The sequence below is a fragment of the Vibrio sp. MMH1-50 genome, assembly GCF_022347645.1.
GTDB lineage: Bacteria > Pseudomonadota > Gammaproteobacteria > Enterobacterales > Vibrionaceae > Vibrio > Vibrio harveyi.
Genome location: NZ_JAKRGG010000021.1, coordinates 1 through 86,608 on the forward strand (window position 1 = coordinate 1; position 86,608 = coordinate 86,608).

General features: G+C 46.0%; 77 protein-coding genes. 39 read left to right on the top strand and 38 right to left on the bottom strand.

All coding sequences use genetic code 11. The features are described 5' to 3' along the window. Positions 1-482 precede the first annotated feature (482 nt). The 4 genes from speF to pdxY all read left to right on the top strand — a co-directional run bounded on the left by speF (position 483) and on the right by pdxY (position 5,339). A complete protein-coding gene (gene speF / locus MHO32_RS15550) occupies positions 483-2,663 on the top strand; it encodes an ornithine decarboxylase SpeF (RefSeq protein ID WP_005429232.1) in 2,181 nt (726 codons plus the stop codon). A 65-nt stretch (positions 2,664-2,728) separates the two neighbouring features. Continuing rightward, complete coding sequence (gene potE / locus MHO32_RS15555) at positions 2,729-4,039, top strand: putrescine-ornithine antiporter (protein ID WP_005447372.1); 1,311 nt, start codon at positions 2,729-2,731, stop codon at positions 4,037-4,039. Positions 4,040-4,185: 146 nt separating this feature from the next. Next, the gene (locus MHO32_RS15560; protein ID WP_005447373.1) at positions 4,186-4,368 is read left to right on the top strand and encodes an AbrB/MazE/SpoVT family DNA-binding domain-containing protein; all 183 of its coding nucleotides are present in this window, start codon (positions 4,186-4,188) and stop codon (positions 4,366-4,368) included. A gap of 107 nt (positions 4,369-4,475) precedes the next feature. Then, positions 4,476-5,339, top strand: a complete 864-nt coding sequence (gene pdxY / locus MHO32_RS15565) for a pyridoxal kinase PdxY (RefSeq protein ID WP_114321873.1) — start codon at positions 4,476-4,478, stop codon at positions 5,337-5,339. 53 nt (positions 5,340-5,392) lie between these two features. Here the strand turns inward: pdxY and MHO32_RS15570 are convergent, their stop codons facing one another. From MHO32_RS15570 to MHO32_RS15585, 4 genes are all read right to left on the bottom strand, one after another. Further along, positions 5,393-5,887 (bottom strand): hypothetical protein, encoded by a 495-nt coding sequence (locus MHO32_RS15570; RefSeq protein ID WP_029788364.1) that lies wholly within the window; start codon positions 5,885-5,887, stop codon positions 5,393-5,395. Between the two features lie 169 nt (positions 5,888-6,056). Further along, positions 6,057-6,734, bottom strand: coding sequence for a 3-oxoacid CoA-transferase subunit B (locus tag MHO32_RS15575; RefSeq protein ID WP_050932351.1), 678 nt, complete (start codon positions 6,732-6,734; stop codon positions 6,057-6,059). Further along, positions 6,734-7,387 (bottom strand): CoA transferase subunit A, encoded by a 654-nt coding sequence (locus MHO32_RS15580; protein WP_050909971.1) that lies wholly within the window; start codon positions 7,385-7,387, stop codon positions 6,734-6,736. The genes MHO32_RS15575 and MHO32_RS15580 overlap by 1 nt, the downstream gene beginning before the upstream one ends. Positions 7,388-7,414: 27 nt before the next feature. Next, on the bottom strand, positions 7,415-8,620 hold the full coding sequence (locus MHO32_RS15585) for an acetyl-CoA C-acetyltransferase (protein WP_239212851.1): 1,206 nt from the start codon (positions 8,618-8,620) through the stop codon (positions 7,415-7,417). A gap of 180 nt (positions 8,621-8,800) precedes the next feature. Here MHO32_RS15585 and MHO32_RS15590 point away from each other — a divergent pair, with 180 nt between their 5' ends. After that, positions 8,801-9,688: a TIM barrel protein gene (locus MHO32_RS15590; RefSeq protein WP_045486129.1), complete on the top strand. Its 888-nt coding sequence runs from the start codon at positions 8,801-8,803 to the stop codon at positions 9,686-9,688. A 31-nt stretch (positions 9,689-9,719) separates the two neighbouring features. Next, a complete protein-coding gene (locus MHO32_RS15595) occupies positions 9,720-10,469 on the top strand; it encodes a sulfite exporter TauE/SafE family protein (RefSeq protein WP_050940213.1) in 750 nt (249 codons plus the stop codon). A gap of 12 nt (positions 10,470-10,481) precedes the next feature. Here the strand turns inward: MHO32_RS15595 and MHO32_RS15600 are convergent, their stop codons facing one another. After that, positions 10,482-11,372, bottom strand: a complete 891-nt coding sequence (locus MHO32_RS15600) for a LysR family transcriptional regulator (protein WP_239212853.1) — start codon at positions 11,370-11,372, stop codon at positions 10,482-10,484. A 70-nt stretch (positions 11,373-11,442) separates the two neighbouring features. Next, complete coding sequence (locus MHO32_RS15605) at positions 11,443-12,885, bottom strand: sugar porter family MFS transporter (protein ID WP_005447390.1); 1,443 nt, start codon at positions 12,883-12,885, stop codon at positions 11,443-11,445. A 538-nt stretch (positions 12,886-13,423) separates the two neighbouring features. Here MHO32_RS15605 and iolE point away from each other — a divergent pair. From iolE to iolG, 9 genes are all read left to right on the top strand, one after another. Continuing rightward, on the top strand, positions 13,424-14,317 hold the full coding sequence (gene iolE / locus MHO32_RS15610) for a myo-inosose-2 dehydratase (protein ID WP_239212855.1): 894 nt from the start codon (positions 13,424-13,426) through the stop codon (positions 14,315-14,317). 93 nt (positions 14,318-14,410) lie between these two features. After that, on the top strand, positions 14,411-16,282 hold the full coding sequence (gene iolD / locus MHO32_RS15615) for a 3D-(3,5/4)-trihydroxycyclohexane-1,2-dione acylhydrolase (decyclizing) (RefSeq protein ID WP_050921722.1): 1,872 nt from the start codon (positions 14,411-14,413) through the stop codon (positions 16,280-16,282). A 98-nt stretch (positions 16,283-16,380) separates the two neighbouring features. Then, positions 16,381-17,556: a Gfo/Idh/MocA family protein gene (locus MHO32_RS15620; protein WP_009706516.1), complete on the top strand. Its 1,176-nt coding sequence runs from the start codon at positions 16,381-16,383 to the stop codon at positions 17,554-17,556. Positions 17,557-17,568: 12 nt separating this feature from the next. Then, the gene (gene iolC / locus MHO32_RS15625; RefSeq protein ID WP_005447397.1) at positions 17,569-18,555 is read left to right on the top strand and encodes a 5-dehydro-2-deoxygluconokinase; all 987 of its coding nucleotides are present in this window, start codon (positions 17,569-17,571) and stop codon (positions 18,553-18,555) included. A gap of 181 nt (positions 18,556-18,736) precedes the next feature. Further along, positions 18,737-19,606, top strand: coding sequence for a 5-deoxy-glucuronate isomerase (locus MHO32_RS15630; protein WP_047514349.1), 870 nt, complete (start codon positions 18,737-18,739; stop codon positions 19,604-19,606). A gap of 10 nt (positions 19,607-19,616) precedes the next feature. Further along, positions 19,617-20,444: a class II fructose-bisphosphate aldolase gene (locus MHO32_RS15635; protein ID WP_005437843.1), complete on the top strand. Its 828-nt coding sequence runs from the start codon at positions 19,617-19,619 to the stop codon at positions 20,442-20,444. Between the two features lie 72 nt (positions 20,445-20,516). Further along, entirely contained in the window at positions 20,517-21,350 is an 834-nt protein-coding gene (locus MHO32_RS15640; RefSeq protein WP_005447408.1) for a MurR/RpiR family transcriptional regulator, read from the top strand. 185 nt (positions 21,351-21,535) lie between these two features. Further along, complete coding sequence (locus tag MHO32_RS15645; protein WP_239212865.1) at positions 21,536-22,363, top strand: sugar phosphate isomerase/epimerase family protein; 828 nt, start codon at positions 21,536-21,538, stop codon at positions 22,361-22,363. Positions 22,364-22,384: 21 nt separating this feature from the next. Then, positions 22,385-23,371, top strand: coding sequence for an inositol 2-dehydrogenase (gene iolG, locus MHO32_RS15650; RefSeq protein WP_239212867.1), 987 nt, complete (start codon positions 22,385-22,387; stop codon positions 23,369-23,371). A 79-nt stretch (positions 23,372-23,450) separates the two neighbouring features. Here iolG and sstT read toward each other — a convergent pair whose 3' ends face one another. The 8 genes from sstT to malT form a co-directional block, all read right to left on the bottom strand. Then, the gene (gene sstT / locus MHO32_RS15655) at positions 23,451-24,668 is read right to left on the bottom strand and encodes a serine/threonine transporter SstT (RefSeq protein ID WP_026000277.1); all 1,218 of its coding nucleotides are present in this window, start codon (positions 24,666-24,668) and stop codon (positions 23,451-23,453) included. A gap of 363 nt (positions 24,669-25,031) precedes the next feature. Further along, positions 25,032-26,108 (bottom strand): ribosome small subunit-dependent GTPase A, encoded by a 1,077-nt coding sequence (gene rsgA / locus MHO32_RS15660; RefSeq protein WP_009700613.1) that lies wholly within the window; start codon positions 26,106-26,108, stop codon positions 25,032-25,034. Positions 26,109-26,362: 254 nt separating this feature from the next. After that, on the bottom strand, positions 26,363-26,665 hold the full coding sequence (locus MHO32_RS15665; protein WP_009698030.1) for a glucose PTS transporter subunit EIIB: 303 nt from the start codon (positions 26,663-26,665) through the stop codon (positions 26,363-26,365). A 177-nt stretch (positions 26,666-26,842) separates the two neighbouring features. Continuing rightward, complete coding sequence (locus tag MHO32_RS15670; protein ID WP_239212869.1) at positions 26,843-27,310, bottom strand: copper chaperone PCu(A)C; 468 nt, start codon at positions 27,308-27,310, stop codon at positions 26,843-26,845. After that, a complete protein-coding gene (locus MHO32_RS15675) occupies positions 27,300-27,911 on the bottom strand; it encodes an SCO family protein (protein WP_005447419.1) in 612 nt (203 codons plus the stop codon). Before MHO32_RS15675 ends, MHO32_RS15670 begins: the two co-directional genes overlap by 11 nt. Before the next feature lie 9 nt (positions 27,912-27,920). Continuing rightward, complete coding sequence (locus tag MHO32_RS15680) at positions 27,921-28,346, bottom strand: hypothetical protein (RefSeq protein ID WP_029788351.1); 426 nt, start codon at positions 28,344-28,346, stop codon at positions 27,921-27,923. Positions 28,347-28,530: 184 nt separating this feature from the next. After that, positions 28,531-29,448 carry a DUF368 domain-containing protein gene (locus tag MHO32_RS15685; protein WP_005437870.1) on the bottom strand — a complete coding sequence of 306 codons (918 nt, stop codon included), beginning with the start codon at positions 29,446-29,448 and terminating at the stop codon, positions 28,531-28,533. 878 nt (positions 29,449-30,326) lie between these two features. Further along, positions 30,327-33,035, bottom strand: a complete 2,709-nt coding sequence (malT, locus tag MHO32_RS15690) for an HTH-type transcriptional regulator MalT (RefSeq protein WP_009698026.1) — start codon at positions 33,033-33,035, stop codon at positions 30,327-30,329. Between the two features lie 567 nt (positions 33,036-33,602). Between malT and MHO32_RS15695 the strand changes: the two genes are divergently transcribed. The 5 genes from MHO32_RS15695 (at position 33,603) to MHO32_RS15715 (ending at position 44,174) form a co-directional block, all read left to right on the top strand. Continuing rightward, complete coding sequence (locus MHO32_RS15695) at positions 33,603-36,056, top strand: glycogen/starch/alpha-glucan phosphorylase (protein ID WP_005447423.1); 2,454 nt, start codon at positions 33,603-33,605, stop codon at positions 36,054-36,056. Between the two features lie 375 nt (positions 36,057-36,431). Beyond that, positions 36,432-38,612 (top strand): 4-alpha-glucanotransferase, encoded by a 2,181-nt coding sequence (gene malQ / locus MHO32_RS15700; RefSeq protein ID WP_239212871.1) that lies wholly within the window; start codon positions 36,432-36,434, stop codon positions 38,610-38,612. A gap of 226 nt (positions 38,613-38,838) precedes the next feature. Then, positions 38,839-41,067 (top strand): 1,4-alpha-glucan branching protein GlgB, encoded by a 2,229-nt coding sequence (gene glgB, locus MHO32_RS15705; protein ID WP_239212873.1) that lies wholly within the window; start codon positions 38,839-38,841, stop codon positions 41,065-41,067. A 177-nt stretch (positions 41,068-41,244) separates the two neighbouring features. Further along, positions 41,245-41,922 (top strand): monofunctional biosynthetic peptidoglycan transglycosylase, encoded by a 678-nt coding sequence (gene mtgA / locus MHO32_RS15710; protein WP_239212875.1) that lies wholly within the window; start codon positions 41,245-41,247, stop codon positions 41,920-41,922. 191 nt (positions 41,923-42,113) lie between these two features. Then, positions 42,114-44,174 carry an alpha-amylase gene (locus MHO32_RS15715; protein WP_239212877.1) on the top strand — a complete coding sequence of 687 codons (2,061 nt, stop codon included), beginning with the start codon at positions 42,114-42,116 and terminating at the stop codon, positions 44,172-44,174. A gap of 110 nt (positions 44,175-44,284) precedes the next feature. On the opposite strand, the gene MHO32_RS15720 is transcribed toward MHO32_RS15715, so the two are convergent. Together MHO32_RS15720 and MHO32_RS15725 are read right to left on the bottom strand one after the other, a co-directional pair. Continuing rightward, positions 44,285-45,001 (bottom strand): DsbA family protein, encoded by a 717-nt coding sequence (locus MHO32_RS15720; protein ID WP_005447441.1) that lies wholly within the window; start codon positions 44,999-45,001, stop codon positions 44,285-44,287. Between the two features lie 90 nt (positions 45,002-45,091). Continuing rightward, on the bottom strand, positions 45,092-45,415 hold the full coding sequence (locus MHO32_RS15725; RefSeq protein ID WP_336246158.1) for a hypothetical protein: 324 nt from the start codon (positions 45,413-45,415) through the stop codon (positions 45,092-45,094). A gap of 422 nt (positions 45,416-45,837) precedes the next feature. Here MHO32_RS15725 and MHO32_RS15730 point away from each other — a divergent pair, with 422 nt between their 5' ends. The 5 genes from MHO32_RS15730 (at position 45,838) to MHO32_RS15750 (ending at position 49,396) form a co-directional block, all read left to right on the top strand. Continuing rightward, complete coding sequence (locus MHO32_RS15730; RefSeq protein ID WP_005437881.1) at positions 45,838-46,578, top strand: nucleoside recognition domain-containing protein; 741 nt, start codon at positions 45,838-45,840, stop codon at positions 46,576-46,578. After that, complete coding sequence (locus MHO32_RS15735) at positions 46,578-47,045, top strand: YjiG family protein (RefSeq protein WP_005374849.1); 468 nt, start codon at positions 46,578-46,580, stop codon at positions 47,043-47,045. Before MHO32_RS15730 ends, MHO32_RS15735 begins: the two co-directional genes overlap by 1 nt. A 9-nt stretch (positions 47,046-47,054) precedes the next feature. Continuing rightward, a complete protein-coding gene (locus MHO32_RS15740) occupies positions 47,055-48,179 on the top strand; it encodes a M20 family metallopeptidase (RefSeq protein ID WP_038898264.1) in 1,125 nt (374 codons plus the stop codon). Between the two features lie 222 nt (positions 48,180-48,401). Further along, positions 48,402-48,776 (top strand): YkvA family protein, encoded by a 375-nt coding sequence (locus MHO32_RS15745; protein ID WP_239212881.1) that lies wholly within the window; start codon positions 48,402-48,404, stop codon positions 48,774-48,776. Positions 48,777-48,952: 176 nt separating this feature from the next. Beyond that, positions 48,953-49,396 carry a DUF6795 domain-containing protein gene (locus tag MHO32_RS15750; RefSeq protein WP_017818397.1) on the top strand — a complete coding sequence of 148 codons (444 nt, stop codon included), beginning with the start codon at positions 48,953-48,955 and terminating at the stop codon, positions 49,394-49,396. 133 nt (positions 49,397-49,529) lie between these two features. Here the strand turns inward: MHO32_RS15750 and MHO32_RS25835 are convergent, their stop codons facing one another. From MHO32_RS25835 to MHO32_RS15770, 5 genes are all read right to left on the bottom strand, one after another. Continuing rightward, positions 49,530-49,994 carry a DUF6795 domain-containing protein gene (locus MHO32_RS25835; protein WP_336246156.1) on the bottom strand — a complete coding sequence of 155 codons (465 nt, stop codon included), beginning with the start codon at positions 49,992-49,994 and terminating at the stop codon, positions 49,530-49,532. A gap of 402 nt (positions 49,995-50,396) precedes the next feature. Then, a complete protein-coding gene (locus MHO32_RS15755) occupies positions 50,397-51,701 on the bottom strand; it encodes a dicarboxylate/amino acid:cation symporter (RefSeq protein WP_005447448.1) in 1,305 nt (434 codons plus the stop codon). 320 nt (positions 51,702-52,021) lie between these two features. Continuing rightward, complete coding sequence (locus tag MHO32_RS15760; protein WP_009698020.1) at positions 52,022-53,086, bottom strand: DUF4056 domain-containing protein; 1,065 nt, start codon at positions 53,084-53,086, stop codon at positions 52,022-52,024. Positions 53,087-53,095: 9 nt separating this feature from the next. Beyond that, positions 53,096-54,220: a BamA/TamA family outer membrane protein gene (locus MHO32_RS15765; RefSeq protein ID WP_017818400.1), complete on the bottom strand. Its 1,125-nt coding sequence runs from the start codon at positions 54,218-54,220 to the stop codon at positions 53,096-53,098. Positions 54,221-54,232: 12 nt separating this feature from the next. Next, positions 54,233-55,072: a hypothetical protein gene (locus MHO32_RS15770; protein WP_005447451.1), complete on the bottom strand. Its 840-nt coding sequence runs from the start codon at positions 55,070-55,072 to the stop codon at positions 54,233-54,235. A gap of 284 nt (positions 55,073-55,356) precedes the next feature. Between MHO32_RS15770 and MHO32_RS15775 the strand changes: the two genes are divergently transcribed. Further along, positions 55,357-55,953, top strand: a complete 597-nt coding sequence (locus MHO32_RS15775) for a TetR/AcrR family transcriptional regulator (RefSeq protein ID WP_029788340.1) — start codon at positions 55,357-55,359, stop codon at positions 55,951-55,953. A gap of 35 nt (positions 55,954-55,988) precedes the next feature. On the opposite strand, the gene MHO32_RS15780 is transcribed toward MHO32_RS15775, so the two are convergent. Together MHO32_RS15780 and MHO32_RS15785 are read right to left on the bottom strand one after the other, a co-directional pair. Continuing rightward, entirely contained in the window at positions 55,989-57,260 is a 1,272-nt protein-coding gene (locus MHO32_RS15780; RefSeq protein ID WP_239212883.1) for a DUF1835 domain-containing protein, read from the bottom strand. 326 nt (positions 57,261-57,586) lie between these two features. Further along, the gene (locus MHO32_RS15785; protein ID WP_009698016.1) at positions 57,587-58,480 is read right to left on the bottom strand and encodes a LysR family transcriptional regulator; all 894 of its coding nucleotides are present in this window, start codon (positions 58,478-58,480) and stop codon (positions 57,587-57,589) included. Positions 58,481-58,589: 109 nt separating this feature from the next. Between MHO32_RS15785 and MHO32_RS15790 the strand changes: the two genes are divergently transcribed. Together MHO32_RS15790 and MHO32_RS15795 are read left to right on the top strand one after the other, a co-directional pair. Further along, on the top strand, positions 58,590-58,898 hold the full coding sequence (locus MHO32_RS15790; RefSeq protein ID WP_038898260.1) for a monooxygenase: 309 nt from the start codon (positions 58,590-58,592) through the stop codon (positions 58,896-58,898). Positions 58,899-58,902: 4 nt separating this feature from the next. Continuing rightward, positions 58,903-59,274, top strand: a complete 372-nt coding sequence (locus tag MHO32_RS15795; RefSeq protein ID WP_239212885.1) for a hypothetical protein — start codon at positions 58,903-58,905, stop codon at positions 59,272-59,274. Positions 59,275-59,387: 113 nt separating this feature from the next. On the opposite strand, the gene MHO32_RS15800 is transcribed toward MHO32_RS15795, so the two are convergent. The 4 genes from MHO32_RS15800 to nfsA form a co-directional block, all read right to left on the bottom strand. Next, positions 59,388-61,538: a polysaccharide biosynthesis tyrosine autokinase gene (locus MHO32_RS15800; protein WP_239212887.1), complete on the bottom strand. Its 2,151-nt coding sequence runs from the start codon at positions 61,536-61,538 to the stop codon at positions 59,388-59,390. Positions 61,539-61,568: 30 nt separating this feature from the next. Continuing rightward, entirely contained in the window at positions 61,569-62,009 is a 441-nt protein-coding gene (locus MHO32_RS15805; protein WP_005447459.1) for an arsenate reductase/protein-tyrosine-phosphatase family protein, read from the bottom strand. A gap of 71 nt (positions 62,010-62,080) precedes the next feature. After that, complete coding sequence (locus tag MHO32_RS15810; RefSeq protein ID WP_009698012.1) at positions 62,081-63,202, bottom strand: polysaccharide export protein; 1,122 nt, start codon at positions 63,200-63,202, stop codon at positions 62,081-62,083. A 531-nt stretch (positions 63,203-63,733) separates the two neighbouring features. Continuing rightward, positions 63,734-64,456 carry an oxygen-insensitive NADPH nitroreductase gene (nfsA, locus tag MHO32_RS15815; protein WP_017189686.1) on the bottom strand — a complete coding sequence of 241 codons (723 nt, stop codon included), beginning with the start codon at positions 64,454-64,456 and terminating at the stop codon, positions 63,734-63,736. Between the two features lie 213 nt (positions 64,457-64,669). Between nfsA and MHO32_RS15820 the strand changes: the two genes are divergently transcribed. Further along, on the top strand, positions 64,670-65,311 hold the full coding sequence (locus MHO32_RS15820; protein ID WP_005447464.1) for a MarC family protein: 642 nt from the start codon (positions 64,670-64,672) through the stop codon (positions 65,309-65,311). A 191-nt stretch (positions 65,312-65,502) separates the two neighbouring features. Then, entirely contained in the window at positions 65,503-66,375 is an 873-nt protein-coding gene (locus MHO32_RS15825; protein ID WP_005447466.1) for a patatin-like phospholipase family protein, read from the top strand. Between the two features lie 19 nt (positions 66,376-66,394). Here the strand turns inward: MHO32_RS15825 and MHO32_RS15830 are convergent, their stop codons facing one another. From MHO32_RS15830 to MHO32_RS15840, 3 genes are all read right to left on the bottom strand, one after another. Continuing rightward, positions 66,395-67,084, bottom strand: coding sequence for a flavin reductase family protein (locus MHO32_RS15830; protein WP_239212889.1), 690 nt, complete (start codon positions 67,082-67,084; stop codon positions 66,395-66,397). A gap of 44 nt (positions 67,085-67,128) precedes the next feature. Beyond that, positions 67,129-67,629 (bottom strand): fasciclin domain-containing protein, encoded by a 501-nt coding sequence (locus tag MHO32_RS15835; protein WP_239212890.1) that lies wholly within the window; start codon positions 67,627-67,629, stop codon positions 67,129-67,131. A gap of 79 nt (positions 67,630-67,708) precedes the next feature. After that, positions 67,709-69,190, bottom strand: coding sequence for a cryptochrome/deoxyribodipyrimidine photo-lyase family protein (locus MHO32_RS15840; RefSeq protein WP_239212892.1), 1,482 nt, complete (start codon positions 69,188-69,190; stop codon positions 67,709-67,711). 110 nt (positions 69,191-69,300) lie between these two features. On the opposite strand from MHO32_RS15840, the gene MHO32_RS15845 reads away from it, so the two are divergent. Continuing rightward, complete coding sequence (locus tag MHO32_RS15845) at positions 69,301-69,606, top strand: DUF6482 family protein (RefSeq protein WP_239212894.1); 306 nt, start codon at positions 69,301-69,303, stop codon at positions 69,604-69,606. Positions 69,607-69,663: 57 nt separating this feature from the next. Here the strand turns inward: MHO32_RS15845 and trhO are convergent, their stop codons facing one another. Further along, positions 69,664-70,644: an oxygen-dependent tRNA uridine(34) hydroxylase TrhO gene (gene trhO / locus MHO32_RS15850; protein WP_038898253.1), complete on the bottom strand. Its 981-nt coding sequence runs from the start codon at positions 70,642-70,644 to the stop codon at positions 69,664-69,666. A gap of 465 nt (positions 70,645-71,109) precedes the next feature. Here trhO and MHO32_RS15855 point away from each other — a divergent pair, with 465 nt between their 5' ends. The 4 genes from MHO32_RS15855 to MHO32_RS15870 all read left to right on the top strand — a co-directional run bounded on the left by MHO32_RS15855 (position 71,110) and on the right by MHO32_RS15870 (position 75,340). After that, positions 71,110-73,368 (top strand): ribonucleoside-diphosphate reductase subunit alpha, encoded by a 2,259-nt coding sequence (locus MHO32_RS15855; RefSeq protein ID WP_017818413.1) that lies wholly within the window; start codon positions 71,110-71,112, stop codon positions 73,366-73,368. A 51-nt stretch (positions 73,369-73,419) separates the two neighbouring features. After that, a complete protein-coding gene (locus MHO32_RS15860) occupies positions 73,420-74,352 on the top strand; it encodes a ribonucleotide-diphosphate reductase subunit beta (protein ID WP_101959794.1) in 933 nt (310 codons plus the stop codon). Between the two features lie 25 nt (positions 74,353-74,377). Next, a complete protein-coding gene (locus MHO32_RS15865) occupies positions 74,378-74,620 on the top strand; it encodes a glutaredoxin family protein (RefSeq protein WP_239212896.1) in 243 nt (80 codons plus the stop codon). Positions 74,621-74,851: 231 nt separating this feature from the next. After that, entirely contained in the window at positions 74,852-75,340 is a 489-nt protein-coding gene (locus MHO32_RS15870) for a GNAT family N-acetyltransferase (protein WP_005441955.1), read from the top strand. A gap of 82 nt (positions 75,341-75,422) precedes the next feature. Here MHO32_RS15870 and MHO32_RS15875 read toward each other — a convergent pair whose 3' ends face one another. The 4 genes from MHO32_RS15875 to MHO32_RS15890 all read right to left on the bottom strand — a co-directional run bounded on the left by MHO32_RS15875 (position 75,423) and on the right by MHO32_RS15890 (position 77,738). After that, positions 75,423-75,812, bottom strand: a complete 390-nt coding sequence (locus tag MHO32_RS15875) for a hypothetical protein (protein WP_005447482.1) — start codon at positions 75,810-75,812, stop codon at positions 75,423-75,425. Next, on the bottom strand, positions 75,812-76,036 hold the full coding sequence (yidD, locus tag MHO32_RS15880; RefSeq protein ID WP_005447483.1) for a membrane protein insertion efficiency factor YidD: 225 nt from the start codon (positions 76,034-76,036) through the stop codon (positions 75,812-75,814). Before yidD ends, MHO32_RS15875 begins: the two co-directional genes overlap by 1 nt. A gap of 2 nt (positions 76,037-76,038) precedes the next feature. Beyond that, the gene (locus MHO32_RS15885) at positions 76,039-76,254 is read right to left on the bottom strand and encodes a DUF4177 domain-containing protein (RefSeq protein ID WP_005447484.1); all 216 of its coding nucleotides are present in this window, start codon (positions 76,252-76,254) and stop codon (positions 76,039-76,041) included. 188 nt (positions 76,255-76,442) lie between these two features. After that, the gene (locus tag MHO32_RS15890) at positions 76,443-77,738 is read right to left on the bottom strand and encodes an alpha/beta fold hydrolase (RefSeq protein ID WP_239212898.1); all 1,296 of its coding nucleotides are present in this window, start codon (positions 77,736-77,738) and stop codon (positions 76,443-76,445) included. Between the two features lie 253 nt (positions 77,739-77,991). Between MHO32_RS15890 and MHO32_RS15895 the strand changes: the two genes are divergently transcribed. Beyond that, a complete protein-coding gene (locus tag MHO32_RS15895) occupies positions 77,992-79,158 on the top strand; it encodes a D-alanyl-D-alanine carboxypeptidase family protein (protein ID WP_239212900.1) in 1,167 nt (388 codons plus the stop codon). 122 nt (positions 79,159-79,280) lie between these two features. On the opposite strand, the gene MHO32_RS15900 is transcribed toward MHO32_RS15895, so the two are convergent. Then, positions 79,281-81,938: an alpha-amylase family glycosyl hydrolase gene (locus MHO32_RS15900; RefSeq protein ID WP_239212902.1), complete on the bottom strand. Its 2,658-nt coding sequence runs from the start codon at positions 81,936-81,938 to the stop codon at positions 79,281-79,283. Positions 81,939-82,067: 129 nt separating this feature from the next. Beyond that, positions 82,068-83,504 carry a helix-turn-helix domain-containing protein gene (locus MHO32_RS15905; RefSeq protein WP_239212913.1) on the bottom strand — a complete coding sequence of 479 codons (1,437 nt, stop codon included), beginning with the start codon at positions 83,502-83,504 and terminating at the stop codon, positions 82,068-82,070. 195 nt (positions 83,505-83,699) lie between these two features. On the opposite strand from MHO32_RS15905, the gene nfsB reads away from it, so the two are divergent. Next, entirely contained in the window at positions 83,700-84,353 is a 654-nt protein-coding gene (nfsB, locus tag MHO32_RS15910; protein ID WP_239212915.1) for an oxygen-insensitive NAD(P)H nitroreductase, read from the top strand. 162 nt (positions 84,354-84,515) lie between these two features. Then, a complete protein-coding gene (locus tag MHO32_RS15915; RefSeq protein ID WP_005436210.1) occupies positions 84,516-84,806 on the top strand; it encodes a putative quinol monooxygenase in 291 nt (96 codons plus the stop codon). On the opposite strand, the gene MHO32_RS15920 is transcribed toward MHO32_RS15915, so the two are convergent. Further along, positions 84,803-85,732 (bottom strand): LysR family transcriptional regulator, encoded by a 930-nt coding sequence (locus MHO32_RS15920; RefSeq protein WP_188014513.1) that lies wholly within the window; start codon positions 85,730-85,732, stop codon positions 84,803-84,805. The two genes, MHO32_RS15915 and MHO32_RS15920, sit on opposite strands and share 4 nt — an antisense overlap. A gap of 132 nt (positions 85,733-85,864) precedes the next feature. Between MHO32_RS15920 and MHO32_RS15925 the strand changes: the two genes are divergently transcribed. Then, a complete protein-coding gene (locus tag MHO32_RS15925; RefSeq protein ID WP_005436214.1) occupies positions 85,865-86,083 on the top strand; it encodes a VF530 family DNA-binding protein in 219 nt (72 codons plus the stop codon). Positions 86,084-86,608: the final 525 nt, after the last annotated feature.

An 86,608-nucleotide genomic window follows, 5' to 3' on the forward strand; every position in this document is an offset into this window, starting at 1 on the left:
CGTGTCATTGACCCGATTGCTGCGTCAAACAACTTGGAAAGAGCTGGCTATTACACTGCGTTGTTTTCCTTGCTCTCGAATCAATGACAACGCTCTGAACCCTGCATCTTGAAGTTACTTGGGTATATAGTTTATAAATTGTTAAATATAGGCATATTTATTGTGTTTATTCTTGCTATTAAATCAATCTAGTAAAATATAGAGTGATGAAAATCGCAAAATTTTATTTTCTTTTGATTCCTTTTTTAATAATAACTGGTGAGGTCACATAATTCTTCACCTAAATTCAATTTAAACCAGAATCTAATATCATTGGCTTATCGAAAGGAAAGTGATAAAGATCGCGAAATTTTATTTCGAGAAAATAAGAGTTTTAATTATGAACTAATAATCACGAAATTTGTTTTTTGAATTTTAAATATTAATTTCGTTTGTAATATCTGTGCTTGTCGTCTTTACAGAACAAATAAGAGATATTTCAAATGAAACGTTTAATTATCGGTGTTAGTAATTACATGCCAGAAGACTTCAGTTTATTATCTGAATCTTTGGATGAGCAATTTAACCGAACTTTAAAACCACTTGAGCACGTCGAATTAACTGACGTTGGCGCTGCAATTATTACTTCTGCAGATATTAAGGCTGGTCTACACAAAATTATTTCTGAAACGGGTTATGGCATTCCGGTTTTCTTGGTCACAGATGAAAACCCAGTTTCAGCAGAAGATTACGTATGGTTAACCGGCGTTATCGATTTGGAAAGACAGTCAATTGAATACTACGGTCGCCAAATCAATGAGGCTGTCACCAAATACGAATGTCGCCTACTTCCACCTTTCTTCAAACAATTGACTCACTACGTGGAAATGGGCAACTCTGCATTCGACTGTCCAGGACACCAAGGCGGCCAGTTCTTCAAAAAACACCCAGCAGGTAAACAGTTCTACGATTTCTTCGGTGAAAACCTATTCCGTAGTGACTTGTGTAACGCGGACGTTGATTTAGGTGACTTGCTGATCCACGAAGGTTCTGCTCACCAAGCTCAAGCACACGCAGCAAAAGTGTTCAACTCAGACAAAACCTACTTCGTACTTAACGGCACTTCGGCTTCAAACAAAGTGGTTTGTAACGCGTTAGTGACCGAAGGTGACTTGGTGATGTTTGACCGTAACAACCACAAATCAAACCACCACGGTGCATTGATCCAAGCGGGCGGTATGCCAGTTTACCTAGAAACGGCACGTAACCCTTGGGGTTTTATCGGTGGTATGGATGAGCACTGTTTTGATGAAGAATACATCCGTGCTCAAATCGCGAAAGTGTCACCAGAGCGCGCTCGTGATGAACGTCCTTTCCGTCTTGCGATCATCCAATTAGGTACTTACGACGGTACCATCTACAACGCACGTTACGTGATGGATAAGATTGGTCATCTCTGTGACTACATCCTATTTGACTCGGCATGGGTGGGCTACGAGCAGTTCATTCCTATGATGAAAGACTGTTCTCCATTGCTACTGGATCTGAAACCAGAAGATGCGGGTGTGATTGTGACTCAGTCTGTTCACAAGCAACAAGCAGGCTTCTCTCAAACATCGCAAATCCACAAAAAAGACCACCATATCAAAGGTCAGGCTCGCTACTGTAACCACAAACGCTTCAACAACGCGTTTATGATGCACGCGTCAACTTCACCATTCTACGCGCTGTTCTCAGCATTGGATGTGAACGCGAAGATCCACGATGGTGAAGCGGGTCTGCGCCTATGGCGTGATGCGGTTAAGACTGGTATCGAAGCACGTAAAGAAATCCTGAAAAGTTGTGAGCTGATTCGTCCGTTCATTCCTGACCAAGTTGATGGTCAACCATGGGGCAGTTACGACACCGATCTTATCGCAACCAATAAGAAGTTCTTCATGTTCGAGCCAGACGCAAGCTGGCATAAATTTGAAGGCTACGGCGAAGGTCAGTACTTCGTTGACCCATGTAAATTGCTACTCACTACAGCAGGTATTGCTGAAGATGGTAGCTACGCAGACTTTGGTATTCCTGCAACGTTATTGGCTAACTTCCTACGTGAGAACGGCATCATCCCTGAGAAGTGTGACTTGAACTCTATCTTGTTCCTTCTCACTCCAGCAGAGGACATGGGTAAGATCCGTCATCTTGTGGCGCAAATTAACCGCTTCGAGAAATTTATTCGTGATGATGCGCCGCTAAACATCGTGCTTCCTCGCGTTTACGAAGCGAACAAAGAACGCTACCGCGGCTACACCATCCGTCAGCTATGTCAGGAAATGCATGACATGTACAAAGAGCTGAATGTGAAGCAGCTACAAAAAGCGATGTTCCGTAGCGAATACTTCCCAACTATGGTGCACAAACCAGATGTGGCAACACGCAAATACTTCCGCGGCGAGTGTGATTACTTGCCTCTGAAAGAAGCGGTAGGTCGTGTCGCAGCAGAAGGTGCGCTTCCTTACCCTCCAGGCATTATCTGTGTGATCACGGGCGAAATCTGGACTCAACAAGTGGTCGATTACTTCTTATCTCTAGAAGAAGGCATCAACCGATTCCCAGGCTTCGCACCAGAGATTCAAGGTGTGTACCTAGAAGACGTCAATGGTCGCACCACCGCCCATTGCTACGCCCTTAAAGATTAATCTACCCCGTTCGCATCGTGACTTGGTTGTCGCGGTGCGAACCGTTTATTCGTGGAGAATAATTTATGAGTACTGAAACCAAAAAAATGTCGGTGGTGCAGCTAACCATTCTGACATTCATTAACATGGCTGGCTCGGGCATCATTATGCTGCCAAGTAAGCTGGCGCAAGTGGGCACGATTTCGATTCTATCTTGGCTGATTACTGCGGCGGGTTCATTGGCTCTTGCCTATGTATTTGCAAAGTGTGGTCGCTTTAGTAAACGTGACGGTGGTATGAACGGTTATGCATCGTACGCGTTTGGTAAATCGGGTGCGTTTATGGCGGGTTGGACCTACGGCTTGTCATTGTTGATCGCCAACATCGCGATTGCGATAACCTGTGTTGGCTACGGATCTGCGTTTTTTGAAGTGACCTTGTCGCCAGTAGAGACCTGTCTGTACACCATCGCTATCCTTTGGATTTGTACCTTCGCTAACTTTGGTGGTGCGAAGATTACTGGTCAAATCGGCTCGTTTACGGTCTGGGGCGTTATCCTTCCTGTGTGTTCTTTGGGTATCGTTGGTTGGTTCTACTTTAGCCCAACCATGTACGTAGAAGCGTGGAACCCGCACCACCTACCATTTGGTGAAGCGGTAAGTGCGTCGATCGCGATGACACTTTGGGCATTCCTAGGTCTTGAATCGGCTTGTGCGAACTCAGAAGCGGTAGAAAACCCAGAGAAGAACGTACCAATCGCAGTATTGGGCGGTACGCTGATTGCGGCAGTGGTTTACATTGTTTCAACCAACATCTGTTCTGGTATCGTAGCGAACTCTGAGCTTGCTGCCTCTACAGCGCCATTCTCAACAGTATGGACAGTGATGCTAGGCTCTACGGCGGGTAAAGTGGTTGCGGGTATGGCAGTTCTTGCTTGTGCAGGTTCACTATTGGGTTGGCAGTTCACTATCGCGTCAGTATTCAAATCATCTTCAGATGCAGGCTTCTTCCCGAAACTGTTCTCACAAGTTGATAAGCGCGGTACACCAATCAAAGGCATGGTGGCTATCACGGTTATCCAATCGGTGCTTTCTTTAATGACTATCTCGCCAACATTGAACGAGCAATTTGAAGCGCTGGTTAATCTGGCGGTAGTGACGAACGTCATTCCTTACATTCTATGTATGGGCGCAATCTTCATCATGCAGCAAGTGGCGCACGTGCCTGAGCGCGAGATGAAGACAACGAACATCATCGCTCTGATTGGTTCTCTGTACAGCTTCTATGCGTTGTACGGTTCTGGCTACGAAGCCATGATGTGGGGCTCTATCGTTACCTTCCTAGGTTGGAGTGCGTACGGTCTGATCGCTTCTAAACACGAACCTCTCGTGAACTAAGTTTTTTCAATCGAGCCTTCCCATACGCGGTGTGGAGGGCTCTTTTGCTTTTATCCATAACCTTTTGATTTGAAACACTAGGTAAGTTGAGGACACAACACCACTCATAACGTGAAAACTCATTTTCGACAATTGGGGGACGAAAGATGATTAGCCAACCTGTTAAAATCGGTGACGATACCGTCGTAGTCATTCCAAGCGTGATCCTGACTGAGCTCGGGATAAGGGAAGGGGACACCCTCGAAATTGCGCTCAATAAAGACAAAATGGAAATTAAGAAAATGGTACTGAAAACCAGCTCTCCAATCGATTCGAGCGAAGAAGGCTAGAATTGAGTTAGAGAATCTTGGTTTGTCGGATACACTACTGGTTTCGCAAATCTGGCGCTCGCCGCTGTCTTTGAACTATTGATAACAACAAGAAGAGGTCTGGTACTATGCAAGGTATCCTCTCTATACAATCTCATGTTTCTTTTGGTCACGCTGGTAACAGCAGTGCCGTTTTCCCAATGCAACGCATGGGCTTTGAAGTGTGGCCTATTCACACGGTTCAATTCTCTAACCACACCCAGTACCAAGAAGGCTGGACGGGTCGTGCGTTCTCGGCTGATGACATCAGCGAATTAGTTCGTGGTCTTGGCAACATTGGCGCGCTAGAGAAGTGCCAAGCCGTTCTGACTGGCTATCAAGGCAGTGCTGAGCAATGTCTGGCAGTCGAAGAAACCGTCTCCAAAGTAAAACAAGAAAACCCAGACGCACTTTATGTGTGTGACCCAGTGATGGGCGCGCCAGATAAAGGCTGTATTGTGGCGCCGGGTATTGCAGAAAACTTGTTAAACCGTCTGATGCCAATGGCAGATGTGATCGTGCCTAACCAGTTCGAGTTAAGCCAATTTGCAGAGATGGAAATTCATACGTTGGATGATGCGATCAACGCTTGTCAGCGTGCACTAGCAAAAGGTCCTAAAGTGGTGTTGGTGAAACACCTTTACTGTTTGTCTGACGATAGCTTCAATATGTTACTTGCGACGCAAGAAGGCACTTATTTAGCGAAGCGCCCTCATTTTGAATTTGCTAAAGCCCCCGTCGGTGCAGGTGATTTGATCTCGGCGATTTTTACCGCTGGCTTGCTGAAAGGTTGGACGCCAAAACAAGCCTTCCAACACTGCCACGACGCGTGTTACGGCGTACTTAATGCGACTTACCAAGCGGGCGAATGGGAACTGCAAACCATCGCAGCACAACAAGAGTTCGTTGAGCCGAGCAAGCACTTCCCATTGGAAGAAGTGACATTAAGTTAAGTCTTATCATTGGTAGGAAAGAGGGAGCACAGTGCTCCCTTTTTTGATCTTCATTAACAGCCAGTGGTGTCAATTCTAAAGCTGTGTCCATCAACGCCTTTGCTGTCCATTCGATAGTAGGCGTAACACTGATTTGCCATCAGTGCCTCTGGTGATTCGTCACTGCCGTAACCGACAATTGAATAACGATTGTTTTCGATAAAGACCAAGTCTGCTTGTTTCATCTCATCAGTGATGGTCAGATTGTCGAAAAATCCAACTTGCTCACCACACTCACTCTGAGTCTCTGGATAACCGTTGTAGAAATCTTGATAGCCAAGAGCTGTCAGGACGCACTGGTTTGCGCCTCGGTCCTGCTTAAACGCTTTTGCATTGTTGTGTAGGAGCGAGACGTAATACTGCATGTCAGCGAACAGAACTTGGATTGCAGCACTGCGGGCAGCAGAAGTACGTTGGTTAGAATAATGGACTGTGGCTACGGTTAACCCTCCGAGTACCACGGCGGTCAACAGCCACTCTTTTGCTGAGAATCCAGACAACAATCTCATTGGTTTTTACCCTATGTACAACTCAACCATATGCGTAACTGAGCGGGATTCTACGCATCGATTTTCGAAAATTTAAGGGCAAATAGCGTGTTTCAGAAAAACCTGACAGAAACTTGAAGTACGATCAAAGTATGAAAAGAGGAGCATAGTGCTCCTCTTGATTTTTGGATTAGTTTGGTGTCGGCATGGGAATAAGGCTAGGTGATACAATCAGTTGGGCTTCTGACGCCGTTTGTACCTCTTCAACGGAAAACTCCGGTGCGAGTTCGGTTAACATCATGCCTTTATTGGTGATTTCGAACACGCCCATTTCAGTGACAATCAAATCTACCTGACCCACAGCGGTCAGCGGTAAAGTGCAATGCTTAAGCAGTTTTGGATTGCCTTTCACCGTGTGTTCCATGGCGACAATAACTTTCTTTGCGCCGACCACAAGATCCATTGCGCCGCCCATTCCAGGCACCATTTTGCCCGGAATGATCCAGTTGGCAAGATTGCCACGTTCATCCACTTGCAGTGCTCCGAGCACGGTTGAATCCACGTGACCACCGCGAATGATGGCAAAAGAGTCCGCGCTATTAAAGTAGCAAGAGCCTGCTATAGCGGTGATGTTTTGTCCGCCAGCATTAACCAAATCTGCGTCGAGTTCCCCTTCTGAAGCCAGCTTATCAATACCCAGCAGACCGTTTTCAGCTTGCAGAAGCAGTTCCACGTCTTTGTCTACTTCATTAGCAACCAGCGTTGGCAAGCCTATACCAAGGTTAACGATGTCGCCATCTCTCATCTCTTGAGCAACGCGCCATGCAATGCGGCGGCGAACGACTTCTTTATCTAATTGTGCAGTCATTAGTTGCCCTCCACTAAGATGTAATCGACGTACAAACTTGGGGTATGCACGGCTTCAGGCTCAATATCGCCCAATTCCACAATCTGCTCTGGTTCCACCACCACGGTTTCCGCCGCAGTTGCCATTAAAGGGTTAAAGTTCTGAGTGGTTTTGCTATAGAAAACGTTGCCACGACGGTCAACTTTAGATCCACGAATCAGTGCTAAATCGGCCTTCAGTGGCATTTCCAAGAGATATTGTTTGCCGTCAATTTCAATCACACGTTTGTTCTCTGCGACGATGGTGCCAAGTCCTGTTGGTGTTAGTACGCCACCCAAACCTGCGCCAGCACTGCGAATGCGCTCTGCCAATGTACCTTGAGGAACAAGCTCCACTTCAAGTGTGCCTTCATTCATTTGTTTGCCCGTTTCGGGGTTAGTGCCAATGTGCGAGGCATACAGTTTCTTCACGCGCTTTTCCGCGATAAGTCGACTAGAACCTCGACCCGGTGAGCCTGTGTCTGTGCTGATTAAGGTAATGTTTTTGATGTCTTTTTTGATCAACAAGTCAATTAAACGTTCTGGTGCGCCTGTTGCCATAAAGCCGCCAATCATGATGGTCATGCCGTCGTGCAATAGGCTTTCAATTTGCTCTGTAGTGGCTGCTTTTTTCATGTTTTTCGTGTTCATGAGAGGCTCCTTCTAACAACGTTTCAAAATTAACGCCGTGCCCATGCCACCGCCGATGCACAGTGATGCCAAACCGTAATCACGGCGAGTGCGCTGCAGTTGATAAACCAAGGTGGTCACAATGCGGTTACCTGATGCGCCGATTGGGTGACCAAGTGCAATGGCACCGCCACTTAAGTTACTGCGTTCTAGCAGCCACGCTTCATCGATATTGTGTTGCTCGGTAAGGGAACGAACCACGCCAAGTGCTTGCGCAGCAAAGGCTTCGTTAAGCTCAAAAACGTCGATATCTTCAATCGCCATTTCGGCTTTGGCTAAAGTATTGGCAATTGCAGACACCGGACCTAGGCCCATCACTTCTGGAGCGATAGCACCTTGTCCGTATTCGATGAGTTCAGCTATTGGCTTGAGGTTATGGCGTTTTACGGCACTTTCTGAAGCGAGCAAAATTGCGGATGCACCATCATTAATACCGGATGCATTGCCTGCGGTAACACTGCCTTCTTTATCGAATGCAGGACGCAGTGCTTGTAGACCTTCAAAGGTGCTGCCGGCTTTCGGATATTCATCGTTCTTTACTTCGAATTGGCGCTTGCGATCCACTATCGTAATTGGCGCAATTTCTGCTTCAAAATGACCATTTTCTATCGCGCTGATCGCTTTACGTTGGCTTTGTAAGGCAAAGGCATCTTGGTCTTCTCGGCTGATTTGGAATTGCTTGGCGATGTTTTCTGCCGTAACACCCATGTGGTAATTGTGGAAGGCATCTGTCAAACCATCTTTGATGATGCTGTCTTCTTGGAGTTGATGACCCATGCGATAACCGCGACGAATCTGACCGGAAGAGATGTATGGTGCGTTGGACATACTCTCCATGCCACAAGTAAGCACTAGCTCTGCGTCGCCTGCTCGGATATGGCTTGCGCCGTCCATGATGACTTTCATGCCACTGCCACAAATCATATTGAGTGTGTAAGCCGGAACGGACTCTGGAATGCCTGCCTTCATTGCGGCTTGGCGACCCGGTCCCATGCCTGCGCCTCCAGTAAGTACGTTGCCAACAATCACTTCATCGATTTGTTCTGGGGCAATGTCCACTTGCTCCAAGGCTGCCTTGATGGCATGAGCGCCCAGTTCAACACTAGACAATGACGCTAATGAGCCATTAAAGCTGCCAATTGGGGTGCGCTTTGCCGCCACAATAAAGATTCGTTCCATACCGCTGTTTACTCCGTAATCATTCTGTCATAACCAGTGTAGGGAGTGCGATGTGGTCGCGATATAGCCAGGAATTCAAAGCCGCTTTGCGAAAATGCAAAGTACAAACGAGGCGTAAATCACGAACTTTTACCCCTACCAATCTTAAGGTGAAAAGAAATCAACTTAGGAGAAAAACACATGCTTGATCGTATTGCTTGCGCCCCATGTTGCTGGGGAGTGGAAGAGGCATCTCATGCGACCAATCCAAGCTGGGGAAAGGTGTTAATGGATGCAAGTGACAGTGGCTTTCGTGGTATTGAATTGGGACCGGATGGTTTCTTCCCTGAAGATCCTGAACTGGTGAAAAGTGCGTTTCGTGTACGTGGACTGCAGGTGTGCGCTGGCAAGGTACAAGTGCCATTTTGCGACTCTGCAAACATGTCTGCCATTTTGGAAGAAGTCGACACCGTCTGTCAGCGTTTAGATTCGCTGGGCGTAAAGAATTTACTGATCATGGAAGGCATTCATACGGAACGTTATGGCTATATCGGACAAAGCGTCACTGCACCGCGTCTGAATATGGAAAATAAACGGACCATGATTGTTAACCTTGAGCGAATTATTCGCGTGGCAAGCCAATATGGTTTGCGCTGTTTGCTTCATCCGGGCATTGGCGGCTACATCAGTTATAAAGATGAGATCGATTTTGTCATGAGTCAGATTCCCGGGACCAAACTGGGATTATGCATCGATATCGGGCATGTGTTTTTAGATGGGATGGACCCGCTAGGGATCATTCGTCAGTACGGATCACGCATCGAGCATATTCATGTTAAAGATATCTCGACGGACAAATTGAGACTAGCTATCCGTGATAAGTTGGAATGGGTTGACGCCTATAGTAAAGGATTGATCACTCCCTTAGGGGATGGCGATATCAAGCTGCAACAAGTGATGAGTGCACTTAAAGCAGCCGACTATCAAGGTTGGATCGTGGTCGAGCATGAGCACGGCACCGCAGACGTGAGTCAGGTTTCGCGTGATTTAAAACGCAGTCGCGATTATCTCGCTCAGATTGTGGCGTGATTCGAAACTAGATGATGAAAAGGCAGTAATGATGCTCAGCGATCCTTGGTTCTATCTTTTGGCGATTCCTGCGGTGCTAATTTATGGCATTGGTAAAGGTGGGCTCGGTGGAGCGCTGGGCATTTTGGCTGTTCCTATGATGGCGCTGGTGATACCGCCAACACAAGCCGCAGCGATTTTATTGCCGATTCTATTGGTGATGGACGCATTTGCGGTGCGTCATCATTATCGAAATGCCGATGTTCGAGTACTCAAAACTATGTTGCCGGGGGCTTTGCTTGGCGTGGTATTAGCGGGGTTATTTTTGAGTATCACCCCAGAGTCGGGGTTGAAGATCACCGTTGGCGTGCTGTCTTTGCTGTTCTGTTTTCAGTATTGGCTAAGTGGTGAAACTCCATCTCAATCGGGGAAGTTAGGCGCTTGGATTTGGAGTACTCTGAGCGGTTTTTCCAGTACCGCAATTCATGCTGGTGGCGGCCCAGCGAGTATCTATTTACTGCCGTTGAAACTGCCTAAAATCAACCTAATAGCGACCATGGCACTGTTGTTCGGCATAGTGAATGTAGCGAAACTCGTACCTTACATTTGGCTTGGCGAGTTTGATTCGACCAACTTAATGACTGCGTTGGTGTTGATTCCACTCGCGCCTGTTGGCGTTAAAATGGGCGTGTATCTTTTGCATCGCGTCAGTCAGGAAAAAATTTATCAGCTCTGTTACTTGTTCTTGTTTCTTTCAGGTGCCAAGCTGACTTTCGATGGCGTGAGCACTTTATTGTTTTAACTCCAATCCGACTCAACAAGGTTTTTCCAATAAGAACTCTTTGAACTTTATTGCCACTGGAGATGCAGTTTTGGGTGAATGGTAATACAGATTCAAACTCCAAATACTGGTCTCATACTCTTCCAATAGTGGTATCAACTCGCCTTTCTCGACTGCTTTTTCGGTGACGAATTGCGGTAAGTAGGCGACACCAGCTCCTTTTAAGGAGCCACTTAGTAATAGGTCGCTGTCGTTCACCTCGATTGTTTTTGGCACTTTGAGTACCATGTTTTCCACACCTTGGCGGAAGATCCAATCATTGCTGCCCGTCAGTGTGGTTGCAATTAAGCAAGCGTGGTCTCGTAGTGCTTCTGGGTGCGTGGGCAAGCCATATTTTTCTAGGTATTGCGGCGAAGCCACGACGATAAACGGGCACTGCATCAGCTCGCGCTTCACCAGTAATAAATCTTTTTCACGGTAGCCTTGGAAGCTGGCATTGGCACTGATCATTAGGTCACAAGTACTGGCGTGATCCAATGCCCAAGGAGTGACGTTGATGTTGAAGGTCACCTTTGGGTTGAGTTTGGAATACTCGGCGATTTTATCCATCAGATAGTGATTGGCATAGACGGGCGTGCACGCGATGTTGATGTGACCTTTTTCGCTGTCTTGGAAGTCTTCTAACTTGCGACTGATGCGCTCTGCGTTGTCGACTAAAGGAGAAAACTCTTCGTATAAGGTTTGCCCCGCTTGAGTGGCTTCCAATAACCGATTCGAGCGGCGACATAAGGTTGTACCGAAGTGTTGCTCCAGTTCTTGCAGCCAACGGCTTCCTGCGGAGACCGAAATGTTGAATTTTCGTGCTGCGGAGGAGATAGACCCAGAGCGGATCACATAGACAAAGAACGCCATTTTATCGAGCATGAGTTTTGCCTCCAAAGCAAAAAGGGAACAAGTGCGATCACCTGTTCCCTTTGTAAAACATTAAGTTATCTTATGCACGTGCTTCAGTCGCACTTCCAGATACTTTTTTACCCAGTTTTTTCGCCATCGCTTCTTCCATTTTCTCTAAGCTGACGCCTTTCGTTTCAGGCACATACTTAACAACGATGACCATACAGATGAGTGACAAGACGCCGAATAGCCAGAAGCTAAATGCACCATTGAATTGCTCTTTTAGGTAAGGGTTTTCGTTTAGCATTGGGAAAGATTGCGTCACGATGAAGCCTGTAAACCATTGTGCGCCGACGGCGATGGCCATGGCACGAGAGCGAATGCTGTTCGGGAATATTTCTGAAATCATGGTCCAACATGCACAACCCCATGATGTCGCGTAAGACACTACGTACAAACACAATGCGAACAGTGCTGCGTAGCCTTCGGTTTGTTGGTAAAGCACATAGCCGACCACGAACATACCAAATGCACAACCAAAGGTGCCGTATTTCATTAATGGTAGACGACCTACTTTATCAATCAGGTACATACCAAGTGCGTTACCACCGATAAAGACAATGCCGACAAAGGTAGTTTGGAACAGCGCATTTTCTGTTGAGCCAGTGATCGGTTTTAAGATCTCAGGTGTGTAGTACATGATCACGTTGATGCCCGTTAACTGTTGAGCCGCCGCAACGAACGTACCAATCACTAAGATGGCGAACAATAATGGCGAACGCAGGCTGACTTTGTTCTTCTTCGCACCGACGGTTTCTTTCAACGACTCTTGGATCTCTTTGATCAAACGATCTGCGTGTTTCGGGTTTGAGATACGAGATAACGTCTCTTTGGCATCGTCTACTTTGCCTTTCAAAACCAGCCAACGTGGTGATTCTGGGATGAGGAACAACAACATTGCGAAAAGCGCGGCAGGAATCACTTCAGAGCCAAGCATCCAGCGCCAGCCCATATCCACTAACCAAGCCTCTGACATGCCTTTTGCGATGAGGTAGTTGACGTAAAACACACCCGTTTGACCGATAACTGCCGATTGCTGGAACATGCTCACCGCACGACCTCGGAAGTCTTTTGGTGCGACTTCTGACATATACATTGGTGATACCACACAAGCCAAACCTACAGCTACGCCACCGACGATACGTAGAACCACATAGAAAGAGAAGGTTTGAGCGAGTGCAGAGCCAATGGCGGATATGATGAAGAGAATGGCGGCGATGAAGAGGGTGTTGCGTCGACCGTATTTTAGGGCTGCCCAGCCTGCGCTGACCGCACCGATGATACTACCTAATACTACGCTGGATACGGCCCAGCCAGTTTGAGCTGGTGACAGTCCGAAGTAATCACGGATTGGACCAATTGCGCCAGAGATAACAGCAGTGTCGTAACCTAATAAGATGCCTCCGAGCGCAGCGATACAACAAATCCTAACGATGTAGGCGATATTGTGCTTTCGAGCTTCGGCCTTGGATGTAGCTTCCATTGTTTTTTCCTTTATTAGATCCCCAAGCTTTCCTTTAACCATCGAATAAGATCAAGTTGGGTAGCGGCCAATACTCTGTTTTGTAGGGTACGAGTATTGGGTATCTATATTGCCGACTTTTAATGTTTATTAGATGTATGAAAATTATTTTTCATTTGTCGGTTGCATTTATCATATTTACTCTTTTGTTATTCGACTAGGTGTCTGTTCGTTTTTTATCCTAAAGTGTTACCCAAATCAAAAAATGAAAAACATTTTTCATTTTTAAATGTCAGCATAAGTTATTGAAAGTAAAGGTTTTAAATAAAATGAGATCTGGCGCAAGTTTGCTTGTAGGGCTTGCTGTGATTGGCTTTTTTCATGATTTAACAATTTGATGACATCGATTTCATGTTGTGAAAAATATTTTTCATTTAAAGTTTTTTTCGCTAATGTAATTTCCAGTGAAACGAAATCGGTGAAAGAAAAGCATCTATAAAAACCACGCTTTTACTTCACGACATTTATTAAATAACGGAAACATTGTCGGAGAATAAAAATGAGCAACGTGCAATATGGAATTAGCCCACTGACTTGGACAAATGATGACATGCCAGAACTGGGCGGCGACATCCCATTGGAAACGTGTCTAAGTGAAATGGCGGAAGCTGGTTTCACTGGAACAGAGTTAGGTACCAAGTACCCACGTGAGCCAGAAGTCCTAATCCCTCTACTAGAAAAGCATGGCTTAGTACTCGCTTCTGGCTGGTACAGCGGCAATCTCATGAAGCTGACTGCAGAAGAAGAAATTGCAGCGATGCAAGAGCACATCAAACTGCTTAAAGCGGCAGGTTGTAAAGCTATGGTGTTTGGCGAAGTGAGCAACACGGTTCACGGCGACATCAACACGCCACTTTCTCAGCGTGTGATCCTGACGATGGACGAGTGGAAAACCTACTGTGCGAAGTTAACTCAAGTTGCTGAATACCTGCTTAGCGAGCACGACATTAAACTCTCTTTCCACCATCACGTTGGCACCATCTGTGAAACCGAAGATGACATCAACATCATGATGGAATTCACCGGCGAAGCCGTTTACCTAACTCTAGATACGGGTCACATCACTTACGGTGGTGGTAACCCAGTGACCATGATTAAGCGTTGGGGTCATCGTATTGGTCACATGCACTTTAAAGACCTTCGTCTAGAAGTAATGAAAGCTGCACGTGATGCAGACAAATCATTCCTAAATGCAGTGCTTGATGGCGTATTCACTGTTCCTGGTACAGGTGACGTGGATTACGACGACGTATTCGCAGCATTGAAAGAGCGCAACTACCAAGGCTGGTTGCTGGTTGAAGCAGAGCAAGACCCAGCGAAAGCGCACCCATTGACGTACGCGAAAACCGCTTACGAGAACATCACAGGTTACGCGAAGAAATACGGCCTATAAGAGCACAAGCAAGGAAGGGGAGATTCGTCTCCCCTGTATCAAGCCGCGGAGACAACGTGGCTACAAAAATGATTGATACTACCGGGGAAGACAATGAAAACTGTACGCCTAACTGTTGCAGAAGCGCTAGCTCAGTACCTAGCCGCACAAATGATTGAAATTGATGGTAAAAAAGAACAGCTGTTTGGTGCGGCATTTGCCATCTTTGGTCACGGTAACGTGACGTGTTTTGGCCAACAGCTAAAAAATATCGAAGACAAAATTCCGACTTGGCGTGGTCAAAATGAGCAGTCGATGGCAACAGCGGCAATCGCGTATGCCAAAGCGAACTTACGTCGTCGTATCGGTATCGCGACCAGTTCAATTGGTCCGGGTGCAACCAATATGGTTACCGCAGCAGGTATCGCACACACAAACCGTTTACCAGTGCTTTTGATTTCTGGAGACGCTTACGTCAGTCGTCTGCCAGATCCTGTACTTCAACAGCCAGAGAATTTCTACGATCCTTCGATCACTTGTAACGATGCGTTCAAACCGCTAACACGTTACTGGGATCGCATTATCTCGCCAACGCAATTGATGCACTCATTGCCTCAGGCTATTGACACCATGCTTGACCCAGAAACCTGTGGTCCAGCGTTTATCGGCTTACCACAAGATATTCAGGGCGTGGCTTACGATTTCCCTGAAGTCTTCTTCCAAGAAAAAGTACACCGCATTCGTCGTCCAGAGCCAGAAGTGGCAGATCTAGAGGATGCAAAAGCGGCGCTGCTTAGCGCGAAACAACCTTTGGTTATCTCTGGTGGTGGCGTGCATTACTCACTAGCAACGGACGAGTTGGCTGCCTTTGCGAAAAAACACAACATCCCTGTGGTTGAGACCATTGCTGGTCGCGCCACGATGCTGCAAAACAATCCTCTAAACGCAGGTCCAATCGGCGTGACAGGTTCAGACTCTGCAAACTACATGGCAGCGCATGCGGATGTGGTGTTGGCTGTGGGTACTCGCTTACAAGACTTCACGACAGGCTCTTGGTCGGTGTTCAAGAACCCAGATATGAAGCTAGTTACCATCAATACCGCACGTTTTGATGCCATTAAACATCGTGCTATTCCAGTTAAAGCAGACGCAAAACGTGGCTTAGTTGAGCTGTCTAACCTACTGGGCGATTTCCGTAGTAGTGACGAGTGGGCGGCAACGGCGAAAGCGCAAGCGGATGAATGGAAAGCCGTGGTGCATCGTCGTACTCATCCTCAACCAGGCGACCTACTCGACGGTACGTCTTCTTATGCAGAAGTGATTGGCAAGCTCAACAAATCTATGCAGCCGGGCGACACCGTACTTACGGCAGCGGGTGGCTTACCAGCAGAGCTTGCGATGAACTGGCAGAACTACCAAATTGGTAAGTTCGACATTGAATTTGGCTTCTCTTGCATGGGTTATGAAATCGCAGGTGGCTGGGGCGCGAAAGTTGCGAACCCAGATAACGATGTGGTTGTGCTCGTCGGTGATGGCTCTTACCTGATTCAAAACTCAGACATCTACTCGTCAGTGCTGACGGGTCACAAGATGATTGTCGTGGTATGCGATAACGGTGGTTTCGCGGTGATCAACAAGCTGCAAAACAATACGGGTAACGAGTCGTTCAATAACCTATTGGAAGACTGTCGCCGTCCTGATGGCGAGGTAGCTCGCGTGGACTTTGCTAAGCATGCCGAAGCGCAAGGCGCAATCAGCGAGAAGCTGACCTCAATCGACCAGTTTGATGAAGCATTCCAACGCGCTAAAGAAGCCGACCGTACTTACGTGATTGTGGTCGACATCGACCCAGTATCGCCAATGGCTTGGTCTAAGTGTGATTGCTGGTGGGAGGTGGGACTTCCTCAAGTGACACGCAATGACGACACCGCAGAGAAAGTGGCTGCATGGGAAGAAGGCAGAGCAGCACAACGCGCCGGCGTTTAAGCCCAAACCGATTTATGTATCAAAACATCCAGCTTTAAAACAGATTTCAATAATTCGATTTATAGGCTCTTGAGCAAGAGCCTATTAAGGAGTCAAACATGTTTAATGAAGAACGTCATTTTGAGCAACCAATCCGTTGGGCAATGGTCGGCGGTGGTCGTGGCAGTCAGATCGGTTACTCGCACCGTAATGCGGCGCAGCGCGATGGTTTGTTTAAATTGGTTGCTGGTGCATTCGATTTGGACGCGGATCGTTGTCGTGATTTTGGTGAGAACTTAGGTCTCGATGGCGACCGTTGCTACGCAAATTACAAAGAGATGTTTGAGAAGGAAGCGCAACGCGAAGATGGCATTCAAGCTGTTTCGGTAGCAACGCCAAACTCAACTCACTACGAAATTTGTAAAGCAGCACTGGAAGCTAACTTGCACGTGGTGTGTGAAAAACCAATCACCTTCACGACGGAAGAAGCAGAAGAGCTCAAACAGATCGCAGCAGAGCGCAATCGCGTGATTGGCGTGATGTACGGTTACAGCGGTTTCCCAATGGTTCAGCAAGCGCGTGAAATGGTGAAGCGTGGTGATCTGGGTGAGATTCGTGTGGTGAACATGCAGTTTGCTCACGGCTTCCACAACGAAGAATACGAGAAAAACGATCCAGGTTTGAAGTGGCGCGTCAGCCCAGAAGTCTCAGGTCCAACTTATGTTCTGGGTGATGTGGGTACGCACGCTTTCTACCTGTGTGAAGTGATGACGGGTCTTGAAATCGACCGTCTGTCTTGCATGCGTCAAAGCTTCATCAAGTCACGTGCTCCGCTCGAAGATAACGCTCACATCATGATGCAATTCAAAGATGGCGCAGTCGGTACGCTTTGGGCGTCGGCAGTGAATGCAGGTTCGATGCACCAACAAAAAATCCGCATCGTCGGTTCGAAAGCGTCCATCGAATGGTGGGATGAGCAACCAAACCAACTTCGTTTTGAAGTGCAAGGCGAAGCACCACGCATTCTAGAGCGTGGCATGGGCTACCTATACCAAGATGCGCCGGGTGTGGCTTCTAACCGTGTTGGTGGTGGTCACGCAGAAGGTTACTTCGAATCATGGGCGAACTTGTACCACCGTTTCGCGTTGGCATTCGATGCGGCTGACCGTGATGACCAGCAAGCGCTGTCTGAAATTTGGTTCCCAGGTATCGACGCAGGTATCGAAGGCGTACGCTTATGCGAGAAGTGTGTGGAATCTGCAGACCAGAACGCCGCTTGGGTTGACTACAAATAATAGGAACAGACGATGACAAACATTGCACTTGAAACAAATCGACCATTGGATGCCATCGTTTTAGGACGTGCGGGCGTAGATCTCTACGCTCGCGAAGCTAAAACCGACATGGCAGATATCTCTGGCTTCAACAAATTCGTTGGTGGCTCAGCCGCGAACATTGCGGTGGGCATTGCCAAGTTAGGCGGTAAGGTCGGCTTTATTGGCTGCGTGGCTGACGATGCATTCGGTGGTTACGTTAAAGGTTACATGACGGAGCAAGGTATCAACCTTGATGGCATGAGAACCGATGGTTCTGGTTCGCGCACCTCGGTGGCATTCACGGAGATGAAGCCAAAAGATTGCACCGTGCTTATCTATCGTAACAACGCATCGGATTTGACCATCAAGCCAGAAGAGATTGATCCCGCTTACATCGCTAGTTCAAAAGTCTTGGTTGTCACGGGAACGGCATTGTCGGAAAGCCCAAGCCGTGAAGCCACTTTGATTGCGATGCAGCACGCGCGCCGCAGCAATACCTTAGTGGTGCTGGATGTTGATTACCGCCCTTACTCTTGGCGCACGGATACCGATGCTTCGATTTACTACGGCATTGCCGCGGGTCTTTCAGACATCGTGATCGGTAACCGTGAAGAGTTCGACATGATGGAAACCGTCATTGCTCCGGGCAACACCGATGATGACCAAACGGCGGCTCGATTCCTAACGGAGAACACGCAAGTGGTGGTGGTGAAAGCCGGTGAGCATGGTTCGAAAGTGTACGACCGTACGGGGCATAAGTTCGAGCAAGGCATTTTCCGAGTCGAAGCCAATAAGCCATTTGGCTCTGGTGACTCATTCGCCGGCGGTCTGATTTGGACGCTAGTTACTGGTGGTTCGTTAGAAGAGGGCGTACGCAACGGCACGGCAGCAGCGGCGATTAATGTCAGCGGTCACAGCTGCACAGAAGCCATGCCAACTAAGGAACAACTATTCGATTTTATTGAGACGCGAAGTTAAGCACGGTTTGGTGCTTTCGGGCACCACATTGCTGCGCGTTTGGTCTCCCGGGCCGGTATGTCACTTTGAGGGTAACCAAACAGTGCGCGTACACACCATCGTGGCCCGGCTTTTTTGTTAAGCCACTTTCAGAAGGATAGTGCAGCCTCGTTTCACTACGAGCTGTGAGGAGAAAAGAAAAATGGGAAAACACATTCCACCATTTGATAACAAGAATGAACCAATTATTGGTGCGAACGACGAAGTAACGCCGCTATGTTACTTCAACCAAGTGTTCTTGAATCAGAACGAAACTTTTGACCATGTTATCGAAGGGTATGAGTCTGTCATCGTATTGGCTGGCGGCACTTGCAGCATCACCGTGACGAAAGACGGTGAAAGTGAAACGTTCGACAACATTGGTAAACGCAAATCAGTTTGGGACGGCAACCCAGAAGCGGTTTACGTACCACTTGGCTACCGCGCGACCATCCAATGTGTGAGCGACAAGGCTGACGTTATGATTGCGGGTGGTAAGTTTGAAGCGTCACTGGAGCCTTTCTGTGTTCGCGAAGAGAACGTAGACATGGTTCAGTACGGTTCAGATGAGACTAAAACTCACCGCAAAATCAAACACGTGCTGGGTCAATCCAACGCAGACAAACGTGGTCGCTTATTGGTGAGTGAGCTATTCACCGTTGGTGCAGGTGGTTGGTCTGGCTTTCCACCACACAAGCACGATGAAGATCGTGTTAAGCCTGATGGCAGCAAAGAAACCCTTTATGAAGAAGTGTACCAATTCCGCTTTAACCCAGATTTCGGCTTTGGTGCGCAGTTCCTATACGAGCATGAAGACGACTTTGGTCCGGTTTACCATGTGCGCACGGGCTCAGTGATCGCCATCGACAAAGGTTATCACCCAAGTGTGGCGGCGCCGGGTTATGAAATGTATTACTTCACCATCATCGTTGGCAAAACAGAGAAATCTTTGATTCAGCATTTTGATCCGCACCACGAATACCAAGTGGAGACGATCCCTGGCATCAAAGACATGATCGCGAAATTTAAGTAGGGGAATCATCATGTTGGTAAATTTGAATGACCTATTGCCGGAGGCTGCGGCGTCTAACTACGCTGTCCCTTGCTTTAATGTGTTCGGCTTTGAAGATGCACGTGCTGTTGTTGAAGCGGCAGAGCAAGTGAACAAACCTGTAATTCTGGCGTGTAATAAAGACGTTGTGGACTTTTATGGCGTCGAAACCGCTGCGGCGATGTTCCTAAATCTAGCGCATAAGAGCACGGTGCCTGTCGTGCTTCACCTTGACCACACTTACGAAGAAGACATCGTCTTTCGCGCGCTTAAAGCTGGGTTTAGTTCTGTGATGTTTGATGGTTCGCAACTGACGTTGGACGAGAACATTGCTCGCACTAAGAAAGTCGTTGAAGTGGCGCATGCGTTAGGAGCATCGGTAGAGGGGGAAATTGGTTCGGTGCCTTACGAAGAAGGTCGCGACCACATAAAATCTATCTACACAGAACCGGAAGATGCGGCGCGCTTTGCAGAAGAGAGTGGCGTAGATTGTGTCGCAATTTCCGTCGGTAATGTTCACCGCTTAACCGAGCCCACTTGTACTATCGATTTTGGTCGCCTAGACCGTATCGCAAATGCTGTGGCTGTGCCGTTGGTGATTCATGGTTCGAGTGGTATTCGCGATGAAGACATGCTCAAGCTGAAGCAAAGTCGTGTGTCCAAGTTCAATATTGGCACCTGTTTGCGTCAGGCTCTGGGTCATAATCTTCGCGATTACATGAATCAGGAACCGCAAAAGTTTGACCGTATTTACTTCATGCAAAAGGCGATGCCGTACGTGAAAGAAGAAGCGGTACGAAACTTTGAATTATTATCTTAAAATAGCGGCCCCTTTTGTTACTATAAGGGGCCTCTATCTCCAAGCGTTCATTGATAGGAGAGCAGTATAACTATGGATGTTGAAGTGAAAGCACCTGCAGATTTAGACACACTAAAAGAGTTAATCGCAAAGCGTTACGACAGTTTGAGCGGACGTTTGCAGCAAGTCGCGGATTTTGTAACCGACCAGCCGATGCTGGTGGCGGTAGAAACCATGGCGACCATTGCCAAGCAAGCCAACGTACCATTGTCGACCTTGAGTCGATTCTCTAATGCGATGGGCTTTGATGGCTTCACTTCTATGCAAGTACTGTTTCGCGATCAGTATTTGAATCGCCCGAGAGATTACAAAGAGCGCGTTCGTAAAGCTCGTGAGATGGAGGACGTCCCACATGACTCGCCTCAAGCCATCTTCCAAGATTTCGGACACGCAAACATTGAAGCACTAGAACAGCTTCAAATGTCGGTCTCTCCACAAAAACTGGAACGTGCAGTGGCTCTGATGGATGGAGCAGAAACCATCTACATCCAGGGGACTCGTCGCGCTTACCCAGTGGCCTTCTATCTTTGGTACGCCCTCATGAAATCCGACAAGAGTGTAGTGCTCTTGGATGATCACGGTGGCATGTTGTCTCCGTTAACTCGACGAATGAACGAAAAAGACGTTCTGTTTGCTATCACCTTCAATCCATACGCGGAAGAAACCAGCCAACTGATTGATGATGCTTGCAAAAAGAACGTACCGATTGTCTGCATTACTGATAACCAAATGACGCCTCATGGCAGCAAAATGGATGTCTGTTTTGAAGTGCAAGAAGGCGAATTGATGGGCTTCCGTTCGCTCAGCAGCTCCATGTATTTGGCGCAGGCGATTGCGGTGAGTCTGATTTGTCGAGAAGTGAAGTAACTTCATCGCTCAGTAATCTCAAATAGGGACGCGATCCTGCGAGCGAATAAGCAGTAAAGCGCGCAGATTTTTCCATACCTTTGTCCACTGATTAAGTGCAACTTAGCGGTTGCGCTGCGGGTTTGCTCGAGCTGAATTCGGCTTATGTCCTGCAATGTACAGGGCAGTGAGAAGAGGTAAATCTGATGCATTTTGCTCTACATGGCATGTGCTCTCTGCACAGCAATATCCTATCTGATGTCCGACTTGCCAAAGAAACTGGCTACCAAGGGCTCGAAATTCACACCGAAAAACTCTGGCGTTATATTCAAGCTGGCTTCTCCGCAGAGCAACTCAAACAACGTATGGATGAGTTTGGCATTGTCCCAACGGCGATCGACATCATTGGCGCAGTGGAAGTGACCGATAAAGCTAGCCAACGTCAATTGTTCCAAGATTCAGAAACGCTGTGCCGTTTTGCGCAGGCCGTGGGTGCACCTACCATCCAGCTCAATGCTTTTGAGGCATTAAATGGCTTAACTAAAGAGCAAAACATCGAACTCACGGCACAGAACATTCGCCAGATTGTCGACATTGGTAAGAGCTATGGCATCCGTTTCCAATATGAAGGCGCGGCTTGGACTCCAATCGCCAAATTGGAAGATTACTTCCGCCTGTACGACGCCGTCGGCCGCGACAACTTTGGTTTTGTTCTGGATACATGGCACTTATGGGCATGTCGCGGGGCAACGTTGGAACAAGTGGCAAATATCGATGCCGAGCTGATTTACAACGTGCACCTGTCTGATGGCAAGCGTCCTGCTCCGGGTGAGGCTTGGCCTGATGAGCGTGCTCTGCGTGGTTACTTACTAGGGCAAGGTGAAGTGCCATTGAAAGAGTGGGTTGATGCGATTCGACAAACGGGTTACGACGGATTCTACTCTGGTGAATTCCTCAATGACCAACTCTGGGAAGGTGACTATCATGATATCGCTGCAGACATGCTGACTGGCATGAAGCGTCAATTCGACTAAGTGACGCAAAAGGAGTTTCCTATGTTTAATATTGCTTTATTTGGAGCGGGTCGAATTGGTCAAGTGCATGCGATCAATATCGAACGTTCACCTGAAACCACGATTTATTCGCTTGTCGAACCTTATGAGGTCTATGCGGATCAGTTTTGTGCGCAGTATCCGCAGACAAAGCGCCAAACCGTAGAAGAGGCGATGGCGGATGAGAACGTTCATGCGGTGTGTATTTGCTCGTCAACCGATACTCATGCGGATTTGATTGAGCGAGCAACAAAAGCAGGCAAAGCAATTTTTTGTGAGAAACCTATCGACCTTGATTTGGGGCGAGTACGTGATTGCTTGGGCGTAGTAAACCAGCATCAGGTGCCTTTTTTGTTAGGCTTCAATCGCCGCTTTGACCCGCATTTCTTGAGCCTTAAGAAAGCGTTGGATGACGGTCAAATTGGCGAACCAGCAAGCGTAGTCATCACCTCTCGCGATCCTGCGCCACCGCCAGCACAATACAGCAAATCGTCCGGTGGTATGTTCCGTGATATGACGATTCACGACCTCGACATGGCGCGGTTTATCTTAGGAGAAGATCCAATCACGGTTACGGCACATGGCAGCTGCAAGGTAGATCCTGCCATTGGTGAAGCGGGAGATATCGATACCAGTGTGGTGACGCTTACATTCCCTTCTGGTGCGATGGCGACGATTCATAACAGTCGTCGCTCTGGCTACGGATACGATCAGCGTCTCGAAGTGCATGGCGAGAAAGGCATGCTGCAAGTGGCGAATCTGACCGAAAATCTAGTCAGTCACAGCACAGAAATAGGGCAAGTAGGCGCAACACCGAAGTACTTCTTCTTAGAGCGTTATGAGCGTGCTTACGTGGCAGAGTGGCAACACTTTGTTGAAGTACTTAAAGGCGAAGCACCATGCTGCTCGGGTATAGATGGTGAGATTGCTCTGACGTTAGCGGATGCCGCGTTAGAGTCGATGCAAACAGGGAAGACGGTTCGTTTGTAGGTCATCTCTGGCAGGAAACAAAAAGGGGAGCCGCATTGGCTCCCCTTTCTATTATTGAGATCTTAAAGATGCTTAAGTCTTACTGAGCTTTTTGCTGTTCTGATTTGCAAACAGCGGCAGTGAAGATAACGTCTGTTGAGCTGTTTAGGGCTGTTTCAGCAGAGTCTTGAATCACACCGATGATGAAACCAACGGCTACAACCTGCATTGCTACGTCGTTTGAGATACCAAACAGACCACACGCTAGTGGGATAAGTAGCAGAGAACCACCAGCAACACCTGATGCACCACACGCTGATACTGCAGCAACAATACTTAGTAGTACCGCTGTCATTAGGTCAACGTCGATACCCATAGTGTGTACCGCTGCTAGCGTTAGGGTTGTGATAGTGATTGCTGCACCCGCCATGTTGATGGTCGCACCTAGTGGAATAGATACTGAGTACGTATCTTCGTCTAGGTCTAGTTTCTTACATAGGTTCATGTTCACTGGAATGTTCGCAGCACTTGAACGCGTAAAGAATGCCGTTACGCCACTTTCACGTAGACATTGGAACACCAACGGGTATGGGTTTTCTTTCGTTTTGAAGTATACGATCGCAGGGTTAACCACTAGCGCGATGATAAACATTGAACCTAGTAGTACCGCTAGAAGGTGAGCGTAGCTTGCTAGTGCACCAAAACCTGTTGTTGCAAACGTTGAGGCAACCAGACCAAAGATACCAAATGGCGCAAGACGAATGATGAAACGAACAATGTGGGAAACACTGTGGCTTAGATCTTCGAATACCGCTTTTGTTGTTGCTGATGCGTGGTGAAGTGCAAGACCAAGACCCACACCCCAAGCAAGAATACCGATGTAGTTTGCTTCTACTAGCGCGTTTACTGGGTTATCAACCAGTTTGAACAACAAGGTTTGGATAACTTCTGCAATACCTTGTGGTGGTGTTGCACCTTCAGCGCCCGTTACTAGCGTTAAATTGGTCGGGAAAAGGAAACTTAGTACTACTGCGGTTAGTGCCGCAAAGAAGGTACCCGCTAGGTAAAGAATTACGATTGGACGCATGTAAGTGTGTTGGTTTTTCTTTTGGTTTGCGATAGACGCAGCCACCAAGATAAATACCAATACTGGAGCAATCGCTTTTAGTGCACCAACAAACAAGCTACCCAGCATACCAACGCTTTCTGCGTGGCTTGGCGAGATAGTCGCAAGCAGAATACCTAAGACGATACCGACGAGGATTTGGAGAACGAGGTTACCGCGAGCGAATCGGGCAACGAGACTGTTGTGTTGCATTTGCATACATCATTCCTGCAATTTTTGACTCAGCAACAGTGCAATATTCAGTCATTACACGGCGTAATGTTCCCTCGCATGAAGGGGCTGAATCTTGTGGTTGTGCTGCTAAGACATCCTGATTATCAATTATCCTGTTTTTATAAATCCAGCCATTTTCTTGCTGAATATCACATATCTTAACTTGGTAATATTTTGTGTCTAGTTTTAGTTTGTTCTTAGTTTAAATGTTTGCTCAATGTTATCGTTATTGGTCTTTTGTGTTGATTTGTATGGCGAAGTATGAATGATGGTTTTTCATAAAGTTATTAAAAAAGGAGGCGTTAGCCTCCTTTGTTCTATTGATTACGCAAATACAACAAACTAGTAACTCTGTTGGCGTTTGCGCTTTCCGTCAACAATACTGCGAACCATTTTGCCGAACTGTTTATTCTGCGCTCTTTGCTCTGCGAGACTCGCTCCGTTATGGGCTTGTTCACGCAATAACTTCTGATAGTTAGTAAAGCGTCGTAGCTCAAGAGAGCCATCTTCAATCGCAGCTTGAACCGCGCAACCTGGCTCGGTTTGATGTTGGCAATCATTGAATCGGCAGTTATCAGCTAAGGCTTCAACATCAGCGAAAGTTTCACTCACGCCTGCCTCGCAATCTGCTAATTGGATCTCTCGCATTCCTGGCGTGTCCATTAAGATCCCACCGGATGGTAATAGGTGGATTGAGCGTGAGGTTGTAGTGTGTCGACCTTTGCTGTCATCCTCACGAATACCACCAGTCGCTTGTTCTTGCTCGCCAAGCAGGGTGTTTACTAAGGTCGATTTTCCTACCCCTGAAGAGCCAATAAATGCGACGGTTTGACCTTCGCCGCACCAACTCATTAATTTGGCAACGTCTGATTCATCCAAACCATTAACACTTTCCACCATAAGCAACGGATCGAGCTTTTGTACCTGAGCTTTGAGCTCGTCAACATCGTCACATAAGTCTGCTTTCGTCAGCACAATCACGGGCTCTACATCAGCTTCATTGATGAGAGCCAAATAGCGCTCAATGCGACTGAGGTTAAAGTCGTGGTTGAGTGAACAAACGATGAAGACAGTATCCACGTTGGCGGCGATAAGTTGCTCGGCGACCTTACTACCTGCGGCTTTGCGACTAAATAAACTGCGGCGTTCAAGTAGGCGAGAAAACTGTTGCTGACCATCCAATACTACCCAATCACCAACGGTCATGCTGGGTAACGAGGGATGGATAGGTAAGTGAGTTTCACCTTGTTCGCTAACAACAACGTAACCACTACGATGGTGAGCAATCACTCGCGCAAAAAGCGTGTCTTGGTAATCGTCTAACGTCAATTGTTGTTGAAAAAAGGGTTTCCAACCTAATAGCTTTAATGGGTTAGGTTGGGTTAGTAGTGTTTCACAAAAAGAATGTGTTTTATTCATTGTTGAATTATCCCAGACGCAACAAAGCGCCTTAATACAAATCGCATTAGGGTCTAATTCGCATAGAGCTGACCCCGGTGAAAACCGGGCAAAGAAGGGAGGTGGTGTGGCTTAGCCACGAGAAAAAGTTGGACGTTACCCTTTCACTGCCCAGTTAGTGTTATTCATTACAATCATCATATTTCCTCTTAAGTTGGTGAGTTAACGGTCGGAGTATAGCGACTGTGCTCTGATTCTTACAACTCCTTTGCGTTTTATATGTGTTTTATTCGACGTTCTTCCATCTCTTGTGAATAGGTGTTGGCTTTTACGCCGTAGATGATTTGGATATGTCGTTCATCGATGATCACGACACCATGCGCCCCATGTTCCTTCAGTGCTTTTTGATTCACAATGGTGGTGTCTTTTAGTGTGAGTCGTAGCCTTGTCGCGCAAGCACCAGTTTCCACCAAATTACTCATGCCACCAATAGCGTCAATGATGGTATCGACATCCTGTTCTAGGTTTGGATTTACTTGCGTCAGCATTTTAAATACGCGAGAAAGGGCTTTTAACATGGCGAGAAACTCGTTTGCAGCAAAGCCTTGTTTATATCTCAGCAGCGGCTGTTTCGCTCTGATTTAGGACACAAAATCATGCATTGATAGTTTGGCGAATACTGCTTAGAGAAAAGAGAGAGGAATAAAAAAGCTCCTCACGTTGGAGGAGCTTTGAATCGATGAAGTGAAGAGACACTAATGATGATGTTCTTGCTTTTTCATTCCAGCCATGACTTTTTTAACTGGTGCGGTAAAGCTTTGCTTTTGGCCGTTGTCGTAAGTCACTGTCACTTCGATTTCGTCGCCTTCATTAAGCGGCTTTTTAAGGTCGAATAGCATGATATGCAGGCTGCCCGGTTTTAGCTCGGTGGTCTCTTTTGCAGCGAGTGTGATGTGGTCCACTTGACGCATCTTCATTACATCGCCTTCTTTAATCACATCGTGCAACTCGACTTTACCTGCTGCAGGGGTTTCTGCTACGACAATATTGATGTCTTCTTGGCTTCGGTTAGCAAAGGTAACAAAGACCGCGCTTGTCACAGCACCTGGCGCCATGGCTCGTGCATACGGTTCGTGTGGCATCACGTTTAGGTTTGCTTGTGCCAAAGGGCTTAGAAGTAGGGCGGAGAGGGCTAACGTTTTGATTGCATGCTTAGCTTTCATTGGTTTTTCCTTCTGCTGTCAGTTTAGTTATCGCTTCGACAATTGGCGCAGGCGTTAAGGTGTGTGGCACTTTAGTGATGAGTGTGCCGTCAGGCTTCAAGAAGTAAAAGTAAGAGCTATGGTCGAGCGTGTATTTCAGCTCTGAGCCTTCTAGCTCCGTTTTACGGAAAATGACACCATATTTGTGGGCAAGTGGGGTGGTCACGTCGAGTGGTGCGGACAGGCCTTCAATCATCGGGTGGAAGTAGTGGGCGTACTTGGCTGATGCATCTGCCTCATCACGTTCTGGATCAAGCGAGATGAACATTGGGCGCAACTGCGCTTTTTGCGCATCGTCGATTTGATTGAGTGCACCTGCTAGCATGGCTAATGAGGTTGGGCATACGTCTGGGCAACGCGTAAAGCCAAAGTAAACAATGCGAATGCGATCATCGCTGGTATCGAAGATATCGACAGGTTTATCGCCTTCGCCAAACAACACGCTTTGCTCGGTAGTGACTTGTTGTTTTTTCTCTACGTCTTTTTGTCCATCTAGGTACGTTTTGGTACCAAAGCCAAGGACAAACGCAACCACGAGAAAGAGAGACCAATTACGGCTCATATCAATTCCTTATCTTTGCATTTTGAGGGCCGGGTAGATGGTGTCTTTACCGTCGGAAAGTTCACCAACCCACGTCATTGAATCTTGTGTACAAACGGGCAATGTCACATCACCCACAAATTTACCTGGTGCCACTTTCTTTAGCATGAATTTTGGCTCGCCCATTTCCATTTCTCGACCAACCAAACTTAATACGAGCTGATCCGCTTCGCTGTCTTGCCATTCGACTTCGAGCTGAGCTGGGATAAGAGGTTGAGCAGTATCGACGCTAAGCGTCATCGCAACATTATGTTGGATACAAGGTTCAGTAGAGAGGAAACAGTATTCATCGAGCGACTTAGGCTCGGGCGCTGAAGAGAAGTTTTTTATTAGGGTAGGCGCGTAAAAGCCAGCGACCAGTGCCACGGCTATCCCTGCGATTTGTAACACTTTCATTAAGATTCAGTATTTATCACTTAACATCGCCTGCATCCTAGCACAGATGGGATGTACGAAAACTCGTAACTTCAACAAATTGTGCACTATCCCCATCTATTTGAAACCTATTGTTTGTAAAGCGTAAATAAAAAAAGCGGAGCCAATGGCTCCGCTTCTTAAATGATGGAATTGTGGTTCAGATTTACTTGTTTGAATCCGCAAACTTCTCTAAACCAAGTACTAACGCGATAGCGGCTAGCATCATGATCACGGCTAACACCAGTTGTGATGGTTGAGACGTGATGTGCTCAAACTCAAACGGTGATAGGTTTTGCTCTAGCAATGGCACTTGCTCACCCTTCGAGTTAGTACGCCATGTTAGCGTTTCCTTCCAAGGCCAAATCTTTGGTAGCGTACCGATCATTAAGCCAGTTAGGAACATTAAGGTTAAATCGCGGAATTTGCGCAGTAACCAAGACAACAAGTGAGAGAAGGACAGCAGACCAGCAACACAGCCAACAAGGAACAGCGCAAGGATATCAATTTGGAAACCTTTTACCGCGCCCAGTACAGGAGCATACATGCCGATCAACAGCAAAATAAAGCTGCCTGAGATACCCGGTAGAATCATCGCACAGATTGCGATAGCTCCAGCCAGAATGGTGTTGATCGCCGTTGGCTCCATATGAAGTGGTTTTAGCACCGTGATGCTGTAGGCGAAACCAATGCCGATCAATAACGCAACAAAACGGATAGCGTCACGCTTTTCTACTTGGCGAATGATGTGGTAGACAGACACCAAGATCAGACCAAAGAAGAATGACCAAATTGGAATTGGATGAGTTTCCAATAGCCAACTGATTAGTTTTGCCAGCGTCGCGATACTGGTGAAAATACCCGCAAACAAAGAGATAAGGAAGAAGCCGTTAATGTGATTAAACGCAGCTTTGAAGCCATCCTTTTTCCAAATCGAGAAAAGTGAAGGGTTAATACGTCGAATGCTTTCTAGCAGTGTGTCATAAATGCCAGTAATAAATGCAATGGTACCGCCTGATACGCCTGGGACAACATCGGCTGCACCCATCGCCATTCCTTTGAAGTAGGTGATTAGATAGTTCATTTCTCAAGTACTAAGTCATGTAGATGGTCCTGAGTATACAAACATTGATGTCAAAAAAGTATGAAATAGTGGTGAGGAAAATATTTAAATGATTGCTTATCTAGGATCTGTTGAACTTTCGTGGTTAAGTTTTGTTCTGATGGGCGCATGGCTAAAATCGTTGTAGGCAAGGAAAGGAGTGTATTGCTTAGTCATTCTAGGCAAACACTCGCTGTAAAAATCAGCTTGAAAGGTCAACAGAACCTAGCAACGTTAAGCTTTTTGGTTAGTTTAGGTGAATAAAAACAGAAAGATACGCGATAAAGAAATGGATTTGTTATCAGCTGTAAAGGGGCGCTTGATTGAATAAATGTCAGCGTAAAATCGATAAATTTGTTGAATGAAGTCGTTTGGTGACTTATTTATCACTTATGCCACAGAGTTGCGACTTGCAACTGCAATTTGCATTTTGACTTTGCATATTGCAAATGTTGTAACATCTTGGCAGTTTGATATGAGATCTTGTGCCCAAAAATAATGCTTTTCAAATTGGCATGATTAATGCATAATCCTTTTCGACCCTTCTTAAGCCGAGGGTCACCTAGCCAACTGACGTTGTTAGTGAATATACATTGTTCACATCATACATAAGCCAATCGCCTTAATTGCGGTTGGCTATTTTTTTTGTCTGTCGTATACCCAAGTGACTTTGAGATGCAGGATTCAGAGCGTTGTTATTGATGCGAGCACAATGAAAACAACGCCGTGGAATAGCCAGCCCTTTCCAAGTCGTATATATGTACAACGTTTCTTACAGGCTTTGCAATTTGCATGAATGCCCACAAAAAAGGGGCTGACGCAATACGCCAACCCCTGTTTAGCTACTCTCTTTCGAGTGATCAGTAACCCATCAATTGCAGCAAGTTCTCCGCCGTCACAATCGCTTCCTTACGGTTTGCAATGTTGAGCTTTTGGTACAAGTTACGAATGTGAGTCTTAATCGTTGTGCCTGCTACATCTAACTCTTGAGCGATTTGCTCATTGCTAAATCCTGAGTAGATCAAACCAAGCACTTGCCATTCACGTTGCGTGAGTGGACTGGTTCGAACCAGCTCCGGCACGTTCGGGTGGTTCACCAGTTTCTCAATAAAGTCTTCATCAAAGTGAATTGAGCGGCTGCGTTGGTTTGAAGAGATGTCTTTCATCAATTGTTGAGCACGGTGACGTTCTAAATCGCCCAGCTCATGACGAAGACTTAGCTTCTCTAGTAGACCACCAATCGTTGCACCGTCGATTAAGAAGTTGCCGACCATACCGGTTTGGTTTGTCATCACTAGTGCTTCTTTCAATAGTGCTTTTGCTTGCTCTTCGTCTTTCTGACGCGCGGCAAATACCGCTTCAACCACAAGGTTGCGATTGGTATCGGTCACCAAGTTAGTACGACGAGCTTCGCTTTGTAGGAAGTCCAAAGCTTGTCGCGCTTCGTCATATTGGCCAAGGTTGATGTGAGCACGAGCAATATTGCGCCACTGTAACTGCAAGAAGTGGTTACACGCTGATTCCGGGCGAACTGCGGTGTTCAACCATTCTTGAATTGCTTCTGTGTTGCCACGAGCTTGCCAAAACAAAATCAGAGAGAGCGATGCGTTTGCCGTCCAGTCTACGTGATAAGTGGATTGTTTCATCAAGTGTTGGATGTGTTCGATAAACTTACCCGCTTTGTCTAGTTCACCGCGACCAATCGCAATACGCGCCAACATTGAGTAGCTATGTAAGTGCTTACTTGGTGAGTGGTTTTCTAGAATTTGTAGCCCTTTGTATGAGCACTCTTCTGCTTCATCCAAGCGGTTCCAGCACCACAATACTTGCGCGCGAATTCGTAATAAAAACTCGTGAAGAGGAACATGCTGAAGCTGTTGATCTTCAATCAAGCGGAAGCCGGAATCTTGCAGCTCAAATGCAGCTTGGACGTAACCTTGCGCGATCATGATTTCACTTTGTTGCAAGATTGCCCATAACGCTTGGTGGTAAACCTGATACTGACGTGCCAGTTTTTCGGTTTGTTGCATCATTGGTAATGCGCGGTCAAGTTTACCCAGTACGTGGTTTACTTCACCAACGACTGACGTCGCCACGATACGGCTGCGGTACACCGTTGGGTCAAGTTGGCTCAGTGCTAACTCGGCTAACTCTAATGCACGCTCTGGTTGGTTGCTGTTGATTGCAACCTGAGCGAGTAGGGCATTAGCTTGACCTTGATAGCCAGAATCAAGTTCGATATTACGTTTCTTATGCTCTTCTTCGGCTTCTGCTAGAAGCTCACCAACCTGGTTGTAGCGGTGTTGGCTTTGCGCCAACCATGCGCGCAACATCGACAGTTTCGGGTGGCTGAAGAGTAAGTCTTTATCAAGCTGGTTGATCGCCGCTTCTAGCGTTGTTAACTCACCTTGGTTGAACATCTTCCAACCAAATTCATTCAAGATTTCTACGATTAGATCAGTGTCGTCAGATTTCTGTGCGTGGTGAATAGCTTGATGCGGTGCTTTCTGTTTTAGCCAGGCGACAGCTGCGTTGCGGTGTAGATCTTTCTCTTGTTGAGGAATACGCGCTTGACGTTCATGCGACAAAAATTCGCCAAACAGATTGTGGAATCGGAACCAGTTTTGTTCACCTTCCAGTGGATAGATAAACAAGCCGTATCGATTGAGTGACTCAATCATGCCGAGTGCATCTTCACGTTGTGTCAATGCAAAGACGAGTTCGTCGTTGAAATGGTCGAGTACCGACACTTGCATTAAGAAATGACGTGTCTCTTTGTCTAATAGATCAAAGACTTCTTCAACTAAGTAATCCCATAAGTGTGCATGATTAAACTGAGACACCGACTCTACGGTTTGTGCCAGAGTGCGGTTCTGATGCTGTGCTTGTAGGGCGATAAGTTGTAACGCTGATGGCCAACCTTCAACGTAAGTACGTAAGTTGTTCGCCATGTCTTCATCGATGCCATCGGCAATGCGTTGGTTGAAGAAGCGTGTGGTTTCTTCGGTATCGAATGCCAACATTTCATTGCCGATTTCGATCATCAAGTCACGGACGCGAAGGTTCGCAGTGCCTAATGGCGGTGCCGCACGGCTAGTAACCACTACAGTAAGGTTGTCTGGCATGTGCTTTAAGAAAAAACGCATGGACTCGTGAATTTCGTCGTTAGTGATCAGATGGTAGTCATCGAGTACGACGTAACACTCATGCTGAAAATCTGCCATTTCAGCGAAAACTTCGCTGAATAAAGAGCGTAAAGAAGAGAACTGACGCTTTTCAGCCAATTTTTGAGCGTTAGAGCAGTTGTAGTTGGTCGCTTTGTTTAAAGCTTGCAGTAGATAGTTAACGAAGCGGAAACCATCGTTATCACTGTCGTCGATACTGTACCAACCTACATTGGGTTTGTCTGACAGCCACTGTGCCGCCATGGTGGTTTTCCCGTAACCAGCCGGCGAGCGAAACAATACCAGTTTGTAGTAAGGCGCTTGTTGCAGTAAGTCCAACACTCGCGGACGGACGATTGCGTTGTGCAGGCGACCTGGGCGAGTAAGTTTAGATGGAATCCACATTATAAATTCTGTCCTTAATTTTTTGAGCTAGCGAAACTAGAAACTGACTCACACCACTAAATTCTAGTTTGTATAAAAAGTGTACAGGCTTGCGAGTCGTTTTGGATGTTACGACAACAGAATTGGTTGTTACTTTGATCCACTTCCTAATTCTCAAGAGTTGATGCAAATGCCACCAACTACGCCCTGTATTTGTGATTTTGGTCACTTAAACATCGATGGTATTGACCCCATGTAGAGAGAGTTGCACATCTATTAAGGAGAAATTATCAATGTTAAAAGACGTAATGTGATCGATAAGACAGTTTTTACATTGGAGTAGGAAGGGGGAATAAAAAACGTCATGAACAAATTTTAATCTTTCTCACAGATGGCTGTGATCCGAATCACTAAGAATAGGGTTATAGGCTGCCGTGTTGCGATTTGGATCACTAAGTTTGCAAGCTTACGCCCTCTACGCCCTACCCCCTCCTCCTTGTAGGGAGGACAAATGGGAGGATGTTTATTCACAGAGGGAAATGCACGATGTATGGCAGATGAATTACTAAAAGACGTGAGAATTTCTTAATGAAACCTACTCAACAGAAACAATTTGACAAGAAGTCGTTCCAAGAAAGCGTAAAGAAACATCTATCTGTGACTTACGCTCACACGGTTGAAAATGCAGATAGCCGCGCATGGTACCTAGCAATGGGTCGTGCATTGGCTGAGTTTACGACTTGTGATTTGCTTGCTACTGAAGCAGACGCTCGCATCCAAGAAGCGAAAAGCGTTAACTACCTTTCACTAGAATTCCTTATCGGTCGTTTGACTGGTAACAACCTAATCAGCATGGGTCTTTACGAAGAGATCACTGAAGCGATGGCTGAACTAGGTCACAACCTAACAGACCTTCTAGAAGAAGAGCGCGACCCATCACTGGGTAACGGTGGTCTAGGCCGTCTAGCTGCATGTTTCATGGATTCATGTGCGGCTCAAGAATTCCCAACAGTAGGTTACGGCCTACACTACGAATACGGTCTATTTAAGCAGTCGTTTAAAGATGGTCGTCAACAAGAAGCACCAGACGCATGGCGTGGTGTAGAAGGTTACCCTTGGGAAGTGGCTCGTCCAGAGTTAGCGCAAGAAATCGGCTTCTACGGTCACGTTGAAGTGGTAAACGAAAACGGTAAAGAAGTTCGTAAATGGGTTCCTGGCATGTCTGTAAAAGCAATGCCTTGGGATCTGCCTATCGTAGGTTACGAATCAGATACTGTTTACCCTCTACGTCTATGGGAATGTCAGGCAATTGCGCCATTCTCACTAGAAAGTTTTAACAACGGTGATTACTTCGAAGCTCAGCACGCACTGATCGACGCAGGCAACATCACTAAAGTGCTTTACCCGAACGATAACCACGAGAAAGGTAAAACACTGCGTCTAATGCAACAGTACTTCCACTCTGCAGCATCTGTACGCGACATCCTACGTCGCCACGAAGCAGCAGGCTACTCGCTAGCGGATCTACCGAAGCAAGAGACTATCCAGCTGAACGATACGCACCCAACGATTGCTATTCCTGAGCTAATGCGCATCCTAGTGGACGAGAAAGGTCTGACTTGGGAAGCGGCTTGGGAAATCAGTTCTCAGACTTTCGCGTACACTAACCATACGCTACTTCCTGAAGCACTAGAGACATGGCCAGAGTCGCTAATCCAGCGTCTACTTCCACGTCACATGGAAATCATTTTTGAAATCAACCACCGCTTCCTACAAGAAGTTCGTAAGATGTGGCCTGGTGACGGTGAGAAGCAAGCTAAGCTTTCTATCATCCAAGAAGGTTTCAACCGCATGGTTCGCATGGCAAACCTATGTGTAATCGGTTCTTACGCAGTTAACGGCGTAGCAGCACTTCACTCTGAGTTGGTTAAGAAAGACCTATTCCCAGAGTTCCACGAGATGTACCCAACTCGTCTACATAACGTAACAAACGGTATCACGCCACGTCGTTGGTTGAAGTTCTGTAACCCAGGTCTATCTAAGCTAATTACCGACAAGATCGGTCCTGAATGGCCAGCAAAACTTGAGCAACTAGAAGGTATCGCTAAGTACGCAACAGACGCGAAATTCCAAAAAGAGTTCATGGCTGTTAAGAAAGAAAACAAACAGCGTCTTGCTGATTGGGTTCTAGATAACATGGGTATCGAACTAGATACTAACGCTATCTTCGACGTTCAAATCAAGCGTCTACACGAGTACAAGCGTCAGCACCTAGATCTGCTACACATTCTGTCTCTATACCACCGCATCCTAAACGAACCTGGTTTTGAGTGTGAGCCTCGCGTATGTTTCTTCGCTGCGAAAGCCGCTCCAGGTTACCACCTAGCGAAAGAAATTATGTTCGCAGTGAACAAGGTTGCAGAGAAGATCAACAACGATCCACGTATCGGTAACAAACTGAAAGTGGTCTTCATCCCTGACTACCGTGTGAGCATGGCTGAAATCATCATCCCTGCGGCAGACGTTTCACAACAAATCTCTCTAGCAGGTAAAGAAGCATCTGGTACAGGTAACATGAAGATGGCTCTTAACGGTGCCCTAACTATCGGTACGATGGATGGTGCTAACGTTGAGATTCGCGAAGAAGTGGGCGACGAGAACATCTACATCTTCGGTCTTGATGTTGAAGGCGTGAAAGCGGTTAAAGCAGCTGGCTACAACCCTTACGACTACTACAATGCTGACCACTTACTAAAAGCGTCTCTAGACCTACTAACAGGTGATGAGTTTACGCCAGGTCAACCTGGTCTACTACGCGCTACATTCGATAGCCTACTCGATGGCGGTGACCCGTACCTATGTCTTGCTGACTTCGCATCTTATGTGAAAGCGCATGAAGAAATGGGCAAACAATACAAAGACCAAGCTGGCTGGGCTAAGAAAGCCATTCTTAACACTGCCCTAGTTGGCAAGTTCACATCAGACCGCTCAATTCGTGACTATGTGAACAACATCTGGAAACTAGAAGCGGTAAAACGTTAAAAGTGATACCCAAGTAACCCCAGGATGCTTTGTTCAGCGAGATTGACTTGGTTTTCAGGCAAGGCAACGATTTGAAGATATAGTGGTTCTATATCAAAAATTGTTAACGAAGCATGTAAGACAAGGCAACTCGCCCTCTGGGAGCGTGTCATTGACCCGATTTCGGTGTCAAACAACTAGGAAAGAGGCTGCTATTCCACGGCGTTGTTTTCCTTGAACTCGAATCGATGACAACGCTCTGAACTGTGCATCTTGAGGTCACTTGGGTATAAGACCAAGGTAGCCGAGCGCTACCTTTGGTCATTTTCAAGAATTAGTTATTGATAACAATAAAACCCTACATGGAAGGTGTTGGTATTACCTTCGGAGAAAGCGATGAAAGAACAAACAGCATTAAAGAAAGTCGCAGACATGGCGCGATTAGCTGATAGCTACGTCAGCGCGTGGGGAGACGAGGCAAAAGTTTCTGAGGAGACACTACGCCGCTTGCTCACTTCACTTGGCTACGATACTAGCAGCGATGAGAAGCTATTGGCTTCTGCTGAGAAAAAACATAAGAAAGACGTACTAGCCCCTGTTCTTGTTTTACGCGACGGCGACCCAGTCGAAGTGGAACTAAACCTAGGTACGAGTGCTCGTGAGAGTGAATTTAGCTGGCGTTTAGAAACAGAACAAGGAGAGGTACTTGAAGGCTATCTTCAGTCGCAAATTGTTCGTGATGAACGAGCTGAGGGTGGCCCTCTAGTGTTTGCATTGCCAAAGAATTTGGCATGGGGTTACCACAAACTGATCATCAGCCGTAAACGCCGTAAGACACCTTACGAAATGTCGCTGATCATCACACCGAAAGCGTGTTTCAAACAAGAAGATCTAAACCAACATAAAAAGCTATGGGGTCCAAGCATCCAGCTTTACACACTGCGTACTCAGCACAACTGGGGTATCGGTGACTTTGGTGACCTTAAGCAGTTGGTCAGTGATATCGCCTCTCGTGGCGGTGACTTCATTGGTTTGAACCCAATTCATTCATTGTTCCCAGCGAACCCTGAAGGTGCGAGCCCATACAGCCCGTCTTCTCGTCGTTGGCTGAACATCATGTACATCGACGTAAGCTCTGTGCCTGAATTTGCACTAAGTGCAGAAGCACAACAACGCGTTGGCAGCGCTGAGTTCCAACAGCGTCTGCAAAAAGCTCGTGAAGCACACTGGGTGAACTACACCGAGGTTTCTGAGCTTAAGATGAACATTCTTCCGCTGCTATTTAGCGAGTTCAAAGCACGTCATCTAGACAAGAACACTGATCGTGCGCGCGCGTTCCTAGAGTTTGTAGAACTTGGCGGTGAGAGCCTACTTCATCAAGCGGCATTTGATGCTCTGCATGGTGAATTACACGCTGAAGATTTAAGTGTTTGGGGCTGGCCGGTATTCCCTGAGAAATTCCGTACGTTTGATGCTGCGGCAACTCAGAAGTACATCAAAGACAACTCTGACCGTGTTCACCTGTACATGTACCTACAGTGGATTGCAGACGATCAAATCAAAGAAGCACAGGCTCTTGCAGAAGAAAAAGGCATGGCGGTTGGTCTATACCGTGACCTTGCTGTTGGTGTTGCAGATTCAGGCAGCGAGACTTGGGCTGATGATGGCAACCTAGTACTGGATGCAAGCATCGGTGCGCCACCAGATATCCTTGGTCCTCTGGGTCAAAACTGGGGTCTGCCTCCGCTAAACCCACAAGTGTTGGAAGCGACAGGCTACGACGCGTACATCAAGTTGCTACGTGCAAACATGAAGCATTGTGGCGCACTGCGTATTGACCACGTTCTTGGTCTGCTTCGCCTTTGGTGGATTCCAAAAGGTGAGAAGGCGACAGAAGGTGCATACCTGTACTACCCAGTTGAAGATATGCTAGCAATCCTAGCGCTAGAATCTCATCGTCATCAGTGTTCTGTAATCGGTGAAGATTTGGGTACCGTGCCTGATGAAATCGTTGATATCCTTCGTGACGCAGGTGTTCACTCATACAAAGTATTCTTCTTCGAAACATCAAAAGACGACGGCGGCTTCATTTCTCCGAAGCATTACGCTGAGCAGTCTATGGCGGCATTGTGTACGCACGATATGCCAACACTACGTGGCTTCTGGCACTGTGATGACTTGAAGATGGGTCGAGAGATCGGTCTGTACCCAGACGAGCAACAACTGGAAGGTCTGTTTGATGATCGTTTGAAGTGCAAACAAGGCATCCTAGACAGTGTTCGTTGGCATGGTTACCTACCAGAAGGTATCGGTCATGATGCGCAGTACGTACCAATGGATGGTTACCTAAGTGAAGCATTGCAACTGCATGTGGCTGCGGGTGACTCAGCACTACTGAGTGTTCAGCTTGAAGACTGGCTAGAAATGGACCAACCGGTAAACATTCCAGGAACTGTTGACGAGTATCCAAACTGGCGTCGTAAACTATCGATGAACCTTGACGAAATCTTCAGCCGTGAAGACGTTAACCGTATTTCTAAGCGCCTCACTGAAGTGCGTGCGAAAGCGAGCAAATAAGGTGGAATGGGTGATGTAGGAGTTCGCGAATTTAATTGCGCTGAGGTACGAAAGTACAGCCTAGGTCACTCATTAAATCGGCACAATCCGTTAGGATGAAGTACCGTTATTATGCCCGCAACAATAGCGGGCATTTTTGTTTTTTGACGCTATTTTATTCATCTCTTGGATAGAGTGCGGTTTTTTATAATTGTGTGAATTCACAACGTTTGGCTGAGGAAATCCGATGTTCAAAAACCATAAGGAGAATATCGGTGCTAGGGAGAAAGATTTGAAAACCAAGGTAAAGAAAAAATACGAACGCGCCTATGAATTACTAGCTGAGGCGGCTTACTCAGACCCATTTGCGTCACTTGGTCCATTCATCGATGATGGCGAAGGATCGTTACGAGTTTGGATACCGGGTGCAGACAAAGTTGAATTGGTTGTCAGCGGTGAACCTCGTGTTGAGTTAGAACGCGAAGGCGAGAGCGGCTTCATCTTGAAAGAGAAGCGTGACCTGCACCTAACTCACTACCAACTTGCTGTGGATTGGGATGGCGTGGAACAGCTCATTGACGACCCTTACCAGTACCACAACATTTATCAAGAATACGAACACCTGCACACGCCAAAAGACATGTACCGCTACATGGGATCGCAGTTTGTGACCATCGAGCGCGGTGGTGAAAATATCTCTGGTGTGCGCTTCCTTGTTTACGCCCCTCATGCTTCTGCAATCAGCTTAGTGGGCAGCTTCAACCAGTGGGATGGTCGTCGCCATCCAATGCAACGTCTCGACTACGGTATCTGGGGCTTGTTTATTCCTGGTTTGGAAGAGGGCGTACAATACAAATTCGAACTCAAAGGTCCAAATGGGGAAGGGCTCCCTCATAAGCAAGACCCTTGGGGCTTCTACTCTGAACAATACCCATCATTCGCGTCGATCACTTACGATCACAACCGTTACCAATGGCAAGATGCAAAATGGCAAAATCGTCCCGTCACACAGAAACGTGATGAAGCTTTATCTTTCTACGAACTGCATGCGGGTTCTTGGAAGCGTAACGCAGATGGGGATTTCCTAAATTACCGTGAACTCGCGGCTGAGTTAGTGCCTTACCTTGTGGATATGGGCTACACCCACGTTGAGCTGATGCCAGTTTCAGAACACCCGTTCTTTGGCTCTTGGGGTTACCAACCTGTAGGGTTGTTTGCGCCGACGAGTCGCTACGGCTCTCCAGATGATTTCAAATTCTTTGTTGATGCCTGTCACCAAGCGGGTCTTGGTGTAGTACTGGATTGGGTTCCAGCACACTTCCCATCGGATGATCATGGCTTAGCGAACTTTGATGGCACACCACTGTTCCACGATCCAGATCCTCGCCGCGGTTGGCACCAAGACTGGAACTCTTACATCTACGATCTAGGTCGTGAGCATGTGCGCCGTTTCCTTGTGTCTAACGCACTGTACTGGTTTGAGCAATTCCATATTGATGGTATCCGTGTGGACGCTGTTGCGTCGATGCTCTACCTAGACTACTCACGCAGTCACGATCAGTGGATTCCAAATGTGGACGGCGGCAACGAGAACTACGATGCGATCGCAACGTTGAAGTGGATGAACGAAGAAGTGTACAAGCACTTCCCGAATGCAATGACCATTGCAGAAGAATCGACGGCATTCCCGGGCGTATCTGCACCGACATTTATGGGCGGTTTAGGCTTTGGCTTTAAGTGGAATATGGGTTGGATGCACGACAGTCTTTCTTACATCCAAGAAGATCCTATTCACCGCAAATACCACCACAATACCATCACGTTCCCGCTTGTTTACGCACACAGCGAGAACTATGTGCTGTCGCTATCTCATGATGAAGTGGTGTACGGCAAAGGTTCTATCCATAACAAGATGCCAGGTGATGAGTGGCAACAAACGGCGAACCTACGTGCTTACTACGGTTACATGTATGGTCAACCGGGTAAGAAGCTAAACTTCATGGGCGCTGAGCTTGGTCAAACCGCAGAGTGGAATCACGATGACCAGTTACAATGGTTCTTACTTGAGTTTGGTCGCCACCAAGGTGTGCAAGCACTGATTCGCGACTTGAACCACTTGTACCGTGACGAAGCGGCGATGCACGATCAAGATTGTGTGCCTGCTGGTTTTGAATGGCGTCTGCAAGATGAAGCGGAAGCAAGTATCCTTGCGCACGAACGTATTAGCCAAGATGGCGAACGTGTATTGGTGATCAGTAACTTCACACCAGTGCCTCATGAGCGTTTCCGTTTGGGTGTGCCGATGGAAGGCAAGTACGAACTTCTGTTGAATACTGACGACGCGAAATACGACGGTAGCGGCTTTGAGGTACTAAGCAGCGTCGAAACGCAAGAAGTAGAAAGCGAGTCGTTACCTCAATCTCTTGAGCTGCGTTTACCACCTCTATCGACAGTATTCTATAAACTGACGAAATAACTTTCATTAATCAAACAGTAAGCCCGGTTTACATTGTAAATTGGGCTTTTTTTAACCAATTTTTGACCTTGTAAACTTGTTGTTCTACCTTGAATCAGGCAACCTTCGCTCCCATTTACTTGAACACTCGCACGTGTAAAAGTGGCGTATTCCTTACTCTGGCTAGGCAAATAAAGCATGCTGAAAAGACTGAAGTCGTTTCTATTCAAAATTTCATTGGTTTTGTTACTGACTCCCGTTTTGCTGGTGGGCTTCGTCAAATACGTGAATCCGCCTCTATGGGGATGGAAGAGCAGCCGCATGATCTCGCCACCAGAAGGCTATCCAGAGAGTAGCCAGCAAGAGTGGGTACCGCTGTCTCAGATTTCAAAAAATATCCAACTTGCGGTGATGGCTACGGAAGATCAGAAATTTCCCCATCACTATGGGGTGGATTTTGATTCACTGTTTTCTGTTATCTCACAAGCCGGCGAGAACGGACCTTCTCGTGGTGCAAGTACGATTACTCAGCAAACTGCAAAGAACGTATTTCTATTCCCTTCACACTCTTATGTGCGCAAAGCGTACGAGCTCTACTTTGCTCTTTTAATGGAGGCGATGTGGAGCAAAGAACGCATTCTCGAAGTGTATTTGAATGTGGTGGAGTTTGGTCCCGGTATTTACGGTATCGAAGCTGCAGCACAAAACTATTACGGCATTCGGGCTAGCCAACTGACCCAATGGCAAGCGGCGAGGTTAGCGGTGGTTCTGCCGAATCCTTACAAGATCAAAGTGTATCCGCACACTAATTACACTCAACATCGCACCAATTGGGCTCTGACCCAAATGCGCAATCTTGGCAACGTCGAGTTATAAGTTTCTCTTTTCCTTAACTATCTTGTGTCCGTAAATAGAACTACGCCCCGATAAAGGCAAAATGTGAAGCGTCACAAGCTTTAGGGCGTAGCCTTATAGAATGATGTGCTCAGTTTTTCATCCATTTACTATTAGTGTGAATAAAACTACAACACGAATACTGCGTCTATGCGCAACCAATGGACTGAACGATGAAACTGAATCTGATTACGACTACCTTATTGCTTGCATCGGCAAGTGCCATCGCCGAGCCAAACATCACCATATCTACCACGACCAACAGCCGTGACTTTCCTTTAAGTGCAGAGCAGCCTTTGGTTGTGCCATTAACCAAAGACGGCTATACGCTTAAAATCACTGGCGTTGAAGGCGATTGCGTCGCGCCCGATGGTCAGAAAGTTAAATTCAACAAACCGATCGCGCTGAATTGTGGAAAGCCAACGGAATTGCCTTTAAAAATCCGTTTTACTGGCGATTACTCTTTCGCTTTTGATGCGGAAGCGAAAACACTGCGCTTCAAGCGTGAACCTAAGAAAGCTGCCAAGACAGAATTCAAACGCCCAATCCCACAAGTGCAATGTGAGGTTTACCAAGGTGACGAAGTCACCATCGCGTTAGGTGACAGTTTCCCAGATGGCACCAAGTTGCGTGATGCTTACACTGGGCAAATGGTTGAAGTAAAAGATCAGCAAGTATCGCTGACGCCAAGCAAAGACTCCGGCGGTTTGGTGCTACTAGAGCCAGCGAAGAAAACCAAAGAAGCAGTGCCGTTTGATTATCGTAATGCCAACATTTACTTCGTGATGGTCGACCGTTTCAACAACGCCGATACGAGCAATGACAATAGCTATGGGCGCAAGAAAGACGGCAAAGAAGAGATCGGTACCTTCCACGGCGGTGATCTAAAAGGCGTGATCGAGAAACTGGATTACATCAAGAGCCTAGGTACAGATGCGATTTGGTTATCGCCAATCGTTGAGCAAGTACACGGCTTTGTGGGTGGCGGCGATAGCGGCTCATTCCCGTTCTATGCTTACCACGGTTACTGGACGCGTGATTTCACCAAGATTGATGAGAACTTTGGTAACGAAGATGACCTTAAAGTGCTGGTGGAAGAGGCGCATAAGCGTGGTCTCAAAGTCTTGATGGACGCGGTAATCAACCACACTGGCTACTCAACGTTAGCCGATTTGCAATTTGACGGTATTGAGGTGTTAAAGCCAAACGCTGACCTACCGAAGAAGTGGGGGGATTGGCAACCAAAAGCGGGCGAAAATTGGCATAGCTACCACCAGAATATTGATTACCAGAGTCCAAACTGGGCGAAATGGTGGGGCGGTGATTGGGTAAGAACCGGTTTGCCGGGCTACCCTGCACCGGGCAGCAGCGATATCACTATGTCATTGGCGGGTTTACCTGACTTTATCACTGAATCAGACAAAGCCGTGAAGCCAGCGCAATGGCTATTGGATAACCCGGGCACACGTGTAGAAGTGCGTGACAATTACACCGTTTCCGATTACTTGATTGAGTGGCAAACTGATTGGGTGAAACGCTTTGGCATTGATGGTTACCGTGTTGATACGGTGAAGCATGTTGAAGGTGATGTGTGGAAGCGCTTGAAAGAAGAAGCATCAAGCAGTCTAGAGCAGTGGCGCAAAGAGAACGGAAAATCGGGTCAGCCATTTTGGATGATGGGTGAAGTATGGGGGCATACCGCTTATCGCAGCCCTTACTTTGACGATGGCTTTGATGCGTTGATTAACTTCGACATGCAGAAGAAATTAGATAAAGGCGCGGCGTGTTTCAGCCAAATGGCAGACACCTACCAAAGTTACGCAGACACAATCGCCAACGAGAAAGACTTCAACCCAGTGAGCTACATGTCTTCTCACGATACCGAGTTGTTCTTCTCTCGCTTCAAAGACTATGGCATGCAGCGTAACGCCGCGAATGCACTGCTTCTAAGCCCTGGTGCTGTTCAGGTTTACTACGGTGACGAAGTGGGTCGTAACATTGGTCCTTACGCGGATGATTTCCACCAAGGCACACGCTCTGACATGGTATGGAAGCTATCTGATGAGAAGCAAGCGCTGCTCAAACACTGGCAAACTCTAGGTCAGTTCCGTAAAGCGCATCCAGCGATTGGTGCGGGTCAGCATCAAGTGATTGAACAAGAAGGCGCGTACGTGTTCTCTCGTTCACTTGGCAATGACAAAGTCGTTGTGGCGTTTGTGGGGCGCGATAAGTAACCAAACGTTCTTTATTTCGATAAATAAAAAGCCCTTCTTTGAGATATCAGGGAAGGGCTTTGTTGTTTTTGATGTTTACTTACTATTTCAATAGCTATCGATTTCGATAGTTATTTCTTTAGCTCTTGGTCGATAACTTTCTCAAGCTCTTCGAAAGGCACATAACCCGGAATGACTTGGTCATTAATGATGATCGCTGGTGTGCCTCGTAGACCTAAGCGAGTGAAGTACTCGTAGTTTTTATCCAACAATGCTTTGGTCTCTTTGTCGTCGACAAGCTGTGCTTCTGTGCCGGTCTTCTTAGCGATTTTTTGTAGTGAACTTGCATCATGTGGACCCGGCTTCTTCACCAACAAGTCGTGCACTTCTTTGTACTTGTCATGTTGGTTCTGCCAAACGTTCAATGCGTAACTTGCCGAGTTGTAACCGTTCTTTTCGTACTGTTCTTTGAACGATACAGTCATGTTCAGCACTTTTACCTGTGGGTATTCTTTCTCTACCTTCACCAACTCTCCTTCAAGGCGTTTACAGAAAGGACAGCTGTAATCGGTCACGTTGATGATCGTCAGCTCTGGATTCTCTGCACCGAAGTAAGAGTGCTTGCCGTCATTCAAATACGCACGTGCTTCATCCAATGTCGCGTTGAAGGTCTTTTGATAAGCGACATAATCTTGCAGATTCTGATGTAGTGCGTCGAGGATCTGCGGGTTTTCTTTCAGCAGTTGAGTAATTTCTTGCAGCTTCTCTTCTGACGTTTTTTCTGCTGCGTGTGAAAATAGCGGAACAAGTGCGATAACCACAGTTAATAGTGTGCGAGTGAATTTCATGATTTTTCCTAAAACTCTTTTTCTTCGCGTTTCTTGTGCGAAGTGATTAAAAATAAAACAATTGATTTGGGGGTGAATAGCAATCGGGTTTTATTCTCTAAACACACATAGCTTGAGGTGCACCCGATATTTGTCGGGTATCGGTTCAGTATAATGGCGGAAAGCATTGCGCTCGCTGCCACTGATAGACAGCAAGACAAACGCAAATAGGAATAAGGGCACAATGAAGCTGTCGAGATGGTTTTGTGAAACCTGAATCAGTTTTTCAGACAATTCACACTGCTTAGTCAGTCCTTTTTCGCTCTTTTGCTGTTGCCCAGTGGCATGCTCAGTCGTCACTTGATCGCCAATGAGAGGACAAGATTGAAAGAGACCTACATTTTTACTTAAACAGATCACGACAACCCAAGCCACAAGGGCGAGTGTCCATCGAGCGATGTTGGATTGTGATCGAAGCAAAAGGCAAACCCTGAGTAAGTCTCTAAGTAATGACCGCACCACCCTAAATTAAATTGCACAGAAAATTTGTTAGTTTTCGGTCAAGAAATCTTAAATAAGCAACAAATCATGAAGCACGTCGAGAATGTGGCTAATAGCAAACTTGTTCCAAACTTTAACTTGCTTTGTTAATGGATTGAACTTGCTGATTCTCAGATAAATCTACCTTATCTTGGTCATAAATATTTATTATCTTTTAAATGTGATTCAAATCATAAAATAAAACTTCATAACTAAGCAGCATGGCTGTTCGGTAAATGGATTGATTTTGATCATCTCTCTAGCACGTCGTTCAGGGGATCATCTATGCGTTCTGTTCCACATATATAGGTGAATTTATGACAAGCCCTGTTCATGCTGAACGCAAGGTGACGATCGGGTGTTACATTGCACTCGCGTTTGCGGTTGTGTTCTTTTCTGGTCTGATGCAATCCAACGAATGGTACGGTGTATTCGACTTTACAACGCTTAATGGTTCTTTCGGTAAAGTCGCTTACGGCGTGACGGAAGGTGCAGATGGCGCAGTACAAGCTGCGACCACATCTTTCCGTGGTACTGGTGGTAGCGGTGCTCGTGACGGTTTCATTTTTGCGCTTACTTTGATTCCAACCGTTATGTTCGCGTTAGGTATGATCAACGTACTTGAGCACTACGGTGCACTTGAAGCCGCTCGTAAGCTTCTTACTCCTCTTCTACGTCCTCTAATGGGCATCCCTGGTAACTCTGGTCTGGCTCTGATTGCTTCTCTACAAAGTACCGATGCAGGTGCGGCTATGACGCGTCAACTAAAAGATGAAGGTCACCTAACTAAGCGTGAAACGGACGTATTTACCATGTTCCAGTTCACTGCGGGTGCAACCATCGTGAACTTCTTCTCATCGGGTGCGGTATTGTTCACATTGACGATGGCTGACGGCTCTCTAGCAGTAACTTCTTCTATTGGTTTGGCGGTTGTGGTGATGTTCGCGTTTAAGATCATTGGTGCGAACCTGTTCCGTATCTACCTAAACATGACGGAAGGTAAAGAAGACAAGCAAGACCAAAACAAATCAGAGAACCTAAAAGAGGAGACGGCATAATGGGTGACGTTAAAGCGAAAAAACCAATGGTGACGGATATCTTCGTCGAAGGTGCTAAGAAAGGTTGGGTAATTGCGACTACCTCTACGGTTCCTAACGTATTAATGGCGTTCGTTATCATCAAAGCGCTGCAAATCACTGGTGCGCTGGATCTGATGGGCACTGTGTTTTCTCCAATCATGGCAGTGTTTGGTCTTCCGGGTGAAGCAGCAGCGGTATTGATCGGGGCTTGGATGTCGATGGGCGGCGCGGTTGGCGTAGTGATTACACTGTTTGACCAAGGTATCCTGAACGGCACGCACATTGCGATTCTTGCGCCTGCTATCTACCTAATGGGCTCTCAAGTTCAGTACATGGGTCGTATCATGGGTCCAATTGGTACTGAAGGTCGTTACATCCCAGTTATGATTGCAATCTCAGTATTGAACGCATTTGGCGCAATGCTAGTGATGAATCTGTTTGTCTAGGAGTGAGTCATGCAATTCTCTCTAAATGAATATCTAGAAGAGCTACGTCCGCTAATCAATGTGGATTGTGGCACTTACACTACTGATGGTATTGAGTTCATCGCTTCTCAATTTGAAGAGAAGTACCAAGCGATGTCAGGTTGGAGCATAAAACGCATCGACTGTGGCAGAGCCGGTGTTGGTCTTGAAGTTCGAAATAAGCCGGAAGCTGAGCAAATCGATGTGATGCTAATTGGTCACATGGATACCGTGTTCCCTGTGGGTACCGCTGAGCTTCGTCCAATGTCTCAAGATGCAGAGAAAGCCTACGGTCCAGGTGTGTCTGACATGAAATCTGGTTTGCTTAACATCGTATACGCGATGCGCAATCTAGACCAAGCGGTGTTGGATAAGTTATCTATCGCTATCTGCATGAACCCAGATGAAGAGACTGGCTCTTTGGATTCTGTGGATTGGATTCAATCAGTTGCGAAAAACGCAAAGAATGTACTGGTTGCAGAAGCTGCACGTGCAGACGGTGGTTTAGTGAAAGCGCGTAAAGGCATGGCTCGCTACAAAATGACCTTTAATGGCGTTGCTGCTCACGCAGGTAACGAGCCAGAGAATGGTCGCAGCGCAATCACAGAGATGGCGAACTGGATTCTGGCTGTCAATGCAATGACCAACTTTGAATCTGGTACCACGTTGAACGTCGGTATTGTTTCTGGCGGTAACGGTGCGAACATAGTTCCGGAACATGCTGAAGCGATCGTGGATGTGCGTTTCTGGAGCAACGAAGAATACGATGATGTCGATAGCAAGCTAAATGGCATGCTGGAAACACCATTCGTTGATGGCGTGAGCATTGAGTTGGTTCGTGAAGCTTATAAGCCTTCTATGGTGCCAAGCCCACAAACAGAAAGCTTAATGACATTAGTTGAAGAAGCCGCAAGTGAACTGGCGATCGACATCAACTGGAAAGAAGTGGGTGGTGGCTCTGACGCAAACAACACGGCGATTCTTGGTGTTCCAACTTTGGATGGTCTAGGACCTATCGGTGCAGGCTTCCACAGCGATCAAGAGTACTTGTTACTTGAGTCTATCGAACCACGTATCAAAATGTTGATGCGTGTATTGGAGAAGATTGCTCAATAAGGCATTCTGCTTCTAAATCTTGGTTTTCAAAGCTGTTGGTTTCAAAACCAGCTGATTTCCAAGACTTTTTGTCTCCAAAGCAATAATCCCCGGACTTCGGTTTGGGGATTTTTTTATCTAGCCAATTGGCTTCCTTTCTTCATTATCATTACTCGCTATTAATCCTACGTTCAGGTTCATCGTCTTAATATCTATGCCACAGTCATAAGTTTAGGAGGCACGATGACCACAAGCATGTCTGTAAATTCGGCGTCCGATGACGTCTTAGACCAAACGATGCAAGCACCAGATGAGAAAACCTTCTGGCGTAAAATGAAAAATTCCGTCAAGAAAGCAGGCGAAGAGATTGCTGTTATGGGCATCAAATCATGGCTTGCGATGGCAGATTCCAATACCTCTGTTCGCCACAAAGCTATCTTAGGTGGCGCGCTGGCTTACTTCGTCATGCCAACAGATATGGTACCAGACGTACTAGCAGGTGTCGGCTTTACCGATGACATGGCTGCACTTACCCTAGCGGCGAACTCGGTCGGCAATGCCATCACCGACGAGCATGAAGAACAAGCGAGAGAAAAGCTGAGTTCGATGGTGAAGTAGGTGGGGAAATTGTCCATCAAACATGTTCAATGTTTGGTTTAGTTCAAATAAGAAATTGTTATTTTTAACATTTACTCAAAGCACACGAGCTCGTCGTAATGTTGTTTACCGTGGTGGATTTGGTCTATTGGAAAGTATACTTTCGGATTCAAGTTTTTAGCTAAGGGCAGCCTTCCATGTACAGGTATACGCCAGATATCCGGGGTATGTTAACTTTGAACGGAACACCGTTGTCATCTCAATTAGTGGTCCTTCGAGTTGGTGTTCTTGGAACCATACATGAGTTTCAAACTCTTACTGATGCTAGCGGAGCGTTTGCCTTCCCTGCATTTGAAGAGCGTAAATCTCAAGGCATATTGAGCCTAAATCAGAAATACGTGCTCGTTTTCCTGAAGACTCATCTAGCAAATGGAGAAGAGGTGACGATATGGGAGTCTTCAATTGATGGTTATGAGACTTATGAGTTTGCTAGAGAAAATATGGGAAATTTGAATTGTGAAGTAACCAATGAAGTTTACTACTTCGCTTTTTCTTATTTTGGAAATGGTGAAGATGATACTTATGTGTACAGTCAGTGCAAACTAACTGGTTATGTGGAATCAGGAGTATACGAAAGTTAAGTAGTGAATTCCTTTAGAGAAATATTCTGCGAATTAGCACTTTGATTGATATGTTTAAACTTGATTTAGGCGTGCAGGTATAGCTTTTGCTTTTAAAGAACTTTGAGTTTAATAATCATCACAATCATAAACTCTATGAAAAATGTTTTTTATATAAAAATCCATTTAAATTGCAGGAGCTAACCACCATTAGATCTCGAGCATTTTCTAGGTTTATATTCTTGAAAAAGTATCGAAACTCGGTATCTTCAAGCTCACAGTAAAGATTACTTAAGTTTTCCTCTATAAATATAGGTGGTGAAACGTAGTTTAACTGAGACTCCCAAATATATTTCTTTTCTTCATTTATATAGGTGTATATCCCTATGTATGAGTATGTTTGATTCAAAGCGAATTCTTTGAACCTTTGAGAATGTATGACTGGTTTAAAGTGAAATTCACCTAACTCATTAGTACTTGAACTCCTTTTGTAAGTATTCTTTAAAAAATTAGCTTCTAAGTAAACCGTTAGATTTTCTAGAGGTGTTTGATCAAGAACTAAAGTACCTTTTATCTCTGGGCTTAATGTATATTTAAATTTCTTAAAAAAATCGAACATACTTTCGTTGAAACCTAATGCAAGTATTGGAAATGATAAAATGAATAAAAAAGACTATTTTTAAATATGAAATTATGATGTATGTATCTTAGTACCAACCTAATTATCAGGCTACTATCTATCGCGATTTGGTTTTGATCTTTAATTTGATAATGGAATTTGTATCTCTATATGATGAAAATGTCCCATATATCATTTTCAAAGTGATAAACATAGACCAGTTATCTTAACCCTCTAGATGAACTAATATAGAATCTAACTACTTACCGATTAGTAATTGAAACAACCTCGGGGGACGAGAATTGTATCTAAACCTTTTTGATTTCGGGTTTATTGGAAATAAAAAACCACCTCAGAATAAGGTGGTTTTTGCTTAGACAGGATAATTGAGTTTGGAAGGGTTTAAGCTTCCGCGCGTTTCAGATGCACTTCTTCTTCGGCGACCCCAGCTTTTGGATCGTTGAAGCGAGCTTCATCCAGTGCGCCTTCTGATTTAGCAACAATGATAGTCACTGCGCTGTCACCGGTGATGTTTACTGCGGTACGAATCATATCAAGTAGACGGTCAACACCCATGATAAGTGCAATGCCCTCTAGTGGCAGACCTACTTGGTTCAATACCATTGCTAGCATTACTAGACCAACACCAGGAACACCTGCGGTACCGATAGACGCCAATGTTGCCGTCATGATAACCATTAGGTAGTCACCCATAGTTAGGTCGATGTTGAATGCCTGCGCGATGAAGGCTGTCGCTACACCTTGCATGATCGCCGTGCCGTCCATGTTCACGGTTGCACCTAGCGGCACTGTGAACGATGATACGCGGTTCTCAACACCCATACGGTGCTTAGCCGTTTCCATTGTCACTGGAATGGTCGCGTTTGATGATGCTGTAGAGAAAGCAAACATGATTGCGTCTTCCATCTTACGTAGGAACGTAATTGGGTTTAGACCAGTGAAGCCTTTTAGCATCAAGCTGTAAGTCACAAGACCATGCAGCAATAGCGTACCTGCTAGTACAACGAAGTATTCAGCAAGGTTGAAGATTGCGCTTAGACCAAGACCTGTAAACAGCTTCGCCATTAGGAAGAACACACCGTAAGGCGCAAGGTTCATCAGAATCGCAACCAATTTCATGATTACTTCATTCAGATCAGAGAAGAATGCTGCGATACGCTCGCCTGGCTTACCTGCTGCACTGATCGCGATACCGAATAGGACGGCGAACACGATAACTTGCAGGGTTTTACCTTCTGCCATTGCGCTGATTGGGTTGGTTGGGAACATATCAATGATCACTTGACCCAAAGATGGCGCTTCTGCTGATTTGAATGAACTTGCTGCGGTTAGGTCTGCACCAGCACCCGGCTGGAATAGCGTACCCATGGTTAGAGCAAGTGTGATTGCGATAGCGGTTGTTGCTACGTAGAAAGCAAGGGTTTTACCACCCATGCGACCCAATGTAGATAGGTCTTTTAGAGAGCTGGTACCACAAACTAGCGAAACAAATACTAGCGGTACAACAAGCATTTTTAAGCTGGCAACGAAGATCTGTCCACCAACTTCGAATAATCCATTAACAATGTATGCGTCGACAAATCCGTTGTCGGCAAAAAGTGTGCGAATTGCAAATCCTGTCAAGATACCCGCTACCATACCCAAAATTACGCGGCTGGTGAGCGACATCGGTTTCTTGGTATTCATGAGAACACTCCTTATAGTTATGCACCTTGAGTTCACTTCAAGGCGGCGTGCAGATTAGCAGCGGAGTGTGAAAATACGAAAGAATAATCCTCTGAATGGTCGATAGATGTGAAGTTAGTCACTTTAAAAAATAGAATATTAACTAAATGGCAACTAAAAGGCTGGTTGAAAAGTTTGTTAATTAACAAATTTATCGAATTTACAACCGATAGAAATGAATTCTTACATTCTTGATTGGTAGAAAACTGTTTGCATACAAGTAGAGGGCAAGATGCCAAGTGCATAACTAGGCATCTTTTATTCAGTTGTTTATTGCGGTGTTATTTCAATGGAGGGCGGGTTTGGTTATCGATGGTACGAGCAAAATTTGAAATCTGTTGATAATCTGTAGGTGTCCAAATTGATTTTGAGGTCAGAGACTTAGGCAGTGCTGAGAAGGCTTTCTCATTGTCGCTTGCTCTAAACTCTACACTCATCCACTGGTCAATTGGTTGTTGATCGGCAAAGGTCGCGGATAACGAAAGCTCATGGTTTGCACCAGAGTAGTTGGGCGTTAAGTTCAGTGCCATATGGTAATCTCGGAATCGAACTACCCATTTATCAGGTAAGCGTCGCGAGCTATCCCACCAATCACCATCGAGTTGCTGGATTTTCTGTTTCGTTATCTCTTTCGATTGAGCTTTTAAATCCTTTAAAGCTTGTTTGAAAGCGCTGTCCATGGCTCTAGAAAAGCCTTTTTGATCGAGCTCGGGGTTGTCCAGTAATACTTGCTTGGCTAATTTTGCGCCGAGCATGTTGGAGTAGAGGTCTTCGGATGAAAAGGCAGATGCCAGCTCTTTAAATCCGCTAACGGACACCATACCGAACCACTGAGCTATTTCATGCCATTGAGCCAGTCGAAACGCGGTTAGCGCTGCTGCTTGAGCACTGCGATCTAGCTTCTCTTCTTCGCTAAGCTTCTCTTTTTGTTCATACCAACGAATACGACGAACACGAAGTTCTTCAGGCAAGTCCAGATGCGCTGCGCGACCGAGATAATGTTGATTTAGGGTGAATAAATAATAGGTGTAATCTGCGGTATCACGGACGTGGGCAGTATCAATAAACCCGCCTAGTTCGGTAAAGATAATGCCGTTAGCTTCTTCATTCAGACCTAGCAGGCTACCAGAGACAGACTCACTGCCATCGTTATAGTGGTGAGTACCCACTTCGTTGCTGGATAAGACATTCTCAAGAGAAAAGAATGGAACAGGCACGCTTCCTAGTTGCGCTTTGAGATCGACACCAAATGCACAGCACGGTCTTACGCCAACCGGTGCTTTCAGTTCTTGCGCGTGGACGAGTCCACTACAAAGGCTCAGTAGTAATAGTGCTGTTTTCTTCAAACCCTACTCCTAGAATGCTTCATTAATTTGGAAATAAAAACCAGTGCTGTCTTTGCCAACGCCCAAATCGACGCGCACGTTAATACGTGCCTTAAAGGCAAATCGATAACCAACCCCGACAGTAGGTAACCAGCTACTTTTAAAGAGGTCGTGATAAGTCGGTGCGATATTACCGGCACCTAGCCACCCAACCACACCATGACGACCTGCAATGGTATGGCGAATCTCTACTTGTGTAGAAAGCTGGTTTTTATCGCGATATTGCCCTTGGTAGTAGCCACGCATACGCTGGTCATCACCTAGCTGGGCGTAATCAAACCAAGGAGCGTCACCGAAAATCGATTGTGAATATACCTCCATTGCGATAATCGTAGTGTCAGACCATTGTTGGTAAACACGATAGTTAGCAACGAGGTTGTCGTAGTCTTCATCACTACCGAGTGAATCTCGGTTCGCTATCCATTCAATATCGAGAAACTGTCCACGCATTGGGTTCGGTTCGAAATCACGCGTGTCGTATTCCATTCCAACTAAGACACCACTGCTGGTGGCATCGGCAACTTCTGAAGGGAGAATATCGCCATCGACACCGTCGACCTTACTGAATGACTGCCATTGCCAGCCAAGTTTGGCGTAAGTATTTGGCGCGACTTCAACGGCGATTTTTGGGCTCAACTGTAAACGTTGCCCTTCATACTGCACTTTGTTGTTCTCGTTTTCTGCGGCTTGGCTGCCAATACCCCAATAGTAACCGGGGGTATGGCTTATCCATGCCTCACCTAAAAGACGGACTTTGTCATTTTTTAAATAGGTGCGATTGTTTAACCCCAAGCCGTAAGAACCTGAGGTTGAACCATAAGAAGTAACGGTGACGGTCGAGTAAGGATCGCCTTTTTGCCAGTCATAAGGCGTGTACAACCCCACTGCGGCAACGCCAATACCAAACCCTTGTTCTGGGTTAACAAAAGGACCTGGTAATACGCCCCAGTCGATTAACTTAGATTCATCCACGGTCTCACTTGAACCAAGCTTGGTCAGGATGTCATCCATTAAGCTACTTTCGTCTTGCTGCATAGCAAAAGCAGATGACGAACTAAGCAGCGCGGTGAGCGCAAGACTATAAGAGGTTTTCATCTTCTCGTTACCCTAGAAACGACGGTCTAAAGAGAAGAAGATGCTTTGACGATCTCCAAAACCGGCTTCACCCAAAAGGTACCAATCTTCATTAATTTGGTATTGCATGCCTGCGATGGTGTTCCATTCAGATTCTAAACGCTGTTTTACTTCAAAACGCGCGCCTGATGGGATTACGCCACCTAAAGATTGTGGTAGTCCAAGATCTTTGAGTGAACCAGAGAGTTCTTGCTCGACATCTTGATACATAGCACCAACCCAAAATCGAATTGGCACGCCATTTTGATGGAAGTCGTAACCAACACGAGGAGATACAACAAGCGCATCAATTGAACCGTCAATAACGGTTAAATTGGTTTGAGTGTAACTTGCATCGACCAGTGCGAACCATTGGTCGTAGCCGCCGGCAAGTACAAAGCCAAGACCTTTGGTGTAACCGTCAAGGTCTAGGCGAAAGTTCTCAATACGTTGTGGTTTCACAAACGGCAACTTAACTTTGACGTTTACATCCGTTTCTGAATAGCCGTCGAGCGTGCCGATCAAGCCATAAACGTTTAAGAAAGGAAATAGCCAGACATCAGCACGCAATGTCATTACATCGGTGGCTTGTTTACCTGGCTCTGCTTGCATATCGACTAGTTTTTCAATCCCGCCCAAGCCTTTTAAAGCGATAGAGTCGACATTGATGCCTTGTTCCATACTCATATAGCTGAGGTTTAAACCGAAAGGTTTTGGCAAATTGTAGCCAAGCGCCTCTGCTTTCTCTTTCCAAATAGGAAGAGAAATGGAATCCGCATTCGCGACTCCGGTAAACAAGCAAGATGCAGCAACAAGCAAAGAAGGTAATTTCATAAGTCACTTCATAAATCGTGGCGATCTCAATGTAAGCGGAAGATAGGTTACTTTTAGCTTATGAGATTCAATTATCGTCACGGAAAAATCACTGCTTTCTCATAAGGAAAAAGCACCAAAACGAGAGTTAAGATCCGCGGCTTTTATGTGTTTTTAGAGAGGCTTCTTAACTTCGGCGAGCGCATCTTACTCTTAAAATTTAAAAAGTAAACTTTAAAGTGTACTTTAGATTCTTGCGCGCTATACTCTGCAGCCACTTACATGAGGTTGGTGAATCTAGAACGATGAAACTTTCGGAAAAAAAACGCATTGCGCTGATTGAAGCGGCTCAACAGGAGTTTATTGAGCACGGATTTAGTGGCGCAAATATGGATAGAGTGTGTGAGCGTGCTGGGGCATCGAAGCGTACCTTATATCGCCATTTTGAAAGTAAAGATGTGTTGTTTATCGAGTCGATACAAAGCGTGCTCGAAACTCAGCGTGCACGATTGCAACTCAATTACTCACCAGAGAGCGATATCGAAACACAACTTAGAACCTATCTGCATGCCAAGTTGGACTCTATGTATGAAGACTTTGGTTTGCCGCTCGCCAAGATGGTGATCAGTGAGTTTATGCGCACACCAGAATTGGCAGAGAACTACTTACACCAACTTCAACGCCAAGATGCATTGCTGGAAAACTGGTTTAAAGAAGCCATTGCGGATAACAAGGTCAAAGCGCTTGACCCAGTCATGATGAGTTGCATGCTAATGTGCTTATTGAAAGGAAACTGTTTGTGGCCACAATTGGTTGCCAATCAAGCGGTGCCGAGTATTGAGCAGCGAAAGAAAGTCGTTGAGGATATTCTTACGCTGTTTTTAGATGGCTACCGACGTTAGTTTGCTTATTGCTTATTGCTCATTGCCTCAAATGCTTAACTCATCACGACATGACGCAGTGTTGATAGAGAGGTGTGATCCCACGTCCAATAGTCTTGTTCTCGGTTATGGAGCCCTCCGACCCAATAGTCTTGAATGAAAAAGTCTTTCCCACTCAAACAAGCTTTGCCACGAGCATTAATACTGACTTGTTGTTCCCACCAATTTTTATCAAATGAATCCACAGCAAACAGTGGTTTTTCCGCTCGTGCGAGTGGTAGTAGCAATGCATATAACATTACGTCACCGAGGGTGGGAAGGGGCTCTCTTTGCTGACTTCTTTGAAACCAATCTTTAACGGTGATGGCTGTGCTTTGCTCGCCCAATACTTGCAACGCCAAATATTGGGTGAAGCTCAATCCTGACTCCGAGTTAGGCAGTTCTTGAAGGTGTCGTTTCATCACTGCTTTGATATTCGGTAAGCAATCTAATTCATGTTGTTCTAGCAAGTTAAGGAGCGGCTGTGGTGTTTGAGCCCGCAACGCTTGCCAGCAGCGTTTGGCTTGACTGAAAAGCTTCGCTGTAACCGGCTTTCGGTGTTGCCAACATGAGCGAATAGCTTCGGCAGGGAGTTGCCCAAAGCCAATAAACCGTTCTGTTCCTGGAAACTGGTTGAATTCGATGATCTCTATCACTTTACCTACCCTGTTCTCTAACAAGGAAAGTCCTCGAAGTAGCATGAATTGATCATAGGCATCGTGTTCAACCCAAAAAACAATACGTTCATATTGATGGTTAAGTAGAGTATGGATATTGTTTTGCTCAAACTGCGCTACATTTTGAACCGAATCTTTGCGACCCATCACGGGTAGCAATGTGCCTACGACGTATTGTGCTCGAATGGCGACAAAGCCTTTTTTATCATTGGGAATAGGACCGATGCACAGTGGATCAATCATAGGTAAGAAATCACCTTCAAACCCGCAAGTCTTTAATAGTTGCTGAATATCGTGCCCACAGCGGACATGGAGTGTTTTTAAATCTGCATCAAGCGGGTTTGCTTGGTGGTCAATAGCGTGCTTGTGCCTTTCTAATTCCTCTATATGTGCTTTTAACTTGCTCCAACTGGGTAAGCCAAGCTCTCTAGCTAGAGCGTGTTGAACGTCTGACAGCTGGATAGAGTCAGGAGTAAGCGTTTCTGGTTGAGAGTGAAACTGTTTAACCTGTTTGAGTGCAATGGTGTCTTTTTGGCGGATCGCCTTTAAGCGTTTTTTTGCTACAGACTTTTGCTGGTTAAGGTTAATGGAGAAGCTATTGTAAGATTGCATTTTTCACCTTTCTTATCTCTTCCACACTCGCTTTATTAGAAGTTAAAAAGAAGGTAAAAACAGATTGTTCCTGCTAACAAAAGCAGGGTGGTTGAGGTGCCGTGAACCGAGTTCTTTCCGCGAGTGTTGGGTGCTTTAGGCTTGAGCTGCTTCAATGGTATGTAATCGAAACAGGTATCGCAACTTTGAATAATATAAAGAAGCAAAACTGCACTTAACTTCACATAAAACAGTTCTAGAACTTAAGCGAGGAGTAAGTTGGAGAAGAGAAAGCATCCATGATGAAGGCTTAAGAATTGCGCCTGTTGAGCTTGTTTTGTGTCGCTCTATCCAACTCGCACTTTGGCACTATCAAGTAGTGTTTTATAGAGGGCAAGGGCGGCGGGTCCACTTTTCGCCCCTTTCGGCAAGGTAAGATGTAGAGCGACTTGATATTGGTTCGAATGTTCAAGATCTATCTCTTTGATGTGGTCGTTTTGACGGTACTCAACGAGATGTTTTGGGAGGCGGCAGAAGCCGACACCTTGCTCAACCGCTCTAAATGCGTGGTCAAAATTATCTACCGTGATTCTTTGACGCGCGCGTAACCAGCCTACGTCTCGCTTCTCTTTGTTTGATTCCCCTAAGTCTCGAACCACAATTTGGCTGGTGGTTGCAAAGTCCGCCAATGAAATATGTTCCTTTTTTGCTAGTGGATGTCGAGCTGCGATCACAGGGACCATAGTGGTAGTGCCGAACGCTTCAGCAGGGTAGTTGGTGATCGGAAGGTTGATGATGGCAATATCCGCAAGTTCATTGATCACCATGTCTGTGGTTTTACTCAGAGAGGTCTCTACAACTTGAACGGAAGTCGTGTTGTTATGTGTGAGAAATTCACTAAGTGGAGTATAGAGCCAACTTGGGTCGCACAAGTGATCGATCGCTACCGTTATCTGTGATTCTACACCGCTATTTAGCTGCTCACTGATCATTTCAAGTTCACGAGCCTGCTCAAGCATTGATTGTGCACGGCGCAACATCGTCTGACCGTGTTCGGTTAATCCGGCCTTACGACCTTTTACTTCTATCAGCTTGATACCTAATTGGTCTTCGAGCTTTTTCACCGAATAGATAAGCGTGGTATGGCTTTTATTGAGCATCACTGCGGCTGACTGAATGCTCCCCGCCTGTTCAATTGCTTGTAGTGTTTGCCATTGCTCTAAGGTTGTTTTGAGTCTCATCAGTCAGTTTTTTCCACAGTTAATGGCAAAATTATGAACTTTTTTGTCAGTTTTATAAAGGTAATAATCTTCCCATCAAAAGCGAGTCAATAAGAAGAGGAGACTCAAGATGGCGAAACTATTGCAAGTTGATTTTGAATTTCATGGTCCGTTTGGTGAAGAGATGTCGAATGCTCTGATCGATTTAGCTAAATCAATTAACCAAGAACCGGGTATGATTTGGAAAATTTGGACGGAAAGCGAGACAGATAAACTTGGTGGTGGCATCTATCTTTTTGAAGATGAAGCCACGGCGCAAGCTTATCTCGAAATGCACACTGCTCGTCTGAAACAGATGGGGGTTGAACAAGTAAGAGGGCAGATATTTGATATCAACGCGCCACTAAGTACCATCAATCAAGGTCCAATCGGAGAGTAATATTATGACTAACCGCACCTTTCTAACCGTTCATGGCACGATTTATACGGTATTTGCTTTTGCGTTATTTTTTGTTCCGACCATGATGTGGTCGATGTATGGTGTACAAATCAATGACCAGTACGCACTGTTTTTGTCCCAGCATACGTCAATCTTTTTAGGTGGGATTGCTGCGGTAAGTTTGATGTTGCGTGATGTTGAATCTGGCAATACGGCGAAACAACTGTTTAAAGCTTTGTTGGTCACGAATGTCTTGGGCGTAGCGATCACTACTTATGCTGGCATCACGGGGGTTTTTGTTGGCTTTGGTTGGAGTGATCCCGCCTTCTTCTTGCTATTGAGTGTGCTCACTTTTCTTCAATTGAAGAAGCAATAATAGAGCTTATCTTAATTAGATCATTATTAAAAAGCCCCGCGATAATTGCGGGGCTTTGTGTTTCTATTTATGGTTTTCCCCAAGTATGCTTAAGTCACTTGGGTGTAGCGACATTACTCACTCTTATAGGCGTAGTTGTAATAACCGTAGCCGTATGAACTCGCCGCTTTCTTCTCAATTGCGTTAAGAATGACGCCTTTGACTTCTACACCCGATTGTTCAAATCGACTGCGAGCGACTTCAAGCTCTTTCGATGTCGTTTGGTCAAAGCGAGCTACCATCAGAGTGGTTCCTGCAATCGCACCAACGATACTAGGGTCAGTCACTGCCAATACTGGCGGTGTATCGATGATCACTAGGTCATACTCTTGTGATGCTTTTTCTACAAACTCAACAAATCGTGGGTGCATCAAAAGCTCAGAAGGGTTTGGTGGTACTTGACCACGAGTAATTACATCTAAGTTCTCAACTTTAGTCGGCTTGATCACCATATCTTGACTAATCTTACCGCTTAAGAAATCAGAAAGACCGTTATCAGCCGTCAGACCAAAACATTGTTGCAAGTAACCTTTACGCATGTCCGCATCGACCAACAACACTTTTTGACCTGTCTTCGCTGCTACTGCCGCAAAGTTTGTCGATACAAATGTCTTACCAATTGAAGGCGCTGGACCAGAGATCATCAGTACGTTGTTTTTCGCTTCCATCATCGCAAAATGAAGGCTAGTGCGAAGTCCACGTAGTGCTTCAATCGAAAGATCCGCAGGGTTTTCTTCTGCCAATAGAAGCAGGTCTTTGTTGCTCTTGCGCTTAAGTTTGCTCGCAACTTCTAATTGTTGTACCGACTTAGGAACACTTGCGTAAACAGAAATACCCGTTTGTTCAATCTCGTCTGGAGAAGTGACGCCGCGGTGGAAAGCGGTTTTAACCAGAACAAAAGCAACGGCAACCATACCGCCTAATAATGTTGCTAGAACAACGATAAGAGGCTTCTTAGGCTTCACTGGAATAGCGTAAGACTGTGCACTATCGATAATGCGTACGTTACCAACGGTACCAGCTTTAATGATGTTCAACTCTTGAACTTTGTTGAGAAGCTGAATGTAGATCTGTTGGTTAACTTCAACGTCACGTGTCATACGTAGGACTTCACGCTGCGTTTTTGGCAGCTTCTGAACTTGTCGGTTCAAACGAGCTTTTTCTTGCAGTAACGTCTGACGTTTATCCAATAGTGATTTATATGCTGGGTGATCCTGCGTGAACTTTTGGCTGATTTCACTTTCTTTGAATGTCAGTTCGTTCAGCTGCGCTTCAAGAGCGACCATCACTTTGAGTGTTGATTGTGCTTCAAGGTTTAAGTCGATCGATTCGTTTTCTTGTCTAAAACGATTCAGTACGTCTTCAGACCCTGTCAGTTTCTCTTTGATTTCCGGTAGGTGATCTTTTAGAAAGTTTAGGCTCTGTTCCGCTTCCGCTGAGTTTCTTCTTACATTCTGTAGGAAGTAGTTTTGCACAACGTCATTCAAAATTTGCTGGTTACGTTCAGGGTATTCGCCTTCAATACTCAGTGACACAATACCTGTTTTCGCGCCACGTTCTGAAATAGACAGTTGTGAAGCCAATCGGTTGATCGCGTCAAGCTTGCTAATTTTTCCGATTGAAAAACTGTCTTCGTTTTGCGCAACCAGTTCACGTACTTTGATGCGGTAGCCATTCATTTCAATCGTTTGACCAACAACGCCAGAAAGCACAATTTGCTCTTCAATCATCAGATCAAAACTGCCTTTCTCTGCATCTGTTACCACAAGCTGATGTTTGTAGCCTTGCGCGGTACGTGGCATCTCGAAAGTTGAAACTGAGATGTAATCTTGAGTGCCATTGATGCGAGCAAGACCTTTACCGATAAAAGGAAGATAGTCCGGAGTGGCAATCGTCGTTAGGTTAAATTTATCGACCGTATCACCAAGGATCATACGTGACTTGATGATCTCAATCTCAGTCGTTGCTGACGATTCTGCAGCAAAAAGCTCGCCCATATCGCCGACCATCGCCGAAATACCACCAGAGCTTTTCTGTTCGATCTGAATCAGAGCATCTGCTTTGTAGATAGGTGTCGATAGCAATGCCACGGCAATACCGATTGTTGCAAAGAGAAGCGTAATGCCAATGATGAACCATTTCGCATCTATCAATATGCCAAACAGTTTACCGAGATCGATTTCATCATCGGTTGGTGCAGATGAACTTATAGTTTGGTTAGCCATTGTTTTTTTATTTCGCCAAGTAATCTGAAGTTATAGTTTTTTTGCCCAAGCCTGAGCGGATTGCTCAATCAGAGAAAACGCATGATCAAATGCTTCTCTGCTTTGTCTGTATGGATCTGGAATGTCGACAGAATTCATCCAATGCCCAAACAGCATGGTCTTGCCTCTTGCTTCTGGAACGATCTCAGTTAATGCATCGATATGACCTTGTTCCATTACCAAGATAAGATCTTGTTTCGCACAAAGCTGCGCAGTAAGTTGTTGCGCTTGGTGATTCTCAAGAGAAAACCCTTTTTCCGAGGCAATGAGCGTTGCTGTCTCATCCGCTGGTTTCCCAGTCAGTCGACTTTTCTCAACGGCAATACCGGCTGAAGAAATGGTTTTATTCGGAAGAAGTTGTTGAAGCACTCGTTCCCCAGTCGGAGAGCGACAAATGTTACCTACGCATACGACAAGAATGTTTGAAAACATGGTTTGTTCCTTATCAATAACTATTGGAAAGGGCTTACCTCTTCACATAAGCCCTTTCAAGAACGTCTGAACTACGGCCAGTTTCTAACGCGTAGAACACCTTCTGTAAGCTCATTGAAGCCTGAAATCGTCGGTACTAACTGTGCAATAACGCGGTTCCAACGACTGACTGGTGCAGCAGTAACATACACAATGTCGTAAGGTTCCAAATCAAATTCAGTACCAATCACTAACGCCGCTGCGTCAGAGACATCAAGTTGGTAAATGTCGCCTAATGCTTGATTGTCTTGAGATTTTCTGATGACAAAAACGCCAGTTGCATCCGCAGAAAGTTGGTTGATACCACCAACATTGCTTAGAGCCTCGGTCAAGCTCATGCCTGCGCGATCCATTTTCAGTAGCTTAGGATCGTTAACTTCACCCATAACAAACACTTTTTGAGTGTCATTTCTTGGCACATGTACGATGTCGCCAGGTTGAAGTAATCGGTTTTCAGTAAGGTCACCTTCTTGCATTAGCGCATAGAGAGAAATGTTTTCGACTTTGCCTTGGCGTGTCAGTGTGACGTTACGCCAATCCGCATCTTCTGCTAGACCGCCAGCGCGGTTAACTGCATCAAGAAGCGTAAGTGGGATATTGGTGATAGGTTGTTGCCCTGGCTTGTTAACTTCGCCAGTGATGTAAGATTTCTTGGAACGAAATGCCGCAACACTCACATCCACTTGTGGACTCTCAATGTACTTCGCCAACTTGTTAGCAATAATGGTACGAATTTGGCGAACATTTTTACCCGCAACCTCAACAATACCGATGTATGGATAGAAGATGGTGCCATCAGCATGCACCCAGTTACCCGCTTCTTCAGAGCTACGGTAAGAGCCTGCTGGAATGGTAAGTTCAGGGTGATCCCAAATAGTGATATTCAGAATATCGCCAGGACCGACTTCATACTCGTAAGCCGCGAGTTGATGGTCAAGTGTTGGGTTCGCTTTGGTCTCTACATCTGAGCTTTTTAGCTGCGAGACTTTATCAAGAGTCAGTGGAAAGACGTTAAAATCTGCCGCCGTATTGGCGCTGTTGTCTTCAACGATGTGCTTTCCACTCGTGGATAAGTGACTGCCCGGTACTGTACATCCAGCGAGAAGTACAGAGGAAAGGAGTAAACTGCCTAGCTTTGTATAGTTGAAATTCATGCTTTTTCATTCATCTGACGTAAAGAGCGAGTTGCTAAGAACAACATTGTTTTTTGCCTAAACAACACGTCACAATTTTATTGGGCAGTATTATTTATTTTAATTTATAAAATACTCAATAAGAAACGGGTTGCATCTGGCGAGCGCACTCTAAAGAATTTTTTGAGGAGGAGCAATAGACGATAAATTGATAAAAAGCCAGCTATATATTGCTGAATTTTATATTTCTGTGCGTTGAGTAGCGTGGATTTGACAAAAGTGTTTATTAATTAGCTCTAATTTTCCGTATCAGCTCACGAAATTTGTAATTTAACAGTTTTTCAATTAGTTATTGATGCGACCATTTTTCTAAAAAAAGTTATATGCTTTGTTTTAAAATGTGATGCGTGTCGTATTTTTTATTCTACGTCAATAGCGCTTTGTTATGGTTTTGCCAGAAAGTAGGCAGCGTATGGTCAAAATATGATGTGGGTTCAACAAAGTGATGGTTTGATGAACGATTTCATACAACAAACCATCATTTCAATGATATTAGCGTTTTGCTAGCCCCTTACTGTTCAAGTACGGCAGGATATGAGGTCGCGACTCACCAGCAAGCTTCCCAGTGACTTCTTGCGACCATGTACTCAGTTTTTGATTGCTTGTACGGCTCGCATAATACGCTTGCATAGTTTGATCGTAGCTCTGAATATCATCTAAATTTAGCTCTTGGTATTGATTTTCATGAACAACCACATGTGCAGGTAGGCGTGGCTTTACTTCGGGATTTTGATCGGGATGCCCTAAGCACATACCAAACAACACCGCGCTATTTTCCGGTAAGCCCAATAGCTTATCAACTTGAGCGGCGCTATTCCTTAGTCCTCCAATATATACGCCACCTAATCCCATAGACTCGGCTGCAAGCAAGCAGTTTTGTGCCATGATTCCAGAATCTACTGCTCCAATCAGAGTTAGTTCTGTAAAGTCTGCCTGTACATCAGGATTGATGGTTGCATGGCGCTGATAATCAATACAAAACACTAAGAACTCAGCCGCACTTTCAACATAAGCTTGGTTACCAGCAAATTGAGCCAATTGCTTACGCTTTTCAGAGTCAGTCACTCGAACGATTGAGACGACTTGAAGCATACTAGAAGAAGACGCAGCTAAACCTGCTTGAATGATGGTTTGTCTTTGTTCATCAGTAATAGGAACTGCGGTGAATTTTCGGATAGAGCGATGAGCAAGAATGGTTTCAATCGTATTGTTCATGATGTTCTGGCTTCCTGAAGAGTGGTTCTATTTGGCTGAATCTTCACCATAACGGCATTTATTGGGAGCGTAAACAGAGATGCACTACAAAGTGTGCCACAGGACAAAACTTGACGAAGTGCAACCGAGCAAATTGAACATAAAGTAACGTTATTTATAAACTTGGGTATATACTGATTTTTAATAATCAATAGCTTACCAAATGTGGAGAACATGAAAGAGCTAATACTTCATACGGTCACAGTGTTTATGGGCTTCTTTGCCATCATGAACCCTATCGCTAACATTCCTATCTTTTTAAGCCTAACAGCGGATGATGATAAACAAACGGTCCGCTCAATTGCATTTCGTTCGGTCTTTATCGCTTTTGTTATTGTTGCTGTGTTTGCTGTTGCGGGTAAGGTGATTTTCGACTTGTTCGGCATTACGTTATACGCGCTGCGTATTACCGGCGGCATCTTAGTCTTTTTAATTGGCTTTCACATGCTGCAAGGTGAATCAACGCACAAGAAGACCAAAGAGAAAGCCTACTCACCAGAGCAAGAACAGGCGGCTTTAAGTATTGCAGTTTCCCCACTGGCAATGCCGATTTTAGCTGGTCCGGGCACTCTCGCGACAGCAATGAACTTTGCAACAGCGGGTGGAATAACGGAAACCATTATTACTATCGCATCCTTTGCCGTGCTCTGTGCTATTACTTACGTTCTGTTTCTCTTTGGCGACAAGTTAGTGAAAGCTGTTGGTCCAAGTGCGTTAAATGTGATCACCAAAATGATGGGGCTGATCCTCGCCGTGATTGGCACACAAATGTTCATTGATGGTGCTGCAGAGGCGTATAAAACCGTTTTTGCTTAATTTCTTTAGCATCTGAATACTTTACTTTGAATCCACATTGACTAGGCAGTTGATGTGGATTTTTTGATCCTAAGTTTCCACTTAAAAAGCCAAAAACACATAGACTTCGCCTATCTCAATAATAAGAATAACCAATTGTTGCTGTAGCACGAATTTCAGTAACCTTTTCAGAGCAATTATTGGGGGGAAACATGGCAACAAAAGCAATCGTAGTCGAAGGTGGTGCAATGCGTGGTGTCTTTGCTAGCGGCGTATTAGATGCATTCTTAGAACAAGACTACAAACCATTTGATTTTGCGATTGGCGTATCGGCAGGGGCTTCAAATTTGATCGGTTATTTGACCGATTACCCGCACCGTAGCATCAACGTCATTACTAAATTAGCAACCAGCAAACGCTTTTTCGATCCTACTCGTTTTTTAAAAGGCGGTGATTTGATCGATGTGAAATGGTTGTTTGAAGAATCAAATCGTTTGTACCCAGTCGATGAAGCAAAACTGTTTGAAGGCATTCCTTTCTTAGCGGCGACAACGAACGTAAATACGGGTAAAGCGGATTATTACCGTGTAAATCGTCATAACTTCCATAATGCGATGGAAGCGACGACGGCACTGCCTATTGCGTACAAGCATACTCCTTGCTTTTCTGGTGGTTGTTATACCGATGGTGGTGTGGCGGATTCCATTCCGGTTCGAGAAGCACATCGTCGCGGCGCTCGTGATATTACGGTTATCCTTTCTCATCCTTTGGCTTATGAGAAAAAGCCGGTAAAAACGCCTTGGTTAATGAAGAAGTTGTTCGCTGAGCATCCACAGATGGCAGAGGCAATGTTGCGCCGTTCAGAGAACTACAACGAATCGTTAGATTTCATTCGTAATCCTCCAAAAGACACGCACATCCGCGTTATTGCACCGCCGGATGAATTCAGTGTACAACGTCTATCAATGCGCCAGTCGGTATTGCTAGAAGGTTACGAAATGGGATTGGAAGCAGGGCGCGCCCACCTCACCAACCGGGCTGGTGAACACGGCTTAGACAGAGAAAACTGCCACTTCTGTATTTAGCTTTTGATGTCTAAAGCGGTTAGTCCATATCAACTTCAAGTGCTCCCCAAGATGAAGGTTCTCCCTCCCTCGTCAGAGGGAATAGGCGAGTGTCTGGTTTGGCATAACTTAACCTATGCAGACGTTGCGTGACGTGGTAGCTGTCGAGCCCGGAAATGGTCACTAAGTCGAGTAGCTCTAGATCTAGGTAGCCATCGGGCATGATGGCTCTTTCAGGTGCGTGTACCATCAACACTTCACCAATCAGCATCTCTGTCTGATTGCTTTCAATCTTGATGTGTTCTCTCAACACCAACCCCATTTTGAGATTGCTCTCTAGGACAAATGGCGCAGGAAACGCATCATCATAGTAAGGAGTAAGTCCTACCGCTTCAAACTCTGATATCTGTTTTGGATAGCGGGCGGAGGTTTGATGTGCTTTTTGGACGAAATCGACGCCGACGGCATTAATGGTGAAGTGCTTGGTATCGAGGATGTTTTCTACTGTATGACGACGGCTTTTGCGTGGACGAACAATAAAACCAAACAGTGGCGGATGTGAGCCTAAGTGGATCACAGAGCTTACGATAGCCAGGTTCTCTTGTCCTTGCCTGTCTCTTGTTCCGATGAGGTTCGCGCTTTTGTATCCCGCAAGGGAGTTGACCAATCGAGTTCTTTGGCGCTGATCCATCGTTTGTATATCATGCTTTGAGAGTTTGATGTTTTCCATGTCCTAAAAAGGGGCGAGAAACCTCGCCCTTCCATGTTGTGTCACTATTTCGGCATGATGACGGTGTCGATCACGTGTATCACACCATTCTTAGCCTTGACGTCGGTGGCAATTACGGTAGCGTTATTGATCATCACTTTATCGCCCATGGTTTTGATCATCACGTCTTGCCCTTGGACTGTCGTCGCTTTGTCCATTTTCACTACGTCTGCGGCCATCGCTTTTCCCGGGACCACATGGTAAGTGAGAATCGCAACCAGCTTATCTTTGTTCTCGGGCATGAGTAGCATTTCTACTGTTCCATCTGGAAGCTTAGCAAAAGCTTCATCTGTGGGTGCAAATACAGTGAATGGACCTTTACCTTTTAGCGTATCCACTAAGCCTGCGGCTTTGACTGCTGCGACCAACGTATTGAACGAGCCATTTGCTGCAGCCACATCAACGATGTCTTCTTTCATCATTCCATGTTCATGTGCTTTCGCTGGCAGTAAAAAAGTTAGGGTGGCGAACAAAACCGTGGTCGTAACCAAGATGCGTTTCAACATAATGCATTCCTTTTGTTGTTTGGGTACCGCTCTCTCCCTGATAAAGTCCCTGTTTGTACGCACGCCCTTTTCTTGGCGATCAACTGGCTTTCTTTTTATTAGAAGAACGGACGTGCTGAGCTAAAATGCGTGTGCCTTCCATTTTTACGTCGGTACGTTTTCGCCAAGCCCACAATCGTTCTCTGGCTGCTTTCGCACTCGCTTCTACATCGACTATTGGGGCGAGGTATTTTGAGTCCGGTTCTAACTGGTACATCACGACTTCCATTGCGGTCATTTTCCAAGGCTCAAACAACAGTGGGGTGGGTACCTTAGCGAGCTCCGGAATCCATTTATGAATGAATTCACCATCGGCATCGTGTTCTTGTGCTTGTTTCGTCGGGTTGTAGATACGAATGGTATTGGTGCCAGTCACTCCAGCCTGCATTTGAAATTGTGGATAATGGATACCCGGCTCAAAGTCGAGAAAGAGCTGCGCTAGGTGAGTTACGCCATCGCGCCAATCCATGTTCATGTGATGCGTTAAAAAGCTTACTAGCATCGCGCGCATTCGAAAGTTGATGTATCCCGTGTGATGAAGGCAGCGCATACAGGCATCGACGAGAGGTATGCCAGTGGTTCCCTCCTTCCAAGCATCTAGTCGGATTGGGTCGTTGTTGCTCGCTTGGCGAAGCAAAGGTTCATAGGCTTGGTTCACACAGCGAAATTCCATCTCACATTCAGATTCAAATTTCTGCATAAAATGACAATGCCAATGCAGTCTCGAAGACAGCGCAATTAAGCTGCGACGAAACCCAGCCACTTGCCAATGTTGCAACAGGTATTGATACACTTCTCGAAGCGATATATTGCCCCATGCGAGATAGGGAGAGAGGCGAGTGCATGCGGTTCGAGATGCTGTCGGGCTAGAAATACTTCGATAATAATCGCGTCCTCGGCGTTGAAAAAAGTCTTCCATGGTTTGCCAAGCGAGCGAACTTCCGCCCGTTTGCATGCCTTTTATTTTTTCTAACCAAGAAGGAGGGGGCGTAAATGAGCAACCAAGAGCTTCGGCATCAAGGGTAATAAGAGGAGCACTTTCAAGGTCGATAGCTTCGATCTCGGCTCGCATAACCGTATCCCAATGCTTATCCCAGCCGAGTCGGTCTTTTGCTCCTCGAATGACTGCGCCATGTTCAAATTCGCGCCACGGAATCCCTTGTGATTGAAGCCATTCTGATACTTGTTTATCTCGTTCAAACGTACAACGCAGTCCGATTTCTTGATGGGAGAAAATAGCATTGATGTTGAACTGATTTTGAATCGCACTGAGGCAATCTATTACGCTCCCCGACATTACGGACACTCGATGACCAAGAGCCGAGAGTGTTTCGTTCATATCTTGGAGTGATTGCCAAATAAAACGCCAGTGACGAGTAGAGTAATGTGGGTCATCCAGTAACATGGGTTCGACAATATAAAGCAGCACAGTTGGATGTTCTGAAGATAAAGCGTGTTGTAAAGGCGTATGATCGGTCAGGCGTAAATCGCGTTTTAGCCACACTAAATTGATTGTTTGCATTGTGCCCCTCGCTTGTTTTTTCGCTTTCTACGTGTTTGCGGGGCGTATTTCTCACTCAGTGATCGATTTTATTGATGTTGACGTACAGGCACGGAGCAAGGAGGTGCTTTATGTCTATGCCACTCAGTAAATTGGAAAAATTCTTCTATATCGACAAGCTCGTTATCCACTCTCTCGATCTCGCTTTGTATCAAGTCTCCGTCTTAGTCGATGGAGAGGAACACTTTGTCACTGATGATAAAGGGAAGTTTTTAAGGGCGCATTCGATACTGGATTTACAAAAGCAGTGTCGTAACTTAAAAGCGAAAAAGCAGGTCCTTCGCCAACAAAGCGCTTACGATGAAATGGTTGGGCAACGGAGCAGAAGCGGTACTAATGAGCTGGAAGTGTTGCTGAAAGACAACGACCTCTATTGAAATTAGATTGAAAGGGGAGAAAGTGCGAGCTAGGTTTGTTAGCTCGCACCTTACTAATTACGCTTGTTTACGTTGTGCGTCTTTCTTTGCCAGTTTTTCTGCACGTCGTTGCTGACGTTGTTTGGCACTCTCACCACCGACGTGCTGCTCGCCACGAACCGCTGCTAACGACACTTGCTTTTCACGTTCGCGGAAGCGCGCTACTTGCTCTTCACTGTGTTTACCAAAACATTTCGGGCAGCTTACGCCTTGCTCAAACTGCTCTGATTGTTTGTCTTCTTCCGTGATTGGTAGTCGGCAAGCATTACACAAGTCGTAGTCGGCTTTTTCTAGCTGGTGGTTCACCGCAACGCGACCGTCGAATACGTAGCAGTCGCCTTCCCACAAGCTTTCTTCTTCTGGTACTTCTTCAAGGTATTTCAGAATACCGCCTTCTAGGTGGTACACCTCATCAAAGCCCTGCTCTTTCATGTAAGCAGTCGACTTTTCACAGCGGATACCCCCAGTACAGAACATCGCGACTTTTTTGTGTTTCTCAGGATCCATGTTTTGTTTTACATAGTCAGGAAATTCGCGAAACGTGTCAGTATTTGGATTAACTGCACCTTTAAATGTTCCGATCTCGATTTCATAGTCATTGCGAGTATCAACCACAAATACTTCTGGATCAGCAATCAGCTCGTTCCAATCTCGCGGCTTCACGTAGGTGCCAACGACATGGCGAGGATCGATGCCTTCAACGCCCAATGTCACGATCTCTTTCTTTAGCTTCACTTTGGTGCGGTTAAACGGTTGAGTATCTGAGTACGACTCTTTGTAAACAATACCAGTAAGGCGAGGCTCGGCATTTAGCCATGCAAGCAGTGTATCAATACCTTCGCGTTTCGCTGCAATCGTACCGTTAATACCTTCACTCGCCAGTAGCAACGTTCCATGTACACCGTGGGCTTCCATTAGTGCAAGCAATGGCTCGCGTAACTCTTGGTAGTTTTCCAGTTCCACAAATTTATACAGGGCGCAGACAACATACTGACTCATGATTATTCCTTACTTTAAAAGGTTGATGGTTCGACGACTCGATACCTAACAATTTTAGCGGCTCGGAGTATACCTGAGTAATTTAGTCGGAAATACGGACAAACTATGCGGATATTTTTAGTCATGTTTCCCCGGCGTTTTTTTCAACAAATTTCAGCGCGTAGCATTGGAAGTTAAAGGGTGTGAAAGTTTGAACTAGATCACATTTGTTATTCTTTTCTAGAAATGAACTAAGTTAATGAAAATTAAAGCTTTGTGGAAAACTTCATCACTTTATCACGTTTGCGGTGCTTGCCTCTGATTGCTGTTCCTATCGAGCTTGGTGTCAGTGTCAATATGTTTCCTTACCCTCTCCATGGTCAGTTCTAACTTTTAAAAAACTTTCTTGTAATGATAACCATTATCATCTAGATCTATTGCGTACATATGGTGCTCAATATTTAAACTACACACAAGATATAGATTATGGACGTTATAAAACGAGATGGACGGAAAGAAAAAGCCAGTCTAGATAAGGTGACTCGAAGAGCCGAAGCGCTGGCTGATGGACTAAAAGTCGAACCTATTGCGGTTGCACAACGCGTGGTAAGCGGTTTGTACGACGGCATTAAGGTGACGGAAATCGATGTGTTCCTCGCTGAAACGGCAGCAAGCCTTGCGACGGAACACCCTGATTATGCCAAGCTTGCGGCTCGCGTGATGGTGAGTTCTCTGCAAAAAGAAACCAGCGGATACGCAACTGCAACACGTGAGCTCTCTGAAATCGGTATTCTTTCCGATACTTACGTCGACTTTGTTGCCAAGAATCAGTTTGCGCTCGAAGACATGATTGACTACAAACGCGACTATCAGTTTGATTATTTCGGCTACAAAACTCTCGAGCGTTCCTACTTGTTGAAAGTAAAAGGTGTGGTGGTTGAACGACCACAAGATATGTTCATGCGTGTAGCGGTCGCTGTCGCGGGTGACGATCTTGAAGAAATTAGAGAGCTATACGATTTGCTCAGTCTTGGCTACTACACCCACGCTACGCCAACGCTGTTTAATGCTGGCTGTAAGATGCAGCAACTGTCTTCGTGTTTCCTATTAGCGATGCAAGAAGATTCCATTAACGGCATTTACGACACCCTCAAAGATTGTGCGCTGATTTCTAAATCGGCGGGTGGCATTGGGCTACACATCCACAATATTCGAGCGACTGGGGCGCCAATTATTGGTACTAACGGTGTGTCGAATGGCATCGTGCCAATGCTGAAAGTCTTCAATGAAACTGCTCGCTATGTCGACCAAGGTGGCGGTAAGCGCAAGGGCTCGTTTGCGGTTTATCTGGAGCCTTGGCATGCGGATATCGAATCCTTCCTCGATTTACGTAAAAACCACGGTAAAGAAGAGTTCCGCGCACGTGATTTGTTCCTCGCTCTATGGGTGCCAGACTTGTTCATGGAACGTGTCGAAAACGACGCGGAATGGACTCTGTTTAGCCCACACAATACCAAAGGTTTGTCTGATTTATACGGCGCTGAATTTACTCAGAAGTACCAAGAATACGAGCGTATGGGCTTGGGCGTGAAGACCATCAAAGCCCGCCAATTGATGACGCAAATCATTGAGTCGCAAGCTGAGACGGGTACGCCGTACATGCTCTACAAAGATGCGTGTAATGAAAAGTCGAATCAGAAAAACCTCGGCACCATCAAATCTAGTAACTTGTGCGCAGAGATCATGGAAGTCTCAACACCAGATGAAACGGCGGCTTGTAATTTGGCGTCTATGGCACTACCTAAGTTCGTTACAGACACGGGGTTTGATTTCGACAAACTTCACCAAGTTACCAAAGTCGCGATTAAGAACCTCGACCGCGTTATCGATGTGAACTATCACCCAACCGATAAGATTGAAAAATCGAACCACGCGCATCGTCCTGTTGGTTTGGGTATTCAAGGTTTGGCGGATGTGTTCTTCAAAATGCACCTTCCATTCGATAGCGAAGAAGCATTGCAGCTTAACCGTGACATCGCGGAAACCATGTATCACGCCTCCCTTGAAGCGTCTTGTGAAATCGCGGCGCAAAAAGGTGCGTACTCCAGTTATGACGGCTCACCAATCAGTCATGGTCAGTTCCAATTTGATCTGTGGGATGAACAACCAAGTAGCCGCTGGGATTGGTCACAACTCAAGCGCCAAATCGCAGAGCACGGTGTGCGCAACTCGCTGCTGATTGCTCAAATGCCAACGGCGTCGACAGCGCAAATTTTAGGTAACAACGAAGCGTTTGAAGCGCAAACCAGCAATATCTACAAACGCCAAACCTTATCGGGTGAGTTCATCATCATCAACAAACATCTGGTGAGCGATCTGGAACAGCGTGGTCTTTGGACGAGCAAAATCCGTGACGCCATTATTCTCAATAACGGTTCAGTACAAGGCATTGATGCCATTCCAGACGACCTGCAATCCGTGTATCGCACCGTGTGGGAAATCTCTCAGAAGGTAATCATTGATATGTCGGCAGCTCGTGCCCCGTTTGTTTGCCAATCGCAGAGCCTCAACTTATGGCTCGCATCACCAACGTTCGCCCAAATCAATGCGATGCACTTCTACGCGTGGAAACGTGGTCTGAAAACCGGCATGTACTACTTGCGCTCTAAGCCATCAACGAATGCGGTGAAAGTCACCGTTGGTCAGCAAAGCGAAGATGAAGATTGCCTAAACTGCGGCGCATAACCTATCTCGCCAATTAAAAAGATTCACATCAACCGAAAGTAAGGAAACGGTATGATTGTTAAAAACAAATTTAGCTTGTTCCCCATTCAATACGAAGAGATTTGGCAAGCGTACAAAACTCACGAAGCGGCTTTCTGGACGACAGAAGAACTCGATTTTGCTCAAGATCTTGCTGATCTTGCCAAGCTGACCGAAGGCGAAAAGCACTTCATTCGACATGTGTTGGCGTTCTTTGCTCAGAGCGAAGGGATGATCAACGAGAACTTATTGACTCGATTTTATGGCGAAATTGAAATCGCAGAAGCGCGCTGCTTCCTTGCTTTGCAGGCATTTAATGAGGTCATTCACGCAGAGACTTACGCACTGCAACTCGAAACTTACATTCCCGATGTTGAAGAGCGTGAGCGCTTGTTCAATGCGATTGAAAACGTCCCGACCGTGAAGCGTAAGGCGGAGTGGGTAATGAGGTGGATCTCCTCCGATAAACCATTGGCAATGCGTTTGATCGCCTTTGGTCTGGTAGAAGGCTTGTTCTTCGCTGGCAGCTTCTGTGCCATTTACTACTTCCGTAAACGTGGTTTGCTGGCTGGTTTGGCAGCAAGCAATGACTTGATTGCTCGTGATGAAGGGTTGCACTTTAGCTTCTCTGCGCTGCTATTCAAAACCTTGGGGCAGGGCAAAGTGACGCAACAAGAGTTTGAAGAGATTTGCCGAGAAGCCGTTTCAATTGAGAAGGAGTTTGTAACGGAAGCCCTACCGGTGGACTTGATTGGTATGAATGCTGAGCTGATGTGCCAATACATTGAGCACACTGCCGATGTTATCGCTGGTTTGTTTGGTTTCAACCCGATCTTTGGTGCGGAAAACCCATTTGATTACATGCGCTTATTGGACATGGAAGGAAAAACCAACTTCTTCGAAAAACGCGTTACAGAGTACAAACGACCTCAAGATCGCCAATTGAGTTTTGATGCGGATTTCTAACGGCAAGGAATAGCAGAGAAGAGTGATGAAAATAGAAATGTACAGCAAGGAGCAGTGCTCCCAATGTGAAACCGCAGCAATGTGGTTGCAGAATCAGGGCTTTAACGTGGCAACGCTCAAGTTGGGTGTGGAGTTTGAGCGGGAAACTTTGTTCGAGTTATTCCCAACCGCAAGAAGCTACCCACAGTTTATGCTTGATGGCGAACCGATTGGTGATTTTAGTCGCTTAAAATCGGCACTCGCTTTTGAGCAAAATGCCGCTTTCTAAATTAGGTATCTAATCCCCTTTTATTGAGAAAAGGGGATTTTTATTTCCACTTAAATTTTGTGGATGTTCAAATTATCAGTAAAAACTCGTAAAACTGTTGAAAACGTACTCGACATAAATGGTCGAAATTTGTACTGTTGAATCGCTTCACATTCCTAAAACTTCTTATCCGATAATCAGTTGAAGCAAAGATCTGTGTTTGATACAGGTCGGTTGGCAAAGGAATTCAACATGCAACAGTTTCATATCAGAAGACTAAGAGAAGAAGACGTCCCACTGTTGAAAACGCTCTTGGTCGAACTCGACACCTCTCATTATAATGCTGAGCCAGATTTCTACCGTTCTCCGGAAGAAATGGCGCAGTTAAGGGAAGATCGCAACATCTTCGATAAATATTTTGATGGCAGCATCACGGCTTTTATAGCTTGTTCGAACCGACAGGTGGTTGGTTTTATCTCTGGTACCGTGCGAGAGGTAAACTCGATTCTCTCTCCGGAAAGACGCGTTGGATATATCAATGAATTGGTGGTGTCTGAAAGCCATCGTAACTTAGGTATTGGCTTGTCTTTGATGGATAAAATCGAGAGTGATTTGTGCAGCCAAGACATTGAAGAGCTCGGTTTAACCGTGGCGTCATTTAATCACGAAGGTGAAGATTTCTACCATAAGATGGGCTACCGAGTGATCACCAAAATGATGACCAAGCGAGTCAAAGACTAACGCCACATTATGTTGTGAGACACGCTCCCCAACCTTAAACTGAAAATGCCAAACGTTGGGGAGTGCTATATCGTTTAATCATCTAGTTTCTTCGCACTTCATTGAAGATTTCACAAGATAACTGATAATTGTGCTGTCTTGCTATTTTCTGTGAAAAAAACAATTGTGGTAGTTCATATATAATGAGTAACGCGAGGATAAGGAACGCACTAGGATGTCCAAGAACAAAGCCAACGATACTTACGATTAACAATATTAGCTCTAAAGCAAACAAAGCATATTTACCTAGGTAGCAATGGTGAAAACCGCCAAGAAAGAACCAGTTTAACGTTGCGTAGGTATCGGGGTCCTTGAGACTTTTAGACTGGCGTTCATAGAATTCTTTCTTTTGATGTTCAGGTAATGAGTTTACCTGACTTCTCAGTAATTCTTCCTGCTTCTCTAGCTGTTCAATTGGCTCAAATAAGCGCATTACGGTACCTCGTCATATATTTTTTCAATGAGGTCGGGTTGGTTACACCGCTTAATTCTTGCCAAACCAAGTTTCCAACCTTTTATTGCCCCATACTTAGCAATACATTGTTTGGTGTACTCTGAGCAAGTGGGCTCAAAATTACATTCAATATTCAATAACTGCTTTGAACCACCGCTAGCCTGGTAGCGATGGATCAATTTCAAAGAGATATATTTAAGCAAACTTATCGGCCGAGAGTGATAATTACAGCCTCACGCTTCCAAAATAGCATAAAGCGTTTTTGTTCCACTACTTGGAATACAACTTGCCAACCATCTTGTGCGTACTTGTTCAGCTCTGCTTCCATCTTTTGCACAGGCAAGCCACTTGCACCTAGTAGAATTGTGCCGCAACCACCTTCAACAATGTGAACCACTTTATATTCTGTAAACTTTGTCATTTTTATAACCAACTAATTTAATAAAAACAGGATGTTACAATAAGAAATAAAATGCATCAAGATGCATTTGTCGGGTTTGCCTAATGGTATTTATTAATATTTGATGCTGAACCAAAAACGCCTCTCTATCTCGTGATAAAGAGGCGTTTTTCTATCTAGGTTTTTAGCGAATTCTGAGTGCTAGCTGTTTATTTCAATGTTGCTGCGGTTTGTTTACCCATCGCAATTAACTTGTCGAGAATACGCTCACCATCTGCACGAAGACCGTTGTGCTCATATTCGTTGGTGATCCACGCTTTTGAGTTTGGCATTGTAGCGAGTGTTTCGCGGCTAATGTCCATTTCTACAAACATATCGTCGGCATAGACGGCGCAGCTCACAGGCACCTTATTGTTTGCCAGTTGCTGGGCATCGTATAACGGCGTCCAGTCGGCTTTCTCTGCCAGTAATTCCGCCGCTTCTTTCAGTGGCTTTAAGTTTTCGTATTGGTCGAACATCCAAGGGAAGACCATTTCTCCGGTGAAGTAGAACGGCTTGCCTTGTTCATAGTTGAACGCATCGTGTTCTTGGCGCACTCTGTGAGCGCTCCATTGAGAAGCAAACCCTTGGCAGTAAATTGATTCGTGCAGAATCGCGTAAATTGGATTGGTCTGGAAGTTTTGCTGCGCCAGCATGTCGTTGAGGAATTCATAACGAAGCTGAGGCTTACCGTTCACTTCAATCAAGGCACTTTCTAGCCAGTAGTAAGTTGGCAAGAAGGTGTCACTGACACCAAAGTTAATCCCAATTTGTTGGAACTGTTCGACAGTAAAACGCTGACCATTTGGCAGAAACTCTTCGTGCTCCAATAAGTGATCAGCAATGTTCTGGCATAGCTGCTGCGCTTGCGGGAATTGCTGGAAGAAGGCTTGGTTTTTCTCCATGGTGCGCTTAAAGGTTGCGTGATACACATCATCCGCATGACGAGAAACCGAAGGCACACCACCCGTAATGTAGCTTTGGAGCAGGCTGTTCGGGAACAGCGATAGATAAGTTAGTGAACAGAAGCCGCCAAAGCTCTGCCCCAAAATCGCCCACTTCTCAACACCAAATTGTTCACGGATAAATTCCGCATCGCGAACAATGTTGTCTGCGCGGAAGTGGCTTAAGTAGTCTGCTTGTTGCTCCGGTGTGAGGTGCGCAAGCGTCTGGTGATTAATCACGCTGCTGTTACCAGTGCCGCGTTGGTCGAGCAGCAGTACACGATACTCACTCAGTGCGCGTTTTATCCAACCGTTGTTTCCGTTTGGACGAGGAGAAGGGAAGCCCGGACCGCCTTGAAAATACACTAACCATGGTTTGTCGGGGTCTTCATCGCCGACTAAACAAACGGAGCGAGCGAAGACGTTTATCGTGCCTTTGCTTAGATCTTGGTAGTCCAGCGGCACGGTAAACGAGTAGGGCGTGTAATGCAGTCCTGCGTCGATAAATGATTGAGCGTTCATTGTTATGGTCTGTCCTTGTTTATAGTCGCTTTACGATATCGAATTCCTTAATAGAAACAATAGATTTGTTGTAAGAACTCGATTTTTGAAGCCGGAAAGGCATGGAATGGCACTCAAAACAGAAACTCTTCGATCTTTCCGTGTTGGTATGCACTGAGTGAACTATGATCTGATAGGTGCAGTTTAGACATCACTGTCTTACCGTTTTTATGAAACGAGACATTTGGCGGTCATTGACCCTGGAGGATGCTTGATGAACACGTCACTTACCCGAATAACGCTCACTTGTTTATTACTACAGACCATCAGTGCCCCTGCATTGGCGGTCGTGACGCCGAATCCGCCTCAGTTGCAGGCAAAAGGCTATGTGTTAATGGACTTTCAGTCCGGCGCCATCATTGCGGAGCAAAACGCACGTGCCGGATTAGCCCCTGCCAGTTTAACGAAGCTGATGACCGCTTACGTCGTAGGGCAAGAAATCAAATCCGGGCGGCTCCAATGGGACGATAAAGTGACGGTGAGTGAGAACGCATGGTCAGCCAAATTCCCAGACTCTTCAAAAATGTTTATCCAACCCAAAGATGAAATCACCGTCGCCAACCTAATGCGTGGAGTGATCATTCAATCTGGTAATGATGCTTGTGTGGCGCTCGCCGAACATGTCGCCGGTAGTGAAGGGGCGTTTGTTGCGTTGATGAACGGTTGGGCAGATAAGCTCCGCTTGAACGATACCTACTTTGTTAACTCGCACGGTCTGGATAGCGAGGGCATTCAAACCTCTCCTAATGATATGGCGACGCTGATGCAATCCATCATCAATGACGTGCCTGAAGTCTATGCCCTTTACAGTGAGAAGGTATTTAAGTGGAACAAGATCACCCAATACAACCGCAATAAACTGTTGTGGGACAAATCGATGGATGTCGATGGCGGCAAAACGGGCTACACCAGCAATGCGGGGTACAGTTTGGTCAGTTCTGCTAAGCAAGGAAAGATGCGATTGATCTCGGTAGTGATGGGAACGCCAAGCAAACAGTCACGCATTAGTCAGTCTAAGAACCTGCTCAGTTATGGCTTCCGCTTTTATGACACCAAACAAGTGGCAAAACAGGGGGAAGTTCAGGCGAGTGCAAAAGTCTGGAAGGGCGATGTCAGTGAGATTGATTTGGGCTTCGCTCAAGACGCGTACCTGACGCTGCCTCGCTCTCTAACCGCTGGTTTAGACAAGAGCGTGGTCGTGAATGAGCCGCTGATTGCACCCATCGCAAAAGGGGATGTGGTTGGCAAAGTCGTGTGGAAGAGTGACGATAAAACCGTGGCGAGCTATCCGTTGGTGAGTAACCAAGCAGTGGAAGAGGGCTCGTGGATTGGGAAGTTATGGGACAGTTTAGTGCTGTGGGTGAAGTCGCTGTTTAACTAGTGCAAGGGAGATTTTCACATTAGTGAGTTTAGAATTTCAGAAAAAGAAAAGCAGCTCGAAGGTGAGCTGCTTTTTGTTTTTTATAGTTGAAACGACTTTTGCGTTTATTGCGGTTTCAGTGATTATTCAGACAGGGTGATGATTGGTAAGTCATCCCAAATCTTGCTCTCATCCGAAGCGCCGCCAGAGAAGTTCCAAGGACCTTTGTCTTGTTCCAGTGGACGGTAAGTGGCAGACAATCCATCCAAGTCCCAAGTTGTCACATAGAATCGAATACCATCCAGTGAATCAGGTCGACCCAGCGCGTCACTCGCGAAGTCCATCGAAATGGTGTTGTTGGCTTTGTCTACCGTGACCATTGGTGCTGGTGTTACGGCTTCGCCCCATGTTGTCGCGTTTGCGCCTTGAGCGTTGTAAATCGAGCTTTGCCAGCCGAAGACCACAGCATTGCGACTCCATGTTCCGCTTGGCATAGAAGCGTTGATCTTAGGCAGGTCCGTCAGGTTGGTTGCCGCTTCTTCCGGTAAATCAATGAAGATGGTGAAACCAACGTGGTCAAAGCCGTTTGGCGGCAACCAAGTATCGGTGATCTTGTCCATGGTGAAGGTCAAGCGCACATTACTGCCGACGGTAAACACCTCGGCTTTGTTGATTGCGAGTTGGCTGTTGTCTTTGTCGAACGTTGGATCCGTTGGTAGCGAGTAGTTACCGTTAGGACCGCCCATGCCATCTTGCGCATCACCTGCGTCATCAATAGTGTCGTCTGGCGTGTTTGACCAGCTTAAGTCCGACACAAAGTTCACATCTTCAATGCCTGCTTTTTTCTCCGTGGAGTAAATCGCGAAGCGGTGTTGCTGTTCGCCAATCGCAAAGTGGCGGGTAGATAAAGTCACGCTAAATTGACCGTCAGCACCCACGGTAATGGCTTGTGCGGTTTCTAGATTACCGTCCACGACAAGGTTCAATTTCTCGTTTGCGTTAGCAGTACCAGCAATCACGATGTCATCAGTGATGGTTTGTCCTTCCCAATCCTGTGCCAGTTGGATGTTGAGGTCTGGTGTATCTACCGATTGGGTGTCGTTAGTTTTCGAGTAAATCACGGCAGCTTTGGCTGGTAGCTCAAGGGTTACGTGACCGTTTTCATCGGCGATTAACTGCTCCGGAGCGTCTGCCCAGTTCGACATGATTTGTTGTTGGAAGACGGTGCCGCCCGCTTGCTCTACATCGAGTTGGTTCATCAACATCGGGGAATTCGATGTATTCATTACCACCAAGACTTCGTCGTTATCCAACGTTCGGGTAAAGGCGAACACACCGGCGCCAGCTTTATCGCTGCCAATCACTTTCATTTCGCCGCGTGTCATGACTTTGTTTTCGGTACGTAACTTAGCAAGCTCTTGGATGAACAAGTACATCTCGCTGTTTTGGTCGAATGAATCTACGTAGTCGCCGTCTTCACGGTAACCTCCAGCAAACATGGCATCGCGCGCCGCTGACATCGCCTGTTCTGTACCTTGGTAAATCACAGGGATGCCCGGTACCGCCATCATGGTAATTAGCGCTTGCTTCATATCGTTGACACTGCCTTGCGATAGAAAACGCGGCATATCGTGGTTATCAATGAAGTTCGGCATGATGTATGGATTCGGGAACATCTCCATCATTTTCTCAAGACGAAAGCGTAAGTAATCGGTCGGTTGTCCTGCTGCAAACACGCGCGTCATGGTGGCTTGCAATGGGAAGTTCAACACCGAGGTTAACTGCTCCGGCGAGCCGCTTTCGCCGATGTAAGTGAGCATCTTCTCTTCGCCTTCTGTGTTGTAAGGCGTAGATGTTTCGAAGACTTCACCAAAGGTCAGGAAGTTATCGCGACCAGTATCAACCGCTTGAGTCATCACACCATCGTCGGCGTGCAGGAAGTCGTTCCAGAAATCGTGCTCAACAAACTTCACAGTATCGATACGGAAACCGTCAACGCCCACTTCGCGGATCCATTTTCGGTAGCTCTCTTTTAGATAAGCGCGTACTTCAGGATCGGACGTATTTAGGTCATCCAGATCCGACAGTTGCCAGGTTTTTTCCTGTACTGAGTCGTTGTGGTCGGTGATGCTTGGCGTCCAGTGGTAAATGCCAGTACCGTCTTCTTTACACTCATTCATGTTGAGCGGATAAGGCAGTTCTTGCCCTGCTGGCAGCGCATTTTCAATCAAACGGAAACCTTGGCAAGGTAGGCTAGGATCGTAATTGTATGGGTCATCGTAAGTGAAGAAGTTACCTACGTGGTTGGTCACGATGTCTTGAATCAAGAACATGTTACGAGCGTGCACTTCTCGCGCTAACGCTTGGTAGCTTTCCATGTCACCAAAGTGCTCATCCACTTTTTGGAAGTCACGCGCCCAGTAGCCGTGGTAGCCGCCGTAGTTTTGTTCTGCATCCCACCATTGGTTTGCCACTGGCGGTGTAATCCAGATAGAGGTAGCGCCTAGGTCTTCGATGTAGCCTAGCTTGTCACTGACACCAACAAGGTCACCACCACTGAATTTTTTGTCTGAGGTAGGATCGTACTCATTCTGACCTTGATCGTTAAGCGTGTTGTCGCCGTCGTTAAAACGGTCGATCATCAAGAAGTAAATGATCTGGTCTTGCCAATCAGGAGATGCCACGTGGCTTCCTGTATCTGTTGGCGTAGTTTCATCGCTACCACAGCCAGAAAGAGCTAGGGCGATCGCGAGAGGGAGTATTTTTATTTTATTCATAGGGTTAGGTAAGGTTTCAAACACGGTTTTTGTCTCCGTTATGCAGCAATGCGGAAACGATAAAACAAAGGTTTGAAATTGAGAGTGTCATTTCACGCCAAAAAAGACGTGAAATGATGTCACGAAGTGCTGAATTTGAACTGTGCTACATATTTAACTGAGTGGTTGCACAATTGGATATTGAATCGGGTAATGGTCTTTGGCTAACTCATTACCAGAATGATCATAGAGTCGGAATCGGCATTGTTTAACCGTTTGGGGTAGGGGCAGTTGCAGCGCCCAGCATGTGTAATCTTCTGCGTTCTGAGTCTGGCTCATTGCGCGCGGAGTTAGCTCGTCACCCGCGTAGCAATCGATCTTCGCCACGTCTTTTAATCCGCAGGCGAGTTCCACAAACAAGGTGTACTGAGTGCCGAGTTGGATCAGTTGTCTTGTCGGGACAATGTATTCTGTTGCGCCAATTAAAAGCCCTTTAGAAACCACGTAATCACGCTGGTGGTTGTTATCAATATAGCGCTCACCATCGACTTCATAACACAGTCTAAAGGTCAGTGGATGAGCAACAGGAAGCTCGGTTGTCGCCCATAGTTCGGTGCCGTTGTTCAAAAAACGCTCGAAGAAGGCAGGGTAGCGACGCCACGTGCCATCACGGTCTCGACACTCAACGGAGACCACTTTTTCAAACGCAATATTATCCACTTCCATCCAGATTTTACCGACGGGTTGGTCAATGTCGTTATCGGCTAAAGTATTCGCTTTGGCGTAGTACAAGCGGATGGGTTGGTTATTGAGATGAGTACGATTATCCAAACACTGCTGGCGATATTGCATTGGCGAAAACGGGTACCAACGGCGAAAGGTTCTGTGGAAGTTGGAAGGCTCTTCATAACCCAACTGATAAGCGATTTGCTGCGTTGTGAGTTGAGTATCTGCGAGTAGGGCTAATGCGTGCTTTTTCTTGGCGAAGTCGACGCATTGCGAATAGCTCATTTGTTTTTCTTGCAGGCGACGTTGCAAGGTGCGCTTGGATACGCCCAGTTGCAGCGCGGCTTGTTCTAGTTTCAGTGCGTAATTGCTGTTTTTGACGAACAGAGCATTAAGCACGCTTAGCAATTCTGGCTGTTCAATTGGTTGGTGAGACAGCAGCAAATAAACATGTTTTACCAAGTCGAACACAACCGAGTTCTTATTCGGGTTAGTCTCGTCTTCTAGTTCTAAATGAGCAGAGTAAAGGTCATGGTTGTGAAGCTGAATGTGCACCGATTTACTCAAACCTAGCTGTTCCAATTGCATCAGCAGCAAGTCATAAACTGATTCTGCCCAGCTTGGAATTTCAGTAGCTCTGCACTCTAGCCGCATCTGAACCTGGTTATCGCTGTGGTCGAAAACAATGTATAAGCGACGGTCGAACAGCGAAACACTTTTGCTCCACCACAGCAGACCTTCACGCAGCGTCGGTGCCTCTTGCAACATCATACATTGCAAGGCAACCAGCTTCTCAATATGCCAATATTCGCCAGCAATTCTTAGGTGATTATGCCCAAGTTTTTTGCAGAGAAAGGGCGTGATGATGTTGTCTTGAGGCAGCATGGGAGTGGTTCGGTAACAAAGCAAAGGCGACATTATTGCTTAAACCGAGTGTTGCTTCAGTGAGAGTGCTCAAAGCTTGTTACATCGGCGATTTTCAAATTTATTTTGAAGATGTTTTTAACTGAAATCGGTTTTTCCCTGTAACTCATAAGGTTAAAGTGATAACCAGCATAAACTACTCGACTGGAGACCCCGATGGACATCGTTCAAGCTGCTAAATCCCGCTACTCAACCAAAGTTTTTGACCCTACTCGTAAGCTGCCTCAAGAAAAGATCGACGCAGTCAAAGAGCTGATTCGTTTTAGTCCATCGAGTGTGAACTCTCAGCCGTGGCACTTCATTCTGGCAAGCACAGAAGAGGGCAAGCAACGTATAGCAAAAGCAGCACAAGAAAACTACGCGTTTAATGCTGCCAAGATCTTGAATGCGTCACACGTGTTGGTGTTCTGTGCCAAAACGGGCATCGATAACGACTACATTGAAGCACTATTGGCGCAGGAAGAAAACGACGGTCGATTCCCAACCGAAGAGGCAAAAGCAGCGGTACGTGGCGGTCGTAGTTACTTTGTGAACATGCACCGTTTTGACCTGAAAGACGCTAATCATTGGATGGAGAAACAGGTCTACCTCAACGTCGGTACATTATTACTGGGCGCTTCAACGCTAGAAATTGATGCGGTGCCAATCGAAGGTTTTGACCCGAAAGTGCTGGATGAAGAATTTGGTCTACGTGAAAAAGGCTACACTGGCGTTGTGATTGTGCCGCTCGGTTACCACGCGGAAGATGACTTTAATGCTAAGACGCCTAAGTCACGCTGGGAAGAAAGCTCTGTGTTTACTGAGATTTGATATCAACTCTATCAATTATTTAATCCTCCTTGCTGGTTAAAATCGTTGATAACTTCGTTTTGAACTTTGTAATTAGACCCACTAGTTACCGCAGTTCACGCCTTGTTCTAAACGATTTTTCCTGCGCAATTTATAACCTCATAATCAATAGAGTTGATATAGATGATTCATTTAGTTGCAGAAATTAAAGCGTATCCAGATAGTATCGACAACGTAACCAACTTACTTTCTGGTCTACTAGAACCTTCACGTGAAGAAGAGGGTTGTTGCCAATACGAACTGTATTTGGATCAAAAGATCGAAGGCTTGTTTATGTTCCAAGAAATTTGGGCATCGCAAGAAGCGTTAGATAAGCACTTACAAAGCCCACATATCGCGCAGTTTATCTCGACGCTAGAAGATAACGACTGGGTTGAATATTCTCAGATTCGCCCAATGACGTTTGTCGGTTAAGCTTCTGAGCAGAATGTTGCCAGCACTTTCTTACGTTGCTGGCAGCATTTCTCATGAATGAATTCACGGAAGGTGCGAATGGTTGGCGTCAGCAAACGACGATCAGCGCACACCATGTATAGCGGTACCGGACCACAATCCCACTCAGGTAATACTCTTACTAATCTTCCCTCAATCAAATCTTGGCTGATGTCCATCAGTGATTTGTTGGCGATGCCTTTGCCTTTGATTGCTAAGCGATGGGATAAGTCACTGTCGTTGCTAAGTAGCTTGCCACTCACGACAACCTGTTCAGTTTCGTCTCCGCGAGTCAGCGTCCATTTGTTGTAAACCGAATCCGCTACCATATAACACAAACAGTTGTGTTGGTTTAGGTCTTCCGGTTTGGTCAGCACAGGATTATTTGCGACGTATTCTGGAGAGGCGCACAGGATTCGCTCATTTGCACCACATAACGCCAATACGACGAGGTTAGAGTCAGCAGGTTCGCCGTAACGAATCGCGATGTCGAAGGGTTTGGTGTACATATCAGTCAAGCTATCAGACAGCTCTAACTTGATAGAGACGTTCGGGTAAACATCAATAAATTCATCAACCCAATCAAGCAGCATGTTGCGACCAAAATCAGATGGCGCGGTGATGTGCAGTTGACCCGATAGCTCGCCACGCGCGCTTGAGATCTGATCTAACCCCTCTTGTAGCGTTGCGAGCGCTTGAGTGGTTTTGTCTAAGAACAGCTCACCTTCCGACGTTAAGCGAAGGCTGCGAGTGGAGCGCACAAACAGCGGAAAGCCTATTTGTCCCTCAAGACGTTTGATCGATGCACTGATGGCTGCTGGTGTCATGTCCATGCTGTTGGCGGCTTTCGAAAAACTGCCTTGGCGTGCGGTTTCGACAAAGATATTCAGATCGTTGAGGGCTTTCATAATGAAAAGGGCTTTTAAGAAGTTTGGGCTACTATAGGGGAGGATCGCAGGGCAATTCAAGGTTAAAACATTAGGTTGCGCGGCGAGTTTGAGTTAGATTAGCGCGCAACTTCACTTTACCGGATCAATAGCATGAGCCAACAGCAGCCGAATAACCCACTTCACGGGTTGAGTTTAGAGAAAATCCTTACCCGTTTAGTTGAACACTTTGGGTGGAACGGAATGCATGAGCGCGTTCGTGTGAACTGCTTTAAGAAAGATCCTTCAATCAAATCGTCGTTGAAGTTCCTACGTAAGACGCAGTGGGCAAGAGATAAAGTAGAAGCGCTGTACATCGAGACGTTCTGCTAATCGGATTTGGTGCACGTTTAAAAGAGAGATTCCAGATGGCTCGCTTAATCCCGTCCGAAATGACGCCGGAGCTCGTATTGTAGGGCAGAGCACCCAAGTGAGAACCGTCATTCTGAACAGCGAGGGACGAGCGTGATTCAGAATCTACTCTCAGAATACAACTTTTCTTATCTCTTTGGCTGGGAGAGTTCCTCTGCGTCATTCCCGATAGCGACGAAGGAGCGCAGTCGGGGAGCTCTGTTGTGATGTTTAAAGCGAGATTCCAGATGGCTCGCTTAGGCTCGTCCGGAATGACGTTTGAGCTCGTATTGTAGGGTTGAACACCCAAACGAGAACCGTCATTCTGAACCGTGAGGAACGAGCGTGATTCAGAATCTACTCTCAGAATATATTGAGGTAATTCATCGCTCTATGGTTTGCAGCAAGCGGTAAGTAGATTCTTAGTCTCGCCTTGGCTCGCTAGAATGACACAGCTTTTCTTACCGCGTAGGCTGGAAGAGTTCCTCTACGTCATTCCCGATAGCG

Bases quoted from the DNA above. Each gene is read 5' to 3' on its own strand.
- speF (WP_005429232.1), top strand. From the start codon at position 483: ATGAAACGTTTAATTATCGGTGTTAGTAATTACATGCCAGAAGACTTC.
- potE (WP_005447372.1), top strand. From the start codon at position 2,729: ATGAGTACTGAAACCAAAAAAATGTCGGTGGTGCAGCTAACCATTCTG.
- MHO32_RS15560 (WP_005447373.1), top strand. From the start codon at position 4,186: ATGATTAGCCAACCTGTTAAAATCGGTGACGATACCGTCGTAGTCATT.
- pdxY (WP_114321873.1), top strand. From the start codon at position 4,476: ATGCAAGGTATCCTCTCTATACAATCTCATGTTTCTTTTGGTCACGCT.
- MHO32_RS15570 (WP_029788364.1), bottom strand. From the start codon at position 5,887: ATGAGATTGTTGTCTGGATTCTCAGCAAAAGAGTGGCTGTTGACCGCC.
- MHO32_RS15575 (WP_050932351.1), bottom strand. From the start codon at position 6,734: ATGACTGCACAATTAGATAAAGAAGTCGTTCGCCGCCGCATTGCATGG.
- MHO32_RS15580 (WP_050909971.1), bottom strand. From the start codon at position 7,387: ATGAAAAAAGCAGCCACTACAGAGCAAATTGAAAGCCTATTGCACGAC.
- MHO32_RS15585 (WP_239212851.1), bottom strand. From the start codon at position 8,620: ATGGAACGAATCTTTATTGTGGCGGCAAAGCGCACCCCAATTGGCAGC.
- MHO32_RS15590 (WP_045486129.1), top strand. From the start codon at position 8,801: ATGCTTGATCGTATTGCTTGCGCCCCATGTTGCTGGGGAGTGGAAGAG.
- MHO32_RS15595 (WP_050940213.1), top strand. From the start codon at position 9,720: ATGCTCAGCGATCCTTGGTTCTATCTTTTGGCGATTCCTGCGGTGCTA.
- MHO32_RS15600 (WP_239212853.1), bottom strand. From the start codon at position 11,372: ATGCTCGATAAAATGGCGTTCTTTGTCTATGTGATCCGCTCTGGGTCT.
- MHO32_RS15605 (WP_005447390.1), bottom strand. From the start codon at position 12,885: ATGGAAGCTACATCCAAGGCCGAAGCTCGAAAGCACAATATCGCCTAC.
- iolE (WP_239212855.1), top strand. From the start codon at position 13,424: ATGAGCAACGTGCAATATGGAATTAGCCCACTGACTTGGACAAATGAT.
- iolD (WP_050921722.1), top strand. From the start codon at position 14,411: ATGAAAACTGTACGCCTAACTGTTGCAGAAGCGCTAGCTCAGTACCTA.
- MHO32_RS15620 (WP_009706516.1), top strand. From the start codon at position 16,381: ATGTTTAATGAAGAACGTCATTTTGAGCAACCAATCCGTTGGGCAATG.
- iolC (WP_005447397.1), top strand. From the start codon at position 17,569: ATGACAAACATTGCACTTGAAACAAATCGACCATTGGATGCCATCGTT.
- MHO32_RS15630 (WP_047514349.1), top strand. From the start codon at position 18,737: ATGGGAAAACACATTCCACCATTTGATAACAAGAATGAACCAATTATT.
- MHO32_RS15635 (WP_005437843.1), top strand. From the start codon at position 19,617: ATGTTGGTAAATTTGAATGACCTATTGCCGGAGGCTGCGGCGTCTAAC.
- MHO32_RS15640 (WP_005447408.1), top strand. From the start codon at position 20,517: ATGGATGTTGAAGTGAAAGCACCTGCAGATTTAGACACACTAAAAGAG.
- MHO32_RS15645 (WP_239212865.1), top strand. From the start codon at position 21,536: ATGCATTTTGCTCTACATGGCATGTGCTCTCTGCACAGCAATATCCTA.
- iolG (WP_239212867.1), top strand. From the start codon at position 22,385: ATGTTTAATATTGCTTTATTTGGAGCGGGTCGAATTGGTCAAGTGCAT.
- sstT (WP_026000277.1), bottom strand. From the start codon at position 24,668: ATGCAACACAACAGTCTCGTTGCCCGATTCGCTCGCGGTAACCTCGTT.
- rsgA (WP_009700613.1), bottom strand. From the start codon at position 26,108: ATGAATAAAACACATTCTTTTTGTGAAACACTACTAACCCAACCTAAC.
- MHO32_RS15665 (WP_009698030.1), bottom strand. From the start codon at position 26,665: ATGTTAAAAGCCCTTTCTCGCGTATTTAAAATGCTGACGCAAGTAAAT.
- MHO32_RS15670 (WP_239212869.1), bottom strand. From the start codon at position 27,310: ATGAAAGCTAAGCATGCAATCAAAACGTTAGCCCTCTCCGCCCTACTT.
- MHO32_RS15675 (WP_005447419.1), bottom strand. From the start codon at position 27,911: ATGAGCCGTAATTGGTCTCTCTTTCTCGTGGTTGCGTTTGTCCTTGGC.
- MHO32_RS15680 (WP_029788351.1), bottom strand. From the start codon at position 28,346: ATGAAAGTGTTACAAATCGCAGGGATAGCCGTGGCACTGGTCGCTGGC.
- MHO32_RS15685 (WP_005437870.1), bottom strand. From the start codon at position 29,448: ATGAACTATCTAATCACCTACTTCAAAGGAATGGCGATGGGTGCAGCC.
- malT (WP_009698026.1), bottom strand. From the start codon at position 33,035: ATGTGGATTCCATCTAAACTTACTCGCCCAGGTCGCCTGCACAACGCA.
- MHO32_RS15695 (WP_005447423.1), top strand. From the start codon at position 33,603: ATGAAACCTACTCAACAGAAACAATTTGACAAGAAGTCGTTCCAAGAA.
- malQ (WP_239212871.1), top strand. From the start codon at position 36,432: ATGAAAGAACAAACAGCATTAAAGAAAGTCGCAGACATGGCGCGATTA.
- glgB (WP_239212873.1), top strand. From the start codon at position 38,839: ATGTTCAAAAACCATAAGGAGAATATCGGTGCTAGGGAGAAAGATTTG.
- mtgA (WP_239212875.1), top strand. From the start codon at position 41,245: ATGCTGAAAAGACTGAAGTCGTTTCTATTCAAAATTTCATTGGTTTTG.
- MHO32_RS15715 (WP_239212877.1), top strand. From the start codon at position 42,114: ATGAAACTGAATCTGATTACGACTACCTTATTGCTTGCATCGGCAAGT.
- MHO32_RS15720 (WP_005447441.1), bottom strand. From the start codon at position 45,001: ATGAAATTCACTCGCACACTATTAACTGTGGTTATCGCACTTGTTCCG.
- MHO32_RS15730 (WP_005437881.1), top strand. From the start codon at position 45,838: ATGACAAGCCCTGTTCATGCTGAACGCAAGGTGACGATCGGGTGTTAC.
- MHO32_RS15735 (WP_005374849.1), top strand. From the start codon at position 46,578: ATGGGTGACGTTAAAGCGAAAAAACCAATGGTGACGGATATCTTCGTC.
- MHO32_RS15740 (WP_038898264.1), top strand. From the start codon at position 47,055: ATGCAATTCTCTCTAAATGAATATCTAGAAGAGCTACGTCCGCTAATC.
- MHO32_RS15745 (WP_239212881.1), top strand. From the start codon at position 48,402: ATGACCACAAGCATGTCTGTAAATTCGGCGTCCGATGACGTCTTAGAC.
- MHO32_RS15750 (WP_017818397.1), top strand. From the start codon at position 48,953: ATGTACAGGTATACGCCAGATATCCGGGGTATGTTAACTTTGAACGGA.
- MHO32_RS25835 (WP_336246156.1), bottom strand. From the start codon at position 49,994: ATGTTCGATTTTTTTAAGAAATTTAAATATACATTAAGCCCAGAGATA.
- MHO32_RS15755 (WP_005447448.1), bottom strand. From the start codon at position 51,701: ATGAATACCAAGAAACCGATGTCGCTCACCAGCCGCGTAATTTTGGGT.
- MHO32_RS15765 (WP_017818400.1), bottom strand. From the start codon at position 54,220: ATGAAAACCTCTTATAGTCTTGCGCTCACCGCGCTGCTTAGTTCGTCA.
- MHO32_RS15770 (WP_005447451.1), bottom strand. From the start codon at position 55,072: ATGAAATTACCTTCTTTGCTTGTTGCTGCATCTTGCTTGTTTACCGGA.
- MHO32_RS15775 (WP_029788340.1), top strand. From the start codon at position 55,357: ATGAAACTTTCGGAAAAAAAACGCATTGCGCTGATTGAAGCGGCTCAA.
- MHO32_RS15780 (WP_239212883.1), bottom strand. From the start codon at position 57,260: ATGCAATCTTACAATAGCTTCTCCATTAACCTTAACCAGCAAAAGTCT.
- MHO32_RS15785 (WP_009698016.1), bottom strand. From the start codon at position 58,480: ATGAGACTCAAAACAACCTTAGAGCAATGGCAAACACTACAAGCAATT.
- MHO32_RS15790 (WP_038898260.1), top strand. From the start codon at position 58,590: ATGGCGAAACTATTGCAAGTTGATTTTGAATTTCATGGTCCGTTTGGT.
- MHO32_RS15795 (WP_239212885.1), top strand. From the start codon at position 58,903: ATGACTAACCGCACCTTTCTAACCGTTCATGGCACGATTTATACGGTA.
- MHO32_RS15800 (WP_239212887.1), bottom strand. From the start codon at position 61,538: ATGGCTAACCAAACTATAAGTTCATCTGCACCAACCGATGATGAAATC.
- MHO32_RS15805 (WP_005447459.1), bottom strand. From the start codon at position 62,009: ATGTTTTCAAACATTCTTGTCGTATGCGTAGGTAACATTTGTCGCTCT.
- MHO32_RS15810 (WP_009698012.1), bottom strand. From the start codon at position 63,202: ATGAATTTCAACTATACAAAGCTAGGCAGTTTACTCCTTTCCTCTGTA.
- nfsA (WP_017189686.1), bottom strand. From the start codon at position 64,456: ATGAACAATACGATTGAAACCATTCTTGCTCATCGCTCTATCCGAAAA.
- MHO32_RS15820 (WP_005447464.1), top strand. From the start codon at position 64,670: ATGAAAGAGCTAATACTTCATACGGTCACAGTGTTTATGGGCTTCTTT.
- MHO32_RS15825 (WP_005447466.1), top strand. From the start codon at position 65,503: ATGGCAACAAAAGCAATCGTAGTCGAAGGTGGTGCAATGCGTGGTGTC.
- MHO32_RS15830 (WP_239212889.1), bottom strand. From the start codon at position 67,084: ATGGAAAACATCAAACTCTCAAAGCATGATATACAAACGATGGATCAG.
- MHO32_RS15835 (WP_239212890.1), bottom strand. From the start codon at position 67,629: ATGTTGAAACGCATCTTGGTTACGACCACGGTTTTGTTCGCCACCCTA.
- MHO32_RS15840 (WP_239212892.1), bottom strand. From the start codon at position 69,190: ATGCAAACAATCAATTTAGTGTGGCTAAAACGCGATTTACGCCTGACC.
- MHO32_RS15845 (WP_239212894.1), top strand. From the start codon at position 69,301: ATGTCTATGCCACTCAGTAAATTGGAAAAATTCTTCTATATCGACAAG.
- trhO (WP_038898253.1), bottom strand. From the start codon at position 70,644: ATGAGTCAGTATGTTGTCTGCGCCCTGTATAAATTTGTGGAACTGGAA.
- MHO32_RS15855 (WP_017818413.1), top strand. From the start codon at position 71,110: ATGGACGTTATAAAACGAGATGGACGGAAAGAAAAAGCCAGTCTAGAT.
- MHO32_RS15860 (WP_101959794.1), top strand. From the start codon at position 73,420: ATGATTGTTAAAAACAAATTTAGCTTGTTCCCCATTCAATACGAAGAG.
- MHO32_RS15865 (WP_239212896.1), top strand. From the start codon at position 74,378: ATGAAAATAGAAATGTACAGCAAGGAGCAGTGCTCCCAATGTGAAACC.
- MHO32_RS15870 (WP_005441955.1), top strand. From the start codon at position 74,852: ATGCAACAGTTTCATATCAGAAGACTAAGAGAAGAAGACGTCCCACTG.
- MHO32_RS15875 (WP_005447482.1), bottom strand. From the start codon at position 75,812: ATGCGCTTATTTGAGCCAATTGAACAGCTAGAGAAGCAGGAAGAATTA.
- MHO32_RS15885 (WP_005447484.1), bottom strand. From the start codon at position 76,254: ATGACAAAGTTTACAGAATATAAAGTGGTTCACATTGTTGAAGGTGGT.
- MHO32_RS15890 (WP_239212898.1), bottom strand. From the start codon at position 77,738: ATGAACGCTCAATCATTTATCGACGCAGGACTGCATTACACGCCCTAC.
- MHO32_RS15895 (WP_239212900.1), top strand. From the start codon at position 77,992: ATGAACACGTCACTTACCCGAATAACGCTCACTTGTTTATTACTACAG.
- MHO32_RS15905 (WP_239212913.1), bottom strand. From the start codon at position 83,504: ATGCTGCCTCAAGACAACATCATCACGCCCTTTCTCTGCAAAAAACTT.
- nfsB (WP_239212915.1), top strand. From the start codon at position 83,700: ATGGACATCGTTCAAGCTGCTAAATCCCGCTACTCAACCAAAGTTTTT.
- MHO32_RS15915 (WP_005436210.1), top strand. From the start codon at position 84,516: ATGATTCATTTAGTTGCAGAAATTAAAGCGTATCCAGATAGTATCGAC.
- MHO32_RS15920 (WP_188014513.1), bottom strand. From the start codon at position 85,732: ATGAAAGCCCTCAACGATCTGAATATCTTTGTCGAAACCGCACGCCAA.
- MHO32_RS15925 (WP_005436214.1), top strand. From the start codon at position 85,865: ATGAGCCAACAGCAGCCGAATAACCCACTTCACGGGTTGAGTTTAGAG.